The 106,866-nt window shown below is 71.9% G+C and carries 95 protein-coding genes and 1 tRNA gene; 55 read left to right on the top strand and 41 right to left on the bottom strand.

What is annotated here, in order from left to right:
• From ACFVH0_RS23905 to ACFVH0_RS23935, 7 genes are all read left to right on the top strand, one after another.
• Positions 1-204 (top strand): hypothetical protein (locus ACFVH0_RS23905; RefSeq protein ID WP_385823120.1); only part of this gene is annotated, 204 nt, incomplete at its 5' end.
• Positions 205-207: 3 nt separating this feature from the next.
• Positions 208-1,413: a DNA polymerase III subunit delta' gene (locus tag ACFVH0_RS23910; RefSeq protein WP_385823122.1), complete on the top strand. Its 1,206-nt coding sequence runs from the start codon at positions 208-210 to the stop codon at positions 1,411-1,413.
• A 131-nt stretch (positions 1,414-1,544) separates the two neighbouring features.
• Positions 1,545-3,089 (top strand): alpha/beta hydrolase, encoded by a 1,545-nt coding sequence (locus tag ACFVH0_RS23915; RefSeq protein WP_385823124.1) that lies wholly within the window; start codon positions 1,545-1,547, stop codon positions 3,087-3,089.
• A gap of 118 nt (positions 3,090-3,207) precedes the next feature.
• A tRNA-Thr gene (locus ACFVH0_RS23920) sits at positions 3,208-3,281 on the top strand.
• 354 nt (positions 3,282-3,635) lie between these two features.
• Positions 3,636-4,628 (top strand): hypothetical protein, encoded by a 993-nt coding sequence (locus tag ACFVH0_RS23925; protein ID WP_385823126.1) that lies wholly within the window; start codon positions 3,636-3,638, stop codon positions 4,626-4,628.
• 120 nt (positions 4,629-4,748) lie between these two features.
• A complete protein-coding gene (locus ACFVH0_RS23930; protein ID WP_385823128.1) occupies positions 4,749-6,596 on the top strand; it encodes an HSP90 family protein in 1,848 nt (615 codons plus the stop codon).
• A 2-nt stretch (positions 6,597-6,598) separates the two neighbouring features.
• Positions 6,599-9,754 carry a hypothetical protein gene (locus ACFVH0_RS23935; RefSeq protein WP_385823129.1) on the top strand — a complete coding sequence of 1,052 codons (3,156 nt, stop codon included), beginning with the start codon at positions 6,599-6,601 and terminating at the stop codon, positions 9,752-9,754.
• 103 nt (positions 9,755-9,857) lie between these two features.
• Here ACFVH0_RS23935 and ACFVH0_RS23940 read toward each other — a convergent pair whose 3' ends face one another.
• Complete coding sequence (locus ACFVH0_RS23940) at positions 9,858-10,022, bottom strand: hypothetical protein (protein WP_385823130.1); 165 nt, start codon at positions 10,020-10,022, stop codon at positions 9,858-9,860.
• A 152-nt stretch (positions 10,023-10,174) separates the two neighbouring features.
• Between ACFVH0_RS23940 and ACFVH0_RS23945 the strand changes: the two genes are divergently transcribed.
• The gene (locus tag ACFVH0_RS23945; RefSeq protein ID WP_385823132.1) at positions 10,175-10,975 is read left to right on the top strand and encodes a serine hydrolase; all 801 of its coding nucleotides are present in this window, start codon (positions 10,175-10,177) and stop codon (positions 10,973-10,975) included.
• A gap of 46 nt (positions 10,976-11,021) precedes the next feature.
• Here ACFVH0_RS23945 and ACFVH0_RS23950 read toward each other — a convergent pair whose 3' ends face one another.
• Positions 11,022-11,702 carry a phosphotransferase gene (locus ACFVH0_RS23950; RefSeq protein ID WP_385823134.1) on the bottom strand — a complete coding sequence of 227 codons (681 nt, stop codon included), beginning with the start codon at positions 11,700-11,702 and terminating at the stop codon, positions 11,022-11,024.
• A gap of 182 nt (positions 11,703-11,884) precedes the next feature.
• On the opposite strand from ACFVH0_RS23950, the gene ACFVH0_RS23955 reads away from it, so the two are divergent.
• From ACFVH0_RS23955 to ACFVH0_RS23965, 3 genes are all read left to right on the top strand, one after another.
• Positions 11,885-13,255, top strand: a complete 1,371-nt coding sequence (locus ACFVH0_RS23955; RefSeq protein WP_385823136.1) for an alpha-lytic protease prodomain-containing protein — start codon at positions 11,885-11,887, stop codon at positions 13,253-13,255.
• Between the two features lie 249 nt (positions 13,256-13,504).
• Positions 13,505-14,338 carry a carbohydrate-binding protein gene (locus ACFVH0_RS23960; RefSeq protein ID WP_385823138.1) on the top strand — a complete coding sequence of 278 codons (834 nt, stop codon included), beginning with the start codon at positions 13,505-13,507 and terminating at the stop codon, positions 14,336-14,338.
• 176 nt (positions 14,339-14,514) lie between these two features.
• Positions 14,515-14,730: a hypothetical protein gene (locus ACFVH0_RS23965; RefSeq protein ID WP_385823140.1), complete on the top strand. Its 216-nt coding sequence runs from the start codon at positions 14,515-14,517 to the stop codon at positions 14,728-14,730.
• Here ACFVH0_RS23965 and ACFVH0_RS23970 read toward each other — a convergent pair.
• The 6 genes from ACFVH0_RS23970 to ACFVH0_RS23995 all read right to left on the bottom strand — a co-directional run bounded on the left by ACFVH0_RS23970 (position 14,690) and on the right by ACFVH0_RS23995 (position 23,666).
• Entirely contained in the window at positions 14,690-16,384 is a 1,695-nt protein-coding gene (locus ACFVH0_RS23970; protein WP_385823142.1) for a bifunctional 3'-5' exonuclease/DNA polymerase, read from the bottom strand. The genes ACFVH0_RS23965 and ACFVH0_RS23970 overlap by 41 nt on opposite strands.
• Positions 16,385-16,519: 135 nt before the next feature.
• Positions 16,520-17,578 (bottom strand): type III polyketide synthase, encoded by a 1,059-nt coding sequence (locus tag ACFVH0_RS23975; RefSeq protein WP_385823144.1) that lies wholly within the window; start codon positions 17,576-17,578, stop codon positions 16,520-16,522.
• Between the two features lie 503 nt (positions 17,579-18,081).
• On the bottom strand, positions 18,082-19,287 hold the full coding sequence (locus ACFVH0_RS23980; protein ID WP_385823146.1) for a cytochrome P450: 1,206 nt from the start codon (positions 19,285-19,287) through the stop codon (positions 18,082-18,084).
• A 214-nt stretch (positions 19,288-19,501) separates the two neighbouring features.
• On the bottom strand, positions 19,502-20,509 hold the full coding sequence (locus ACFVH0_RS23985; RefSeq protein ID WP_385823148.1) for a DUF1259 domain-containing protein: 1,008 nt from the start codon (positions 20,507-20,509) through the stop codon (positions 19,502-19,504).
• A gap of 155 nt (positions 20,510-20,664) precedes the next feature.
• The gene (locus ACFVH0_RS23990) at positions 20,665-22,827 is read right to left on the bottom strand and encodes an FtsX-like permease family protein (RefSeq protein ID WP_385823151.1); all 2,163 of its coding nucleotides are present in this window, start codon (positions 22,825-22,827) and stop codon (positions 20,665-20,667) included.
• On the bottom strand, positions 22,821-23,666 hold the full coding sequence (locus tag ACFVH0_RS23995; RefSeq protein ID WP_385823153.1) for an ABC transporter ATP-binding protein: 846 nt from the start codon (positions 23,664-23,666) through the stop codon (positions 22,821-22,823). The genes ACFVH0_RS23990 and ACFVH0_RS23995 overlap by 7 nt, the downstream gene beginning before the upstream one ends.
• A 105-nt stretch (positions 23,667-23,771) precedes the next feature.
• On the opposite strand from ACFVH0_RS23995, the gene ACFVH0_RS24000 reads away from it, so the two are divergent.
• Both ACFVH0_RS24000 and ACFVH0_RS24005 read left to right on the top strand, forming a co-directional pair.
• Positions 23,772-24,968 carry a DUF2786 domain-containing protein gene (locus ACFVH0_RS24000; RefSeq protein WP_385823155.1) on the top strand — a complete coding sequence of 399 codons (1,197 nt, stop codon included), beginning with the start codon at positions 23,772-23,774 and terminating at the stop codon, positions 24,966-24,968.
• Between the two features lie 65 nt (positions 24,969-25,033).
• A complete protein-coding gene (locus ACFVH0_RS24005) occupies positions 25,034-27,208 on the top strand; it encodes an FUSC family protein (RefSeq protein WP_385823157.1) in 2,175 nt (724 codons plus the stop codon).
• Positions 27,209-27,227: 19 nt separating this feature from the next.
• Here ACFVH0_RS24005 and ACFVH0_RS24010 read toward each other — a convergent pair whose 3' ends face one another.
• Positions 27,228-27,716, bottom strand: a complete 489-nt coding sequence (locus tag ACFVH0_RS24010; RefSeq protein WP_385823159.1) for a hypothetical protein — start codon at positions 27,714-27,716, stop codon at positions 27,228-27,230.
• Positions 27,717-27,969: 253 nt separating this feature from the next.
• On the opposite strand from ACFVH0_RS24010, the gene ACFVH0_RS24015 reads away from it, so the two are divergent.
• A complete protein-coding gene (locus ACFVH0_RS24015; RefSeq protein WP_037690973.1) occupies positions 27,970-28,212 on the top strand; it encodes a DUF397 domain-containing protein in 243 nt (80 codons plus the stop codon).
• Between the two features lie 60 nt (positions 28,213-28,272).
• Here the strand turns inward: ACFVH0_RS24015 and ACFVH0_RS24020 are convergent, their stop codons facing one another.
• Entirely contained in the window at positions 28,273-28,770 is a 498-nt protein-coding gene (locus ACFVH0_RS24020; RefSeq protein WP_385823161.1) for an ATP-binding protein, read from the bottom strand.
• Between the two features lie 328 nt (positions 28,771-29,098).
• On the opposite strand from ACFVH0_RS24020, the gene ACFVH0_RS24025 reads away from it, so the two are divergent.
• From ACFVH0_RS24025 to ACFVH0_RS24040, 4 genes are all read left to right on the top strand, one after another.
• On the top strand, positions 29,099-29,980 hold the full coding sequence (locus ACFVH0_RS24025; RefSeq protein ID WP_259927850.1) for a helix-turn-helix transcriptional regulator: 882 nt from the start codon (positions 29,099-29,101) through the stop codon (positions 29,978-29,980).
• Positions 29,981-30,034: 54 nt separating this feature from the next.
• Complete coding sequence (locus tag ACFVH0_RS24030; RefSeq protein WP_385823163.1) at positions 30,035-31,492, top strand: aldehyde dehydrogenase family protein; 1,458 nt, start codon at positions 30,035-30,037, stop codon at positions 31,490-31,492.
• Between the two features lie 90 nt (positions 31,493-31,582).
• Complete coding sequence (locus ACFVH0_RS24035) at positions 31,583-32,134, top strand: DinB family protein (RefSeq protein ID WP_385823165.1); 552 nt, start codon at positions 31,583-31,585, stop codon at positions 32,132-32,134.
• Between the two features lie 18 nt (positions 32,135-32,152).
• Positions 32,153-32,773 carry a PadR family transcriptional regulator gene (locus ACFVH0_RS24040; protein WP_385823290.1) on the top strand — a complete coding sequence of 207 codons (621 nt, stop codon included), beginning with the start codon at positions 32,153-32,155 and terminating at the stop codon, positions 32,771-32,773.
• Positions 32,774-32,791: 18 nt separating this feature from the next.
• Here ACFVH0_RS24040 and ACFVH0_RS24045 read toward each other — a convergent pair whose 3' ends face one another.
• The 3 genes from ACFVH0_RS24045 to ACFVH0_RS24055 all read right to left on the bottom strand — a co-directional run bounded on the left by ACFVH0_RS24045 (position 32,792) and on the right by ACFVH0_RS24055 (position 36,246).
• A complete protein-coding gene (locus tag ACFVH0_RS24045; protein WP_385823167.1) occupies positions 32,792-34,216 on the bottom strand; it encodes a glutamate decarboxylase in 1,425 nt (474 codons plus the stop codon).
• 14 nt (positions 34,217-34,230) lie between these two features.
• Positions 34,231-34,854, bottom strand: coding sequence for an NAD(P)H:quinone oxidoreductase (gene wrbA / locus ACFVH0_RS24050; RefSeq protein WP_385823169.1), 624 nt, complete (start codon positions 34,852-34,854; stop codon positions 34,231-34,233).
• Between the two features lie 105 nt (positions 34,855-34,959).
• Positions 34,960-36,246, bottom strand: coding sequence for an ion channel protein (locus tag ACFVH0_RS24055; RefSeq protein WP_385823171.1), 1,287 nt, complete (start codon positions 36,244-36,246; stop codon positions 34,960-34,962).
• A gap of 137 nt (positions 36,247-36,383) precedes the next feature.
• On the opposite strand from ACFVH0_RS24055, the gene ACFVH0_RS24060 reads away from it, so the two are divergent.
• Entirely contained in the window at positions 36,384-37,142 is a 759-nt protein-coding gene (locus ACFVH0_RS24060) for a MerR family transcriptional regulator (RefSeq protein WP_385823173.1), read from the top strand.
• Between the two features lie 139 nt (positions 37,143-37,281).
• Here ACFVH0_RS24060 and ACFVH0_RS24065 read toward each other — a convergent pair whose 3' ends face one another.
• Positions 37,282-37,647 carry a YbjQ family protein gene (locus ACFVH0_RS24065; RefSeq protein ID WP_385823175.1) on the bottom strand — a complete coding sequence of 122 codons (366 nt, stop codon included), beginning with the start codon at positions 37,645-37,647 and terminating at the stop codon, positions 37,282-37,284.
• A 170-nt stretch (positions 37,648-37,817) separates the two neighbouring features.
• Here ACFVH0_RS24065 and ACFVH0_RS24070 point away from each other — a divergent pair, with 170 nt between their 5' ends.
• Positions 37,818-38,531 (top strand): DedA family protein, encoded by a 714-nt coding sequence (locus ACFVH0_RS24070; protein ID WP_385823177.1) that lies wholly within the window; start codon positions 37,818-37,820, stop codon positions 38,529-38,531.
• 22 nt (positions 38,532-38,553) lie between these two features.
• Here the strand turns inward: ACFVH0_RS24070 and ACFVH0_RS24075 are convergent, their stop codons facing one another.
• Positions 38,554-40,263: a threonine/serine exporter ThrE family protein gene (locus tag ACFVH0_RS24075; RefSeq protein ID WP_385823179.1), complete on the bottom strand. Its 1,710-nt coding sequence runs from the start codon at positions 40,261-40,263 to the stop codon at positions 38,554-38,556.
• A gap of 218 nt (positions 40,264-40,481) precedes the next feature.
• Positions 40,482-40,976: an inorganic diphosphatase gene (locus tag ACFVH0_RS24080; RefSeq protein WP_003968257.1), complete on the bottom strand. Its 495-nt coding sequence runs from the start codon at positions 40,974-40,976 to the stop codon at positions 40,482-40,484.
• Positions 40,977-41,062: 86 nt separating this feature from the next.
• Between ACFVH0_RS24080 and dacB the strand changes: the two genes are divergently transcribed.
• The 6 genes from dacB to folE all read left to right on the top strand — a co-directional run bounded on the left by dacB (position 41,063) and on the right by folE (position 48,686).
• Positions 41,063-42,568: a D-alanyl-D-alanine carboxypeptidase/D-alanyl-D-alanine-endopeptidase gene (gene dacB / locus ACFVH0_RS24085; RefSeq protein WP_385823180.1), complete on the top strand. Its 1,506-nt coding sequence runs from the start codon at positions 41,063-41,065 to the stop codon at positions 42,566-42,568.
• 48 nt (positions 42,569-42,616) lie between these two features.
• Positions 42,617-43,750 carry a zinc-dependent metalloprotease gene (locus ACFVH0_RS24090; RefSeq protein ID WP_385823182.1) on the top strand — a complete coding sequence of 378 codons (1,134 nt, stop codon included), beginning with the start codon at positions 42,617-42,619 and terminating at the stop codon, positions 43,748-43,750.
• A gap of 198 nt (positions 43,751-43,948) precedes the next feature.
• Positions 43,949-45,031 carry a tRNA lysidine(34) synthetase TilS gene (gene tilS, locus ACFVH0_RS24095; protein ID WP_385823184.1) on the top strand — a complete coding sequence of 361 codons (1,083 nt, stop codon included), beginning with the start codon at positions 43,949-43,951 and terminating at the stop codon, positions 45,029-45,031.
• 100 nt (positions 45,032-45,131) lie between these two features.
• Complete coding sequence (gene hpt, locus ACFVH0_RS24100; RefSeq protein WP_072487175.1) at positions 45,132-45,671, top strand: hypoxanthine phosphoribosyltransferase; 540 nt, start codon at positions 45,132-45,134, stop codon at positions 45,669-45,671.
• A gap of 227 nt (positions 45,672-45,898) precedes the next feature.
• The gene (gene ftsH, locus ACFVH0_RS24105; RefSeq protein ID WP_385823186.1) at positions 45,899-47,929 is read left to right on the top strand and encodes an ATP-dependent zinc metalloprotease FtsH; all 2,031 of its coding nucleotides are present in this window, start codon (positions 45,899-45,901) and stop codon (positions 47,927-47,929) included.
• Positions 47,930-48,080: 151 nt separating this feature from the next.
• Positions 48,081-48,686: a GTP cyclohydrolase I FolE gene (gene folE / locus ACFVH0_RS24110; RefSeq protein ID WP_365476664.1), complete on the top strand. Its 606-nt coding sequence runs from the start codon at positions 48,081-48,083 to the stop codon at positions 48,684-48,686.
• Positions 48,687-48,726: 40 nt separating this feature from the next.
• On the opposite strand, the gene ACFVH0_RS24115 is transcribed toward folE, so the two are convergent.
• From ACFVH0_RS24115 to ACFVH0_RS24140, 6 genes are all read right to left on the bottom strand, one after another.
• Positions 48,727-49,209, bottom strand: coding sequence for a DUF3180 domain-containing protein (locus ACFVH0_RS24115; protein WP_385823188.1), 483 nt, complete (start codon positions 49,207-49,209; stop codon positions 48,727-48,729).
• Positions 49,210-49,273: 64 nt separating this feature from the next.
• A complete protein-coding gene (gene folK / locus ACFVH0_RS24120) occupies positions 49,274-49,885 on the bottom strand; it encodes a 2-amino-4-hydroxy-6-hydroxymethyldihydropteridine diphosphokinase (RefSeq protein WP_385823190.1) in 612 nt (203 codons plus the stop codon).
• Positions 49,882-50,241, bottom strand: coding sequence for a dihydroneopterin aldolase (gene folB / locus ACFVH0_RS24125; RefSeq protein WP_385823192.1), 360 nt, complete (start codon positions 50,239-50,241; stop codon positions 49,882-49,884). Before folB ends, folK begins: the two co-directional genes overlap by 4 nt.
• 202 nt (positions 50,242-50,443) lie before the next feature.
• Complete coding sequence (locus ACFVH0_RS24130; protein WP_124719494.1) at positions 50,444-50,926, bottom strand: nuclear transport factor 2 family protein; 483 nt, start codon at positions 50,924-50,926, stop codon at positions 50,444-50,446.
• Positions 50,923-51,720 (bottom strand): dihydropteroate synthase, encoded by a 798-nt coding sequence (folP, locus tag ACFVH0_RS24135; protein WP_385823292.1) that lies wholly within the window; start codon positions 51,718-51,720, stop codon positions 50,923-50,925. The genes ACFVH0_RS24130 and folP overlap by 4 nt, the downstream gene beginning before the upstream one ends.
• A gap of 94 nt (positions 51,721-51,814) precedes the next feature.
• The gene (locus ACFVH0_RS24140) at positions 51,815-53,656 is read right to left on the bottom strand and encodes a phosphatidylglycerol lysyltransferase domain-containing protein (protein ID WP_385823194.1); all 1,842 of its coding nucleotides are present in this window, start codon (positions 53,654-53,656) and stop codon (positions 51,815-51,817) included.
• A gap of 137 nt (positions 53,657-53,793) precedes the next feature.
• Here ACFVH0_RS24140 and ACFVH0_RS24145 point away from each other — a divergent pair, with 137 nt between their 5' ends.
• Positions 53,794-54,918: an alpha/beta hydrolase gene (locus tag ACFVH0_RS24145; protein ID WP_385823196.1), complete on the top strand. Its 1,125-nt coding sequence runs from the start codon at positions 53,794-53,796 to the stop codon at positions 54,916-54,918.
• Positions 54,919-54,936: 18 nt separating this feature from the next.
• Here ACFVH0_RS24145 and ACFVH0_RS24150 read toward each other — a convergent pair whose 3' ends face one another.
• The gene (locus tag ACFVH0_RS24150; protein ID WP_385823198.1) at positions 54,937-56,118 is read right to left on the bottom strand and encodes an ABC transporter ATP-binding protein; all 1,182 of its coding nucleotides are present in this window, start codon (positions 56,116-56,118) and stop codon (positions 54,937-54,939) included.
• A 130-nt stretch (positions 56,119-56,248) separates the two neighbouring features.
• Between ACFVH0_RS24150 and ACFVH0_RS24155 the strand changes: the two genes are divergently transcribed.
• The 4 genes from ACFVH0_RS24155 (at position 56,249) to ACFVH0_RS24170 (ending at position 59,849) form a co-directional block, all read left to right on the top strand.
• Complete coding sequence (locus tag ACFVH0_RS24155; RefSeq protein WP_385823200.1) at positions 56,249-56,959, top strand: ABC transporter permease; 711 nt, start codon at positions 56,249-56,251, stop codon at positions 56,957-56,959.
• A 3-nt stretch (positions 56,960-56,962) separates the two neighbouring features.
• Positions 56,963-57,637 carry an ABC transporter permease gene (locus ACFVH0_RS24160; protein ID WP_385823202.1) on the top strand — a complete coding sequence of 225 codons (675 nt, stop codon included), beginning with the start codon at positions 56,963-56,965 and terminating at the stop codon, positions 57,635-57,637.
• A gap of 90 nt (positions 57,638-57,727) precedes the next feature.
• Positions 57,728-58,717 (top strand): ABC transporter substrate-binding protein, encoded by a 990-nt coding sequence (locus ACFVH0_RS24165; RefSeq protein WP_385823204.1) that lies wholly within the window; start codon positions 57,728-57,730, stop codon positions 58,715-58,717.
• 115 nt (positions 58,718-58,832) lie between these two features.
• Entirely contained in the window at positions 58,833-59,849 is a 1,017-nt protein-coding gene (locus ACFVH0_RS24170; RefSeq protein WP_385823206.1) for a hypothetical protein, read from the top strand.
• A 103-nt stretch (positions 59,850-59,952) separates the two neighbouring features.
• Here the strand turns inward: ACFVH0_RS24170 and ACFVH0_RS24175 are convergent, their stop codons facing one another.
• Together ACFVH0_RS24175 and ACFVH0_RS24180 are read right to left on the bottom strand one after the other, a co-directional pair.
• Positions 59,953-61,095: an NADH-quinone oxidoreductase subunit D gene (locus ACFVH0_RS24175; protein WP_385823208.1), complete on the bottom strand. Its 1,143-nt coding sequence runs from the start codon at positions 61,093-61,095 to the stop codon at positions 59,953-59,955.
• Between the two features lie 70 nt (positions 61,096-61,165).
• Positions 61,166-62,146: an SAM-dependent methyltransferase gene (locus tag ACFVH0_RS24180; RefSeq protein ID WP_385823210.1), complete on the bottom strand. Its 981-nt coding sequence runs from the start codon at positions 62,144-62,146 to the stop codon at positions 61,166-61,168.
• A gap of 96 nt (positions 62,147-62,242) precedes the next feature.
• On the opposite strand from ACFVH0_RS24180, the gene ACFVH0_RS24185 reads away from it, so the two are divergent.
• Together ACFVH0_RS24185 and ACFVH0_RS24190 are read left to right on the top strand one after the other, a co-directional pair.
• The gene (locus ACFVH0_RS24185; RefSeq protein WP_385823212.1) at positions 62,243-63,442 is read left to right on the top strand and encodes a sensor histidine kinase; all 1,200 of its coding nucleotides are present in this window, start codon (positions 62,243-62,245) and stop codon (positions 63,440-63,442) included.
• Positions 63,443-63,524: 82 nt separating this feature from the next.
• Entirely contained in the window at positions 63,525-64,199 is a 675-nt protein-coding gene (locus tag ACFVH0_RS24190) for a response regulator (RefSeq protein ID WP_385823214.1), read from the top strand.
• Between the two features lie 138 nt (positions 64,200-64,337).
• Here ACFVH0_RS24190 and ACFVH0_RS24195 read toward each other — a convergent pair whose 3' ends face one another.
• On the bottom strand, positions 64,338-65,438 hold the full coding sequence (locus ACFVH0_RS24195; protein WP_385823294.1) for a DUF5937 family protein: 1,101 nt from the start codon (positions 65,436-65,438) through the stop codon (positions 64,338-64,340).
• Positions 65,439-65,543: 105 nt separating this feature from the next.
• Here ACFVH0_RS24195 and ACFVH0_RS24200 point away from each other — a divergent pair, with 105 nt between their 5' ends.
• Positions 65,544-65,759 carry a hypothetical protein gene (locus ACFVH0_RS24200; RefSeq protein WP_385823216.1) on the top strand — a complete coding sequence of 72 codons (216 nt, stop codon included), beginning with the start codon at positions 65,544-65,546 and terminating at the stop codon, positions 65,757-65,759.
• A gap of 48 nt (positions 65,760-65,807) precedes the next feature.
• On the opposite strand, the gene ACFVH0_RS24205 is transcribed toward ACFVH0_RS24200, so the two are convergent.
• The gene (locus tag ACFVH0_RS24205; RefSeq protein WP_385823218.1) at positions 65,808-67,082 is read right to left on the bottom strand and encodes a threonine aldolase family protein; all 1,275 of its coding nucleotides are present in this window, start codon (positions 67,080-67,082) and stop codon (positions 65,808-65,810) included.
• Positions 67,083-67,273: 191 nt separating this feature from the next.
• Between ACFVH0_RS24205 and ACFVH0_RS24210 the strand changes: the two genes are divergently transcribed.
• The 10 genes from ACFVH0_RS24210 (at position 67,274) to ACFVH0_RS24255 (ending at position 75,693) form a co-directional block, all read left to right on the top strand.
• Complete coding sequence (locus ACFVH0_RS24210; protein WP_385823220.1) at positions 67,274-68,230, top strand: Rossmann-like and DUF2520 domain-containing protein; 957 nt, start codon at positions 67,274-67,276, stop codon at positions 68,228-68,230.
• Positions 68,231-68,586: 356 nt separating this feature from the next.
• Complete coding sequence (panC, locus tag ACFVH0_RS24215; RefSeq protein WP_385823296.1) at positions 68,587-69,528, top strand: pantoate--beta-alanine ligase; 942 nt, start codon at positions 68,587-68,589, stop codon at positions 69,526-69,528.
• Entirely contained in the window at positions 69,525-71,267 is a 1,743-nt protein-coding gene (locus ACFVH0_RS24220; protein WP_385823222.1) for an L-aspartate oxidase, read from the top strand. The genes panC and ACFVH0_RS24220 overlap by 4 nt, the downstream gene beginning before the upstream one ends.
• A 2-nt stretch (positions 71,268-71,269) precedes the next feature.
• Positions 71,270-72,307 (top strand): carboxylating nicotinate-nucleotide diphosphorylase, encoded by a 1,038-nt coding sequence (gene nadC / locus ACFVH0_RS24225; RefSeq protein ID WP_385823224.1) that lies wholly within the window; start codon positions 71,270-71,272, stop codon positions 72,305-72,307.
• Positions 72,307-73,104 carry a type III pantothenate kinase gene (locus tag ACFVH0_RS24230; protein WP_266731910.1) on the top strand — a complete coding sequence of 266 codons (798 nt, stop codon included), beginning with the start codon at positions 72,307-72,309 and terminating at the stop codon, positions 73,102-73,104. The genes nadC and ACFVH0_RS24230 overlap by 1 nt, the downstream gene beginning before the upstream one ends.
• 138 nt (positions 73,105-73,242) lie before the next feature.
• Positions 73,243-73,821, top strand: a complete 579-nt coding sequence (locus ACFVH0_RS24235) for a hypothetical protein (protein WP_385823298.1) — start codon at positions 73,243-73,245, stop codon at positions 73,819-73,821.
• Between the two features lie 48 nt (positions 73,822-73,869).
• On the top strand, positions 73,870-74,049 hold the full coding sequence (locus ACFVH0_RS24240; RefSeq protein ID WP_124719475.1) for a hypothetical protein: 180 nt from the start codon (positions 73,870-73,872) through the stop codon (positions 74,047-74,049).
• Between the two features lie 107 nt (positions 74,050-74,156).
• Positions 74,157-74,633, top strand: coding sequence for a BlaI/MecI/CopY family transcriptional regulator (locus ACFVH0_RS24245; protein ID WP_385823227.1), 477 nt, complete (start codon positions 74,157-74,159; stop codon positions 74,631-74,633).
• A gap of 9 nt (positions 74,634-74,642) precedes the next feature.
• A complete protein-coding gene (locus ACFVH0_RS24250) occupies positions 74,643-75,200 on the top strand; it encodes an amino-acid N-acetyltransferase (RefSeq protein ID WP_385823229.1) in 558 nt (185 codons plus the stop codon).
• Positions 75,201-75,357: 157 nt separating this feature from the next.
• On the top strand, positions 75,358-75,693 hold the full coding sequence (locus tag ACFVH0_RS24255; protein ID WP_072487060.1) for an Lsr2 family protein: 336 nt from the start codon (positions 75,358-75,360) through the stop codon (positions 75,691-75,693).
• Here ACFVH0_RS24255 and ACFVH0_RS24260 read toward each other — a convergent pair.
• Positions 75,672-76,277 carry an SCO3374 family protein gene (locus ACFVH0_RS24260; protein ID WP_385823231.1) on the bottom strand — a complete coding sequence of 202 codons (606 nt, stop codon included), beginning with the start codon at positions 76,275-76,277 and terminating at the stop codon, positions 75,672-75,674. The two genes, ACFVH0_RS24255 and ACFVH0_RS24260, sit on opposite strands and share 22 nt — an antisense overlap.
• A 428-nt stretch (positions 76,278-76,705) precedes the next feature.
• On the opposite strand from ACFVH0_RS24260, the gene ACFVH0_RS24265 reads away from it, so the two are divergent.
• A complete protein-coding gene (locus ACFVH0_RS24265; protein ID WP_266492539.1) occupies positions 76,706-79,234 on the top strand; it encodes an ATP-dependent Clp protease ATP-binding subunit in 2,529 nt (842 codons plus the stop codon).
• 90 nt (positions 79,235-79,324) lie between these two features.
• Here the strand turns inward: ACFVH0_RS24265 and ACFVH0_RS24270 are convergent, their stop codons facing one another.
• Positions 79,325-82,543, bottom strand: coding sequence for an NACHT domain-containing protein (locus ACFVH0_RS24270; RefSeq protein ID WP_385823233.1), 3,219 nt, complete (start codon positions 82,541-82,543; stop codon positions 79,325-79,327).
• The gene (locus ACFVH0_RS24275; protein ID WP_385823235.1) at positions 82,540-82,902 is read right to left on the bottom strand and encodes a trypco2 family protein; all 363 of its coding nucleotides are present in this window, start codon (positions 82,900-82,902) and stop codon (positions 82,540-82,542) included. The genes ACFVH0_RS24270 and ACFVH0_RS24275 overlap by 4 nt, the downstream gene beginning before the upstream one ends.
• A 457-nt stretch (positions 82,903-83,359) precedes the next feature.
• Between ACFVH0_RS24275 and ACFVH0_RS24280 the strand changes: the two genes are divergently transcribed.
• Positions 83,360-84,070 carry a M23 family metallopeptidase gene (locus ACFVH0_RS24280; protein ID WP_385823237.1) on the top strand — a complete coding sequence of 237 codons (711 nt, stop codon included), beginning with the start codon at positions 83,360-83,362 and terminating at the stop codon, positions 84,068-84,070.
• 19 nt (positions 84,071-84,089) lie between these two features.
• On the opposite strand, the gene ACFVH0_RS24285 is transcribed toward ACFVH0_RS24280, so the two are convergent.
• Positions 84,090-84,674: a TetR/AcrR family transcriptional regulator gene (locus tag ACFVH0_RS24285; protein WP_385823239.1), complete on the bottom strand. Its 585-nt coding sequence runs from the start codon at positions 84,672-84,674 to the stop codon at positions 84,090-84,092.
• A gap of 139 nt (positions 84,675-84,813) precedes the next feature.
• Here ACFVH0_RS24285 and ACFVH0_RS24290 point away from each other — a divergent pair, with 139 nt between their 5' ends.
• Positions 84,814-86,385 carry an MDR family MFS transporter gene (locus ACFVH0_RS24290; protein ID WP_385823241.1) on the top strand — a complete coding sequence of 524 codons (1,572 nt, stop codon included), beginning with the start codon at positions 84,814-84,816 and terminating at the stop codon, positions 86,383-86,385.
• A gap of 64 nt (positions 86,386-86,449) precedes the next feature.
• Here the strand turns inward: ACFVH0_RS24290 and cseC are convergent, their stop codons facing one another.
• The 6 genes from cseC to ACFVH0_RS24320 all read right to left on the bottom strand — a co-directional run bounded on the left by cseC (position 86,450) and on the right by ACFVH0_RS24320 (position 91,791).
• Positions 86,450-87,862: a two-component system sensor histidine kinase CseC gene (gene cseC / locus ACFVH0_RS24295; RefSeq protein ID WP_385823243.1), complete on the bottom strand. Its 1,413-nt coding sequence runs from the start codon at positions 87,860-87,862 to the stop codon at positions 86,450-86,452.
• Positions 87,859-88,563 carry a two-component system response regulator CseB gene (gene cseB, locus ACFVH0_RS24300; RefSeq protein WP_385823245.1) on the bottom strand — a complete coding sequence of 235 codons (705 nt, stop codon included), beginning with the start codon at positions 88,561-88,563 and terminating at the stop codon, positions 87,859-87,861. The genes cseC and cseB overlap by 4 nt, the downstream gene beginning before the upstream one ends.
• A gap of 10 nt (positions 88,564-88,573) precedes the next feature.
• Positions 88,574-89,317, bottom strand: coding sequence for a hypothetical protein (locus ACFVH0_RS24305; RefSeq protein ID WP_385823247.1), 744 nt, complete (start codon positions 89,315-89,317; stop codon positions 88,574-88,576).
• The gene (locus ACFVH0_RS24310; protein WP_385823248.1) at positions 89,305-89,919 is read right to left on the bottom strand and encodes a SigE family RNA polymerase sigma factor; all 615 of its coding nucleotides are present in this window, start codon (positions 89,917-89,919) and stop codon (positions 89,305-89,307) included. Before ACFVH0_RS24310 ends, ACFVH0_RS24305 begins: the two co-directional genes overlap by 13 nt.
• Positions 89,920-90,096: 177 nt before the next feature.
• Positions 90,097-90,999 carry an A/G-specific adenine glycosylase gene (locus ACFVH0_RS24315; RefSeq protein WP_385823250.1) on the bottom strand — a complete coding sequence of 301 codons (903 nt, stop codon included), beginning with the start codon at positions 90,997-90,999 and terminating at the stop codon, positions 90,097-90,099.
• Between the two features lie 144 nt (positions 91,000-91,143).
• Entirely contained in the window at positions 91,144-91,791 is a 648-nt protein-coding gene (locus ACFVH0_RS24320; RefSeq protein ID WP_385823252.1) for a phosphatase PAP2 family protein, read from the bottom strand.
• Positions 91,792-91,999: 208 nt separating this feature from the next.
• On the opposite strand from ACFVH0_RS24320, the gene ACFVH0_RS24325 reads away from it, so the two are divergent.
• The gene (locus ACFVH0_RS24325) at positions 92,000-92,815 is read left to right on the top strand and encodes a hypothetical protein (RefSeq protein WP_385823254.1); all 816 of its coding nucleotides are present in this window, start codon (positions 92,000-92,002) and stop codon (positions 92,813-92,815) included.
• Positions 92,816-92,914: 99 nt separating this feature from the next.
• Here ACFVH0_RS24325 and disA read toward each other — a convergent pair whose 3' ends face one another.
• Positions 92,915-94,039, bottom strand: a complete 1,125-nt coding sequence (gene disA / locus ACFVH0_RS24330) for a DNA integrity scanning diadenylate cyclase DisA (protein WP_385823256.1) — start codon at positions 94,037-94,039, stop codon at positions 92,915-92,917.
• A gap of 80 nt (positions 94,040-94,119) precedes the next feature.
• Positions 94,120-95,532, bottom strand: a complete 1,413-nt coding sequence (gene radA, locus ACFVH0_RS24335) for a DNA repair protein RadA (RefSeq protein WP_385823258.1) — start codon at positions 95,530-95,532, stop codon at positions 94,120-94,122.
• A gap of 195 nt (positions 95,533-95,727) precedes the next feature.
• On the opposite strand from radA, the gene ACFVH0_RS24340 reads away from it, so the two are divergent.
• The gene (locus ACFVH0_RS24340; RefSeq protein WP_385823260.1) at positions 95,728-97,635 is read left to right on the top strand and encodes a hypothetical protein; all 1,908 of its coding nucleotides are present in this window, start codon (positions 95,728-95,730) and stop codon (positions 97,633-97,635) included.
• Positions 97,636-97,658: 23 nt separating this feature from the next.
• Here ACFVH0_RS24340 and ACFVH0_RS24345 read toward each other — a convergent pair whose 3' ends face one another.
• Positions 97,659-98,528: a hypothetical protein gene (locus tag ACFVH0_RS24345; RefSeq protein WP_385823262.1), complete on the bottom strand. Its 870-nt coding sequence runs from the start codon at positions 98,526-98,528 to the stop codon at positions 97,659-97,661.
• 40 nt (positions 98,529-98,568) lie between these two features.
• On the opposite strand from ACFVH0_RS24345, the gene ACFVH0_RS24350 reads away from it, so the two are divergent.
• The 4 genes from ACFVH0_RS24350 to ilvD all read left to right on the top strand — a co-directional run bounded on the left by ACFVH0_RS24350 (position 98,569) and on the right by ilvD (position 103,136).
• Positions 98,569-99,522: a Ppx/GppA family phosphatase gene (locus ACFVH0_RS24350; protein WP_385823264.1), complete on the top strand. Its 954-nt coding sequence runs from the start codon at positions 98,569-98,571 to the stop codon at positions 99,520-99,522.
• A 132-nt stretch (positions 99,523-99,654) separates the two neighbouring features.
• Positions 99,655-100,482, top strand: coding sequence for a sugar phosphate isomerase/epimerase family protein (locus ACFVH0_RS24355; protein ID WP_385823266.1), 828 nt, complete (start codon positions 99,655-99,657; stop codon positions 100,480-100,482).
• On the top strand, positions 100,479-101,129 hold the full coding sequence (locus ACFVH0_RS24360) for a TetR family transcriptional regulator (RefSeq protein ID WP_385823268.1): 651 nt from the start codon (positions 100,479-100,481) through the stop codon (positions 101,127-101,129). The genes ACFVH0_RS24355 and ACFVH0_RS24360 overlap by 4 nt, the downstream gene beginning before the upstream one ends.
• A 156-nt stretch (positions 101,130-101,285) precedes the next feature.
• Complete coding sequence (ilvD, locus tag ACFVH0_RS24365; RefSeq protein WP_385823270.1) at positions 101,286-103,136, top strand: dihydroxy-acid dehydratase; 1,851 nt, start codon at positions 101,286-101,288, stop codon at positions 103,134-103,136.
• Between the two features lie 34 nt (positions 103,137-103,170).
• On the opposite strand, the gene ACFVH0_RS24370 is transcribed toward ilvD, so the two are convergent.
• Complete coding sequence (locus tag ACFVH0_RS24370; protein WP_385823272.1) at positions 103,171-105,462, bottom strand: serine/threonine-protein kinase; 2,292 nt, start codon at positions 105,460-105,462, stop codon at positions 103,171-103,173.
• 123 nt (positions 105,463-105,585) lie between these two features.
• Between ACFVH0_RS24370 and ACFVH0_RS24375 the strand changes: the two genes are divergently transcribed.
• Positions 105,586-105,945, top strand: coding sequence for an SH3 domain-containing protein (locus ACFVH0_RS24375; protein WP_385823274.1), 360 nt, complete (start codon positions 105,586-105,588; stop codon positions 105,943-105,945).
• Positions 105,946-106,000: 55 nt separating this feature from the next.
• A complete protein-coding gene (locus ACFVH0_RS24380) occupies positions 106,001-106,522 on the top strand; it encodes a hypothetical protein (protein ID WP_385823276.1) in 522 nt (173 codons plus the stop codon).
• Positions 106,523-106,866: the final 344 nt, after the last annotated feature.

Below are 106,866 nucleotides of genomic sequence, written 5' to 3' on the forward strand. Positions count from 1 at the left end.
GGCCTGGACGCCTTGTTGCCGGGACTGTCGGACCCGTCCCCCACAATGGGAGTCGGATCGGGGAGTCCGGATCGACGAGCAGTGACAAGCAGCGACCGGCGACGACGAGCAGCGACCGGCGACGACGAGCAGCGACCGGCGACGACGAGCAGCGACCGGCGACGACGAGCAGCGACCGGCGACGACGAGCAGGAAGGGCGGTGACCCATGACCGTATGGGACGACCTGGTCGGCCAGGACCGGGTGCAGGAGCAGCTCGGTGCCGCCGCCCGGGATGCCGATGCGCTGGTCACCGCCCATTCGGCGGGGGAGCCGGTCCCGCCGGGGTCGAAGATGACCCACGCCTGGCTCTTCACGGGCCCCCCGGGCTCGGGCCGTTCCACCGCCGCCCGGGCCTTCGCCGCCGCCCTCCAGTGCACCAGCCCCGACCGCGCCCTGGGCGGTGCACCCGGCTGCGGCTTCTGCGACGGCTGCCACACCAGCCTCATCGGTACGCACGCCGACGTCGAGGTGGTCCGTACGGACCTGCTCTCCATCGGTGTGAAGGAGACCCGCGAGCTGGTCCGCCGCGCCCAGCTCTCCCCGGCCGTCGGCCGCTGGCAGGTCATCGTCCTGGAGGACGCCGACCGTCTCACCGAGGGTGCGGGGAACGTACTGCTGAAGGCGGTCGAGGAGCCCGCGCCCCGCACGGTGTGGCTGCTCTGCGCGCCCTCCCTCGAAGACGTGCTGCCCACCATCCGTTCCCGCTGCCGCCACCTCACACTGCGTACGCCCCCGGTCGACGCGGTCGCCGATGTCCTGATCAGGCGCGACGGCATCGACCCGGAGCGGGCCGCGTCCGCCGCCCGGGCCACGCAGGGCCACATCGGCAGGGCCCGCCGCCTCGCCACCGACGAGCGGGCCCGTTCGCGCCGCGCCGCCGTGCTCAAGCTCCCGTTGAGGGTCGAGGACATCGGCGGCTGCCTCAAGGCCGCCCAGGAGCTGATCGATACCGCCACCGACGACGCCAAGCAGGTCTCCGAGGAGGTCGACGTCAAGGAGGCGGAGGAGATGAAGGCCGCGCTCGGCGCCGCCGCCGGGGGACGGCTGCCGCGCGGCACCGCGGGCGTGATGAAGGAGCTGGAGGACCGGCAGAAGCGCCGCAAGACGCGTACGCAGCGCGACAGCCTCGATCTGGCGCTCACCGATCTGACCGGCTTCTACCGTGACGTACTGGCCATGCAGTTGGGCTCGGGGATCGCCATCGCCAACGCGGACGCCCAGGATGCGCTCGACCGCATCGCCCGCTCCTCCACACCCGAGGGCACCCTGCGCCGGATAGAGGCGGTGATCGCCTGCCGCCGGGCGCTGGACCGCAACGTGGCGCCGCTGCTCGCGGTGGAGGCGATGACGATGGCCCTGCGCGCGGGCTGACACCGCGGCTGACCCGCCAACCCCGCCCACACCCGAATCGCCCCGTTCACGATCGCTCATTCATGATCGTGTGTTCACCCGTACGGGGAGCGAATCGGGGCGAGTCGTCACATGGCGACTACGCTCCGGGGATGGACACCAGGCGCTCGCTCCGGATTCTCGCCACCACGCTCGGCACCGCCGGCCTCCTCATCTCCGGCTGCAGCAGCGGCAGTTCGACGAACGCCTCGACGTCCACACCACCCGCGTCGTCCGCGCCGGCCGTCCCCGCCGGGCTCAAGCCGTACTACGCGCAGCAACTGAAGTGGCGGGACTGCGGCGTCGAGGGGTTCCAGTGCACCACGATGAAGGCGCCGCTGGACTACAAGCAGCCGGACGGCGGCGAGATCAAGCTGGCCGTCGCCCGCAAGAAGGCCACCGGCCCCGGCAAGCGGATCGGCTCCCTCCTGGTGAACCCGGGCGGTCCCGGCGGGTCGGCCATCGAATATCTCCAGAGCTACGCGGCCATCGGCTACCCGGCCCAGGTCCGGGCCCGGTACGACATGGCCGCCATCGACCCGCGCGGGGTGGCCCGCAGCGAGCCGGTCGTATGCCTCACCGGTCCGCAGATGGACACGTACACCCAGGTCGACCAGACCCCGGACGACGCGGCCGAGGTAACCGAACTGGGCGGCGCGTACACGAAGTTCGCGGACGGCTGCGAGCAGCGCTCCGGCGAGATCCTGCCCCATGTCTCCACCGTCGAGACCGCCCGCGACATGGACATGCTGCGTGCCCTGCTCGGTGACGAGCAACTGCACTACGTCGGGGCGTCGTACGGCACCTTCCTCGGCGCGACGTACGCGGGACTCTTCCCCGCCCGGGTCGGCCGTCTGGTCCTCGACGGGGCGATGGACCCGTCGCTCGACGCCGTCGAGCTGAACCGCGACCAGACCGCGGGCTTCGAGACCGCGTTCCAGGCCTTCGCCGCCGACTGCGTGAAGAAGGCGGACTGCCCGCTCGGCACCACCTCGACCACCGACGCGGCGACCCGCCTGAAGCGGCTCTTCACCGACCTCGACGCCCGGCCGATCGCCACCGGCGAGTCCCGCAGGCTCACCGAGTCCCTGGGCACGACCGGGGTCATCGCCGCCATGTACGACGAGTCGGCCTGGCCCCAGCTCCGCGAGGCCCTCGCCGGCGCGCAGAAGGGCGACGGCTCCGGCCTCCTGGCCCTGTCGGACAGCTACTACGAGCGCCGGCCGAACGGCACCTACGCCAACCTCATGTTCGCCAACGCCGCCGTGAACTGCCTGGACCAGCCGCCCGCCTTCACCGACGCCAAGGCCGTCACCCGGGCCGTTCCCAGCTTCGAGAAGGCCTCCCCGGTCTTCGGCAAGGCCTTCGCCTGGGCCGCTCTGAACTGCGCCCACTGGCCGGTCCCGCCCACCGGCACTCCGCACCGCATCGAGGCGAAGGGCGCGGCCCCGATCGTGGTGGTCGGCACCACCCGCGACCCGGCCACCCCGTACAAGTGGGCCCAGTCCCTGGCCGGCCAGCTCTCCTCCGGCACCCTCCTCACCTACCGCGGCGACGGCCACACGGCGTACGGCCGCGGCAGCGACTGCATCGACTCCGCGATCAACACCTACCTCCTGGAAGGCACCCCGCCGGCCGAGGACAAGAAGTGCTCCTGACCACCCCACCTCGTCACTGACCTGCGCAAACACCCCAGAACGAGGCTGGTACGGAGCACCCCCGGAAACTGTGTAGACTTGGCGACGCTGCTGATCGCACCATAGTGCGACAGGGCATGCCGCCTTAGCTCAGTTGGCCAGAGCAACGCACTCGTAATGCGTAGGTCTCGGGTTCGAATCCCGAAGGCGGCTCAGAAGAACCCCAGGTCACGTACCCCGTGACCTGGGGTTTTCTGTTGTTCGTGTGGGGCGGTCGGCCCGGGGGCGGGCGGTGCAGGGCTGCGGCGGTGCTGGCCTTCAGGGAGATGTCGAGCTGGAGGGGCACTACGGGGCGCGGATCCGGCACATGGCGGGGTGACGGCCCCGTCGGGGGCGGCTGTTCGAGGGCGGGAAACCCCAGGTCAGGAATTCTGGCCGGGGGTTTTCGGTGGGGATGGGCTTCGTGTCCGAGGTTGTGAAGCATCCGTGAATACTCTGTGGAAGCGATGTCGGTGGGGCCGCTTATGCTGCACCGGACGATCGCGCGGGACCAGGGGAGGGCTCGGTATGTTCGGCAGGTTGTTCGGCGGGGGCGGGGGCGGGGAGAGACCGGCGGCGGATCCGTACGCCCTGCCCGTTCCGCGGCGTCGGAGGAACGGGGTGTACGCGCTGCGCGCGCTGGGGGACGCGCGGGTGCTCGCGCTGGTGGAGGCGGCCGAGGCGGGTGACTGGGAGGCGGTCAAGGCGGCGTCGGTGCCGTTCGACCTCGGCCGTGACCACGGAGTGCTGGATCAGCTGGCCGACCTGGACGGTGTGCAGGACTGGATCGGCCGTGCCGTCGAGAAGGACGAGGAGCACCGGGCGACGGCGCTGCTGATATCCGGGGCGCGCCACATCAGCTGGGGCTGGGAGGCGCGTACGGCCGACCGCGCGGTGAACGTCACGCAGGATCAGTGGCGGGTCTTCCACGAGCGGCTCCACATCGCCGAGGAGCAGCTGTTCGAAGCTGCCGAGCTGCGGCCGGAGTGGGTCGACCCGTGGCACCGCCTCCTCATCTCGGGCCGCGGCATGTCGCTGGGGCCCGACGTCAACCGGACCCGCCTCGACGCAGCCCTGCGCCGCGATCCGCTGGACCTGGAGACCCATATCGACTGGGTGTCGCAGTTGCAGCCCCGCTGGAGCGGCGAGCCGGGCCAGGCCCTGGCGTTCGCCCGCGACGCGTTCGCCCGTGCTCCCCAGGGGCACCGGATCGGCTGTGTGATCGCCATGGCGCATATCGAGGAATGGGTCGAGTCGGAACGTGCGGGGTGCCTCGAAACCCCCGAGATCCAGGCCGAGTTGCGCATCGCCGCCGATCACAGCATCCTCCACCCCGCCTACGTACGGCGGCCGGGCTGGCAGCAGGACTTCAACATGTTCGCCATGGCGCTGTCGCTGGCCGGTGAGCGCCACACGGTCCGGCGAGTCTTCCAGGAGCTCGACGGCGCCTGCACCGAATGGCCCTGGTCCTACTTCGCGGAGCCCCAGAAGCAGTTCGCCCGCCACCAGCGCCGAGCCTGACGCCTGCGCCGAGCCTGACGCCTGCGCCGAGCCTGACGCCTGCGCCGAGCCCGCCACCAGCGCCGGTCTCATGCCGGCCGCACCCCGCCACCCGTCGTCCCTTCCACCCCGGACTGTCCGATGACTCTGCCCGACACCGCCACGACCCCGGCCGGCGCCGATCGCACCTTCCAGGTGGATCTGCGCGGCCTCGTCGATCTCCTCTCCCACCACCTCTACTCCAGCCCACGCGTCTACCTCCGCGAGCTCCTGCAGAACGCGGTGGACGCGCTGACCGCCCGGCGCGGACTCGCACCGGACGCCCCCGCCGACGCCTTCGGTATCCGCCTGTACGCCGACGGTTCGGTGGTACGCGTCGAGGACGACGGCGTCGGTCTCACCGAGGCCGACGTACACAGCTTCCTCGCCACGATCGGCCGCAGCAGCAAGCGCGCCGACCGGATCGCCGAGCAACGCGGCGACTTCATCGGCCAGTTCGGCATCGGGCTGCTCTCCTGCTTTCTGGTCGCGGACGAGATCCACGTCCTGAGCCGCTCCGCCCGCACCCCCGACGCACCCGCCGTGGAGTGGCGGGGGCGCGGCGACGGCAGCTACGCCGTCCGCACCCTGCCCGCGTCCGCCCGCCCCCGGCCCGGGACCACCGTCACGCTGACGCCGCGCGCCGACACCGGCGAGTGGACCCGGCCGGCCCAGGTGCACGGGCTGGCCCGGCACTTCGGCTCCCTGTTGCGCCACCCGGTGACCTTCGACGACGGCACGGGTGGCCAGGGTGTGGCCGTCAATCCGGAGCCCGCGCCCTGGGCGCGTTCGTACCCCACGCCGGGGGCCCGTTCCCGGGCGCTGGCCGCGTACGGGGAGGGGGTCTTCGGGTTCACACCGCTGGACACCATCGAGCTGGACCTGCCGGCCGTCGGTCTGAAGGGCATCGCGTGCGTGCTGCCCGAGGCGGTGCCGGCCGGGCGCCGCCACGGACATCGCGTGCACGTCAAGGGCATGCTGCTGTCCGAGCAGGCCGAGGAACTCCTGCCCGAGTGGGCGTTCTTCGTCCGCTGCGTCATCGACGCCGAGAGCCTGCGCCCGACGGCGTCCCGCGAGTCCCTGTACGAGGACGACACGCTCGCCGCCGTCCGCGACGCCCTCGCCGACCGGCTGCGCGAGTGGATCGCCCGGGCCGCCGCCAGCGATCCGGACCTGCTCGGCCGGTTCCTCCAGGCCCACCACCTGGCCGTGAAGTCGCTCGCGGTGCACGACGACGAGATCCTGCGGATGCTGCTGCCCTGGCTGCCGTTCGAGACCACCGACGGGCACACCACCCTCGACGAGTTCGCGCGCACCCACCGCACCGTGCTCGTGACATCGAGCGTGGAGGAGTTCCGGCAGGTCGCGGCGATCGCCTCGGCCGCCGGGCTCGGCGTGGTCAACGGCGGCTACACGTACGACCGTGAACTGGTCCACCGGCTGCCCGAGATCAGGTCCGAGGTCAGCGTCGCCGATCTCGACCCGGCGACCCTCACCGCCCACCTCGACCCCGTCGACCGCGAGACGGAACTGGCCGCCATGGCCTACCTCTCCCTGGCCCGCGACGCCCTCGCCGTCTTCGACTGCGATGTCGCGCTGCGCACCTTCCAGCCCGCCTCCGCCCCCGCCCTCCTCGTCGACAGCCGCGAGGCCCGGCACGAGCGCACCCGCTCCCAGCTCGCCCGTGAGCAGGAGGGCGGTGTGTGGGGCGACATCCTCGGCGCCCTGCGCCAGGAGGCCCCGCGGGCCCAGCTGATCCTCAACCAGCTGAACCCGCTGGTCCGCGCCGCCGTCACCATCGAGGAGCCCGAGCTGGCCCGTACCAGCGCCGAAGCCCTCTACGGGCAGGCCGCGCTGCTGTCCCGGCGCCCGCTCAGGCCCGCCGAATCGAGCCTCATCAACCGCTCCTTCCTCGACCTCCTCGCCCACGCCCTCCGCAAGGACAGCTGACGATGCCGATCGCACCCCAGAACACCGACGAGCTGTACCAGGCGCTGGAGGAGAACGACCGGCGCCCCTACGGCCGCACCCGCACGGTCACCGCCGAGGAACTGGTTGACGCCGCCGAGCAGTTCGCCGAGCCCGTCCCGCTCGTCCACGCGCTCCTCGAACTCCAGGAGGCGTACACCTACGGCTCCGAGCCCCGGAAGTCGCCCGTCGTCTTCGCCCGCCTGCTCAACTTGTTCGACGAGCAGCCCGACGTATTCGACGAGCGCATGCGCCACACGCTGTTCTGGCGGTTCAAGTGGGTGGCCGACGCGCTGCGCGTGCTGCCCGAGATACCGCTGGCCGGCCTGCGCCAGTGGCTGACGGAGATGCGCGACCGGTACGAGAAGGCCGGACTGGGCCTCCAGCCCTACTACGGTCAGGCGTACCAGCTCGCCGCCCACGTCGGTGAGGGCACCACCCTCGCCTACGAGCTGTGGGCGGGCCGTACCCGGACCCGGCTCAGCGACTGCGAGGCCTGCGAGATCTGCGAGCGCGCCCTGTACCACCTCGCGGCGGGCGACGACGAGCGGGCGCTGAACGACTGGGAACCCGTCCTGGCCGGGAAGGAATCCTGCCAGGAGGAGCCGGCCCGCTCCGCCTCGTACGCGCTGCTGCCCCTGCTGCGCAACGGCCGCGTCGACCGGGCCCGCGAACTGCACCTCGCCGGCTACCGCAACTGCCGCCGCAACCCCTCGATGTCCTCGGAGGTCGGCCGGCACCTGGAGTTCTGCGCGCTGACCGGCAACGAGGCGCGCGGCCTGGAACTGCTCGCCGAGAACCGGAACCTGTTCGGCGAGGTGGACTCGCCGCTGGACCTGTTCGACTTCCTCACCGGTGTGGAGGTGCTCCTCCAGCGCGTCGAGTCCCTGGGGCACGGTGCACTGCCCGCCGCCGGATACGCGGGCCGCACCTGGACGGTGGCCGGCCTGCGCGCCGAGGTACGGGGGCGGGCCGACGACCTCGCCGCCCGCTTCGACGCCCGCAACGGAACCACGGCCCACACCGACCGCCGCAGGGCCCGCCTCGACCGCGCCCCGCTCGTGGACGCGCTGGAGCTGACCCTGCGCACCCGCGGCCTCGACGAAGTGACCCCGGCCGCCCCGGTTGCCGCGCCCGCCGCCCGTACGGCCGCCGCGGTCCCGGATTCGCTGCCCGAACTCATCCTCCGGGCACGGGCGCTGGACGAGCAGGGGCACCCGGACGCGCAGGCGTGCTGGGCGAAGCTGCGCACGCTCACCGCCTCCCGCGACTACGTCCATCCCGACGACCCGGCCGTGGGCCCGCTCGCACAGCTGCGGGCGGACCTGCTGAGCGACGAAGCGAGCCGGACGCGCGACAGGGACGAGTTCGCCGAGGCCGCCGCCCTCCAGGAGGAGGCCGCGGGCCTGTACGAGGACGCCGGAGTGCCGGGCGACGCGGCGGTCGCGCATGCCTGCGCCCTGCTGGCTGCTGCGGAGGTTCCGGCGGATGGTGCCGATGAGGCGAATGGTGCCGATGGGCCGGATGGTGCCGGTGGGGCGAACGGTGCCCATGGGGCGGATGGTTTCGCCGGGGCCGAGGGTGTAGACGGAGGCGAGCGGGCCGCCGGGGCCGAGGGTGTAGACGGAGGCGAGCGGGCCGCCGGGGCCGAGGGTGTAGACGGAGGCGAGCGGGGTGATGGGGCCGAGGGTGTCGACGGAGGCGAGCGGGGTGATGGGGCCGGGGCCAAGGTCGCCGCGCTGAGCGCTGCCCACGCGTCCATGGTCCGCCTGCACGAGGGGACGCCCGGTCTCGCCCCGCACCAGGAGGCCCGTCTGCTGCGGCTGCGGGCGACCGCGTTGGGCATGCGGCTGCAGACGTCGGGGGACGAGGAGCACGTCGCAGCGGTTCTTGCCGAGGTCGACCTGCTGCTCGCGTTCGCCACCCGGCACGATCTCGGCGGGCAGATCTCCGGTGCCCTGCTGCTGCGGGCCACCACCCACGCCCTCGCCGGCGACCTGCCCGCCGCGGTCACCGTGATCGACGGCGTCCTCGACCGGCTGAAGGCGCACGGCCCCGCCTGGCACCTGCCCCGCACGCTCGCGCTGCGCGGTCGGCTCCAGCTCGGCCTCCGGGACGTGCAGGCCGCGCAGGCGGACCTGGCCGAGGGGCTGCGACTGGCCGCCGACTGGCCGGCCGAAGTGGTGGACACCGCCCGGCTCCACGCCGATCTGGCCGAGGTCTGCATGCACCTCGGCCGCCCCGACGAGGCGCTGCGGCACCTGACGCGCTCGGCGGAGCTGGAGCTGCGCGAAGGCAGCCGGACGGACGCGTACTGCGCCTACAGCAGCGCCGCTCAGCTCTGCCTCGACCTGGGCCGCGTCGAGGACTGCATCGCGCTCCTCGACTCGCTCCTGGCCGAACCGGACGTCGCCGCCGGGGAGGTGGACGACCGGCTCGTCGCCCAACTGCGCCTGACCCGCGCCCGCGCGCTGCGCTCGGGCGAAGACCTCAAGGCCGCCACGACGGAGTTCGTCGCGCTCGCGGCCGAGTCGGCAGGCTGGGACGACGACCCGGGGAGCCACGCCATGATCGCCGCGGAGACGGCCGTACTCCTCGGTGAGTCCGGCGAGTTCGGCCGGGCGCGCGAGGCCGCGGAGCAGGCGATCGCCGCCCATGCCCGCGCCCCGCGCTACGAGCAGCTCAGCGGCTGCCTGCGCGAACTCGCCCGCCTCCAGGCCGAGCAGCAGGGCCCCGACGGCCTGGCCGACGCCCTCGTCAACCTCGCCGACGTCGGCCGGATCGCCGACGAGGCCCGCGCCGCCGAGTACGAGGCCCAGGGCCGTTCCCTGGACAGCGCCTTGGCCTACGAGCACGGGCGGGTCAATGCCTACGCCGGTGAGTACGAGGACGCCCTGGCCGCCCTGGAGAAGGCCCGCGCCCTGCTCGGTGAGCCGGGTCAGGAGAAGGGGGAGGACCACGCCGGCGAGTGGGCCGAGTGCGTCCGTCTCACGGCTGCCGTGGAGGGCATCTACCTGGAACGCCCCGCCCCCGCCCTCAACCGCCTCGACGCGGCGGTCTCCCGGCTGACCGCCCTGGGCCACACCGAGGAGGCCGAGCCGCTGTCCTCCTTGGCGAACCGGCTGCGCGACGGGGGGTGACGCGGTACGGGGTGCGCACACAGCCCCGTACGCGCAGCCACTCGCAGTGCGCAAGCACTCGTAGCGCGCAGGTCTTGGTCCGCAGTCCGTGACGAACCCCAGGTCAGCGCTCTGACCTGGGGTTCGTCACTGTCCTGCCGGTGGCGCGGAGGAAGCGGGCGCCCCAGTCCTGGACATGCGCGGCGAACTCCGGCGGCCCCAGGACCCCGAATTCGACACCCACGTTGCCCGGCGCCCGGGCCGGCCGGTCCAGGGAGGTGGAGGCCACGGTGAGGCGGCAGCTGTCCGGGTCGAGCGGTTCGCCCGTGCCCCACTGGCGACCGCCTGCCGGACCCGCGCGGCGGGGCCTGCGCCGCTGGTCGTCACGGTGCCGATGGGGCGGCCCGGTCCGAGGCTCCCGAGGTGGTCCCGTCGTCCTGCGTGTCCGCTTCGCCGTACGAGGAGTTTCCGCCGCTCACCCCTGCCGTGGCCGGGCAGCCGGACGGGGCGGTGCGGCAGATCATGAGGGATGCGCGGGTGCCCGGGGTCACGGTCGGACCGTGGGTTCCGGAGAAGAGGAGTTGCGTCCGGGCTTCCGGAGTCGCCGGCAAGAGCTCGGGGACGCCCATGCCGACCGGTCTCGACATGCGGGTCGGCGGTATGACCAAGACGTTCACGGCGACGGCGCTGCTCACCCCGGCCGGCCAGGGGAAGGTCCGCCCGGACGATCCGATAGCGAAGTATGTGAAGGGGGATCCCGACGGGGACCGGATCACCTTGCGCGAGCCGGCGGGGATGCTCAGCGGACTCTTCGACTACTCCGTGGACCCGGACTTCTCCAAGGCGCTGACGAGCGATCCGCAACGGCCCTTCACGCCTCCGGAGGCGCGATCTCCGACCGGCGCGACCTGCGGACCTGGGCGCGGGTGCCGGCCACCGGCACTCTGCTCAGCCCGGCCACCCGGGCCGAGCGGCTGCGGACGGAACCCAGCGGTGCCGGACACCGGCTACGACCCGGGCATCTTCAACGCCCACGGCTGGACCGGGCACAACGGCTCGCTGCCGGGGTACGAAGCCCTGGTCGTCCGTCCGCCGGGGCCGAAGGCGACCCTGGTCGTGCTCCTCAACACGGACACCGACCACCGGGGTTCGGAGCCGAGCACACTCTTCGGCGAGGCGGTCACCCGCATCGTGACCCCGCGGCACGCCTGTTCATTGCCGGCCCGGCCTGCCGCGAAGTGAGCCGGAGGGCGGATCCGCGGACGGAGCCGGGCGGCGCGGCCGGGGTTCAGGCCGTCAGTTCTCCGATCAGGGATGCCGCCCGGCCGATCAGCGCCACCTCCTGCGGGCTCATCGTCGGGTTGGCCGCGCGGGCCGCGGCGGCCTCGGCGAGGTGGTGGGCGGGGATGCCGCCGGACGCGGAGAAGTGCGGCAGCAGTTCGTTCAGCAGGGTGCGGGCGTGCGCCGACGCGGAGAACTCGGGGTCGACCGCCGCCTGGGCCAGGATCAGGGACGTCATCGCCCGGTCCGCGGCCGGGACGCCCTCCCTGGTGTTGCTCCAGTCGATCACCACCGGGCCCCGGTCCGTCAGCATCACGTTGTCCGGGTGCAGGTCCAGGTGGAGGATCCGGTCCCCGGGGTCCGGGGAGAGCCGGGCCGGGACGGTGTGGAGTTCGGCGAGCAGCCCGGCCAGCATGGCTGCCGCTTCGGCCACCGACACCTCGCCGGCCAGCAGCGATTCCAGCATCGTCGGGCCGCTCAGACGTTCCAGCACCAGGTCGCAGGCGGGCGTCTCCGAGTCCCGGGGGCCGAGACGGGGGACCGGGAAGCCGTGTGCGCCGAGGTAGGACATGACCATCCACTCGTGAGTGGCGTCCATGCCGTCGCGGTAGTGGCGCAGCACCCACTTGTCGTCGAGCGCGTACACATCGGCGGATCGGCCGGAACCCAGTAGCTCACCTATTCGCATGGGGCGAACCTACGGGGATCGGCGACGTATGTGGACCTCCACGGTGCGGTCATGGAGCAGGGAGCCCGTCGTGGCCGGTCAGCGGCCCCATAACGCGAAGTGAGGGGGTGAACGGGATCTCCTGGGGATGACGTGTACGCGGCTACCTTGGCGGCAATTCCCCCGAAGTCAAGGAGAGTTCCGTGGAGAGCTCCGTGCTCCGCAGACGTGCCCTGGCCGCGTGTACCGCCACCGTGGCCGTCGGTGCGCTCGCGCTGGCCGGCCTGACCGGCAGTGCATCCGCCGATCCGGCTTCCCGGTTCCGCACCCCCACCGCCACGGGGACCGGGCAGCTCTCGCCCGGTCTGCTGAAGGCCATGCAGCGCGACCTCGGACTGACCGCCGACGAGGCGCGCAGCCGGATCGGCCACGAGACCCGGGCGGCGGCCGTCGCCGCCGGGCTGAAGCACTCCCTCGGCGCGGACTTCGCCGGGGCCCGGGTGAGCGGTGATGGCGCGGCCCTGACCGTGGCCACCACCGACGCCTCGGACGTCGCCCGGATCCGCGAGGCCGGCGCCAGGCCCGTGGTCGTCGAGCACAGTCAGGCCGAACTCGACTCCGCCAAAGCCGCGTTGGACCGGGTCGCGCTGCGCCGGGCCCCCGACGGTGTACCCGTCTGGTACGTCGATCCGGCCACCAACCGGGTCGTCGTGCGGGCCGCCCGCGCTTCGGCCGCCGAGGGGTTCCTCGCCGAGGCGGGGGTGCCGCGCGCCTTGGTGACGGTGCGCCGGTCGACGGAGCGGCCGCGTACGTTCGCCGATCTCCGGGGCGGTGACGCGTACTACATGAACGGCTCGGGGCGCTGCTCCATAGGCTTCCCCGTCAAGCGCGGCAGCCAGTCCGGCTTCGTCAGCGCCGGTCACTGCGGGACGCCCGGGGTCAGCACCAGCGGGTACAACCAGCAGGCCCAGGGCTCCTTCCAGGGCTCCACCTTCCCCGGCCGCGACTACTCCTGGGTCGCCACCAACACCGGCTGGACGCCGCGGGCGCTGGTGAACGGCTACGGCAACGGCGATGTGACCGTCGCCGGTTCCACCGAGGCGCTGGAGGGGGCGTCGATCTGCCGCTCCGGCTCGACGACCGGCTGGCACTGCGGGACGGTCCAGCAGCGCAACACCAGCGTCACCTACCAGGAGGGCACCGTCTCCGGCGTCACCCGCACCAATGTGTGCGCCGAACCCGGTGACTCCGGCGGCTCGTTCATCTCGGGCAGCCAGGCGCAGGGCGTCACCTCCGGCGGCTCCGGCAACTGCTCCCAGGGCGGTACGACGTACTTCCAGCCGGTGAACCCGGCGCTCCAGGCGTACGGACTCACCCTGGTCACCAACAGCACCCCGACCGACCCGCCCACCGACCCGCCGACCGAACCGGGCGGCAGCTGGGCGGCGGGCACGACGTACGCGGCGGGCGACGTCGTGACGTACGGCTCCGACAGCTACCGCTGCCTCCAGCCGCACCAGGCGCAGCCCGGCTGGACGCCGCCGAACGTCCCGGCCCTCTGGCAGCGCGTCTGACGGCCGTCCCGTACTCCGGCGGTCCCCGTACCCCGGCCGGTCCCGTAACCCCGGCCGGTCCCGTAACCCCGGCCGGTCCCGTAACCCCGGCCGGTCCCGCGAACCGGCCGGTCCGGCGGCTCCGGCGGGGCCGCCGCCGCTCACCGCGCCCGCCCGGCCTCAACTCCACGCCTCCCGGCCGGGCGGTGCGCACCTCCCGCCCCTGCTCTGTGTCATGCACGTGCCCTTCCCCCACCCGAGGAATCAGCCATGACCCCAGAACCGACCGAAGGCCCCGGCGACGACCGCCGGATCAGCCGCAAGACACTGCTCAAGGCCGCGCTCGTGGCCGGCACCGTCCCGCTGCTCGCGGGCGGCGGCGTCGCACTGGCCCGTGATGCCGGTGCCAGCGGCCGGCCGCCGGCACCCACGCCGAACTGCGACGACGGCGACGGCCCGACCCACGAACAGATCGAAGGGCCCTACTTCAAGCCCAACTCCCCGCTCCGCACGAGCCTGGTGACCGGCAGCACGCCCGGCGTCCCGCTGACCGTGAGCGGCTATGTCTTCGGGCGGAGCTGCAAGCCCGTCCCCGGAGCGCTGCTGGACTTCTGGCAGGCCGACACCAACGGCGCGTACGACATGAGCGGATTCGCCTTCCGCGGGCACCAGTTCACCGATCAGTCGGGAGCCTTCAGCCTGACCACGATCGTGCCGGGGCTGTATCCGGGGCGCACACGCCACATCCATGTGAAGGTCCAGGCGCCCGGCTCGGGAATCCTGACCACCCAGCTGTACTTCCCCGACGAACCGCGCAACAACACCGACTCGATCTTCGACCCGGCGCTCCTGATGAACGTCCGGGAGATCGGCTCGGGGCGGGAGGGGACGTTCGACTTCGTCCTCGACGTCGACCAGGGGCCGACCGATCCGCCCACCGACCCGCCGACCGACCCGCCCGGCTCCACCTGGGCGGCCGGGACGCTCTACAGCGCGGGAGACCGCGTCACGTACGGCGGCGCCACATATCGCTGTCTGCAGGCGCACTCGGCCATGGCCGGCTGGGAACCGCCGAACGTCCCCGCGCTGTGGGAACGCGGGTAGACAGGCAGCTCAGTGGGGGGTACGCCGCTGAGCGGGCGCGCCCCCGGGGCTTTCCCCGGGGGCGCGCTCCGGGGCTTTCCCCGGGGGCGCGCTCTGGGCAGCGGAGTAGCCTGGATGCGTACGGCTCCCGGTGAGCCGCTCGTGTCGGCCTGCGCATCGAAGGGGGCCGGTATCGCATGGACACCCTGGTCATGGTCGTGGTCGTCCTCGCGATGATCGCGATCGCAGCGTTCGTCATCCATCTGCTCAACGCCCGGCACCGGCATCAGCATCTGCGTCCGGTGCACTACGACCACGGGCTCGCCGGGTTCGACGAGGGCCCCGGCACCGCACCCGGGTCCGCCCCGGGCGCTACTTCGCGTCCGAATAACGCTCCACCACCGCCGTCGTGAACGGGAAACGCACCGGTGTCTCACCGAAGGCGGTCCGCCCGGCCAGCTCACCGGCCGCCCGGATCGCCTCCACGACGGCCTCCGCCTCCTCCTCGGGGCAGTGCACGATCACCTCGTCGTGCTGGAAGAAGACCAGCTCCGCCCGGAGACCGGCCGAGCCGAGCGAGCGGCGCAGGGCGGCCAGGAGCAGCAGCGCCCAGTCGGCCGCGCTGCCCTGCACCACGAAGTTACGGGTGAAGCGGCCCCGCGCGCGGGCGTTCGACGACGCGTAGCCGGGGGTGAACCCGCTGTCGGCCAAGGGCGGGTCGGCGCTCTCCTGCGGGATGCCGGCCTCCTCGTCGGACCCGCTCCCGACGGCGGGAGGGCTGGTCCGGCCCAGCCACGTCCGTACGAGACGTCCTTCCTCGCCGGCCTTCGCGGCATCGTCGACATAGGCCACGGCCAGCGGGAACCTCCGGCGCAGGGCGGCCAGATTCTTCAGGCCGTCGCCCGAGGTCTGGCCGTAGACGGCGCCCAGCAGCGCGAGCTTGGCGTGATCCCGGTCGCCGTGGAACGCCCGGTCCGACAGCGCTGTGTACAGATCGCCGTCATGGGCCGCCACCTCCATCAGGCCGCGGTCGCGGGAGATCGCGGCGAGCACCCGGGGCTCCATCTGGTCGGCGTCCGCGACGACCAGCCGCCAGCCCTCGTCGGCGACGACGGCCCGCCGTATCACCTTGGGGATCTGGAGCGCCCCGCCGCCGTTGGTCGTCCAGCGGCCGCTGACCGTGCCGCCCGGCAGGTACTCGGGGCGGAAGCGGCCGTCGCGCACCCAGTCCTGGAGCCAGCTCCAGCCGTGCGCCGTCCAGATCCGGTACAGCTTCTTGTACTGGACGAGGGGCTGCACCGCCGGGTGGTCCAGCTCCTCCAGCTCCCAGCGGCGGGTGGACTTCACCTTGATCCCGGCCTGCGCGAACGCCTTCACCACGTCTGCGGGGAGGTCGGGGCGGACCCGTCTGCCGAAGGCGGCGGACACCTCGTCGGCCAGCTCGGCCAGCCTGCGGGGCTCGCCGCCGCCCGCGTAACGCTCGCCGAGCAGCTCGTCCAGGACCTGGCGGTGGACATCGGCGCGCCAGGGCAGACCGGACCTGTTCATCTCGGCGGCGACCAGCATGCCGGCCGACTCGGCGGCCGTGAGCAGCCGCATCCTGCCCGGGTGCTCGGTGGCGTCGTGCCTGCGGAGCTGGTCGGCGTACACCTGGAGCAGGTCCTCGAAGGGGAGCCGGGTGCCGGACCGGGGCTCGAAGAGCGAGGACTGCGCGCCGGGCTCCGCGGAGCGGGCCGGGGGATCGGGGGGTACGGGGGCGCCCCGCAGGCGGGCGTGGGCAGCGGCCGCGGAGCGGGGCTCGCCGAGCCTGCCCTCGTGGGCGAGGAGAAGGGACTCGGCGACCTCGATGTCGTAACAACGGTCCACGGGGACACCGGCCGCGAGCAGCCGCGGGTAGATCTCGGCGGTGGACCGCCACACCCAGCGGGTGACGCCGGGGCGGGAGCGGACCGCCGCCACCAGGTCGGGTTCGGCCACGACCGGGCCGGCGGGCAGGCCGGTGGGGGCCAGCGGGGCGAGGAGGGCGCCGCCGGTCTCCGTCATGGCCAGAGCCCACCGTTCGGTCATGCCTTCGAGTCTGGCACCCGGCACTGACAACGGGGCACGGCGCGCGGTGCCCCGTCCGGGGGCGGTCGGCGGGTGGGGTGCGTCCCCCGGTCCGCAGATGCCTGGCGGGCTCTGGGGCCGGGGGACCGGAGGGTGTCAGGACTCGGACTCGCTCGTCCAGGTGCCCAGCGAGATCTCGGCGGTGATGCCGGGGCCGAAGCCGGCCATCAGGCCCCGGTGGCCGTCGAGGGCCGATGCCTCGTCGAACATGCGGCCGAGGGCGTCGAGCACCACGGCGCTGGCTATGTTGCCGTACTCGGTGAGCGTGGCCCGGCTGAAGCGGAACGCCTCGGGCGGCACGTCCAGGAAGTTGCTCAGGTCGTCCAGGATGCGCGGGCCGCCCGCGTGGATGATGTAGAAGTCCATCTTGCCCGCGTTCCACTGGTTCTCCTCGGCGACCGCCTCCAGGGCCGGTGCGAGGGGTTCCATGGTGCCGGGCACCCGCTTGTCGAGCTGGAAGTGGAACCCGGTGGACCGCACTGCGTAGGAGATCCAGTCCTCGGTGGCCGGGATGACGAACGAGCCGTTGCGCTCCAGGCGGACTCCGGTGCCGCCACTGCCGCGGAGCACGACGGCGGCTATGCCGTCGCCGAACAGCCCGTTGGACAGCAGCGATCCGACACCCAGGTCGGTGGGCTGGTAGCAGAGCGAGCAGAACTCGCAGGCCACGATCAGCACATTGGCGTCGGGGTACGCGGTGCAGAAGTCGTGGGCCCGGTTGACCGCCGCACCGCCCGCGGCGCAGCCGAGCTGCGCGATCGGCAGCTGCCGGGTCTCCGGCCGGAAGCCCATCTCACCGATGAGCCACGCGGTCGGCGGCGGCATCATGAAGCCGGTGCAGGAGACGTAGACGATCAAGTCGATCTGCCTCGGCTCCAGTTCGGCCTGGTCGAGCGCCCGGCGTACCACCGCCGGAACCCGGGCCTTGGTGTGCTGCTCGTAGGTGATGCTGCGGGCGTCGAAGCCGGGGTGCTGCAACACCTTGTCGATCGGCTGGATCAGATGTCGTTTCTGTACCCCGGTGTGTTCGATGAGACGAAGGACCAGGTCGATCTGCGGGTGGTCGCCGTGCAACCGTTGAGCCAGTTCGAGGGTTTCCTCGTTGGTGATGACGTACTCGGGAACCTCGATGGCCGGCTTGCAGAGAACCGCCATGGAATTCCTCCTAGCGGACATGGTCCACGCGGCCGGGCCCGATGGGTTCCGGGGCGTCCCGGCCGGAGGCGGCCACCACGGTTCCGCACACGCGGTGTTGCGCGGATGGGGAACATGGGTGGATTCCGGCGCCGGGTCAGGTACCCCTGGAACGGGCGCGGACGGGCCGACCGTCGAAGACTGAAAGTTCTAGCCGTTCGTGGGCGGAAGCGGATCCGCCACGGCTTGGGTGGCCGTCGGGATCACGTTACGGCAGGTCGACCGGGGCCGCACGCCGAGCACGCGCCGAGCACGCGCCGGGGGCGCTGCGCGGAGGCTTCGCGGGGCGGGAGAAGGGCCGGAGAAGGCCCGGAGCAGGGCCGGAGAAGCGCCTGGGAGGGCCCGGAGAAGGGCCTGCGCGGAGTCGGGGAGGGGCCGGGCCCCGGTCGGCGGCCCGGAAGCGGTCCGGGTTGCCGCCGGCCGGGGGCCGACGCATCATCGATGACGGCTGTCGGAGCTCCCGGTCACCAGGTGACGGGGAGTTCGAGGGGATAGCGCCAGATCGACGTCCTGTTCCAGCGCACCTCCTCGGCCGGAGTCGCCAGTTTCAGTGCGGGGAAGCGCTTCAGCAGCGTCCCGATGGCGATCTGGAGCTCCGTGGCCGCGAGCGGGGCACCGAGGCAGTGGTGCCCGCCCCACCCGAAGGTCATGTGGGACGGTCCCTGCCGCTCCAGGTCCAGCTCGTCGGGGCGGTCGAACTTCCGGCCGTCGCGGTTGGCCGTCAGATAGGAGACGTGAACGATGTCCCCTTCCCGGATCCGTACGCCACTCAGCTCCACGTCCTCCAGGGCGACCCGGGGGATGCCGACGCCCTTGCGGAAGGGGATGAAGCGCAGCAGCTCCTCGATGGCCTGCGGGAGCATCTCGGGGCGGTCGCGCACCATGGCGAGCTCATCGGGCCTGGTGAGCAGCATGTAGGCGATGTTCCCGATCTGGTACGTGGTGGTGTCCTGGCCCGTGATGAGCAGGACCATGGCCATGACGGTCAGTTCCTGGTCGTTCAGGATCTCGTCCCCGTCGCGGGCGGTGGCCAGCGCGCTGATCAGGTCGTCGCCCGGGTTGGCGCGCCGTTCGGCGGTCAACTCCTCGAAGTACGCGCGGAGATCGGCCTTGGCCCGGATCGCCGCGTCCTTGTTCTCGACCGTGGTGTCCATCATGGTCCGGGCGTGGGCGCGCAGTTGGGCGCGTTCCTCCTCCGGAATGTCGAGGACCTCACAGATGGTGGTCAGGGGCAGCGGGGCGGCCAGATGCTCGAACAGGTCGGCCGGGGCGCCGTGCTCCTCCATCCGGTCCAGCAGCTCGTCGACCACGTGCTGGGTGCGCACCTGCATGCGCTCCAGGTGGCGGGGTGCGAAGCCCTTGGAGATCAGGCTGCGCAGCCGGCTGCTCCCCGGCGGGTCCATCACGTTGATCGCCTCGTCCTGCACGATCGGTTCGGGGGTCATGCGCGGGAAGTTCCGGCCGATGATGGCGGTACGGCTGAAGCGCCGGTCGGTGGTCACCGTACGCACGTCGTCGTAGCCGGTGACGAGCCACGCCTCGCCGTCGCCGTGCGGGAGGCGGATGCGGGAGACGGGCGCTTCGGTCATCAAGTGCCTGAGCACCGGGTCGAATTCGAGGGCCTCGGCGTAGTCGAACGGGCACAGCCGTGCGCCGGCTACTGGTTCCATGCGAGCTCCAGACGGGAATCTGACGGGTGGTTCACGAAGTCGCGGGCTTGGACGGGACATGGGTGCCCGGTCGCCCGCGGGGCCACGCGCCGCACCGGGCCGATTGGTCCATATGCAGAACGGATCGGACGATGCCGGTCGCTGGACCGGCGCAATCCGGTCCGGCGGGGCGGGCGCTGACCGGTGGTCCGCGGCCGGGGGTTCGCGGCCGGTCTCAGCCGCCCGGTACGACGTCGGTGGCGTCCACCGCGCGGCGCAGCGCACGGGCGAGCCGCACGCCGTCGTCCACCGCCCAGAAGTGGGTGAAGAACAGGCGGGGGTCCTCCGACAGATGGTGGTTGTGCACCTCGACGAGCTTGATCCCGCCGCGCCGCAGCGCCTTCAGTACGTGCGGGACCTCGTCGGCGAGCATGGCGCAGTCGCCGCTGAGCGCGGCCCGGCCGCCCCCGACCGGCTGGAAGTTGAACGCGCTGGTGGAGCCCAGGCCGGGCGGCAGGATCAGGTGGCCGTCCGCGATGGTCTCGCGGCGCATGAAGATGACCTTGTAGACCCCGTCCTCGACGGAGCCCGCTGCGCCCAGTGCCGCTTCCATCCCGGCGGTGTCCAGGTCGACCGGGGTCGACCGGTCCGGGGTCTCGGGGGGCGGGGTGCCGGTGCGGTCGAATCCCGCGCGCAGCCCGCGGGCCAGGGCCACCGCATCGTGGCCGTGGCCGTGGACATGGGCCCACCAGAGGTCGGGGGTCTGGGCGAGCAGGTGCTTGTGGAGCGCACTCTGCTCGATCCCGTTCGCCTGCCATGCGTCGATCACGGGCTGGAGTTCGTCCTCGGTGACCACCACGTCGCCCATGACCATCGTGCTGCCGTCGGCGTAGCGGACGAAGGCCACGTGCGTGCCCAGTGCCAGCCCCGGGGTGACCACGACGCCGTCGGAGACCACCAGCAGATCCCGCCGGGGGAAGGCCGTGTGGTACATCGTGTCGCGCAGCATGTTCCCCCCGCGGCCCAGCGCCTTCGCGACGCCCGCCCAGTGGCCCAGGTCGGTCGGTACCGGCTGCACCCGCTTTCCGTGCCCCGGCCCGGTCGTTCTGGCGGGCAGGGGGCGGGCGGCGGCAGCGGCGGGGCTCACCGCGGTCAGTACCGGCGCGAACGCGGCGGCCGCCAGTACGCGCCGCCGTGATGTGATCGCCCGTGCGTCCGGGCCCTGCTGTCGGTCTCCGGTCATCATCCGATCGCCTCCATTGGTCGCCTTCATGGCGAGATGAAAGCATGCGAAATCATGACGAAAGGATGAAAGCGGATACATCGTCAGCGGGTGGGGCTGGATGGACTAAACGCACGGTCCGGCCGGGGCGTCCGCCCCGCCCGGCCGCACGTGTCTCAGCCCACCTTCGGCGAGCGGCGCCGCACCGCCCCCGGCAGCACCGCCGCCCCCACCGCGACCAGCGCGCACGCCCCCGCCGCACCGCCCATCAGTGCCCACTGCACCGACACCGCGACCGGCGCCGACACCGAGGCCAGCGCGGCGGCCAGGCCCGCCAGATGCACCCCGGCCACGCCCAGGCCGAGCAGCGCGCCGAGCCCGACCGCGAACAGCGTCTCCCCGGTCACCACCGCGAGGACCCGCGGCCGGGTGGCGCCGGCCAGCCGGAGCGCGTCCAGCTCCGAGGAGCGTACGGACCCCGCCATCAGCATCGTGTTGGCCAGCGCGATCAGGGTGTGGACCAGCGCGATCCCCAGGATCACGATCAGCCCGGTCCGGGTCTGCGGACCGGTGCCCGGGTACGTCGCCTCCAGCCACTGCTCCGTCGACCGCACCGTGCCGCCGGTCCCGCGCAACCGCGCCTCGACGGCGGCCCGGTCGGCGCCCGGCGAGAGCCGTGCCTCGATCCGGTCCACGACCGCCGCCGGGGCGTTCGCCCCGGTCACATAGGCGCCGTTGTTGCCCGTGCCGAGGGCCAGCACCGCCGCGATCCGCAGGGAGGCGGGCCGCCCGTCGCCGAGCCACACCCGTACCGTCGAGCCCACCGTGTGCTCGGCCCACTCCTCGTTCACCACGATCGAGCCGTCGTCCAGATCGGCGATGTCGCCGGCCACCACGGGCAGCCGCCCGACCCGGGCCAGGGCCTTCGCGTCGTCCACCGCGCGGGCCTCGGAGGCGACGAGGGCGGAGCCCTCCTCGCGTACGTAGACGGCGGTCGGCGCGGAGGCGGACAGCGTGGCGCCGGGCACCGGACGGGTCCTCAACTCCCGGCCCGTCACGATCAGATCGGCCCGGGTGTGCCCGCGCGCCTCCGCCGCCTTCACCGCCGAACCCGTCATCGCGGAGCCGGCCACCGTACCGGCCAGCGCCACGGTGATCAGCACCGGAGCGGCCACCGCCGCCGTACGCCGCAGCGCCGCCGAGGTGTTCGCGGTCACCAGCATCCCGGTCGCCCCCGGGAGCCGGACCAGCCGGGCCAACGGGCGTACGAGCAGCGGCGAGAGCAGGGCGACGGCCGTGATCAGGACCATCGGAAGGGTGATGTACGTCTTCCGCTTCAGCAGCGCGGACGGGTCGGTGGCGAGGGTCCTCGCCATCAGGAACGCGGCCACGGCGAGCAGGACGAAGCCGAGCAGCCGGCGGACCGGCGGCAGCACCCCCGTATCGGCATCGGCCTCGCGCAGCGCCTCGGCGGGGCCGGTCCGGCCCGCCCGCCGCGAGGCGGCCCAGACCCCGGCCAAGGACACGGTCTGCCCGGTCCAGAAGGCGGCGTGCAACGGCCAGGCGGCCGGCCGGACGGTGAACCAGGACGGTGCCATCCCCTCGTCCACGAGCACCCCGGCGAGCAGCGGCGCGCCCAGGCCGCCCAGCACGCACCCGGCGGCGGAGGCCAGGGTGCCGACCACGGCGGCCTCCGTCAGCAGCAGCCGGCGCAACTGGCCCGGGGTGGCACCCGCCGTGCGCAGCAGCCCGAACTCGCGCCGGCGCAGCGCCACCGCGAAGGCGAACGTCGACGCGACGACGAAGACCGAGACGAAGGCGGTGAGGCCGCCCGCGGTGCCGAGCAGCACGTTCGCGGTCAGCAGCCCCTCGGCGTCCCGTTCGGTGGCCGGGTCGGCCCGGCGGCGGTCGTTCCCGGTGAGGACCAGGGCGCGGTCGCCGACCACCCGGCGGACCTCGGCCACGGGCGCGTCCACACCCACGGCGTCGGGCCCGCCCGGCGTGTTCCGTGCGGCTGTCCGCCCGTCGTCCCGGGTCACCGGGCCGAGCCTCCGGAGGTCACGCAGGAGTTCGATATCCACAGGGTGTGGATGAGCGAGCTTCCGGCCGACCTTCGCCGTGGACGGTCCGCGCCGCACGGACACGGTCAGGGTGTCCTCGCCCATCACCACCACCGGCGACGCGGCGAAACGCTGCGGGGCCCGGCCTGGGGCGCCGAAGGTCGAGGCCAGGCCGAGGCCCATGGCCGTGATCAGCCCCACGCCCAGCGCGAGCGCGACGAAGGTGCCGGTCAGCGCGGTCCAGCGGGTGCGCAGGGACGCCAGGGCGACGGTCAGCACGACGCCTCCCGCCCATGAGCCGCGACGGTCCCGGCGTCGGCGGGCGCGGGTGCGCCGGTACGCCCGGCGAGGGCGCGCGCGTCGCGTGCGCGGGTCCGTCCCGTCGCCATCCAGGCCGCGATCCGCCCGGCGTCCAGGCCGGTCAGATCGTCCGCCACCCGCCCGTCGACCAGGAAGACCACCCGGTCCGCGTACCCCGCGGCCACCGGGTCGTGGGTGACCATCACGATCGTCTGCCCCTCCAGGTCCACGAGTTCCCGCAGCATCTCCAGCACGCCCCGGCTCGTCGCGGTGTCCAGCGCGCCGGTCGGCTCGTCGCCGAAGAGAACCGCGGGCCGGGTGATCAGTGCCCGCGCCAGGGCGACCCGCTGCTGCTGGCCCCCGGACAGCTCGGCGGGCCGGTGTCCCGCCCGGTCCGCGAGACCGACCCGGGCCAGGGCGTCGCGCACCTCGGTACGGGGCGGGCGGCGGCCCGCGAGGCGCAGCGGCAGCGCTACGTTCTGGGCGGCGGTCAGCGAGGGGATCAGGTTGAACGCCTGGAAGACGAAGCCGATCCGGTCCCGGCGCAGCAGCGTCAGCCGACGCTCGCTCAGCCCGGTCAGCTCCACCCCGCCCACCTCGACGGAGCCGGACGTCGGCCGGTCCAGCCCGGCCGCGCAGTGCAGCAGCGTGGACTTGCCGGAGCCGGACGGGCCCATGACGGCGGTGAAGGTGCCGGTACGGACGGTGAGGTCGATGGGGCCGAGGGCGTCGACCTCGCCGTGGGCGCGGCGCACGGAGCGGAGCCGTACCGCGTCGGCGGCGCTCGCGGGAGCAACGGATGCCCGGGAGGAAGTCATGTACCGATCGAACCGTTCACGCGCCGCGCGATCACGACCACCAGAGCCCGTCCCCGGGGTAGGGCCAGCCCTACCCCGCCACACCACCCTGCCTACCCTGACCTCATGGAACCGGTGATCGACCAGGCATTCGCGGCAGCCCTCTACTCGGACGGCGACGCCGGTTCCGACACCGGCGCCTCCCTCCTCGCCGCCGACCCGACGGCCGACGCGGAACTGTTCCGGCGCGGCGAGGAGTTCGTCCGCCGGGCCTGGGAGCGCGGCTGGCAGCCCGCCGACGTCGTACGCCTGGTCCGCCGCGACCTCGACGAGACGGCGGCCGGTCTCGCCGCCGGGCTGATCGTCTCGGAGACCGCGCGGTACGAGCGGCTGCCGCCCCGCTGGCAGGGCCAGCTCGACGCTCTCCCCGCCGCACCGCCCCGGAACCGGCCGGACCGGTTCTCCTACGCCTCCGCCGTGCTCGGCCTGTACCGGCTGTTGCTCCGGCTCCCCTCCATCGAGCCGGTCGGGCCGCCGCCCGGCGCCTCCCCGCACGGTCTCCACCTGCCGCCGGCGCACGACGAGCCCCGGATGCTGACCCGGATCCGCGCCCTGCTCGCCAAGGCGGAGGCGACCGGCTTCCCCGAGGAGGCGGAGGCCCTCACCACCAAGGCGCAGGAGCTGATGGCCCGGCACTCCATCGACGAGGCCCTGCTCGCCGCCCGTACGCACAGCAAGGAGGCGCCGGGGGCGTGCCGGATCGGGGTCGACGCGCCGTACGAGACGGCGAAGGCGATCCTGCTCGACGCGGTCGCCGCCGCGAACCGCTGCCGTGCGGTGTGGAACAGCGACCTGGGCTTCTCCACGGTGGTCGGCTTCGAGCCGGACCTGGACGCCGTGGAGCTGCTGCACACCTCCCTGCTGGTCCAGGGCACGGTGGCGATGACGAAGGCGGAGGCGGGCCAGCGGGCCGGCGGACGCAAGCGGACCAAGACGTTCCGGCAGTCGTTCCTGATGGCGTACGCCCAGCGGCTGGGCAGCAGGCTCGCCGCCGACACCGCCCGCGTCACCGCCGCCGCCGAGGGCGGGACCGGATCCGGGCCCGGACCGGCGGGGCCCGGCGACCCGGATCTGCTCCCGGTCCTCGCCGCCCGCGACATGGCCGTCACGGACACCGCCGAGCGGATGTTCCCCCAGACCACGACCACCCGGGTCCGGGGCGCCACCGACCTGGACGGATGGACCCACGGCACGGCGGCGGCGGACCGGGCCCGGATGGGCGGGGGCGGCCCGGAGCTCCGGGGCGGCCGGGGGAAGCGGTAGACGCCGCCCCGCGAGCCGATTTCCGACAACTCGGACCAACCGGTAATTCCGGCTAGGCTCTGGGCATGAGCTGGCTCCGGGCGCTGAAGGAGACCGCCCGCTCGGGGCTGTCGATCGAGCGGCGCAGTCTCGAACCGCTCATCGCGATCCGCGGCGCGGCCGGTCTCGCCCTCGTCATAGGGGTCAGCCTCGCGCTCTTCGGCCCGGTGGTCGCCGCGAGTTCCGCGTTCGGCGCGTTCCAGGCGGCCATCGCCACCTTCCAGCGCAGCTGGCGCCCCCGGCCCGTACTCGCCCTGGTCTCCGGAGCGAGCCTCGCCGTGTCGACGTTCCTCGGCTATCTCACCGGCTCCCGGCTGCCGCTGTTCCTCGCCCTGCTGATGCTCTGGACGTTCGTCGCGGGACTGGCCTGGGCGGCGGGCCCGACCGCCGGCATCATCGCATCGTCGAACGTGGCGATCATGCTGGTCACGGTCACCCTGCCCACCTCCGTCGCCAACTCGGCCGTGCACGCCGTGATGATCCTGTTCGGCGGAATCGTGCAGGCGGTGCTGATCGTCCTGTTCCCGGTACGCAGATGGGGTGCCCAGCGCGACGCCCTCGCCGACGCGCTGGCCGCCGAGGCCGACTACGCCAGGCGGCTGCGCCACGACCCGCTCGCCCCCTTCGACCCGGTGCCGCTGATGACGGCCCGCAGCGCGGCCGCGGTCACCCCGCGCCAGGCCCGCCGCCGGCCGCCCGAGCTGCGGGGCTCCCGAAGGATCGCCGAACGGATCAGACCGGTGCTCGCCTCGCTCGCCGACCCGTCCCTCGGGGTGCCGGACGAGGGGCCGGAACGCGAACGGGTCCGCGAGCTGCTCGCCGCCGCCGGATCGGTGCTCGACTCGGCGGCCCGCGCGATCCGCCACGGCGACCCGGTCGAGCTGGCCCCGTCCGCCATCGCCGTGCTGAAGACCCCGGACACCGGAACGCTGCTCACCGGCCCGCCGCTCCGCGCCGCCGACCGGCTCGGCGCACTGCTCTCCGACGTCATCGAAACAGCGGAGGGCGAGGGCACGAAGGAGCAGGACGCCAGGGCCGACGAGGCCGCCCGGGCCATCGAGACCCCTTCGGACGGGACACCCGCCGCCCCGCACCGCCGCCGCCCCACCCTGCTGCGGCTGATCCCCGTCGTCGCGAAGGCGATGCGCGCCGAACTGCGCCCGGGGTCACCGATCCTGCGGCACGCCGTCCGGGTGTCCGTCGTCGTGGCCGTCGGCTATCTCATCGGCACCGCGCTGCCGTTCGGCCACGGCTACTGGGCACCGATGGCCGCCGTGATGGTGATGCGGCCGGAGTTCTCCCAGACGTACGAGCGGTCCGTGGCCCGGTTCGGCGGCACGATCGTCGGCGTCTCGCTCGCCACCGCGATCGTGCAGACCACCCACCCCGGAGTGACCACGGCCGCGGTGCTCTCCATGCTCTGCGCCCTGCTGATGTACCTGCTGATGCGCACCGGGTACGTGGTCGGCCAGGCCTGTGTCTCCGCGTATGTCGTCTTCCTGCTCGGCATGGCGGGCGACAGCTGGTCGCAGACCGTGCTCGAACGCGTCGTCCTCACCCTCGCGGGCGGCCTCCTCGCGATGAGCTCGTACGCCCTCTACCCGGCCTGGGAGACCCCGAGGCTGCGCGGCAGGCTCGGCGACTGGCTGAAGGCGGACGGGCGGTACGCCGCCTCGGTCGTCGACCAGTACGCCGAACCGGCCGAACGCGGCCACGGCGACGTGCGCTCCGCGCTGCTCGACACCCGTGAGGCCCGGGTCGCCTGGCAGGAGGCGCTGGCCACCGCCCAGTACGAACCGGTGCGCAACCGGGGCCTCTCCCGCGCAGCCGCCGACGACACCCAGCACGCGCTGTCCCAGCTGGGCCGGGCCGCGATGCTCCTGGAGGCTCATCTGCCCGGCGGCGGCGCCACCCCCGTACCGGACGCGGCACGCCTGGCCGAGGCGCTGCGCCGGGCCACCGAGCGGGGGGCGAAGGCGGTGCGGGAGCGGAAGGTGCCGGACTGGACCGAGGTGCGCGAGGCGCTGGCGGAGTGGGACGCGCGGCAGGGCGCGGACGAGGGGACGGCGGACCCCTTCGTACGGGAAGGGGCCCACCTGCTCCTCGAAGCGCTGGAGGAGTTCTCCCGCGGGCTGGACGGAAGGCCGAAGCCGAAGGCGGGGCCCGGTTCCGTCACCCCGCCGGAAGGCAAGGCGGGTTGACGGAACCGGGCGCCGGCCGTCAGGGAGCCGTGGTCGGCAGGTCGGCCAGATCCGGCAGGCCGGACGGCAGGGCGCCCGGGTCGGTCTTGGCCAGGGTGTCCTGGACCCCGCCGGCCCAGGAGACCACGACGGTCCTGCCGTCGTTGGACTCGATGGTCCCCGCGGTGCGGTCGTCGCCCCCGTCGACGCACTTCAGCGTGAGCGTCACCTTGTCCGCGTCCTGCACGGTGCCCGTGCAGGCGTGCTGTTCGGTGACGAGCACGGCCTTGCCCGACGCCACCGACAGAACGACCGCCTTGCCGTCGGTCTTGCCGGCCCAACCGCCTTCCAGCGCGCCCGCGTTCGCCTCGGAGCCGCTGTCCTTGCCGGAAGACCGATCGGGCTGATCCGAGGCGGTGGACCCGCTCGGGGTGTCGCTCTTCCCACTGTCGCTGCTGCAGCCGGTCAGTGCCGCGGCGGAGAGGATTCCGGCGGCGAGCACCACGCCGGTCCGTACGACTCTGCGCATCTGTAATTCCCCCTTGATGACGAAAGACCGAGCCAAGTTATCAGCGGGTTCCGCCGGGATGGAGAGCTCGACCCGGGGTAGACGGAGCCGAAACGGCGTCCCGTGCGTCTGTCCATACGGAGTAAAGCTGTAATCAAAGGAACACCCCGCGTGCACGTGCATCCGCGCATGCATCTGCCCATGCAGGGAAATTTGAACAGAGCTATGATCCGAGACAGTTGACACTTGCACCTTGCAACTCGGGGAGCGTCCTGTGCACCACGTGTACAACGGCATGGCGGCCACAGAGCTTCGCGGAGTCGTCTGGCAGAAGAGCAGACACAGCAACTCCCAGGGTTCCTGCGTGGAGTTCGCGAAACTGCCCGACGGAGATGTGGCGATGCGGAATTCGCGCCACCCCGACGGGCCGGCGCTGGTCTATACGCCGGCCGAGATAGAGGCGCTGCTGCTCGGCGTGAAGGACGGGGAGTTCGACCACCTCATAGCGGGCGGCTGAGCGCTCCCCGCGGGCCGGTGTCCGGCCCGGACCGCCGGCCGCTCGTCGCGGCCGGGCGGATCAGATGCCGTCGGAGAGCCGGAACAGCGCCCAGACCACCTTGCCGCGCGAGGCCGCCGGGGCGTTCGGGCTCTCCGTCTCCGGTGCGGGGTGCCAGCCCCACGAGTCGCTGAAGGACTCCACGAGGAAGAGGCCGCGGCCGGATTCCGCGCAGTCCGGTGCCTCGGAGGCGATCGGGCTCTCCTGGCTGGGGTCGCGCACCGCGCACACCAGCCGCGAACTCCAGCGCATCAAGTGCAGCCGTACCGGCGGGTCCTGGGACTCCGGCCCGGTGCCGTCCGAGGGCAGGGCGTGCCGCAGGGCGTTGGTGACGAGTTCGGAGACCACCAGCGCGACGTCGTCGAACCGGTCGGCGAGTCCCCATCCGTTCAGCGTCGTCCGGGTGAACCGCCTTGCTCCGCCCACGGCTTCGTAGCGGGCGGGCAGTGTGCAGGTGGCCGATCCGGAGACGCCTGAGGGATCGATGGGGGGAAGCCCCTGCCGTAACGGCTCGAGCATCGTCGATCCATTCGTCCCCATGCGAGGCACTCCCGGGATTCGCGGCTGTATCAGTACTGCGGGGGTACAGCGGCACAACACGAACGAGCACGCAGGTGCGCGAGCCCCATGGTTCCCAATGCGTAGGGCAGATGCAAGGGCAGATGCACGTGCACGCGCCTGACCTGTCCGAACCCGTGCCGGTTCTTGGTCATTTCTTCCTGCGCGTATTTTCACAGCTTTCTGGAAGGCTTCTCATTTCCGTAATCGAATGAGTACGGGCTGAAGCGTTTTGGTGGCAGAATCCGGCACTTGGGGTTCAGGGGGGAGCCCCGATGCCAGGGAAGCGATGGGGAGGACCGGGCCAGTGGCGGCAGGCGAGTCGAGTGGATCTGTGGTGCGGCGCATCCTGCTGGGCTCGCAGCTCAGGCGGCTGCGCGACTCGCGCGGCATCACCCGTGAGGCGGCCGGCTACTCCATCCGGGCCTCCGAATCGAAGATCAGCCGCATGGAGTTGGGACGGGTGAGCTTCAAGGCCAGGGATGTCGAGGATCTGCTCACGCTCTACGGAGTCACGGACGAGGCGGAGCGCGACGCCCTGCTCGGCCTGGCCCGTGAGGCCAATGTGGCGGGCTGGTGGCACAGTTACGGCGATGTGCTGCCCGGCTGGTTCCAGACGTACATCGGGCTGGAGGGAGCGGCATCGCTCATCCGGGTGTACGAAGTCCAGTTCGTCCACGGCCTGTTGCAGACCGAGGCGTACGCGCACGCGGTCGTCACCCGGGGCATGGGTGCCGCTCCCGCCGTCGAGATCGACCGCCGGGTGGCACTGCGGCTGGAGCGTCAGAAGGCCCTCGTCTCCGAACGCGCACCCCATCTGCACGCCGTACTGGACGAGGCGGCGCTGCGCCGGCCGTACGGCGACCGTGAAGTGATGCGCGGGCAATTGCGGCATCTGATCGAAATGTCGGAACAGCCCAACGTCACTCTCCAGGTCATGCCCTTCAGTTTCGGCGGGCATGCCGGCGAGAGCGGTTCTTTTACGATGCTGCGATTCCCGGAATCCGATCTGTCGGACATTGTCTATTTGGAGCAGCTGACAAGTGCGCTCTATCTGGACAAGGCCGAAGAAGTCGCTCAGTACGAAAAGGCCATGGTGCGACTCCACGAGGACAGCCCCGGGCCCGAGGAGAGCCGCGATCTGCTCCGTGGTCTACTCCAACTCACCTGATTCGTCAGTACGATGACGGTTCGACGGGAGTTGCACCTGAGTCAAGGGATCGGCATGTCCTTCTTCTACGAGCTGGCCGACCAATACATCGACGGTGAGTGGCGGACCGGAACCGGCTCGTGGGACATCATCGATTTCAACCCCTACAACGGGGATAAACTCGCCGCGATCACCATTGCCACCGCGCAGGAGGTCGACCTCGCCTACCGCGCCGCCGAACGCGCCCAGCGCGCCTGGGCCACCACCGGACCGTACGAGCGCCGTGAAATCCTGGAACGCGCACTGCGCATCACCGGGGAACTGCACGACGACATTGTCGACGCGATCATCGACGAACTCGGCGGCACCCGGGTCAAGGCGGAGTACGAGGTCCGGGTCGCCGAGGAATTCCTGCGGGACGCGATCCGGCAGGCGCTGCGTCCGCCCGGCAGTCTGCTGCCCGCACTGGCGGACGGCAAGGAGAATCGCCTCTACCGGCTGCCCGTCGGTGTCATCGGTGTGATCAGCCCTTTCAACTTCCCTTTCCTGGTGGCGATGAAGTCCGTCGCACCGGCCCTCGCGCTCGGCAACGCGGTCGTCGTCAAGCCCAATCAGAACGCACCGATCGTCGGCGGCACCCTGATCGCGAAGATCTTCGAGGACGCCGGACTGCCCGCCGGACTGCTCAACATCGTGATCACCGATGTCGCCGAGATCGGCGACGCGTTCATCGAGCACCCCGTGCCCCGGGTGATCTCGTTCGCCGGCTCGGACCGGGTCGGCCGTCATGTCGGCGCGGTCGCGGCCGGGCACTTCAAGCGGACGATCCTCGAACTCAGCGGTAACAGCGCCCTGGTGGTGCTGGAGGACGCGGACATCGACTACGCGGTCGACGCCGCCGTGCACAGCCGCTTCGTCTACCAGGGGCAGGTCTGCATGGCCGCCAACCGGATCCTGGTGGACCGCCGCATCGAGCGGGAGTTCACCGACAGATTCACCGCCGCGGTGGCCGCGCTCAGGACCGGCGACCCGCGCGAACCGGAGACCCGGATCGGCCCGGTCATCAACACCTTCCAGGCCGACGCGCTGACCGCGCTGGTCGACCAGGCGATCGCCGAGGGGGCCACCGCACTCGTCCGGGGCCGGACCCGCGGCAACCTCGTGGAGCCGACCGTGCTCGCCGGGCTCCCCGAGGGTTCACCGCTGCTGTCCCAGGAGATATTCGGCCCGGTGGCGCTGCTGATCGCGTTCGACGGCGAGGACGAGGCCGTACGGATCGCCAACGACACCCCGTACGGGCTGAGCGGTGCCGTGCACACCGGCAGCACCGAACGCGGGGTGCGGTTCGCGCGGCGCGTCGTCAGCGGGATGTTCCACGTCAACGACTCGACCGTGCAGGACGATCCGCTGGTGGCGTTCGGCGGCGAGAAGTCCTCCGGGCTCGGCCGGCTGAACGGCGAGGCGACCGTCGACGCCTTCACCACCCAGCGGTGGATCTCGATCCAGCACGGCCGGACCGCATTCCCCTTCTGATGCCGCGAGTTGAGGACCGGAGCTGACCGCAAGGGTCCGTAGCTTGGTCGGTGTCAGGAAGAACCGGCACGGATCATCAAGGCGGACATCATGGTCACTCACGTTCCCGCGGAAACCCCCGGCGACGAGCGCGGAATGCTCCTCTCCTTCGTGGAGGCCCAGCGCGGCGCGATCCGGCGTTCCCTGACCGGACTGACCGAGGAGCAGGCGGCGAGCCGCCCCAGCGTCAGCGAACTCTCCCTCTCCGGGCTGCTCAAGCACGTGGCCGAGACCGAGCTGAACTGGCTGCGGATGGCCCAGCAGCGGCCCAACGAGTCCGCCCGCACCCAGGAGACCTGGGCGGACAGCTTCCGGCTCGTCGGCGACGAGACGGTGGCGCAGATGCTGGAGTTCTGGGACGGCGTCGCGGCCGAGACCGAGGAGTTCATCCGCTCGGTGCCCGACCTGGGCGACACCTTCCCGCTGCCCGAGGCGCCCTGGTTCCCGGCGGGGGAGCGGGTCTCGATGCGGTGGCTGCTGGCCCATCTCGTCGAGGAGATCGCCCGGCACGCCGGGCACGCGGACATCGTCCGGGAGTCCCTGGACGGCCGTACCGCGTTCGAGCTGGTCGCCGAGGCGGGGGGCTACTCTAATCAAAGTTGAATAGAAAGGGTGCGTGAGATGTCCGCGATCCGGCTGCTGGTCCTCTGCGCCGTGCGCCAGCACGGCCGGGCGCACGGCTATCAGGTCCGCAACGACCTGGAGTACTGGGGTGCGCACGAGTGGTCCAACGCCAAGCCCGGGTCGGTCTATCACGCACTGAAGCAGATGGCGAAGCAGGGACTGCTGATCGCCCACGAGACCGCCCCGAGCACGGCGGGCGGCCCGCCCCGTACCGAGTACGAGATCACCGGGCGGGGCGACGAGGAGTACTTCACGCTGCTGCGCGCGGCGCTCACCTCGTACGACCGGAAGCCGGACCTGCTCTCGGCGGCCCTCGGCGGGATCGTCGACCTGGAGCGGGCCGAGGCGGTCGCCCTGCTCAAGGAGCGGGTCGCCGGTCTCGCGGCCTGGCGGGCCACGGTCACGGAGTTCTACACGCCGGAGGACGGGCCCGAGTCGATCGGCCACATCGGCGAGATCATGAACATGTGGATCCACTCGGCGGACGCGGGGGCCGAGTGGACGCGCGGGCTGATCGCCCGCATCGAGGGCGGGGCGTACACCTTCGCGGGGGAGGGCGAGCCCTTCGTCGGAGTGCTCGCCGAAGGCCAGGAGAACCCTTACGCGAAGGGCCGCTGAGCCCGGCCGGACGGCGGCTCAGTGGTGGAACGAGGTGGCCATCTGCCGGTCGTGGCTCATCGGGTGCGCCTGGCGGCGCAGGTCGGGAAGGATCAGGTCCAGGTCCTCCAGCAGCAGCTCGGCGAGGTCCGAGGAGAAGCCGTTGCGGCACACCACCCGCAGCACCGCCAGGTCCTGCCGGTTGGCCGGGAAGGTGTACGCCGGCACGCGCCAGCCCTGCTCCCGCAGCCGCCGCGACACGTCGAAGACGTCGAAGGCCGTCACGTCCGGCATGGTCGTCAGCGCCAGGACGGGCAGCTGGTCGCCGCGGGTGAGGAGCCGGAAGTCGCCGATCTCCCCGATCCGCTTCGCGAGCCCGCAGGCCACGTCCCTGGACGCCTGCTGGACGGCCCGGTAGCCCTCCCGGCCCAGCCGCAGGAAGGTGTAATACTGCGCCACCACCTGCGCGCCCGGCCGGGAGAAGTTCAGCGCGAAGGTCGGCATGTCGCCGCCCAGGTAGTTGACCCGGAAGACCAGTTCCGCGGGCAGTTCGGCGGGCGTGCGCCACAGCACCCAGCCGACGCCCGGGTAGACCAGGCCGTACTTGTGCCCGGAGGTGTTGATGGAGCACACCCTCGGCTGCCGGAAGTCCCAGGACAGGTCCTCGTCCAGGAACGGCGCCACCATCGCCCCGGAGGCCCCGTCCACATGGACGGGGATGTCGAGGCCGGTGCGCTCCTGGAGGGCGTCCAGCGCCGCGCACAGCTCCGCGATCGGCTCGTAGGAACCGTCGAAGGTGGAGCCGAGGATGCCGACGACGCCGATGGTGTTCTCGTCGCACAGGTCGGCCGCGGCCTGCGGGTCGAGATGGAAGCGGTCGCCCTCCATCGGCACCAGCCTCGGCTCGACCTCCCAGAAGTTGCAGAACTTGTCCCAGCAGACCTGCACATTGATGCCCATGACCAGGTTCGGACGGGCGGACGCCGGATAGCGGTCGGCGTTCCGGGCCGCCCAGCGGCGCTTCAGCGCCAGCCCGGCGAGCATGCAGGCCTCGCTGGAGCCGGTCGTCGAACAGCCCACGACGGCCGAGGGATCGGGGGCGTTCCAGAGGTCGGCGAGCATCGCGACACAGCGCCGCTCCAGCTCGGCGGTGCGCGGGTACTCGTCCTTGTCGATCATGTTCTTGTCGCGGCACTCGCCCATCAGCACCCCGGCCTGGGGCTCCATCCAGGTGGTGACGAAGGTGGCGAGGTTGAGCCGTGAGTTGCCGTCGAGCATCAGCTCGTCATGGACCAGGCCGTACGCGGTCGACGGCGGCATCGGCCCGTCGGGCAGCCGGTGCCGGGGCGGCGCCGACTCCATGCCGGCGGCCGGGTCGGCCTCCCCGTAGAACGGGTTGAGGGCGAGTCTGCGGCGGGCTTCGGACGGTTCCGTGCTCCGGGGCGAGCCCTTGTGGAGAGGCATCGGCGGTGGCCCTTTCAGCTCTCGGCGCCGAGGCCGTCCTTGATGGCCCGGGTGAATTTCACGACCCGCTCGGCCTGGACCCGGGCGGCGGTCAGGGTCTGTTCGGCGACCGGGATGTCGCCCTGGCCGGCCACGTGCGAGGTGCCGTACGGATTGCCGTCGACGAACTTCGACGGGTCCGTGTAGCCGGGGGCGACCAGGATGCCGCCGAAGTGGTGGACCGTGTTGTAGAGCGCGAGCAGCGTGGACTCCTGGCCGCCGTGCGCGGTGCTGGTGGAGGTGAAGCCGCTGTAGACCTTGTCCGCGAGGTGGCCCGCCTGCCAGAGGCCGCCGAGGGTGTCGAGGAACTGCTTGAGCTGGGCGGTGACGTTGCCGAACCGGGTCGGCGTACCGAGGATCACGGCGTCCGCCCAGATCATGTCGTCGGGCGAGGCCTCGGCGATGTCGGCGGTGGCCTTCGCGTTGGCCGCCCAGGCCGGGTTGGAGTCGATGGCCGCCTGCGGAGCCAGCTCACCGGCCTTGCGCAGCCGCACCTCGGCGCCGGCCTTCTCGGCGTACTGCGCGATGGCCTTGGCGATCGTGGCGACGGTTCCGGTCGACGAGTAGTAGATGACGGCGACGTTGACGGGCGTGGGCATGGCACGAGCCTCCGGCGGACCTGACGGGATGAATCAAGGCGAATCCGTACGGATGCGACGATACGGAAGGGCCGGGCATCCGGCGCGCCGGACGGGCGCCCCGGCTCACTTCAGCGGCGTACCGTCCTCGTGCAGCTGCATCTGCGGCCGCCCGGTCACCAGCAGCCAGACGGGCAGCGAGGCGATGCACAGCATCGGCAGCACGGCCGCGTCGCCCACCAGCACCGCCGCGGTGAACAGGCTCAGCCAGCCCTGCCGGGTGATGGCCAGCAGCACCCCCAGCACCCCGCAGGCCACCGCCAGCGCCACCGGCACCGAGGTGACCAGCGCATGGGCGCAGAGTCCCAGCGCGACGCCCACGAAGACGGCGGGGAAGATCCGCCCGCCCCGGAATCCGCAGCTCGCCGCGATCACCAGCGCGGCCGTCTTCACCACGGCCATGACCGCGAACTGCCCGGCCGTCCGGCCGCTCGGGTCGGCGGCCAGCTCCTTCACCTCGTCGAGCCCCTTGAACAGGGTGAGATGGCCGCCCAGCGCGCCCAGGAGTCCCAGCAGCAGCCCGCCGGCGGTCAGCGCCAGGACCGGGTGCTTCAGGGCCCGGAAGAACCGGTGCGCGTGCGGGAAGGCGTACACCGCCAGCAGGCCGAGCACCGCCCCGGCGAGCGCGATGACGACGGAGGAGAGCAGGTCGCCCCGGTCCGGGCGGGTGTAGGGCGGCAGCGACAGGTCGAAGCTCGGATGGGCCAGCAGGGTCATGGTGAGCGCGCCCGCGGTGCCCGCCGCGAGCGGGCCGAAGAGGCGGTCCCAGAGTGCGCCCGGTTCGGCGCGGGAGGCGAGGATCTCGGAGAGGATCAGGGCGGCGGCCACCGGGGTGCCGAAGAGCGCCCCGATGGTGCCGGCCGCGGCGAGGGAGAGCCAGAGTGCCGCCGGTGTGCCGGGCAGGAAGCGGCGGCCGAGCCAGCAGGCCAGCGCGATGTTGGCGGCCGTGATCGGGTTCTCCGGACCGAGGCTGACCCCGCCCGCCAGGGTGAGGACCGTGACGAGCAGCAGCCCCGGGACCACGCCCGGCGGCAGCGGCGGATCGACCAGCCCGGTGGTCGCCGGGTCGGGGCCCGCGTGACCGGGTACCGCCCGGACGAGCAGCCCGACCGCCAGCCCGCTCGCGGTGAGCATCACGACCATCCAGAGCGTGGAGTAGCGGCCTACGGAGAGCGCGTCGGGGAGCGTCTCCCAGAGCACGCCCTGAAGTCTCTCCGCGAGCAGGCTGATGCCGAGCAGGACGAGGGCGGACAGGACCCCGACGGCCAGTGCGGGCACGATGACGGGCAGCAGCCGCCGTACGGGGGTGGGTTCGGGGGCGGATCCGGCGAGGGCGGAGGATTCGGTGACCACCGGATCACCATAACGGCGTAAAAGGAACATAACCCCTCGAATGGCGCCGAGGGTGGTGCTCATTCGGGCTTGCACCTCACGTCACGTCAGGGCCCAGGCTCGGGACGTACCCGAGCGGAGAAGGGAGCGGGGGAGACATGGAGTACCCCGTGGGACAGGTCGCCGGATTCGCCGGAGTCACGGTGCGCACCCTGCACCACTACGACGGAATCGGACTGCTCTCGCCCAGCGGGCGCAGCCGGGCCGGGCACCGCCGTTACGACGACGGCGACCTCGACCGGCTCCAGCAGATCCTGTTCTACCGGGAACTCGGCTTCCCGCTCGACGAGATCGCGGTACTGCTCGACGATCCGGGAGCGGACCCGCAGGAGCACCTGCGGCGCCAGCACCGGCTGCTCTGCGACCGGATCGCCGAACTTCGAAGAATGGCCGACGCCGTCGAAACAGCCATGGAGGCACGGAAGATGGGCATCAACCTCACGCCCGAGGAGAAGTTCGAGGTCTTCGGGGACAAGGACCCCGAGGAGCACGCCGAGGAGGCCGAACGCCGCTGGGGCGGCACCGACGCCTACGCCGAGTCGCAGCGCCGGGCCGCCGGGTACACCAAGGACGACTGGAAGCGGATACAGGCGGAGGTCGCCGAGTGGAGCGCCGCCTACGACGCGCTGATGGAGGCCGGGGAGCCGGCCACCGGTGAGCGGGCGATGGACCTGGCCGAGGCCCACAGGCTGCACATCGGCAAGTGGTTCTACGAGTGCACCGCCGAGTTCCACCGGGGGCTCGCCGAGATGTATGTGTCCGACCCGAGGTTCCGCGCGTTCTACGAGTCGATGCGGCCGGGTCTGGCCGAGCATCTGCGGGACGCGATCGACGCCAACGCCCGGCGCCTGGCCTGACCGCCGCGGGTGGGCGTCCCACGCCTGGCCTGACCGCCGCGGGGTGGGCGTCCCACGCCTGGCCTGACCGCCGCGGGTGGGCGTCCCACGCCTGGTCCGACCGCCGCGGGTGGGCGTCCCGCCCCGCGGCCGTGCCCGCTCAGCTCCTGCTGATCACGACCGCGGTTCCGTACGCGCACACCTCCGTGCCCACGTCGGCGGCCTCGGTCACGTCGAAGCGCATCATCAGCACCGCGTTGGCGCCCCGCGCCTGCGCCTGCTCGACGAGCCGTTCCATCGCCTGGTTGCGGGTCTGGACGAGGGTCTTGGTCAGCCCCTTCAGCTCGCCGCCGATCATGGACTTCAGCCCGGCGCCGATCTGGCTGCCCAGATGACGGGAGCGAACCGTGAGGCCGAACACCTCCCCGATCACCTGAGTCACCTGGAAGCCCGGCACGTCGTTCGTCGTGACGATCAGGACGTCCGACCGGTCCGTCTGCCCGCCGCCGTAATCCTCAATGCCCATCGTGTGGCACCTCCTGGAGACAGCTTTGTCCCGGTTGGCCCGGTGTGCATCCCAGGCCGGCCCGGTGTGCGTCCTCGCGGGGGCCGACTGGAACCCGGGGGCGTCATCCTGCGTTGATAGCTTTGGGCGGCCACGCAGCCGCCATCGATCGATCCAGGAGCCCCGGACCCTTGAATACGCTTGCGCTCGGCCCGAGCTGGCTGGACCCGGACTATTTGATCAACACCTTCGGACTTCCCGGCGTCCTCCTCATCGTCTTCGCCGAGTCCGGACTGCTGATCGGCTTCTTCCTCCCCGGCGACTCGCTCCTGTTCACCACGGGTCTGCTGGTGACCACCGGCCAGCTGGACACCCCGCTCTGGCTGGTCTGCCTGCTCGTGGCGCTGGCGGCGATCATCGGCGACCAGGTGGGCTATCTCTTCGGCCGCAAGGTCGGCCCCTCGCTCTTCAGCCGTCCGGACTCCCGTCTCTTCAAGCAGGAGAACGTCGAGAAGGCGCACGACTTCTTCGAGAAGTACGGCCCGAAGTCGCTGATCCTGGCCCGCTTCGTGCCCGTGGTGCGTACGTTCACGCCGATCATCGCCGGTGTGAGCCGGATGAACTACCGCTCGTTCATCGTGTTCAACATCATCGGCGGAGTGCTCTGGGGCGTCGGTGTCACGCTGCTCGGCTCGGCCCTCGGCAAGATCGACTTCGTCCACGAGAACATCGAGGCGATGCTCATCCTGATCGTGCTCATCTCGGTGCTGCCGATCGCGATCGAGTTCCTGCGGGCCCGCTCCAAGTCGAAGAAGGAAGCGGCGTCCGGCGGCGGCGAGGGCCAGGGCCCGTCCGCCGGGGGCAGCCCGTCCCAGGGCCAGCGCGGCCGGCACGCCAAGCGCTGACGTACCACCCGCCCGCCGGGTCTCAGAAGCCGCGCGTCCGCTTGGCCGCGCGGCGGTTGGCCCCGCCGACCGCACCCGGCACCCGCATGAACAGCCGGGAGATCTCGCTTCCCAGGTTCACCCCGATCGCGATGGCCAGCGCCGTGGCCACCGCGGTCGACAGCGAGGCGAGCCCGGTGTTCACCCTCCCCTGCGCCACGGCCAGCAGACCGAAGTACGTGGCCGAACCGGGCAGCAGCGGGCCGATCGCCGCCGTGATGAACGGCAGCGACGAGGTGTACCGGTAGCGCGAGAACAGCTGCCCGAACAGCCCCACCAGACCGGCCGCCGTCGCCGTGGCCGCCACCGGCGAGATATTGCCGGTACGGGCCATCGCCCCGTAGATCACCCAGGCCACACCGCCGTTGAGGGTCACCGCCAGCACCGTGGACCGGTCCTGCTGGAGCAGGATCGCGAAGGCGAGACAGAGCGCCATCGACGCCAGGATCTGCACCACCGGCCGGTCGTGCGGGACGAATCTGGCCTCGGGGTTCAGCTGGGCGCCCAGCTGGAGCCCCAGGTACAGCACCAGCAGCACACCGACGACGATGCCGATGAACAGGTACATCACTTCCAGCAGCCGCGCCGCCGCGGTGATGTAGTAGCCGGTCAGCCCGTCCTGCACCCCCGCCACCAGCGCCCGCCCCGGCAGCAGCGCGAACAGCCCACCGGTGATCACCGCCGACGGCCGCACGTCCGACCAGTGGGTGAGGGTCAGCGCCACGCCCATCGCGGCGGGCGGCATCGCCGCCACCACGAACTGGTAGAACTCCGGCAGCCCCCGGCCCGCGAAGAGCCAGGCCAGCCGGTCGCCGAGCATCGCGCCGATCGCCGCCACCACGAACACCAGCGGACCACCGCCGACCAGCACCGACGCCGCACCCGCGAGGCCGCCGCCGGCCAGCGTCAGCACCCAGCCGGAGTACGGGTGACGGTTGCGCCGGATCTCCGCCAGCCGCCGGTAGGCCTCCTCCAGCGAGACCTCTACCTCCTCGGAGGTGATGTCGTCGATCAGCCGGAAGACGGCGGCCAGCCGGGTGTAGTCGGTGCCGCGGCGGCGTACGGTACGGCTCGCCGTCACCGGGTCGTCGACCAGCGACGGCTGGTGCGAGATCGACAGCAGGGTGAAGGTGACCGTGGGCTCGCTGCGGTCCAGGCCGTAGCTGCGGGTCACCGCGAACATGGCCGCCTCGACGTCCTCGGCACCCTCGCCGCCCGCCAGCAGCAACTCCCCGATACGCAGCGTCAGGTCGAGCACGCGCGGCACCGCGGGCCCCGCCTCGTCGGCCTTCTGCACCGGCTCGGGCGCCGGGCGCTCGGCGACCGGCATCCGCAGCATCGTGCGCATCCGGTCCTGCCAGGGGGCCTCCTTGGTCAGCCGGATCATCGGGCTGCCATGGGCCGGGGTGAAGGCGGGCGGCGAGTGCTGGGCGCTGTAGGTGCGCGGCGGGGCGAAGGCCGAACCGATCGTGTCCGAACCCGAACCCGGCGCCGGGGCGGAACCCGAAGCGGAACCCGTTCCCGGTCCCTGGGGCTCGGCCGTCAGACCGGCCGGAATGGCGAACTCCGAGGTCGGGTGGTCGTCGTCGGGCGCGGACGCGCGCCTGTCCACCCCGGCCGGCGGGACGAAGGCGCTGCGCGCCTCGTCGGACTGGGGCTTCTGGTCCTCCGGACCGCCCTGTTCCGCCACCACTCGACCTCGCTCCTCCTCGGCTGCGCACCGTCGGCCGCACTTGTGCCCAGTATGGCCACGGGAGGGGGCACGGACGCCAGGAGGGCGGCACACGGGCCGGGGGCGGACACGCGGAACGGGCGGCACCCCGGCGAAAGGAGTACCGCCCGCTCCCGGCACGGAACCGCAAACGGAACCGTGTCATGTACCTCGGCCGGAAACCGGCCGCGACCCTGGGGTCAGTGTGCGCCGCCCTGCGCCTCAAGACGCTTGTAGGAGGCCTCGATCTCGGCCTCGGCCTCGGCGCGGCCGACCCAGTCGGCGCCCTCGACGGACTTGCCGGGCTCCAGGTCCTTGTAGACCTCGAAGAAGTGCTGGATCTCCAGGCGGTCGAACTCCGACACGTGGTGGATGTCGCGCAGGTGCTCCACCCGGGGGTCGGAGGCCGGCACGCACAGCAGCTTGTCGTCGCCGCCGGCCTCGTCCGTCATCCGGAACATGCCGATGGCGCGGCACTTGATGAGGCAGCCGGGGAAGGTCGGCTCGTCCAGGATGACCAGCGCGTCCAGCGGGTCGCCGTCCTCGCCGAGGGTGTTCTCGACGAAGCCGTAGTCCGCCGGGTAGCTGGTCGAGGTGAAGAGTCGACGGTCCAGGCGGATCCGACCGGTCTCGTGGTCCACCTCGTACTTGTTCCGCGAACCCTTCGGGATCTCGATGGTGACGTCGAACTCCACGGGTGGCTCCTCCATGATCAACACATACGACTGGTGATTAAGTGTCCCCCACGCAGATGTGTGCTCGCGAAAGGGGCTGGTCAACGGTGGACGAGCCGGTGAAAAGACCGTCGGTCAACCCGCTGGACAAGCTGAGCAGGCTCGCCCGTCGGGGCGGCATGATCAGGTCGAGGGGACTGAACGACCGGCAGTTCACCGCCGTCTCCGCCGGCCTGGGCCTGGCGCTCGCAGCCGGCGTCGTCCTTGCCGCCGGTCCCTGGGACTCGGGTCAGCGTAAGGCCGAGATGGACCGGGCCGCCGCCCGGAGCGCTACAGGTGGCGCACATCACGACTCCGCCGCCCCGTCCGGACCGAAGCCCGCGCCCAGCGCCCCGGCCGTCCTGGCGGCCCTGTCCGCCGCCGTCGACAACTCCGCCCCGGACGCCCGGGACACCCCGGACGGCGCCGCCGCCGCCCTCCGCGCCGTCCTCGGCCCGCTGCTGAAGGACCCCGCCCTGGGCGAGCGGCGCGGCGCCGTCGTCATCGACACCGCCAGCGGCGAGCGGCTGTACGGCCAGGGCGCCGGCACACCCATGACGCCCGCCTCCACCATCAAGATCGGTACCGCGGTCGCCGCCCTGAGCGCCCTCGGCCCCGACCACCGCATCGCCACCACCGTCCGGGCGTCCGCCGACTTCCGCGGCCTCACCCTGGTCGGCGGCGGCGACCCCGTCCTCGACAGGGCCGCACTGCGCGGGCTGGCCACCGACACCGCCCGCACCCTGAAGGACCACGGCGTCGAGAAGGCCCGCCTCACCTACGACACCTCCCGCTACTCCGGCCCGGCCCGGCACCCGATCGGCCCCAACGAGAACATCGCGCCCGTCAGCGCCCTGATGACCGACGAGGGCAGGCTCGACGACACCACCAGCGGCCCCGCCCCGCGCAGCGACGACCCGGCCGGGGACACCGCACGTACCTTCGCGAGGCTCCTCGGCGACGCCGGGATCGACACCGCGGCGGAGCCGAAGCCCGGCCGCCCGGCCACCGGCTCCCGCAAGGTCGCCGAACACCGTTCCGTACCGCTCTCGGCCCTGGTCGAACGGGCCCTGACCAACAGCGACAACGACATCGCCGAGGCACTCGCCAGGCAGACCGCGCTCGCCGCGGGCGAACCTGCCGACTTCGCGGGCGGACGACGGGCCGTCACCGCACAGCTGAGGAAGCTCCACCTGCCGCTGGCCGGTGCGGACTTCGCCGACGGCAGCGGACTGAACCGCAAGGACAAGGTCACCGCCGGACTGCTGGCCGGCCTCCTCGCCCGAGCGGCCGACCCGGACCACCCCGAACTGCGCCCGGTCCTCACCGGCCTCCCGGTGGCCGGTTTCAGCGGCACGCTCAGCGACCGCTTCACCGGGAAGTCCGGGGGCACCGGCCTGATCCGCGCCAAGACCGGCACCCTCACCGGCGTGAACACCCTCGCGGGAACGGTCGTCGACCGGCAGGGCCGGCTGCTCGCCTTCGCCTTCCTGGCATCCGGCACGACCTCCCCGTCCGACGCCCAGACCGCGCTCGACACCGTTGCGGCGGCTCTCGCCTCCGGTACCGGCTGAGCCGTCAACACCGCACCGCGGACGGACCCGAGCACGTACGGTTGACGCATGACGAGCATCGGTGGTGCCGAGATGGTCGACTGGAATCTCGCGGTCGCGACCGCGACCCGACTTGTGCGGCCGGGGCCGGAGATCAGCCGCGAGGAGGCCCGCGAGGTCGTCGCGGAGCTGCGCCGGCATGCCAAGGCCGCGGAGGAGCACGTCCGTTCCTTCACCCGGATGATCCCGGAGGGGACCGAACCGGAGGACACCCCGGTCCTGGTCGTGGACCGGGCCGGCTGGATCAAGGCCAATGTCGCGGGCTTCCGCGAACTGCTGCGCCCGCTGCTGGGGAAGATGCAGGACCGGCGCGCGGGCGGACCCGGCGGCGCCGTGCTCGGCGCGGTCGGCGGCAAGGTGACCGGCGTCGAGGTGGGGATGCTGCTGTCGTTCCTGGCCTCCCGGGTGCTCGGCCAGTACGAGACGTTCGCCCCGGCCACCCGCGAGCTCCCCGCCTCGGCCGACGGCGGCGGCCGGCTGCTGCTCGTCGCCCCGAACATCGTGCACGTCGAGCGCGAACTGGAGGTCGACCCGCACGACTTCCGGCTCTGGGTCGCGCTCCACGAGGAGACCCACCGCACCCAGTTCACCGGAGTGCCCTGGCTCCGCGACCATCTGCAGGGCGAGATCCAGTCATTCCTCGACGAGACCGACGTCGACCCGATGACCGTGCTGGAACGCCTCCGCGAGGCCGCCCAGTCCCTGGCCGGGGGGCGCCCCGAGGGCGAGGAGGGCGAGGACGGCGGCCGCAGCCTGGTCGAAATCGTCCAGACGCCCGCCCAGCGCGAGATCCTCGGCCGGCTCACCGCCGTGATGTCCCTGCTCGAAGGCCACGCCGACTACGTGATGGACGGCGTCGGCCCCGAGGTGGTCTCCTCCGTCGGCGAGATCCGGGAGAAGTTCCAGCAGCGCAGGGCGCGCGGCGCGGGCCGGCTCGACCAGGCGCTGCGCAAGCTCCTGGGCCTCGACGCCAAGCTCCGCCAGTACCGCGACGGCGAACGGTTCGTCCGCGCCGTGGTCGACGAGGTCGGCATGGACGGCTTCAACCGGGTCTGGACCTCGCCGAACACGCTGCCCACCAAGGCGGAGATCGCCAAGCCCGCCGACTGGATCGCGAGGGTGCACCGTAAGGCAGAGTCCTGATCATGGCCGGTCCGACGGCGGACGACAGGATGAGAACGCGCCGGTAATCACCCATCCGAGGGACCGTAGGGGCATGGGAAGGCGTGCAATGCTCGATGGACGGCTTGCCTCTGTCACCATCGACGCACTCTGAGTGACGGCAGATCTCCGGTCCGCCACTTCGAGGCACCTCACCGAACTCCACGAAGGGCACCGGACATGGGTCCCCATCCTGCGGTCGCGGCGATACGCCTGGCGGTCCGCCGCGTACTCCACGACGTACTCACCGATCACATCCGAAGCGCCGACCTCACCCGGCGCACCCCGCACCCCCAGCTCGCCGAAGCCGGTGCGGGCAGGCAGCGCGCCGCACTCCCCGAGCGCCCCGACACCCCTCTGGTGCTGGTGGCCTGCTCCGGCGGCGCCGACTCCATGGCCCTCGCCTCCGCCCTCGCCTTCGAGGCCCCCAAGCTCGCCGTCCGGGCCGGCGGGATCACCGTCGACCACGGCCTCCAGGACGGCTCCGACGCCCGGGCCGCCGAGGTCGTGGACCGCCTCGCCGCGATGCACCTCGACCCCGTGGAGTCCGTCGCCGTGCGGGTCGGCCACGGCGGCGGCCCCGAGGCCGCGGCCCGGGACGCCCGCTACGCCGCCCTGGACGCTGCGGCCGAGCGGCACGGCGCCGCCGCCGTCCTGCTCGGGCACACCCGCGACGACCAGGCGGAGACGGTGCTGCTCGGCCTCGCCCGCGGCTCCGGCATCCGCTCGCTCTCCGGCATGGCCGCCGCGTCCGGTCCGTCCGGCCGCTACCGCCGCCCCTTCCTCCAGCTCGACCGGCAGACCGCCCGCAAGGCCTGCCTCGTCCAGTCGCTGCCCGTCTGGGACGACCCGCACAACATCGACCCCGCCTACACCCGCTCCCGGCTGCGACACGAGGGCCTGCCCGCCCTGGAAAAGGCGCTGGGCAAAGGGGTCGTCGAGGCCCTGGCCCGTACCGCGCAGCTCTCCCGCGACGACGCCGACGCGCTGGACACCTGGGCCGCCGAGGCCGACCGCGCCGCACGGGACGACGCGGGCCGTCTGGAGTGCGCCAAGCTGTACGCGCTGCCGCCCGCCGTGCGCCGCCGGGTTCTGCGCCGGGCCGCGATGGAGGCCGGTTCCCCGGCCGGTTCGCTCTTCGCCCGGCACATCGAGGAAGTCGACCGTCTGATCACCGGCTGGCGCGGCCAGCGGGCCATCAACCTGCCCGGTCGGGTCGAAGCCATGCGGCAGGGTGGCAGACTGGTCATTCGGCAGAGCTGAAGCACAAGCGGCTGACATGCAGGCGAGCGGCCGCGCAGGTGCGGGGACAACACCCCGGACCCGGCAGGCAGAGAAAGAGACGCGGGTGAACGAGAAGGACATGGGCACCGACCTTCAGTCGGTGCTCCTCACCAAGGAAGAGATCGACGCGAAGCTCGTCGAGCTGGCCGCGAAGATCGACGCGGAGTACGCGGGCAAGGACCTGCTCATCGTCGGCGTCCTCAAGGGCGCAGTGATGGTGATGGCGGACCTGGCGCGCGCGCTGTCCACCCCCGTCACCATGGACTGGATGGCCGTCTCGTCGTACGGAGCCGGCACCCAGTCCTCCGGAGTGGTCCGGATCCTCAAGGACCTGGACACCGACATCAAGGGCAAGCACGTCCTGATCGTCGAGGACATCATCGACTCGGGGCTGACCCTGTCGTGGCTGATGTCGAACCTCGGCTCGCGGGAGCCCGCGTCCCTGGAGATCTGCACCCTGCTGCGCAAGCCGGACGCGGCCAAGGTCGCGCTCGACTGCAAGTGGGTCGGTTTCGACATCCCCAACGAATTCGTCGTCGGCTACGGCCTCGACTACGCCGAGAAGTACCGCAACCTCCCCTTCGTCGGCACGCTCGCCCCGCACGTCTACGGCGGCTGACCTCCTGCCGGAGCCCTTCGCCCGGCACCGGCGGTGCCCGGACCGACCGGAGCCGACGGCGGGAACCTTTCACGGGACTCCCGCCGTTGAGCCTTCGAAGGCGGGTTTTGACAGACGTCCCCGGCAGTCGCGGGTGACAATGCTGGGGTACCGTCCGAAGAACAGTCTTTTCTCACAGCAGCATTTACCTACGGGCAGGAGGGACGGGGCGGCTTCGCCCCGTATGGATGGACGTGAAGCGATACTTCCGTGGGCCGGTCATGTGGATCGTGCTGGCCGTCCTCGCCGTGGTCGTGTTGATGACAGTCGTCGGCTCGTCGGGCGGCTACAAATCGGTGGACACCGGCAAGGTGATCCAGGCGATCAGCAAGGACCAGGTGGCGCAGGCCAAGCTGACCACCGGTGACGAACAGATCATCAAGATCGAGTTGAAGAAGGGCCAGAAGCTCTCGGGCGAGTCCGGCACCAAGTTCCAGGCGAGCTACATCGGCAACCAGGGCGTCCAGATCGCCGACACGCTTCAGAAGAAGTTCGAGGGCGGTCAGATCGACGAGGGCTACACGGTCTCGCCGTCGAAGCAGTCGCCGTTCATCTCGATCCTCCTGTCGCTGCTGCCCTTCGTCCTGATCGTGGTCGTCTTCCTGTTCCTGATGAATCAGATGCAGGGCGGCGGCTCCCGGGTCATGCAGTTCGGGAAGTCCAAGGCCAAGCTGATCACCAAGGACACCCCGAAGACGACGTTCGCCGATGTGGCGGGGTCGGACGAGGCCGTCGAGGAGCTCCAGGAGATCAAGGAGTTCCTCCAGGAGCCGGCGAAGTTCCAGGCCGTCGGCGCCAAGATCCCCAAGGGTGTCCTGCTGTACGGGCCTCCCGGTACGGGCAAGACGCTGCTCGCACGCGCCGTCGCCGGCGAGGCGGGCGTCCCGTTCTACTCGATCTCCGGTTCCGACTTCGTCGAGATGTTCGTCGGTGTCGGTGCCAGCCGGGTCCGTGACCTCTTCGAGCAGGCCAAGGCGAACGCCCCGGCGATCGTCTTCGTCGACGAGATCGACGCCGTCGGCCGGCACCGCGGTGCCGGCATGGGCGGCGGGCACGACGAGCGCGAGCAGACGCTGAACCAGCTGCTCGTCGAGATGGACGGCTTCGACGTGAAGGGCGGCGTCATCCTGATCGCCGCCACGAACCGGCCGGACATCCTCGACCCGGCGCTGCTGCGCCCGGGCCGTTTCGACCGGCAGATCGCGGTCGACCGGCCGGACATGCAGGGCCGCCTGGAGATCCTCAAGGTGCACCAGAAGGGCAAGCCGGTCGCGAAGGACGTCGACCTCGGCGCCGTCGCCCGTCGTACGCCCGGCTTCACCGGTGCCGACCTGTCGAACGTGCTGAACGAAGCGGCGCTCCTCACGGCGCGCGCCGACCTGAAGCTGATCGACAACAAGATGCTCGACGAGGCCATCGACCGCGTCGTGGCGGGCCCGCAGAAGCGGACCCGGATCATGTCCGAGAAGGAGAAGAAGATCACCGCGTACCACGAGGGCGGACACGCCCTGGTCGCGGCGGCTTCCCCCCAGGCGGACCCGGTCCACAAGATCACGATCCTCTCCCGCGGCCGCGCCCTCGGTTACACGATGGTGCTCCCGGAGGAGGACAAATACTCCACGACGCGCAACGAGATGCTCGACCAGCTGGCCTACATGCTGGGCGGGCGCGCGGCCGAGGAGCTGGTCTTCCACGACCCGACCACCGGCGCTGCCAACGACATCGAGAAGGCCACCGCAACGGCCCGCGCGATGGTCACGCAGTACGGCATGACGGAGCGACTCGGCGCGATCAAGTTCGGCGGCGACAACACCGAGCCCTTCGTGGGCCGGGAGATGGGCCACCAGCGCGACTACTCGGAAGAGGTCGCGGCCCTCGTCGACGAGGAGGTCAAGAAGCTCATCGAGACCGCCCACAACGACGCGTGGGAGATCCTCGTCGAGAACCGCGACGTCCTGGACAACCTGGTGCTCCAGCTCCTTGAGAAGGAGACGCTCGGCAAGGAGGAGATCGCCGAGATCTTCGCCCCGATCGTGAAGCGCCCGGCCCGCCCGGCGTGGACCGGTTCGGCCCGGCGTACGCCTTCGACGCGTCCGCCGGTGCTCTCGCCGAAGGAGCTCGCCCTCACCAACGGCGCCACCACGGCGAACGGCTCGGTCGTCCCCACGGACACCGTCCCGGCCACCGAGGTCGTCCCGGAGGACCGGCCCGAGAGCTGATCCCGTTCCCCGGTGTGGCCCCTTTCACGGGGATCGCACCGGGCCCGGAATGGAAGCCGCGCCCCCACAGGTTCTAGCCTGTGGGGACGCGGCTTTTTCGTACGTCCGTGCGGAGGCGTGGCGCGTGACAGCTCAGAGGAACGAGGCACAGATGACCGACCCGGTGACGCTGGACGGCCAGGGTTCGATCGGCGAGTTCGACGAGAAGCGGGCCGAGGCCGCCGTACGCGAACTCCTCATCGCGGTGGGCGAGGACCCGGACCGCGAGGGACTCCGCGAGACGCCGGGCCGGGTGGCGCGGGCGTACAAGGAGATATTCGCGGGTCTTCACCAGCAGCCCGAGGACGTCCTGACGACCACGTTCGACCTCGGCCACGACGAGATGGTGCTGGTCAAGGACATCGAGGTCTTCAGCACCTGTGAACACCACCTGGTGCCGTTCCGGGGCGTAGCGCACGTCGGGTACATCCCGGCGACCAGCGGCAAGATCACCGGTCTCTCCAAGCTGGCCCGGCTGGTCGATGTCTACGCCCGGCGTCCGCAGGTCCAGGAGCGGCTGACCACGCAGATCGCCGAGTCCCTGATGGAGATCCTGGAACCGCGCGGGGTCATCGTCGTCGTCGAGTGCGAGCACATGTGCATGTCGATGCGCGGTATCCGCAAGCCGGGTGCGAAGACGCTGACCTCGGCGGTGCGCGGACAGCTCCGTGACCCGGCGACGCGCGCCGAGGCCATGAGCCTGATCATGGCGCGCTGACCGGACTCGGGCGCAGTCGCACCACAGGAGCTCGGTGGCCCTACGCGGCCGCCGAGCTCCGGTCCTTGTCCTCGTCGTCCGGGAGCTTGCAGATGCGCTCCAGCCAGAGGGCCGCGGCCACCACCGCGATGCCCGCCAGGACCGCGAAGCCCGCGTAGATCGCCTGGTCGCGGCGGGCCGGGATGTCGAGGGAGCCGAGCAGGAAGACGCCGGTGCCGCCGTACATGCCGGAGACCAGGGAGACGACCAGGGCGCTGGCCTGGCCGAAGACGACCGCACGTGCCGCCATCAGCGGCTCGATGCCCTTGGCCCCCGGCCGGCGCTCGCGCTGGGCGCGCAGCCGGGAACGGATGGAGAGCGCCGTCGCCAGCAGGATGACGGCGATCACCGCGAGCACGATCGGCGCGGCGAGGGGAACGCTCGGCAGGCTGCCCAGGGAGTCCCAGAGACGGGCACCGCCCCAGGACAGCACCCCGGCAGCGGCGAAGAGGCCGGCCAGTACCCCGAGCCTGAGTTGCTTCACCGAGTGTTCCGCCCTTCGCCGCCGGTGATCCGTTTCCGTCGAGCCTAACGACTGAGACTAACGACTACTCGGGCAGGCGGAGTTCCAGATCGGCCCGGGGCAGCACTCCGTCGCGGCCGACTCCGGCCAGCAGCTCCGCGACTGCGCCGGCGCCGGGCAGCTGGGCCTCGGGGTCGACGTCGTGCCACGGGGCGAGGACGAAGGCCCGCTCATGGGCCCTGGGGTGCGGGAGGGTGAGCACCGGGTCGTCGGAGACGACGTCCGCGTACGCCACGATGTCGACGTCGATGGTGCGCGGGCCCCAGCGCTCCTCGCGGACCCGGTCGAAGGCCTCCTCGATGGCCTGGCCGCGCTCCAGGAGGGAGGACGGGGGGAGCGTCGTCTTCACGACGATCACCGCGTTGAAGTAGGAGGGCTGGGAGCCGGGGGCGATGCCCCAGGGCTCCGTCTCGTACACCGGGGAGACGGCCTTGACCCGCAGGCCGGGGGTGTCCTCCAGGGCGTCGATGGCGCCCTGGAGGGTCTCCAGGCGGTTGCCGAGGTTGGAGCCCAGGGAGATCACGGCGCGCTTGGGGTTGGAGAGGGTGACGTCCGCCGCGTCCACCTGCTCGACCACGGAGGCGGGCACCGGCTGGACGGTCGGGTCGCTCTGCCCTTCGGTGGAAAACGCAGTCATACTCGGCTCCGGGTGATGGTGATGGTCACATCGTCGAAGGGGACGGTGATCGGCGCATCCGGCTTGTGCACGACGACCTCCACCTCCTCGACTCCTTCGTGCTTGAGGCACTGCTGGGCGATGCGCTCCGCGAGCGTTTCGATCAGATCGACGGGCTCACCCTGCACCACGTCGACGACCTCCTCCGCGACGACGCCGTAGTGCACGGTCTTCGTCAGGTCGTCGGCGGCTGCCGCGGGGCGGGTGTCCAGGCCGAGCACCAGGTCCACGATGAAGGTCTGGCCCTCTTCCCGTTCCTTGGGAAAGACGCCGTGGTGCCCACGGGCCTTGAGGCCGCGCAGCGCGACACGATCCACGTGAATCACTCCTGCTGTCGTTGGTCGTAGAGACACGGGGCCGCGTGCGGACGGCGAGGTGCTCTCTTTCGAATCTACCTGCGAGCACCGACAGTGCTCGCCCGCGGGGGCCGTGCACGCGGCCCCGCGGGACTGGTAGCCGCGTATACCCGCACTGCCCCCTTCCAACCCCTTTCGGGGGCTCGGCCACCCGGCAGGCAGGTCAGGAGGGCGTCTCTTCGTCCTCTTCCTCGCCGGTTTCGGTCAGTACGGGCGAGCCGTGGTGGGACCAGAGCTTCCAGCCGTCGGGTGTGCGCCGGAACACATTGGTGGCCACGACGAGTTGGCCGACCAGGGGTCCGAGCGCGTTGCCGTCCTCCGCGGGGCCGCCGCTGAGGATGTTCTCCGTGCAGGTCACCAGGGCCGTGTCGCCGGTCATCGAGATCCCGACGTCGGTCAGGAAGAACTGGATGTACTCGGTGTTCGCCATGATCAGCGCGTAGCTGCGCAGCACCTCGCCGCGGCCGCTCAGCACCGGCCAGCCCGGGTGGACACAGGAGACGGTGAGGTCCTCGCCCGGCAGCCAGAGCCCGGAGAGCTCCTCGAAGTCGCCGCGCTCCATCGCCTCGTAGAAGGCGGTGTTGGCCTGCTCGACGGCCGCGATGTCGGCGGCCGCCTCCGCGTGCTCGTCGCGGGGCCCGCTCACGCGGCCCCCTCGACGGCGCGGGCGACCCGCACGGCGTCGGCCGTGGCCCGTACCTCGTGGACCCGGACGGCCCAGGCGCCGGCGTGGGCGGAGAGCGCGGAGATCGCCGCGGTGGCGGCGTCGCGTTCGCGGGCGGGCGGCGGCGCGGCGCCCTCGCCGGCCAGTACGTGGCCGAGGAACCGCTTGCGGGAGGCGGCGACCAGCAGCGGGCGGCCCAGGGCGCGCAGCTCGTCGAGGTGGGCTACCAGGGAGAGGTCGTGGGCGGCGTCCTTGGCGAAGCCGAGCCCGGGGTCGATCACGATCCGTTCCGGGGCGATGCCGCCCGCGACCACGGCGTCCATCCGTTCCCGCAGCTCGGCGACGACCTCGGCGACGACGTCCCCGTACACCGCCCGGCTGTTCATGGACTCGCTGAAGCCGCGCCAGTGCATCACGACGAACGGGGCGCCGGCCGCGGCGACGACGCGGACCATGTCGGGGTCGGCGAGGCCGCCGCTCACGTCGTTGACCAGGGCGGCTCCGGCCGCGACCGCCTCCTCGGCGACCCGGGCCCGCATGGTGTCCACGGAGACGGTGACCCCTTCGGACGCCAGACCCTTGACCACCGGGACCACGCGCCGCAGCTCCTCCGAGGCGTCCACCCGGCTGGCGCCGGGGCGGGTCGACTCGCCGCCGACGTCGATCAGGTCGGCGCCCTGGGCCACCAGGTCGAGGCCGTGTTTGACCGCGGCCGTGGTGTCGAACCAGCGGCCGCCGTCGGAGAAGGAGTCCGGGGTCACGTTCACGACACCCATGACCGCGCAGCGGTCCCACTCCGGAAGGCCCTGGACCGTGCCTCGTCCACGCAACGTACTCATGCGACCAGCGTAGGCCCCGTACGGTGCGGAGCTACGCCGCGCGCGCGTGCTGCTCCCGGCCGGGTGCCGTGGTGTGGGCGCAGGGGCGGGGCCGGGGGGCCGGGAAGCGGCGGGCGAAGGGGCGGGGGAGCGCGAGATTCACGAAGCCCTCCGCCTGCATGGCCGCGAGGGAGATGCGGGGCAGGTCGCGGGCGGTGCGGTAGACGACGAAGCGGGGCTCCCAGCGGGGCCGGAACTTGGCGTTGAACTTGTACAGCGACTCGATCTGGAACCAGCGGGACAGGAAGATCAGCAGTCCGCGCCAGGTCCGCAGCACCGGTCCGGCGCCCAGCTTCTCGCCGCGGGCGAGCGCGGAGCGGAACATCGCGAAGTTCAGCGAGACGCGCTCGACCGAGAGCCGGGGGGCCGCCTGGAGGGCGGCGACGATCAGCAGTTCGTTCATGCCGGGGTCGGCGGCGCGGTCGCGGCGCATCAGGTCGAGGGACATCCCGTCGGGGCCCCACGGGACGAAGTGGAGCACGGCCTTCACGTCGCCGTAGGGGGAGTCGCCGGTGTGCTCGTCGGCCTTGTGGGCGGTGGCGATGACGCAGTCCCCGTCGGCCGGGTCGCCGATCCGGCCGAGCGCCATGGAGAAGCCGCGTTCGTTGTCGGTGCCGCGCCAGTCGTCGGCGGCCCGGCGGATGCGGGCGAGTTCGTCCTCGCCGATGTCGCTCACGCGCCGGACCCGGGTCTCGTAGCCGAGTCGTTCAATGCGCTTCACCATCTGGCGTACGTTGCGCATCGCGCGCCCGGCGAGCGAGAAATCCGCGACATCCACCACCGCCTCGTCGCCCAGTTCCAGGGCGTCGAGTCCGGTCTCGCGGGTCCAGACCTCGCCGCCGGTCTCGCTGCAGCCCATCACGGCGGGGGTCCAGGAGTGGGCCCTGGCCTCGTCCATGAACCGTTCGATGGCGCCGGGCCATGCCTCCACGTCGCCGATCGGGTCGCCGCTGGCCAGCATCACCCCGGACACCACGCGGTAGCAGACGGCCGCCTTGCCGCTGGGGGAGAAGACGACGCCCTTGTCGCGGCGGAGCGCGAAGTGGCCGAGCGAGTCGCGGCCGCCGTGCTTCGCGAGCAGGGCGCGCAGCCGGGCCTCGTCCTCCTCGGTGAGGCGGGCGGCCGGGTGCTCGGGGCGGAAGGCGAGGTAGATGGTGGTGACGGCGGTCAGCAGACCGAGGGCGCCGAGGGAGTACGCCACGGTCCAGGAGGTGTCGCCGGCGTACTCGACGGGCCCCTCGAAGCCGAGCATTCCGTACAGCACGTGCTGGAGCCGGTCGGCGACGCTGGGACTCCCGACGACCCGGCCGGGGTGGGCGCTGACGATGACCAGCCCGAGGGCCAGTGAGCCCGCGCCGAGGAGCACGAAGTTGGCCAGTGCCCGCCAGCGGCTCCGGGGGTCGGGGAGTGCGGCGAACTCGTCGCGGTTGCGGACCAGCAGCAGGCAGAGCACCAGTGAGACGAGCGTGCCGATGACCGAGTGCCGGTAGGTGAACTGGGCCAGCGCACCGGCCGGCAGCAGTACGACGGCGGCCCGCCAGGCCCGCCGCTTGCGCCGCTTGAGCCCGTGGGCGAGCAGCAGCAGCAGGACGCCGGCGCTCAGCGAGAGCGCGGCGGCGAACGGCCCCAGCGCGCCGGGCAGTACCTCGGCGAGGGTGTGCATCCGGCTGTGCCGGAAGCGCGGGAAGACGCCCGCGGCGACATCGATCAGGCCGACGACGGTGCAGGCGGTACCGACCAGCGTCGGTACGGATTCGGGGCGCGGGCCGCGTACGAACTTACGTACAGGGCTCGGAACCGATCCCGATTTATCCCCATCTAGCGTGACAGACATCGCTTCCCGTGGTTCCGCGAGAGATTCTTGAGTCCTTCGGTCGTAGCCCTCCGGACGATGTGCGACTTGTAGGACGAGGCTTCCGGATCCGGGGTTCACCCGACAGCCGGAAATTTCCAGACAAGAAAGCTCACCCCATGGGTCTCACCAGCAATGTGTTCCTGGGTCTGGTCATCGGGCTGGCCCTGGTGTTCTTCGCCGCGACGATCTGGCTCTGGCCCCGGCTGGCCCGCCGCAGCGTGCGCGCGGTGCTGGGCCGGGTCGGCCTCTTGCTGGTGACCCAGGTGATGGTCTTCTCCTCGGTCGGTCTGCTGGCCAACAACTCCTTCCTCTTCTACGGATCGTGGGCCGATCTGCTCGGCCAGAAGCAGGATCTGGGAGTCGTCACGGACCACGCGGCCGGGACGCTGGCGGCCAAGAACATCGTCCGGGTCGGGATGCAACTGCCGGACGTGCCGGGCGCCTCGCGGCCGGTGAAGAGCGGACGGATCGACAAGGTCGTGATCTCGGGAAGGCGGTCGGGGATCGAGAGCTCGGCGTACGTGTACCTCCCGCCCGAGTACTTCCAGCCGGCGTTCGCCCGCCGCAAGTTCCCCGCCGTGGTCGTCCTCACCGGATACCCGGGCATCCCGGAGAACCTCCTGAAGGGTCTCGGATATCCGCGTACGGCGCATGAACGGGTGAAGGCGGGCCGGGCACAGCCGATGATCCTGGTGATGCTGCGGCCGACGCTGGCGCCGCCGAGGGACACCGAGTGCGTGGACATCAAGGGCGGGCCGCAGACCGAGACATTCCTCGCGGAGGATCTGCCGAACGTGGTCTCGGACGTGTACCGGGTCGGCAAGCTGGCCCACAACTGGGGCATCATGGGCAATTCGACCGGCGGTTACTGCGCGCTGAAGATCGGCCTCCACCACCCGGACCGGTTCGCCGCGAGCGTCGGGCTCTCCGCGTACTACAAGGCGGCCGAGGACCCGACGACCGGCGACCTCTTCCAGGGCGACCAACAGGCGCGCAACCGCGCCGATCTGATGTGGACGCTGGACCACCTGCCGAAGCAGCCCGACTCGTCCTTCCTGGTCACGACGTCCAGGCACGGCGAGGGGAACTACCGCTCCACCCAGCAGTTCATCTCCAAGGTGAAGTCGCCCGCCCAGGTCTCCTCGATCGTGCTCGACAGCGGCGGGCACAACTTCAACACCTGGCGGCGGGAGATCCCCTCGGCGCTGGACTGGATGAGCAGCCGCCTCAGCGAGAACTGACGCGCGGGGTTTCCCGGCTCACCCGGCGGCGGTCTTGCCGACGCTCTCCACGGTCTCGACCGCCACCTCGGCGCGCGGCACGTCCTGGGCGTCCGCGTCGATCGAGCGGCGCAGCGCCTCGTGCAGCCGGGCCGGGGTGAGCACGCCGAGGAACCGGCCGGTGGACTCCGCGTCGATGACGGCGATCCAGCCCGCGTCGTGCTGGAGCATGGTGGCGAACGCCTGCTTGAGCGGGGCGCCGACGGGCAGCCACGCCTCCATCCGGCGGGCGTGCGCGCGCACCGTACCCCCGGCCCCGGCACCGTCGGCCGGGATCCAGCCGTGCAGGTTGTCCCGGCCGTCCAGTACGACGGCCCAGCGCGCGCCCTCGGCCCGCAGCCGCTCGGTCGCCTTCGCCAGGGAGTCGTCGAGGTGGACGACGGGCGGCTGGTCGAGGTCGCCCTCCTCGATGGGGGTGACGGAGAGCCGCTTGAGGCCGCGGTCGGCGCCGACGAAATCCGCGACATAGGGGGTGGCGGGTGCGCCGAGCACGGTGGCCGGCGAGTCGAACTGCTCGATGGAACCCTGCCCGTAGACGGCGATCCGGTCGCCGAGCCGGACCGCCTCCTCGATGTCGTGCGTGACGAACAGGACGGTTTTACGGACCTGTTCCTGAAGTTTCAGGAATTCGTTCTGCAGCCGTTCCCGTACGACCGGGTCGACCGCGCCGAAAGGCTCGTCCATCAGCAGTACCGGCGGGTCCGCGGCCAGTGCCCTTGCCACGCCCACGCGTTGGCGCTGACCACCGGAGAGCTGCTCCGGATAGCGGTCGCCATAAACGGAAGGGTCAAGTCCGACAAGGTCGAGCAGTTCGGCCGCGCGTTCACGTCCCTTTCCCCGTTTCCAGCCCAGGAGATGCGGAACAGTCGCGGTGTTCTCCAGCACCGTGCGGTGCGGGAAGAGTCCCACCTGCTGGATGACATAACCGATACGGCGGCGCAGCCGGACGGGGTCGATGGCGGATATGTCGTCCCCGTCGAGGAATATCCGTCCCTCGGTCGGTTCGATCAGCCGGTTCACCATCTTCATGGTGGTCGTCTTGCCGCACCCCGACGGTCCGACGAGCGTGACCAGTTCACCCTCGGCGACCTCGAAGGAAAGGTCGTCGACGGCGGTGGTGCCGTCCGCGTACCGCTTGGTGACGTGCTCGAAACGGATCATGGTTCCCCATTGTGACGCGTGTTCTGTGAAGGACGTGTTGCTGAAATACAACGGCTCCCGCGATTGTCAGTGGTCGAGGATAGGGTCGCCCATACATACGTACGAGACGTTGACCGGGAGGTGGGGACGGATGGCCGCGGGAGAGAACTGCCTGGTGACGAACGACTGGATCTGCGGGGAGTATCTCCGTTCCCGCAGCCAGGAGTTGACCGATGCGACGGTCCAGCACATCTGGATCACCGCGGTTTCGGTGGTGATCGGACTGCTGGTGGCCTTTCCGCTGGCGCTGCTCGCGCGCCGCAGCCGCCGTTTCGCCGGACCGGTGCTCGGGCTGACGACGATCCTCTACACCGTGCCCTCGCTGGCCATGTTCTCGCTGCTGCTGCCGCTGTTCGGGCTCTCCGCCGCGCTGGTGGTGACCGGCCTGGTGCTGTATTCGCTGACCATCCTCGTGCGGAACATCCTGGCCGGCCTCGAAGCCGTCCCCCAGGAGGCGAAGGAAGCCGCGAAGGGCATGGGGTACGGCCCGGTGCGGCTGCTCTGGGAGGTCGAACTCCCGCTCGCGATGCCCGCGTTGATGGCCGGTGTGCGGATCGCCACGGTGTCGACGATCGCGCTGACCACGGTCGGCTCGATCATCGGCAGGGGCGGCCTCGGCAACCTCATAGGCGACGCGCTCCCCAGCTTCTTCAAGGCCCAGGTGCTCACCGCCTCGGTCCTGTGCGTACTGCTCGCGGTCGTCGCGGATCTGCTGCTGCTCGGTGTGCAGCGGCTGCTGACCCCCTGGACCCGAATACGTGCCGTGCGTACGGGCGCGGACACCGTGGCAAAGGCGGTCTGACCCATGGGAGTTCTCGGCGAGGCCTGGATCTGGCTCACCACCGGCGCCAACTGGTCGGGGGAGAGCGGGGCCGCCCACCGGCTCGGTGAGCATCTGTACGTCAGCGGCATCTCGCTCGCCCTGGCCTGCGCGATCGCGCTGCCGGTCGCGCTGTACCTGGGGCATATCGGGAAGGGCGGCGCACTGGCCGTCAACCTCTCCAATGTGGGGCGGGCGGTCCCGGTCTTCGCGGTGCTGGCCCTCTTCATGGTCTCGCCGCTGCGCAACGCCGGATATGTGCCGACGGTCATCGCGCTGGTGCTGTTCGCCGTGCCACCGCTGCTGACCAACGCCTACGTCGGGATGACGGAGGTCGACCGGTCGGTGACGGAGGCGGCGCGGGGCATGGGGATGTCCGGACGGCAGCTCTTCGTACGGGTCGAGCTTCCGCTCGCCTACCCGATGATCATGACCGGGCTGCGCTCCGCCGCCGTCCAGGTGGTCGCCACGGCGACGATCGCCGCGATGGTCGGCCAGGGCGGCCTCGGCCGGATCATCACCGCCGGGTTCAACACGTACAACACACCGCAGGTGGTCGCGGGGGCGGTGCTGGTCGCCGTGCTCGCACTGCTGGTGGAGGCGGTGCTGGTGGGCCTGGACCGGCTGCTGTCACCGCTGCGCCGCCGCCGGACGGCCTGAGGGCGCATGACGGCCGAGCCGGACCCGATCCGTGATCCCCGGATCTCATCCCATTTCAGATCAGACGGTTGCTGTGGACGGAGAACAACAATGAGCAAGACCTCGCGCATAGCCGGCGCGGTCATCGGCATGGTCGCGCTGGCCGGCTCGCTCGCCGCCTGCGGCGGCGACAGCCTGGAGAAGGACAAGGACAAGTCGGGCTCGGCGTCCTCCGGAGCCGCGGGCTCCGGCAAGAAGGGCTCGCTCGTCGTGGGCGCGGCCTCCTTCACCGAGTCCAAGGTGCTCGCGGAGCTGTACGCGCAGATCCTGCGCGACGCCGGATACAGCACCTCGATCACCACGGTGGCGAACCGGGAACTGTACGAGCCGTCGCTGGAGAAGGGCGAGATCGATGTCGTCCCGGAATACGCCGCGACGATCGCCGAATTCCTCAATGCCAAGGTGAACGGCACGAAGAAGGCCGAGAAGGCGCCGGTCGCCTCCGGAGACACGGCGGCCACGGTCGCCGCGCTGGAGAAGCTCGCCACCCCGCGCGGACTGAAGGTGCTCCCGGCCGGCGCGGCCGTCGACCAGAACGCCTTCGCGGTGACGAAGGAATTCGCCGGGAAGAACAAGCTCAAGACCCTTTCCGACCTCGGCAGGTCGAAGGTCGCAGTGAAGATCGCGGCCGGTGACGAGTGCGAGGTGCGGCCGTTCTGCGCACCGGGTCTGAAGAAGACGTACGGCATCGATGTCACCGGAATCGACCCCAAGGGAGTCGGTACGCCGCAGTCCAAGCAGGCGGTCAAGGACGGCAAGGACCAGCTGGTCCTCACCACCACCACGGACGCGGTGCTGGACAGCTACGACCTGGTGTTCCTGGAGGACGACAAGAAGCTCCAGAACGCCGACAACGTGCTGCCGGTCCTCAATGCCGAGGACGCCGGTTCGCAGGACATTGCCGACGCGCTCGGGAAGCTCACCAAGGCGCTCACCACCGAAGATCTCGCGGAACTGAACCGCAAGGTCGACGCCGAGCGCGCAAAGCCCGCGGATGTGGCCGCGGAGTATCTGCGCTCGAAGAGCCTCGTCCTGAAGTAGGAATCGGGGGGAATGGGGCCGTCGGGCGGGAGAATGGGGGCCGTCAGGTAACCGGGAGGGAACAGATTGCCGGGCGGCCCCCCAAGTGCCCCGTACACACGGTAAATTTCAGGCCATGCCACGTGGACGCCATCGCCATTCGCCACCTCTGCACAGAATCCTTCCGTCGTCGGCAGTCGTCGGAGTCTCGGTTCTCTGTGCCGGAAGCACCTGGCTGCTCGCCGAACCCCTGGCCCTGCGCGGTCTGGCGGCAGCAGCCGCAGCCGCCGCCGTGACCGGCGCGTATCTGATGCGCAGCTGGGACCGGGAGGCCGGCCGCAGGGTCGCGGAGCTGACCCGGGCCCGGGCCGGCGACGAATGGCGGGCCGAGGAGCGGATCGCCGAGCTGGAGTCCGACCTGGAGGAGTCGCGGGAGCTGCGCACCCGGCTGGAGACGAAGCTGCGCCGCAAGCGCGTGGAGCTCGCCAACCTGCGCGGCGAGCACGCCGCCCTGCTGCGCCGGTACGCCACCGCAGAGACCGAGCGGGCCAGCGCGCTGGAGGGCCGCAGGCAGCTCGCGCTCGAAGCCGCAGCCACGCCCCGGGAGCTGCCCGCCGCACGCAGCACCCCGACGCCGGCCGCCTATCTGCGTGCCGCCCAGGCGCTGGAGGACCTCTCCCGCAACGGGGCGCTCCAGGAGGCGCGCCGCACCGCCGAGCAGGCCAGGAAGCGTGACCTCGCGGAGCGGTCCCGGGAGGCGGAGGAGCAGCGGGGCAAGCACGCCGCGGCCGAGGACCGGACCGGCGCGCAGCACCTGCGCCCGCCGGCCGCCCTGCCCGCGCCCCGGCCGTCCGCCGCGCTGCCCCCGGCACGCACCGCCCCGGCCGCCACCGCCGTCGCCCCGTACGCGGCGTCCCGCCGCCACCCGGTGCCGCAGGGCAGCTTCGACTTCTTCGGTACGCAGAAGTCGGCGCGGGCCGCGATCGAGTCCGTGCAGAACGAGGACCTCGCCGACGTGGTGGGCGAGGAGGCGCTCGCCCAGCACCGCACCGGCAAGGCCGGGAACCAGGCCGTCGGCGAGGTCATCGACCTGACCGCCCACGACGAGACCGAGCAGCTGGACGTGGCGGAGCTGCGCAGCGCGATCTCGTAGCCGGGCCCGGCCCCCGAGCCCCGGCCCCCGAGCCCCGGCCCCCGAGCCCCGGCCCCCGAGCCCCGGCCCCCGGGGCCGGGCGGCTGCTCGCGGGGCCCGCCGGCTACTTGTCGATGTCGCCGACGACGAAGAAGAGCGAACCCAGGATCGCCACCATGTCGGCGACCAGCGTGCCCGGCAGCAGCTCGGTGAGGGCCTGGATGTTGTTGTACGAGGCGGAGCGGAGCTTCAGCCGGTACGGGGTCTTCTCACCCTTGGACACCAGGTAGTAGCCGTTGACGCCGAGCGGGTTCTCGGTCCAGGCGTAGGTGTGGCCCTCGGGGGCCTTCAGCACCTTGGGCAGCCGCTGGTTGATCGGGCCGGGCGCCAGGGCGGCCATCCGGTCCAGGCAGGCGTCCGCGAGGTCCAGGGCGTTGTGCGTCTGTTCGAGCAGGCACTCGAAGCGGGCCAGGCAGTCGCCCTCGGTGCGGGTGACGACCTTCAGGGTGTCCTGGAGCTCCCCGTACGCGAGGTAGGGCTCGTCGCGCCGCAGATCGAAATCGACGCCCGAGGCGCGGGCGATCGGCCCGGACACCCCGTACGCGTGCACGGTCCCGGCGGAGAGCACGCCGACGTCGCGGGTGCGGCCCCGGAAGATCTCGTTGCCGAGCACCAGGTCGTCGTAGACGTCCATCCGGGACCGGACCGAGGCGATGGCGTCCCGGGCGCGGCCGAGCCACCCCGCCGGAAGGTCCTCCTTGAGGCCGCCGACCCGGTTGAACATGTAGTGCATCCGGCCGCCGGAAACCTCCTCCATCACGGCCTGGAGCTCCTCGCGCTCGCGGAAGGCGTAGAACACCGGGGTGATCCCGCCGAGTTCGAGCGGGTATGAACCGAGGAACATCAGATGGTTCAGGACCCGGTTCAGCTCGGCGAGCAGGGTGCGGGTCCAGACCGCGCGCTCCGGGACCTCCATGCCGAGCATGCGCTCCACGGCCATCACGACGCCCAGCTCGTTGGAGAACGCCGACAGCCAGTCGTGGCGGTTGGCGAGCATCACGATCTGCCGGTAGTCGCGGGCCTCGAACAGCTTCTCCGCGCCACGGTGCATATAGCCGATGACCGGCTCGGCGTGCCGGATGCGCTCGCCGTCCAGGACGATGCGCAGTCGGAGCACGCCGTGGGTGGAGGGGTGCTGGGGGCCGATGTTGAGCACCATGTCGGTGCTCTCCGCCGCGCCGCCGATGCCGACCGTCGTCTCCGTCATGCGGCCAGTATCGCGCGAACGCACCCGGGCCCCGCCCCGGACCCCGTGCCCGGTCGCCCGGGGGCCGGTCTCAGCCCCTGCGCTGCATCAGCCAGCCGAAGTCGCCGAGGCCGCCCCGGGCCGTCAGTTCCGCCGCCTCGCCCGCCGAGGCGAGCGCCCGTACGTAGCCGGCCGGGTCCGTCGACGCCAGGGCCAGGGGCGGCCGTCCGCCGCTGACGCCGAGGCGGTGCAGCGCCTCGCGCTGGCTCAGCAGCTCGGGCGGCGCACCGGCGAAGGACCCGGCCGCGGCGCAGGCGTCCAGCGCCACGTGCGAGGTGAGGTCGCAGCTGCCGTCCGGTACCGGCCGCACCTCGCGGCCTCCCCGGAAGCCGGTCAGGGTGCCGAACGGGGGCCGGGCGTCGCGCACATGGGCGTAGTCCACCGCCACGGCCAGCCCCCCGGCCACCGTGGACACCGCCCGCGCCCAGGCCTCGTCGCGGGGGCGGCCGATCTCCGCACGGCTCCCCGGACCGGCCGACGGCCACCAGCGGCGCAGCCACTCGGCGTCCGCCCCGGTCACCGGCTCGCCCAGCCGCTCCGTGCCGTCCTCCGGCCGGACCAGGACGTACCGGTCGACGCCGTCCGGGCCGGTCTCGGCGACCTCGGTCGGGACGTTGTCCAGCCACTCGTTGGCGAACAGCAGCCCGTACGTCCCCGACGGCGGTTCGGCGCACCACTCGATCCGGGGATCCAGGCCGGGCGGACGGCCGGCGAGCTCCACGGCGTACGCCCTTACGTCGAGGCCGTCGCCGCCCGCGGCCGGCAGGGCGGCCAGCACCCCCGTCAACAGCTCGCCCCGGCCGGCGCCCAGGTCCACCAGGTCGACCGGGCCGGTGCCCAGTTCGTGTGCGGTCCCGACCAGCAGCCGGGCGACGGCGGAGGCGAAGAGCGGGGACGCGTGGACGGAGGTACGGAAGTGGCCCGCCGGCCCTTCGGGGCTCCGGTAGAACCCCCCGTCCCCGTACAAAGCGGTCTCCGCCGCCACCTGCCACCCACGCCACTCATCCGTCACCTGTCCAAGTCTCCACCTTGGGGAGTACGGTCCCCTGAGCCGGATCGGCCCTTCGGCTGACCCGGGCGCCCCTCGCCTGTCCCTACGCTGGGTTACGTGCAGCGCCTCTACGACTTCATCCGCAGACACCCGACGGGCGTCGACTGCTTCTGGGCCGTCGTCCTCCTCGGGCTCTCCGGCCTGTCCATGGTGGGTGGCCCGGAGCGCGGACTGGAGCGTGTCGCCGCCGTTCCGATCACTCTCGGCCTCTGTGTCGTCGTGGCGTTGCGCCGACGCGCACCGGAGAAGATGCTGCTGCTCGCCATCGCGATGGGGGTGGCGCAGCTGGTGACCGGTTTCGGGCCCGGCGTCATGAACTTCGCGATGCTGGTGATCGTCTTCACCGTGGCCACCGTCGGGGAGCGCTGGGCGTCCCGGCTCGCACTGGTCTGCAGCCTGTGCGCGGCGGGCCTGTCCAAGCTGCGCTGGCAGGGGGAGATGCCGGACACCGCCTGGCCCGAGCAGGTCTTCATCGTCATCGTGCTGACCGTGCCGTTCGTGCTCGCCTGGGTGCTGGGCGACTCGATGCGGACCAGGCGCGCCTACTTCAGCCAGCTGGAGGAGCGCGCCGCCCGGCTGGAGCGGGAGCGCGAGGCACAGTCGAAGGTCGCGGTGGCGGCCGAGCGGGCCCGGATCGCCCGCGAGCTCCACGATGTCGTCGCGCACAACGTGTCGGTGATGGTGGTGCAGGCCGACGGTGCGGCGTACGTCATGGACGCCGCGCCCGACCAGGCCCGGCAGGCCCTGGAGACGATCTCCAGCACCGGCAGGCAGGCGCTCGCCGAGATGCGGCGGCTGCTCGGGGTGTTGCGGACGGGCGATGCGCAGGAGAGCGGGGAGTACGTCCCGCAGCCGGACGTGGACCAGATCGAGGACCTGATCGAGCAGGTCAGGCAGACCGGCCTGGCCGTCGACTTCAAGATCGAGGGCACCCCGCGCCCGCTGCCCAGCGGGGTCGAGCTGACCGCGTACCGCATCGTGCAGGAGGCCCTGACCAACACCCGCAAGCACGGCGGTCCGGACGCGGGGGCCAGTGTGCGTCTGGTCTACTTCGACGACGGGCTCGGGCTGCTGGTCGAGGACGACGGCCGGGGCGCGGCGCACGAACTGTACGAGGACGGCGGCGCCGACGGCGCGGGCCACGGAATGATCGGGATGCGCGAGCGGGTCGGCATGGTCGGCGGCACGCTGGACGCCGGGCCGCGACCCGGCGGCGGCTTCCGGATCAGCGCGCTGCTGCCGCTCAAGCAGGCATAGGCCCCGGCTCTCCGGAGCTCTCCGGAATCGTCGCAGGACAGAACTTCGGACTTGCAGGACAGACAAGGAGACAGGACACCTCATGGCCATCCGCGTGATGCTCGTCGACGACCAGGTGCTGCTGCGCACCGGCTTCCGGATGGTGCTCGCCGCCCAGCCGGACATGGAGGTCGTGGCCGAGGCCGGTGACGGCGCGGAGGCGATCGAGAAGCTTCGTTCCACCGCCGTCGATGTGGTGCTGATGGACGTACGGATGCCGAGGCTGGACGGCGTCGAGGCCACCCGGCGGATGTGCGCGGAGCCGGACGCGCCGAAGGTGCTCATCCTGACCACGTTCGACCTCGACGAGTACGCCTTCTCCGGGCTGAAGGCCGGGGCCAGCGGTTTCATGCTCAAGGACGTGCCGCCCGCCGAGCTGCTCGCCGCGATCCGCTCCGTGCACAGCGGGGACGCCGTCGTCGCCCCGTCCACCACCCGGCGGCTGCTCGACCGCTTCTCCCCGATGCTGCCGAGCGGCAACAGCGAACCGCAGCACAAGGACATCGCCAGGCTCACCGAGCGCGAGCGCGAGGTGATGCTGCTGGTCGCCCAGGGCCTGTCGAACGGCGAGATCGCGGCGCGCCTGGTGCTCTCCGAGGCGACCGTGAAGACACACGTGGGCCGCATCCTCACCAAGCTGAGCCTGCGCGACCGGGTGCAGGTCGTGGTCCTCGCGTACGAGACGGGCATGGTCCGGGCCGGCGGCGGCTCCGTCTGATCGGGGCGGCCCGGCGGCGGCTCCGTCTGATCGGGGCGGCCCGGCGGCGGCTCCGTCTGGCCGGGGTGGCCCGGCGGCGGCTCCGTCTGGCCGGGGTGGCCCGGCGGCGGCTCCGTCTGGCCGGGGCGGCCCGGCGGTTCAGCGCAGGATGCCTTCCAGGAAGTCGCTGCCGAGCCGTGCCACCGAGGTCAGGTCCAGCTGGTGCAGTACGTACCGGCCGCGCCGCCGGGTGGTGACCAGGCCCGCCTTCTTCAGCACCGCGAGATGCCGGGAGACCTCGGGCGCCGTGATGCCGTGCGTGTCGGCGAGCTGGCCGGTGGTGTGCGGGGAGCGGGCGAGGTGGCGGCAGAGCCGCATCCGCATCGGGTGGGCCAGCGCCTCCATGCGCAGCTGGAGCAGTTCCACGGAGGCGGGGGAGGGCAGCTCGGGCTGGTGCACCGGGTAGTGGATCACCGGGCGCCAGCCCGGCGCGTGCAGCAGGTTGAGGTGCGGCCAGCCGAAGGTGGACGGGATCAGGGTGAGCCCGGGGCCGACGGCGCTGGTCCGGCCCTCGCTGAGCTTGTCGGCGCTGATCCTGGTCCCGGCCTCGTCGACGGTCAGCGCCGTGGACACCGCGGCCATCGCCTCGCCGAGCCCCTTGCGCCGCAGCAGGTCGTTCTTGTGCCGGGCGTCGGCGGCCAGCTGGACCTGCACCCGGCACCAGGTGTCCGCGAAGAACGCCCGGTCGCAGTCCTCGAACAGACGCCGCACCCAGGCCCGTACCGGGGCCGGGTCGGCCAGCAGCTGCTGGGCGAACTCCACCTGCCGGGGGCCGCGCGCCGCCGCCATCTCCAGGGTGCGGGCGCGCATGGTCGGATCGGTGAGCGGGGAGGGCGCGCCGAGCCCGTACAGGCTGGTGCAGGTGAACTCCAGGGCGGCGGCGACGAATCGCTCGTCGTCGAGCCGGTCGAGGATGTCGAGGTCCTCGGCGAGGTTGGCGCCCGTCCTGCCGTTGCCGCCGCGGACCCCGGCGAACGGCATGAAGACGTCCGAGAACGTGTGGCGCCACAGGAAATCGGCCTCGTGCAGCCGGTCGGCGAGGTCCGGCTCCAGTGCGCTGGAGGTCGCCGTCGCCCAGCCGTGCAGGCCCGGGTGGTGCCCCGGCTCGGAGAGGGCATGCAGGGCGAGCCCCAGCTCGGCGAGGGGGGAGGTCTCGAAGACGATGCGGTCGGGAGTCAGCCCGGCGATGTCGATGTGCACGCTCACCCCTCCATAGTGCGGGGTGCCCGCGGAAGGCCCGGCGCCATTTGACGGGGCTCGTCAATCGGCGGGCGGGGCGGGCCGGGGCCGTCCCACGCTGAGGCCATGGACGCCATTCAGCAGCACATGATCGACAGCTATCGCGCGGCCCAGCGGGGCGAGCTGCCGCCGCCACTGCCGGGCCGGCACGACTGGGGCGTGGTGCGCGAGGCCCGCGACCGGCGCCGCTTCGACGCGGTGATCGCGGGCCGCCCGGCGCGCGGCCGCCGGTGGGCGGCGCTCCGGTCCCTGCTCGGGAAGTACCGCCCGTCCGGCGTCTGAGGACGGCACCGGCCGGACGGCCCGACGGGCTCCGGCCGGGGGCGGTGCTCAGGCCAGCCGCTCCATGAACTCGCGCACCGCGTCCCGTACGTCGGCGGCGGTCCACTTCAGCCCCTCACGCCCCACCGTCACCTCGGTGAACGACATCCCGGGCGGCCCGGCGCTCGCGGGGTACCACTTGTGGAAGAGGGCGATGCCCGTCTCCTCCGCCTGCCGCACCGCCGCCTCCGTGAGGACGTCCGCCCCGTACGGCAGCCACACCTGGAACTGGTGCGTGTGCGGCGGCTCCGGATGCACCCGGAACCACGGGGCGCCGGCCGCCGAGAAGCCCTCGGCCAGTGCCCCGGCCACCACCTTCGCCTGCGCCACGTACGAAGGCAGCCGCGGCAGCTCCTGATCGAGGCCGATCAGGGCCGCGAGCGCCGCCGGGAACTGCTGGAAGAGCTGCCCGCCGTACCGGTGGCGCCAGGTGCGGGCCTCCTCGATCAGCGACGCGGGACCGGCCAGCGCGGCCCCGGAGATCCCGCCGAGGGTCTTGTAGAACGACACGTACACGCTGTCCGCGAGCGCCGCGATCTCCGGCAGCTCCCGCCCGAAGTGGGGGGCGCACTCCCACAGCCGCGCGCCGTCGATGTGCACCACCGCATCGCGTTCCCGGGCGGCCGCCACCACATCCTCCAGCTCCTCCCAGGTGGGCAGGACGAAACCGGCGTCGCGCAACGGCAGTTCCAGCATCAGCGTGCCGAACGGCTCCTCGAAGTCGCGGATCTCCTGGGCCGTGGGCAGCCGTGGCGCGGACGTCGGGTGGACGGTGCGCAACCCGCTCACCGCACCCAGCGCGCCGCGCTCGTGGACCTCGGGGTGGGCGAGGGGGTGCAGCGCCACCGTGGGGTTGCCGGTCCGCCCGGCCCAGCACCGCAGCGCGACCTGCTGCGCCATCGTCCCGGTCGGGAAGAACGCGGCGGCCTCCGTGCCCAGCAGGCCCGCGATCCGCTCCTCCAGCTCGGCCACGACGCCGTCGCCGTAGATGTCCGCGGGGCGGTCCAGATCGGTGACCGCCCCGGCCCCGGCCGCCAGCGCGGCCAGCCGCTCACCGAGCGGGAGGTTCATGGGCGCCCGGGTCAGAACCCGGTCGGCCGCGCGCCAGGCGCTGATCCGGCGCTGCCGCTGCGCGTCTTCCCCGGCGTCCTCCCCGGACCGCTCGGCGGCGTCCTCCCGGGATCGCTCCGCCGGTTCCTCTCCGGATGCCTTTCCGGATTCCTCCTGCGGTTCCTCCGCTGCTTCCGGCTGAGGCTGCCCGTCCAGGTCTGCTGTGTCTGTCATGGGACGATCATCACGCAGCGCACGTCCAGGTCCCGCACGGTTTTCCGGGTGCCCCGGGACGAGGGACGCGCCTTGCGCCCGGACTTTTCCCACAGGCTGTGGACAGTCGGGAGCCCGGACGAAACGCTGGCGTAGCATGCAGAGAAATCGTCCGGTACCCCCTGCGGACTGGAACGGAAGGCCACCGCCGCGTGAATGCAACAGCCCCCAATGACCCCCTCGAAGCGAGGGACCGCCCCGCCCGCCTCACGGTCGGCGTCGTGGGCGCGGGCCGTGTCGGCCCCGCTCTCGCCGCGTCGCTCCAGCTCGCCGGTCACCGGCCGGTCGCGGTCTCCGGCGTCTCCGACGCGTCCGTGCGCCGGGCCGCCGCACTGCTGCCCGACGTACCGCTGGTGCCGCCGGCCGAGGTCCTCGCGCGCGCCGAGCTGGTGCTGCTGACCGTCCCCGACGACGCCCTGCCCAGCCTGGTGGAGGGCCTCGCCGAGACCGGTGCGGTGCGGCCGGGACAGCTGATCGTCCACACCTCGGGGCGGTACGGGACGCGGGTCCTGGACCCGGCGCTGCGGGCCGGCGCACTGCCGCTCGCGCTGCACCCGGCGATGACGTTCACCGGCACCTCCGTCGACGTCCAGCGGCTGGCCGGCTGCTCCTTCGGCGTGACCGCCCCCGAGGAGCTGCGGCTGGCCGCGGAGGCCCTGGTCATCGAGATGGGCGGCGAGCCCGAGTGGATCGCGGAGGAGTCCCGTCCGCTCTACCACGCGGCGCTCGCGCTCGGCGCGAACCACCTGGTCACCCTGGTCGCCCAGTCGATGGAGCTGCTGCGTACGGCCGGGGTCACCGCCCCCGACCGGATGCTCGGCCCCCTCCTCGGCGCCGCCCTCGACAACGCCCTGCGCTCCGGCGACGCGGCGCTGACCGGCCCGGTGGCCCGCGGCGACGCGGGCACGGTCGCCGCGCACATCGGCGAGTTGCGCCGGCACGCCCCGCAGGCCGTGGCCGGATACGTCGCGATGGCCCGTGCCACCGCCGACCGCGCGCTCGCCCACGGCATGCTCAAGCCGGAGCTGGCCGAGGACCTGCTCGGAGTGCTGGCCGACGGCACCGGCCCCGGCACCACGGACGGCACCGGATCACAGGAGCCCCGATGACCGACACGCCCGGCACCCCTCCTCCCGGCACGCCCGACGCCTCCCGCCCCGGCACGACCGGCACCCCTCGTCCCGGCACGCCTGACGCCTCCCGTCCCGGCACGCCCGGCACCTCCCGTCCCGGCACGACCGGCGCCTCCCGCTCCGGCACGACCGGTACCCCTCGTCCCGGCACGCCCGGCACGCCCGGCACGCCCGGCACGACCGGCGCCTCCCGCTCCGGCACGACCGGCACCCCTCGTCCCGGCACGCCCGGCACGACCGACGTCTCCCGCCCCGCCGCGCCGCCGACGCCCTCCGCGGCCGCCCTGCTCCGTACCGCCGCCGAGCTCGGCGCCCGGGCCCCGCGCAAGGGGATGCGGGCCGTCGTCATGACCATGGGCGCCCTGCACGAGGGCCACGCCACCCTGATCCGCGCCGCCCGCGCGGCGGCGGGCCCCGACGGCCAGGTGGTCGTCACCGTCTTCGTCAACCCGCTCCAGTTCGGCGAGGCCGCCGACCTGGACCGCTACCCCCGCACGCTCGACGCCGACCTCGCCGTGGCCGCCGCCGCCGGGGCGGACGCGGTCTTCGCGCCGTCCGTCGACGAGGTATACCCCGGCGGCGAACCGCAGGTCCGGATCTCCGCGGGCCCCATGGGCGAGCGGCTCGAAGGGGCCTCGCGCCCCGGACACTTCGACGGCATGCTCACCGTCGTGGCCAAGCTCCTCCACCTGACCCGCCCCGATGTCGCGTTCTTCGGGCAGAAGGACGCCCAGCAGCTGGCGCTGATCCGCCGCATGGTGCGCGATCTGAACTTCCCGGTGGAGATCACCGGAGTGGAGACGGTCCGCGAGCCGGACGGCCTCGCGCTCTCCAGCCGCAACCGCTTCCTGGACGCCGAGGAGCGGCACACCGCCCTCGCCCTGTCCAAGGCCCTGTTCGCCGCCCGCGACCGGCTCGCCGCCCAGCAGGCGCTGCACGCCCGGGCGCAGACCACCTCGGCCACCACCGGCCGGGCCGCCGCGCTCACCGCGCTCGGCGAGGCCCGCGCCGCCGCCGACACCCAGGCCGTGGCCCTGGCCCGCCCGGTCGACGGGCCCTCGGCGGTACGGGCCGCCGCGCTGCTGATTCTCGACGACGCGGCGGCCGCACAGCCCCCGCTCGTCCTGGACTACCTGGCGCTGGTGGACCCGGCCGACTTCACCGAGATCCCCGACGACCGCACCACCGGCGAGGCGATCCTCGCCGTCGCCGCGAGGGTCGGCAAGACCCGCCTCATCGACAACATCCCGCTGACCTTCGGAGCCACCACGTGACCGGAATACGGCTGACCGCCCCCGCCCCCGGCTGGTCCATCGACGCCGACGTCGTGGTGGTCGGTTCCGGCGTGGCCGGTCTCACCACCGCACTGCGCTGCGCGGCCGCGGGCCTCGCCACCGTCGTCGTCACCAAGGCCCGGCTCGACGACGGCTCCACCCGCTGGGCGCAGGGCGGCATCGCGGCCGCCCTCGGCGAGGGCGACACCCCCGAGCAGCACCTGGACGACACCCTGGTCGCGGGCGCCGGCCTGTGCGACGAGGCGGCGGTCCGCACCCTGGTGACCGAGGGCCCCGACGCCGTACGCCGGCTGATCGGGACCGGCGCCCACTTCGACACCACGGACAGCGGTGACATCGCGCTGACCCGTGAGGGCGGCCACCACCGCCGCCGCATCGCCCACGCGGGCGGCGACGCCACGGGCGCCGAGATCTCCCGCGCCCTGGTCGAGGCGGTCCGCGAGGCCGCCCTGCACACCGTGGAGAACGCGCTCGTCCTGGACCTCCTCACCGACGCCGAAGGGCGTACCGCGGGCGTCACCCTGCACGTCATGGGCGAGGGCCAGCACGACGGCGTCGGCGCGGTCCGTGCCCCCGCGGTGGTCCTGGCCACCGGCGGCATGGGCCAGGTCTTCTCCGCCACCACCAACCCGGCGGTCTCCACCGGCGACGGCGTGGCGCTGGGGCTGCGCGCCGGAGCCGAGGTCTCCGACCTGGAATTCGTCCAGTTCCACCCGACGGTCCTCTTCCTCGGCGCCGGCTCCGAGGGCCAGCAGCCGCTGGTGTCGGAGGCGGTACGGGGTGAGGGCGCCCATCTCGTCGACGCGTCCGGTACGCGCTTCATGGTGGGGCAGCACGAACTGGCCGAGCTGGCCCCGCGCGACATCGTCGCCAAGGCCATCACCCGGCAGATGGCACTGCACGGCACCGAGCACATGTACCTCGACGCCCGCCACTTCGGCGCCGAGATGTGGGAGCAGCGCTTCCCCACGATCCTGGCGGCCTGCCGGGCCCACGGCATCGACCCGATCACCGAACCGATCCCGGTCGCCCCCGCCGCGCACTACGCCTCCGGCGGCATCCGCACCGACCTGCGCGGACGCACCACGGTGCCCGGCCTGTACGCCTGCGGCGAGGTCGCCTGCACCGGCGTGCACGGTGCGAACCGGCTGGCGTCCAACTCCCTCCTGGAGGGCCTCGTCTTCGCCGAGCGCATCGCGGCGGACATCGTCGAGGAGAGGCCCGGCGCGGGCCCCGCCGAAGCCGGCGACCACCGCCCGCCGTCCCCGCTGATCGCCCCGGAGGCCCGGTCCACGATCCAGCGGATCATGACCAGGGGCGCCGGAGTGCTGCGCTCCGCCAAGAGCCTGGCCACCGCGGCCGACGAGCTGGAGGCCCTGCACAACAGCGCCGCGCTGGCCGTGGCGGCGGACGAGCCCAAGGTCGCGGTGCCCGGCGTCGAGGCGTGGGAGGTCACCAACCTGCTGCTCGTCTCGCGCGTCCTGGTCGCCGCCGCCCGGCAGCGCGAGGAGACCCGCGGCTGCCACTGGCGCGAGGACCGGCCCGAGCGCGACGACGAGAACTGGCGCCGCCACCTCGTCGTCCGGCTCACCCCCGAGCGCCTGCCCGTCCTCCGTCGGACGGAGACCGAGGCATTCGGGCCCGTACGCCCCGCGCAGGCACCAGACTGCGCAGCAGCACCCCCCACCCACCCCGCCGACGTCACCGAGGAGCCGTAACCGTGAGCACGCCCGAAGAGAATCCGCGCCCCACACCCGTGGACGTACCGCTGGTCCGGATCGGGGCGCCCGCACCGTCCGAGGGCGGTTGCGGGGACGGCTGCGGCTGCGGCGGGGACTACGAGCTCGACCCGCTGGAGTGCGGCCTCGACCCGGCCCTCGCCCAGCTCCTCGCCGACGCGGGCCTGGACCCGGTCCAGGTCGAGGACGTCGCGCACGTGGCCATCGAGGAGGACCTCGACGGCGGGGTGGACGTCACCACCGTCGCGACCGTCGCCGAGGACGCCGTGGCCACCGGTGACTTCACCGCCCGTGAGGCGGGTGTCGTGGCCGGCCTGCGCATCGCCGAGGCCGTCCTGTCGATCGTCTGCACGGAGGAGTTCGCGGTCGAGCGGCACGTCGAGGACGGCGACCGGGTCGCCCCCGGCCAGAAGCTGCTGACCGTCACCACCCGCACCCGCGATCTGCTCACCGGCGAGCGCAGCGCGCTCAACCTGCTTTGCCGGCTCTCCGGTATCGCGACCGCCACCCGTGCCTGGGCCGATGTGCTCGAAGGCACCAAGGCCAAGGTCCGCGACACCCGCAAGACCACCCCGGGCCTGCGCGCCATGGAGAAGTACGCGGTGCGCTGCGGCGGCGGCGTCAACCACCGGATGTCGCTGTCGGACGCGGCGCTGGTCAAGGACAACCACGTCATCGCCGCGGGCGGCGTCGCCGAGGCATTCAAGCGGGTACGGGACGAGTTCCCGGACGTACCGATCGAGGTCGAGGTCGACACCCTCCAGCAGGTCCGCGAGGTGCTCGACGCGGGCGCCGACCTGATCCTGCTGGACAACTTCACCCCGATCCAGACGGCCGAGGCGGTCGCCCTGGTCGGCGGCCGCGCGGTCCTGGAGTCCTCCGGCCGGCTCGCCCTCGACACCGCCCGCGCCTACGCCGAGGCGGGCGTCGACTACCTGGCCGTCGGCGCGCTCACCCACTCCTCGCCGATCCTCGACATCGGCCTGGACTTCCGCGACACCGACGGGGCCGGCGCCTGATGCTGCTCACCATCGACGTCGGCAACACCCACACCGTCCTCGGCCTGTTCGACGGCGAGGAGATCGTCGAGCACTGGCGGATCTCCACCGACGCCCGCCGCACCGCCGACGAGCTGGCCGTGCTGCTCCAGGGCCTGATGGGCATGCACCCGCTGCTCGGCATGGAGCTGGGCGACGGCATCGAGGGCATTGCGATCTGCTCCACGGTCCCGGCCGTCCTGCACGAGCTGCGCGAGGTGACCCGCCGCTACTACGGCGACGTCCCCGCCGTCCTCGTCGAACCGGGCATCAAGACCGGGGTGCCGATCCTGATGGACAACCCGAAGGAGGTCGGCGCGGACCGCATCATCAACGCGGTCGCCGCCGTCGACCTGTACGGCGGTCCGGCGATCGTCGTCGACTTCGGCACGGCCACCACCTTCGACGCGGTCTCCGCCCGGGGCGAGTACACCGGGGGTGTCATCGCCCCCGGCATCGAGATCTCGGTCGAGGCGCTCGGCGTCAAGGGCGCCCAGCTCCGCAAGATCGAGCTGGCCCGGCCGCGCAGCGTGATCGGCAAGAACACGGTCGAGGCGATGCAGTCGGGCATCATCTACGGCTTCGCCGGGCAGGTCGACGGCGTCGTCGCCCGGATGAAGAAGGAGCTGGCGGCCGACCCGGAGGACGTCACCGTCATCGCGACGGGCGGCCTTGCGCCGATGGTGTTGGGCGAGTCCTCCGTCATCGACGAGCACGAGCCCTGGCTCACCCTGATCGGCCTGCGCCTGGTGTACGAGCGGAACGTGTCCCGGATGTAGCGGACAGCGGCCGTACCTGCGGGAACGGCTCGCGGCGGCGGGGCCCGCCGCCGCGCCGCCGACAGCCAGTTAAGCCGATTTTGTCCATTTAGCACGTATTGTCGCGTCATGCCCACGCCTTACGGATCACGCGGCGGCATGGCGTTCAGCGCGGACGAGCTGCGTGTGCTCCGACGCGCCCTCGCCATCGCCCTCCATCCCATGCCCCTGCCGGACGAGGACGTCCAGGACTGCCTGCGGCTGGCCGGCGCCGTGGACGAGGCGGTCGGCGAGGCGGGACGGCTGCGCACGTTCCTCCTCGCCGACCTCGTCCGCTACCGCAACGCCCTCCCCGGCTCCGTCAGCGGCTACCTGGAACTGCTCCAGGACGCCCTGGCGGGCGGATACGACCCCGGCCCCGACGACCTCGCCGCACTGCGCGCGCTGCGCCACAGGCCGGTGGCCGCGGCGCTCCTGGAGCGCTGCCAGGTGCTCGCCGAGCGGTCGGTACGGGCCCGCCTCGCCGGCCGCGCCGTGTCGGCGAAGGCCCCCGCGCCGCGCAGCAGGCTGCTCGCCCTGCCCGGCGGCCGGGCCGCCGCCGAACCCGAACGGCCCAAGCCCCCGGCGGAACCTGCCCGGCCCACCCGGCCGTCCGGGCGCCCCGCGCCGAAGCCCTCCGAGGTCTTCCCGCCCCGCCGCCGCCCGGTCCCGCCGCCGCAGCAGCGTGCCGCGGGGTAGCGGAGGGGCGGCGCGGAAGCCCGTACCGGCCTCGCTACTCTGGACGGCATGGACTACGTATCCGCGCTTGTTCCCCCCGTGGTGATGGCCGTCTTCTTCATCGGCCTCGTCGTGACGATCGTCAAGAGCCAGGGCGGTCCCAACAAGGCCAAGGAGGACGCGGCCGTGGACCTGGCGATCGGCCGCGCCGAGTCGGTCCAGCAGGCCCCGCGCGCCGACGGCGCCTGACCGGCACCCCGCAGCACACGAAGGGCGCACGGCTCCCCGGGAGTCGTGCGCCCTTCTGCCGGATCAATAAACCGGTCATTGCGCGCATGTGGCACTAAAGTGACATTGTGCCCCGCCAATTGGGAGATCTGGAAGACGCCGTGATGACACGGGTCTGGCAATGGAACCGCCCGGTCACCGTGCGGGAAGTCCTTGAGGACCTTCAGCAGGAACGCTCCATCGCCTACACCACCGTCATGACGGTAATGGACAATCTCCATCAGAAGGGCTGGGTGCGCAGGGAAGTCGACGGCCGCGCATATAGATATACGGCGGTCTCCACCCGCGCCGCCTACTCGGCCGCACTGATGAACGAAGCATGGTCGCGCAGTGACAACCCCGCGGCCGCTCTTGTCGCCTTCTTCGGCATGATGTCCGCCGAGCAGCGCGAAGCCCTCCGGGACGCCATGCGGATCGTTCAGCCCGACCTCTCCGGATCCGCCGAGCCGCAGTCCGGCGAACCCGCCGATGAACCGGCCGGCGCCGCGAGTGATGAAGCGGCCGAAGATCCGGCCGATGGGGCGGTCCCGGAGGCCGGGCGATAGCGTCGGGGTATGTCCTCAGAGCTTCCGCAAGCCGATTCCCGTACAGAACCGTCGGCCATAAACACGGCCATCACAGTCCGGCGGGCCAGGACCAGCGATGTGGCATCGGTCCGCCGTCTCCTCGACGGGTACGTACGTGAAGGCATCCTGCTCGACAAAGCGACCGTGACGCTTTACGAGGACATCCAGGAGTTCTGGGTCGCGGAACGCGACGAGGACGCCCGGGTCGTCGGCTGCGGCGCACTGCACGTGATGTGGGAAGACCTCGCCGAAGTGCGTACTCTCGCCGTCGACCACAGCATCAGGGGCGCCGGAGTCGGCCATCAAGTGCTGGACAAGTTGTTGCAGACCGCCCGCTGGCTGGGCGTGCGACGGGTTTTCTGTCTCACCTTCGAAGTCGACTTCTTCGCGAAGCACGGCTTCGTGGAGATCGGAGAGACACCGGTCGACGGAGATGTCTACAGCGAGCTGCTGCGTTCCTATGACGAGGGTGTAGCAGAGTTCCTGGGTCTCGAACGAGTGAAGCCGAACACCTTGGGCAACAGCCGGATGCTTCTGCATCTGTGACCGCGATCTGCGACTGCCACAAGAAGCCGGAACCCTATGTCCGAATCGCGCATGTTTCCCGCGTTCCCGCGATCCTGAACCTCTCCCGGGGGTTTGTGTTTTCCGGGGAAAAGCGGTTTCCTTTCCGCGTACTGCATTTTCGATGAAAGGGAATCCAGTGGCACAGAAGGTTCAGGTCCTTCTTGTCGATGACCTCGACGGCGGCGAGGCGGACGAGACGGTCACGTTCGCTCTCGATGGCAAGACGTACGAGATTGACCTCACGACGAGCAACGCGGACAAGCTCCGTGGTCTTCTTGAGCCGTACACCAAGGGTGGCCGGCGTACGGGTGGCCGCGCGGCGTCCGGCCGTGGCAAGGGCCGCGCCGTTACGGGTGGCAACAAGGACACCGCCGAGATCCGTAAGTGGGCGCGCGAGAACGGCCACAATGTGAATGACCGGGGCCGTGTACCCGCGGAGATCCGCGAAGCTTACGAGAAGGCCAACGGCTGAGCTGTCGACCCAACCGTCGACGCTCCCGTTCGGGCACGCAACAACCGGGCCCGGTGGCATTCCGTCGCCACCGCGTCCACCAGCCGTACGAGATCGGGAGCACCCCCACCCCTGCTCCCGAGGCCGGCGAGGGCCGGTAGTTCCGACCCTTCCTCGTGTCGAAGCCCGGGGGGCCGCAGCCACACGGCGGTCCCCGGCCGGCCCGCCATCCGTCCGGGCGGCACCGGCGCGGTGATCCGGCCGCCCGCGCCGATGGCGGTCAGCGAGAGGGCGACGCCGCCCCACTCCAGCCAGTCGAGCAGCCCGGGCAGTTCGTCGGCGCTCCCCGCCGCGACGAGCAGGTTCATCCGTACTCCGGACAGCGCCACGGGCCCCGTGCGGTCCAGCCGCCGCAGCGCCGCGTGACCGGCGGCCGCGGGCACCTGGAGCACGTCGAACCGCAGCCCGGTGAGCAACCGCACCGGCGCGGTCCCCGCCGTCGCCCAACCGAGTTCGCGTTCGTACCACTGCGCCCAGCGGGCACAGTCGCCGTTCTCCCGCTCGCCGGTGACCGATGGCGTGGGGTACGGGACGGTGATGGCCATGCCGGAAGAACGGCCCGGACGCCCCGGGGGTTACGCAGAGTCCGTGAGCGGGTGCGCATTGTGTCCGGGATGCGGGCGTAGGGGCGCATTCGGGAGCGCCAATATGTTCGCCCGTAGCGGAGGGAACCGGCGTGCGCCGCATGGACTGTCTGTAATTGCGGGTAAGACATCCCTAGTGGGGAGGGGCGACACGCAGGTTCGGGCGTCTCACGTTCGCCATCGGCGTACTGGCGAAAGGGGTATCTGCCTGGCCTGCGGGAACATCGTCTCGCACCATCGGGTTGGAGAAGTTGTCGGCGTTCGGGGCAGGAGGCCAAGGACGGTGTCGGCAGTTGGAATGAGCGGTCCCCGCTTGCGGGACTAAGCTGCGGAAGGACAGGGAGGGGACCGACCCCTTACTGCCTGACCGCTCTGAGGAGCGATTAACGATGTTCGAGAGGTTCACCGACCGCGCGCGGCGGGTTGTCGTCCTGGCTCAGGAAGAAGCCCGGATGCTCAACCACAACTACATCGGCACCGAGCACATCCTCCTGGGCCTTATCCACGAGGGTGAGGGTGTCGCCGCTAAGGCCCTGGAGAGCCTCGGGATTTCGCTCGAGGCGGTCCGCCAGCAGGTGGAGGAGATCATCGGCCAGGGCCAGCAGGCCCCGTCCGGGCACATCCCCTTCACGCCCCGGGCCAAGAAGGTCCTGGAGCTGTCGCTCCGCGAGGCCCTTCAGCTCGGCCACAACTACATCGGCACCGAGCACATCCTGCTCGGCCTGATCCGCGAGGGCGAGGGCGTCGCCGCCCAGGTCCTCGTGAAGCTGGGCGCCGACCTGAACCGGGTGCGGCAGCAGGTCATCCAGCTGCTCTCCGGGTACTCGGGCAGCAAGGAAGCGGCCACTGCGGGCGGCCCCGCGGAAGGCACGCCCTCCACGTCCCTGGTGCTCGACCAGTTCGGCCGGAATCTCACCCAGGCCGCTCGCGAATCCAAGCTCGACCCGGTCATCGGGCGCGAGAAGGAGATCGAGCGGGTCATGCAGGTGCTGTCCCGCCGCACCAAGAACAACCCGGTTCTCATCGGCGAGCCCGGCGTCGGCAAGACGGCGGTCGTCGAAGGACTGGCGCAGGCCATCGTCAAGGGCGAGGTGCCCGAGACCCTCAAGGACAAGCACCTCTACACCCTCGACCTCGGCGCGCTGGTCGCCGGCTCCCGGTACCGCGGTGACTTCGAGGAGCGCCTGAAGAAGGTCCTCAAGGAGATCCGTACCCGCGGCGACATCATCCTGTTCATCGACGAGCTCCACACCCTCGTGGGTGCGGGTGCCGCCGAGGGCGCGATCGACGCGGCGAGCATCCTCAAGCCGATGCTGGCCCGCGGTGAGCTCCAGACCATCGGTGCCACCACGCTCGACGAGTACCGCAAGCACCTGGAGAAGGACGCCGCGCTGGAGCGCCGCTTCCAGCCCATTCAGGTCGCGGAGCCGTCGCTGCCGCACACCATCGAGATCCTCAAGGGCCTGCGCGACCGCTATGAGGCCCACCACCGCGTCTCCATCACGGACGAGGCACTGGTCCAGGCCGCGACACTGGCCGACCGGTACATCTCGGACCGCTTCCTGCCGGACAAGGCGATCGACCTGATCGACGAGGCCGGTTCCCGGATGCGCATCCGCCGGATGACCGCGCCGCCGGACCTCCGCGAGTTCGACGAGAAGATCGCCGGCGTCCGCCGCGACAAGGAGTCCGCGATCGACTCGCAGGACTTCGAGAAGGCCGCGTCCCTGCGTGACAAGGAGAAGCAGCTCCTCGCCGCGAAGACCAAGCGCGAGAAGGAGTGGAAGGCCGGCGACATGGACGTCGTGGCCGAGGTCGACGGCGAGCTGATCGCCGAGGTCCTGGCCACCGCGACCGGCATCCCGGTCTTCAAGCTGACGGAGGAGGAGTCCTCCCGTCTGCTGCGCATGGAGGACGAGCTCCACAAGCGCGTCATCGGGCAGAAGGACGCCATCAAGGCCCTCTCGCAGGCGATCCGCCGTACGCGAGCCGGTCTGAAGGACCCGAAGCGCCCCGGTGGCTCGTTCATCTTCGCCGGCCCGTCCGGTGTCGGTAAGACGGAGCTCTCCAAGACGCTCGCCGAATTCCTCTTCGGCGACGAGGACGCGCTGATTTCCCTCGACATGTCGGAGTTCAGCGAGAAGCACACGGTTTCCCGCCTCTTCGGTTCGCCCCCCGGTTACGTGGGTTACGAAGAGGGCGGCCAGCTCACCGAGAAGGTGCGCCGCAAGCCGTTCTCCGTCGTCCTCTTCGACGAGGTCGAGAAGGCCCACCCCGATATCTTCAATTCCCTGCTCCAGATTCTGGAAGACGGTCGCCTGACCGACTCCCAGGGCCGGGTCGTGGACTTCAAGAACACGGTCATCATCATGACGACCAACCTCGGGACGCGGGACATCTCGAAGGGCTTCAACCTGGGCTTCGCCGCCCAGGGCGACGTCAAGACCGGCTACGAGCGGATGAAGAACAAGGTCAACGAGGAGCTCAAGCAGCACTTCCGGCCCGAGTTCCTCAACCGTGTCGACGACACGGTCGTCTTCCACCAGCTCAGCCAGGAAGACATCATCCAGATCGTCGACCTGATGATCGCCAAGGTGGACGAGCGTCTGAAGGACCGCGACATGGGCATCGAGCTCAGCGGTGACGCCAAGACGCTGCTCGCCAAGAAGGGCTACGACCCCGTGATGGGCGCCCGGCCGCTGCGCCGGACGATCCAGCGCGAGATCGAGGACATCCTCTCCGAGAAGATCCTCTTCGGTGAGCTGCGCCCCGGTCACATCGTGGTCGTCGGCACCGAGGGCGAGGGTGAGGAGAAGACCTTCACCTTCCGCGGCGAGGAGAAGTCGGCACTGCCCGACGTCCCCCCGATCGAGCAGGCGGCAGGCGGCGCGGGCCCGAACATGTCGAAGGACGTGTGAGGACGCCACCGAGCGCCTGAGCAGTAATTGAAGGGGCTGCCCCGGACCGTGCGAAACGGTCCGGGGCAGCCCCTTCTTGTGCCACCGCGGTCACCGGTACACGTCGAGGCCCTCGTCGCCCGTGATCGACGCGTGGCCGGTGATGGTCACCCGGCACTCGGGCATCGCCTGCAACGGGGACAGATCGACGCGTTCGACATGCATGGGCGGACTGAGCATCAGCCACCTCAGAGCGGGGAAGACCCGGGGGATCCATTCGAGCCCGACCATGTCGGTGCCGGGGCGGAGCAACAGGTCCCTGACGGAAGCAACGGGCTGCTCGTCGCCGAACTCCGTCAGGGATGCCAGGGTCAGGCTGACGTCGGACACCTGTGGCGCCCGCCGGAGAGCGGCGAGCAGCGGCCGGACCGGCGTACGGGTGTCCAGGTCGAGCCTCTGCAGGCGCGTCCAGCCGTCGAGCGAGTCGACCTCGAACTCGACCGTGTCGTCGATGGCCAGTGAGCGCAGCCCGGGGTGGGCGGGCAACCGGGTCAGCGGTCCCGCCGCCACATGGCTGAGCCGCAGGGCGGCCAGTTCCTTCGAAGCCGTGGCGGCCAGCGCGGCGTCGGGGATATGGCTCATGTCCAGATCGACCATCTTCAGCGCTTGGAGTCCGACGAGCGGACCGAGGTCCCGTACGCCCGGACAGCCGCTCAGGGACAGGGACGTGAGACTCCCGGCGCAGTCCGCCAGGAACGAGAGATCCGTCAGGCAGGGGTTCCGGCGGAAGGACAGGTCGGTCCAGGGCCTGTCGCGCAGGGCGGCGCGGAGCTCGGCGGCGGTGAAGCCCCCGGTGATCAGCAGGTCCGTGACGGACGGCAGGTGGTGCAGCGCCGCCAGCTTCTCCAGGGAGTCGACGCGCAGGGTGTGGTACGCCAGGTCGAAGGCGGCGAGGACCTGCTCGGCGTACGTCTGCACCGGGTATCTGTCCCAGTTCGCCCTGAACGGGTAGCTGCGATCCGGGTGGGCGAGCGCCCAGCGGCGGGCGTGCGGCACGGCCCCCGCCCCGCCGATCTCGTTGATCAGGTCGATGAAGGTGCGGGCCTGATCCCTGCCGGGTACGAGAGCCGGGTCGGGCAGATGGGCCAGGGCGGCCGGACCGAGGCGGGCAAGCAGCCTCACGTACCCGTCGTCCTTCGGTGGGAACAGCGCCGCGACGGCCGCGTTGACCCTGTCCCGGGTCGTCTCGTCCAGCCAGGTCGCGTGCTGCGCGCAGAGCGCGGCCAGCACCACGATCTCGTCCCGGGCGACGGTGTCGGCCGGGCCGGGCCGGAAGTCCAGCAGACCGTTGACCAGTACGGGGTGCTCCCGGCGGCCGCAGTGGCCGGCCGACAGCAGGACGACGTCGTACCAGTTCTGGGAGCCCGCCCGGCCGAGCAGTTCGTTCAGCTGGTCGCCCTCGACGAACTCCTTCGCGGCGAGGAAGTCCTGGAAGGTGCGGTGGGCGAACTGGTAGACGTCGTCGGCGCGTTCCTGGAGGACTCCGCTGCGGTTCAGCAGATGGGTCAGGATCGCCTCGGGCGGGCCCTGGGCGCGCAGCCGCTCCATGCCGGGCAGGGCGCGCTCCAGCTGGCGCAGGGCCGCTGAGCGGTGCAGCTCCGACTGGCCGCCGCGGACCAGCCAGATCGCGATCCGCTGGAGGAGCTGGGTCTGCTCCGCCACGTTCATCGTGATGCCCTCGGGGGCCTCGATCCGGCGCTGCTTGTCGCGGTCGCCGAGGAGCATCGTGAGAGCCGAGTCGTACAGGCTCCAGCGGGTCTCCGGCAGGATGCCCTGGCGGCGGCGGTGCAGGGCGCAGATCACCGCGCAGAGCAGCGGCGTACGGGCCAGATTGCGCAGGGCCCTGCTCCGCTCGAACTGCTGGACCAGATCCCGTTCCAGCCTGCGGAGCGTCTCGTGGTCGTCGTCGTCCAGCCGGGCGGCCCGGTGCCAGGCGGCGACGAAGGCCCCGATGTCCTCGTCCCGCATCGGCAGCAGCCGCAGCTCCTCGAAGTCCTGGGCATCCAGCCAGCCCGGCTCGACGGCCAGCGGACGCACCGTGGCCACACAGCGGATGTCCGGGTACCGGTCGAGGAGCCGGGAGAGCCACTCGTGGGCCTGCTCTCGGTCGTCCTGCGGGACTTCGTCGAGGCCGTCGACCAGCAGCAGCGCCCGGCCGGACTCCAGTACCCGGCCGACCCAGCCGTCGGGGGCCGTGTCGATCACCAGCCGGGCGGCGTCGGGGAGCTGCGCGGGGGCGGGGAACGTGCCGCCCTGGGCGCGCAGGGTGCGCAGCGGCACGACGAACGGGACCAGGCCGTTGAGCGGGGCCAGCTGCGGGCCCAGCGTGCCGGCCGAGGCGTGTGCGGCCAGCCACCACAGCAGCGTGGTCTTTCCTGCGCCCGCCTCGCCGCGCAGCAGTACCCGGGGGCGGTCGGGGAGCAGCGCGTCGATCCGGGTGGGCGGCGGCCCGGTGCGCCCGGGGTTCTGCTGGGCCTCCAGGCTCAGGTACGCGGTGTCCAGGTCCCATTCGGAGTCGCGCCGGCCCAGCTCGTCGAGGCCGAAGATCTTCGTACGGCGGTACGCGGCCCCGAGCGCCGCCGCGTACTCCTCCTCGTACCGCGCGTCCCTGGGGAAGCGGCCGTGCACCCGCTCGTGGCGCAGTGCGGTGCCGGTCTGCCGGTAGACCAGCTGGAACGGCTGGGAGGCGACGAGCGGGGCGACCGGTACGCACTCCACGCGCCGGCCGCCGCGCTGCCGGGGGATCTGGCGGGCGATGCCGATGAGGACGTTCCCGGCGAAGACGGGGCCGCCGGACATGCCGCGCAGTGACGGGGCCCTCGTGTCGTTCACCGGCGGCGGGCCGTCCAGCTCGCAGACCAGCAGTCCGCGCAGGTGCCCGGCCATCGGCAGGGCGGTGGCCGTGTACTGGTCGGCCTCCAGATGTTCCTCGGGGCCGTACCGCTGGATGTCGGGGAAGCCGGTGATCTCGCAGCCGGAGAGCGCCTGCTCGGCGTGGAGGACGCCGAGCCGTACCGGGGCGAACGGGAGCACCGGGTCGGCGGTCAGCAGGAGGGCGGCGTCGAGATCGTGGTCGATCCAGGCGACCGTCGCCGCCCGGTGGTCCGGCAGGCGCGGGTGGGCGACGGTGGCCCGGCCGCCGCCCTTGACGACGTGGGCGCAGGTCAGTACGAGCCGGTCGGTGAGCAGGGTGCCGCTGCCCTGGACCGTTCCGGCGCCGAGGACGACGACCGTGCGTGCCGTGGGCGCGGCGGGCGGCGCGGGGTTCACGGCCGGGGCGCCCCGCCGCCGAAGTGCGCGGTGCTGCCCGGGTCCTCATGGCCGATCTGCCAGGGGCCGCCGGTCGTGGCGTCGCGCGGTTTCAGGGTGAACGCGACCTTGTGGGTGCGGCCGGTCGCGCGGGAGGCGTCGGTGCCCGCCTCGACCACCCAGGCCTTGACCTTGCCCCCGCCCTTGATCTCCTTGCGGAGTTCGAGGGTGAACTCCATCTGGATGTCCCCGACCTCGAAGGCCACGGGGCGGCCGGTGGCCCGGCCCGCGGCGTCGATGAGCTGGTTGCGGATCGACTCGACGGCATCGGCCAGCTCGATGCCGTCGATGTCGCTGGTGTCTGCGGCGTCACTGGCCATGGCATGTCCCCCGGAGTCGGCCTGGTCGTCGGATCAGCCTAGCCAGCGCACAGGCCGAAGGTCCCGAAACGGACAGTCTCGGGGCCCGCCGGCGGTGACAAGGCGCACAGCCCCTTCCGGGCCTACTAGGGGTGATAGGAGCGGGTGTCGTGATCGTGGCGGGGACCTTCGGCCCCGTGGTGGAGGGGGCTTCCGGCGTGGAAGGGGGTGATGCCCGGATCGCTGTTATCTGTCCGGTTCGAGAGGTTTGGAACTGGGGTTAAACCTGGCCGGAACAAGAGTTTCGACGGGTTCGGGTGCGGGTCGGCGTAAACCCGCGGCGGTGAATTCCCGAGGTGCCGGATACGGCTTTTGTTCGTAGATGGGGTGTTTGAGCAATGGAGGGGGTGCGGGTTACCAAGGGATGGCCAGCCCGGCCGAAGCGCCGGGTCCAGTCATCTCCGGAGGTTCTCCGCATATGTCGAAGCGCGTTTCGTTCCAGCACTCCCGCCGCCCGTCCGTGTCCCGTGTCCGTGGTGCCGTCGTGGCGGCCGGTCTGGGCACGTCGATGGTTCTCGGTGTGGGCGCTGCGTTCGCGGCCGGCACCGCGGGCGCCCCGGATTCGGTGAACCTGATCGACGCCGGTACGGCCGACTCGGTCGCCCGGCAGGCGGCCGTACAGGGCAAGGTCGCCGAGAAGGCCGCCGCCAAGAAGGCGGCGGCGGTCAAGAAGGCGGCCGCGGCGAAGAAGGCCGCCCTGAAGAAGGCGCAGGGCTGGGAGGCCCCGGTCAGCCGCTACGAGCTGAGCGCGAGCTTCGGCAACGACGGCAGCCGCTGGGCCCACAAGCACTCCGGCCAGGACTTCGCCGTGCCGGTCGGCACCAAGGTCGAGGCCGCGCACAGCGGCACCGTCGTGAAGGCCGGCCCCAACGGCGGCGGCGACGGCCCCGCGTACGGCAACGCCGTCGTGATCAAGCACGCCAACGGCACGTACTCGCAGTACGCCCACCTGTCGAAGATCGAGGTGCGGATCGGCGAGGCCGTGAAGACGGGCGAGAAGATCGCGCTCTCCGGCAACACCGGCAACTCCAGCGGCCCGCACCTGCACTTCGAGATCCGGCACTCCGCCGACTACGGCTCCGCGGTCAACCCGGTCGGCTTCCTGCACAAGAAGGGCGTCACGGTCTGACCCGACCGGGACGGCCCCGTCACCCGTCGGATTCCGCGCCGTGTGCCTGGGTGATCAGTTCGAAGGCGACTTCGAGGATGGCCTTGCGCTTCTCCTCGGGGCTGCCTTCGAGGTCCTTGAGGGCGAACATGCCCGCGTGCATCGTGAAGAGCGCGGTGAAGCAGCGCACCTGGTCGGTCAGTGACGCGCCGGGCTCCTGGATCAGGTCGACCAGGGCGATGACGCGTTCCTTGATGGTCACCCCGATGCTGAGGTCGCGTACGGCCGCCTGGTTCTCCTGCATGAAGCGGAACAGCGGTGCGGCGGCGACCAGCGCGTCGCTGTAGCGGCCGAGGATCTCCTTCTTCGTCTCCAGGGTGCGCGGCTGCTCCTTGCCCCAGGCGAGCAGCTCCTCGACCGGGCGGTTGAGGTCCTCGAAGATGCTGACCAGGATGTCTTCCTTGGTCTTGAAGTGGTAGTACAGCGCCGCCTTGGTGACTTCCAGCCGCTCGGAGATCTCGCGGAGCGAGGTCTTCTCGTAGCCCTGCTCGGCGAAGAGCTCCAGAGCGACGTCCTGAATGCGCTGGCGCGTGTTGCCACGGCGCTGCTGCGGCGTGCTCCCCATGAAGCTCTCCTTTGCTACGAACTTACTTGACGCCCGGCTAGTTGGGGGTCTACTTTCCCCAGTGTAGTTACTAGCCGGGCGGCAAGTAAGTGTCTGGCTCGCACCGGGGATCAACAGGGGATCAGGGGAGTGGGGACCAATGACCGATCTGAAGAAGGCGGCCGGCGGGAAGGCGGCCGTCGCCGACCGTCCGGCCGGGAAACCCGAGACACCGCAGCGCAGCGTCCGGGTGGTGATGCTCGCGCTGATGATCACGATGCTGCTGGCCATGCTGGACAACCTGATCGTCGGTACGGCCATGCCGACCATCGTCGGCGACCTCGGTGGCCTGGAGCATCTGTCCTGGGTGGTCACCGCGTACACCCTGGCCACCGCGGCCTCCACCCCCATCTGGGGCAAGCTCGGCGACATGTACGGGCGCAAGGGCATCTTCCTCACGTCCATCGTGATCTTCCTGATCGGCTCGGTGCTGAGCGGAATGGCCCAGGACATGGGCCAGCTGATCGGCTTCCGGGCGGTCCAGGGACTCGGTGCGGGCGGCCTGATGGTCGGCGTCATGGCGATCATCGGCGACCTCGTACCACCCCGCGAGCGCGGTAAGTACCAGGGCATGATGGCCGGTGTCATGGCCATCGCCATGATCGGCGGACCGCTGGTCGGCGGCACCATCACCGACCACCTCGGCTGGCGCTGGAGCTTCTACATAAACCTGCCGCTGGGCGCGGTCGCCCTCGCCATGGTCACCGTCGTGCTGCACCTGCCGAAGCGGAAGGCCGTGAAGGCCAAGGTCGACTACCTCGGTGCCGGGCTGCTGACCCTCGGCATCACCGCGATCGTGCTGGTGACCACCTGGGGCGGTACCGAGTACGACTGGAACTCCGCCATGATCATGGAGCTCTCCGCGATAGGTGTCGCCTCGCTCGTCGGCTTCCTCCTCGTCGAGACGAAGGCCGCAGAACCGATCATTCCGCTGCATATCTTCCAGAACCGCAACTTCACCCTGATGTCCGTCGTCGGGTTCATGTCCGGCTTCGTGATGTTCGGCGCGGTGCTCTTCCTGCCCCTGTACCAGCAGTCCGTCCAGGGCGCCTCGGCGACCAACTCGGGTCTGCTGCTCCTGCCGATGCTGCTGGCGATGATGGTCGTCTCGCTCGTCGCGGGCCGGGTCACCACCAGCACCGGCAAGTACAAGATCTTCCCCGTGGTGGGCTCCGTACTGATGGTGACCGGGCTGTTCCTGCTCTCGCAGATGGACGTCGACACCACGCGGTTCACCTCCGGCATCTACATGGCGGTGCTCGGCGCGGGCATGGGCTTCCTGATGCAGATCACGATGCTCGTCGCGCAGAACAGCGTCGAGATGAAGGACATGGGCGTCGCCTCCTCCGCGACGACCCTCTTCCGTACGCTCGGCAGCTCCTTCGGCGTCGCGATCATGGGCGCCCTGTTCACCGGACGGGTGCAGGACGAGATGGTCGCCCGCGGCGGCGGTGCGGCCACCGCGAAGTCCGCGCAGCTGGACGCGGAGAGCCTGGCGAAGCTGCCCGAGGCGGCGCGTGAGGCGTACCAGTTCGCGGTGTCGTCCGGGACGCACATCGCGTTCCTGGTGGCCGCCGTGGTCGCGCTGGTCGCTCTGCTCGCCTCGGTCTTCGTCAAGGAGGTGCCACTGCGCGGGGCGGGCCCGGCCACCAAGCAGGCCGAGGCCGTCTGATCCGCGGCGGTGTACGAAAGGAGGCTCCCGGGGCGCACCCCGGGAGCCTCCCGTCGTATCCGGCTCAGGCGCCGGTCCGCCCGCGGCCGGACTTCGCGCTCTTCGCGCTCTTCGCGCTCTTCGCGCTCTTCGCACCCTCGTCGTCGTCCGGGCTCCGCTGCTCGGACACCTGGAGCATCGGGAAGCTGCCGGTGTTCGTCGGCGCGTGCTCGGGCAGCCACAGCACCGCGATCGCCCCGCCCGTGCCGGGCGGCGCCCCTTCCGGCGCCGCGTTGCGGAAGGTCAGCCGGGCCCCGAGGACCCGCGCCTGACCGGCGGCGATGGTCAGCCCGAGACCGTGCCCGCGCCCGGCCCGGTCACTGCTCCCGGTACGGAACCGGCTCGGCCCCTCCCGCAGCAGCGCCGCCGGGAACCCGGAGCCGTGGTCGCGGATCCGCACCACCCGGCCCTCGACCGTGACCTCCACCGGGGTGGCGCCGTGCTTGGCGGCGTTGCCCAGCAGATTGCCGAGGATGCGTTCGAGCCGGCGCGGATCGGTGTTGACCCAGGACTCGTGGACGACCCGCACCCGCACATCCGGGTCCAGCAGCGCGATCCGCCGGCTGACGAACTCGCCCAGCGCGATCTCCTGGAGCTCGGCCCGCTCCGAGGCACTGTCCAGCCGGGCCACCTCCAGCACGTCCTCGACGAGGGTGCGCATCGCCTGCGCCCGGTCCCGTACCAGCTCGGTGGGGCGGCCGTCCGGCAGCAGCTCGGCCGCCGTCAGCAGACCGGTCACCGGCGTACGCAGCTCGTGCGCGATGTCCGCGGTGACCCGGCGCTCCGCCTCGATCCGCGCGTTCAGCGCGTCCGTCAGCGCGTCCACCGCACCGGCCAGCTCATCGGTCTCGTCCTGGACGACACCGCCGACGGCCTCCCGGACCCGTACATCGGTGTTGCCCTGCGCGACCCGGCCCGCCGCGGCCGCCGCCTTGCGCAGCCGGCGCGACAGCTGGCCGCCGATCAGCACGCCCAGCGCGCAGCCGCCGAACACCACCGAGACCGAGCCGATGATCAGAGCCCGGTCGAGATCGCGCATGATCGTGGAATTGCGGCCGGCGAACCGGGTGTGCAGCGAGAGCACGTCGCCGTTGCCGACCGGCACGGCCGCCCACACATCGGGTACCCCCTTGGCGGTCTCGTCGACATGGGTGGCGCGCCGGTTCCGGGAGGTCTCCGCGCGCAGGCTGCGCGGCATCGTCGGGTCGTTGAGCTTGGCGCCGAACCGGGGGTCGGTCTTCTTCGTCTTCGTCGCCTCGTACAGCAGCTGCGCGTACGTCAGCCGCTCCAGCTGGACCTCGCGGGCGTTCTCCAGCATCGAGACCCGGGCCGCGTTGTGGACGACGAAGCTGAGCGCGACCGCGGTCAGCGCGCCGACCGCCGCGATCGCGATGCTGATCTTCCAGCGGACTCCGGTCCGCAGGGCGGGCCGCTTCATGGCCTGAGTTTGTAGCCGAAGCCGCGGACCGTCTCGATCCGGTCCTGGCCGATCTTGGTGCGCAGCCGCTGCACATGGACGTCCACGACCCGGGTGTCACCACCCCATCCGTAGTCCCAGACCCGCTCCAGGAGCTTGTCGCGGGAGAGCACCGTGCCGGGCGCCGCGGAGAACTCCAGCAGCAGCCGCATCTCGGTCGGGGTCAGCGGCACCTGCTCGCCGGCGCGGTGGACCGCCATGCCCTCGGTGTCGACCTCCAGATCGCCGAAGACCAGCACCCCGCCGACCGGCTGCGGCTCCGGCTCCCCGATGCCCGGCCGGCCGCCCGTGGCATGGCCGAAGCGGCGCAGCACGGCACGGATCCGGGCGACCAGGACCGCCCCGTCGAAGGGCTTGGTGACGTAGTCGTCCGCGCCGGCCTCCAGGCCGAGCACCACGTCGATCGAGTCCGCGCGGGCCGACAGCATGATCACGGGCACGGTCGACTCGTCGCGGATCCGCCGGCAGAGGCTGACCCCGTCCAGCCCCGGCACCATCACGTCGAGCAGGGCGATGTCGGGGCGGTCGGCCCGGAACGCCTCCAGCCCCGACAGGCCGTCGGGCATGGCGGTGACCGCGAAGCCGTCGCGCTCCAGCGCCAGCTGGGTGGCCTCGCGGATGACGTCGTCGTCCTCGACGAACAGGACGTGGGTCTCGGCCATCGGAATGCTCTCAGTTCCCCGGCGGCTCGGGGTCCGGGGCAGGAAGGACCGCCCCGCCGCTGCCGACGGCTCGGTTGAAGTCGTTGTGCACCCGGTCGTGCTCGCTGAACCGGTTGCCCGCCCAGCGATAGGTGATCACTTCCTCGCCGGAGGGATACGCGACCGAGTCCTTCTTCTCGTACACCTGGGTCGTCACCACCAGATCCCCGCGGTCGATGGTGCCGTAGACCGCGGGCTGCTCGATGGCGAACACGTTCTCGTACCGGCCGTTGCTCCGCGGGCGGTACACATAGGTACCGACGCCCACCGAATCGCCGCAGGTCATCACGTTCACCACGACATCGGGGGAGGAGCCGCCGGTCACGGTGCCGTACGAGGTGTCCACCGGGTACTCGGAGCCGGTGCAGGGCTTCAGATCCGTCCGGACCCGCTCGCTGACCTTGGGGTCCTGCTTGAGCAGCGCCACGGGATCGATCCGCGCGGAAGGTGCCGCGGAGGAGGACGGCTCGTCGCTGGGGGTGACCTGGGCGACGGGCTGGGTGCCGGCCGGGCCCTCGTCGCGGGTGCCGGTGCCGCCGGTCGAGCAGCCGACGGTGAGCAGCCCGAAGGCGGCGAGGCCGACCAGGGTCGTGGCGCTCGCCGCCCAGCCGGTCATGATCCGGCCACGTAGGACGGTGGCCGCACGGCCACCGTCGTCACTTCCACCGCCACGGTCGCCGTCGCCGCTGCCGTCGCTGGCTGTCAGGCCGCGCAACGCTCCCGCCCCCGTTCATCGAAATGCCTGCCCGTCCGCGTCCGCGCACGTGCCGGAGCACGGTGCGCGGCCGGGCGCCGCTCGTCGGCGAGCGCGGTCTCCCGGTTCGCCGCCTCACGGCTCTCCAGCTCCTGGCGCAGCCGTGCCAGCGCACGGTGCAGCGTGCTCTTCACCGTACCGGCCGACATGCCGAGCGCGGCAGCCGTCTCCTCCGTACTCATCTGCTCCCAGTGTCGCAGCACGACGACGCTGCGCTGCTTCGGAGCCAGTACGCCCAGCACGTCCATCAGCAGAGCGCGGTCGGCGCGCTGCTCGGTGCCGTCCTCGACGCTCGCGTCGGGAAGCTGCTCGGTGGGAACCTCGTCCAGCTTGCGGGCCCGCCACCACTCGGTACGGGTGTTGATCATGACGCGGCGCAGATAGGCGTCGGCCAGGGACTTGTCGGCGATGCCGTCCCAGCGGCCGTACGTACGGACCAGGGCGGTCTGGAGCAGGTCCTGCGCGTCCACCGGGTCGGGGACGAGCCGTCGCGCGCTGCGCAGCAGCGCGTCGTGCCGAGTGCGTACGTAGTCCTCGAATTCGAGCACCTCGCCGTGCGCCATTCCAACCGCCTCCGTCCCCGTGGATCCCCGTAGAACCGCCGTCAGCCATCGTTCGGTCGGGCTGACGGGAGAAGACGCTACGGAGCTGTTGTCACGGGGTTGTGCGGAGCAGCCATACGCCGACGCACGGCTGTCCATCGGTTGTGTAACAGCGGGGGAGCGGGGCGGGTGAGGAACTCAGCTCAGCGGCAGCCGGTACTGCCCGCCTGCCAGCGGTTCGACCAGGCCGTCGGCGACCAGGCCGTCCAGTGCGCGGGCGCGCTGCACCGGTTCGTCCCACACCGCGTCCAGCGCCGACTGCGGCACCGGTGTCATGGCGTCCCGCAACACGGCGAGCAGCCGTCCGCGTACCTGCCGGTCGGTGCCGGCGTAGGTCTGGCCGCGGCGCGGGGGCCCCTGGTGGGCGGGCTTCCCGGCCAGCAGCCAGGCGCACTGCCCGGAGATCGGGCACCGGTTGCAGTCCTCGTTCTTCGCGGTGCAGACGAGGGCGCCGAGCTCCATCGTCGCGGCTGCCCAGCGGGCCGCCCGTTCGTCCTCGTCGGGCAGGAGCGCGCGGGCGAGCTTGCGCTCGGCGGCGGTGGTCGCGTTCGGCGGGTACTGGATCCCGGACGCGGCCCGGGCGAACACCCGGCGGACGTTGGTGTCGAGCACGGCATGCCGCTGTCCGTACGCGAACGAGGCCACGGCCGCCGCGGTGTACTCACCGATCCCGGGCAGTGCGAGCAGCTGACCGTGCTCGCTCGGTACGTCGCCGCCGTGCCGCTCCGTTATGGCCTGCGCGGCCCCGTGCAGGCGGAGCGCCCGGCGGGGGTAGCCGAGCCGGCCCCAGGCGCGGACCGCCTCGCCGGGCGGCTCGGCGGCCAGGTCGGCGGGGCGGGGCCAGCGGGCCAGCCACTGTTCGTACACCGGGAGGACCCGGCTCACGGGGGTCTGCTGCAGCATGAACTCGCTCACCATCACACCCCAGGCGCCCGCTTCGGGGCGGCGCCAGGGCAGATCGCGGGCGTGCTGGTCGAACCACCCGATGACGGGAGAGTGGAGGGAGGTGGGGGGCGTCTGTGTCGCAGTCATGGCAGTCATCGCACCGCCGATCCTGGCACGGAAGGGCGGACGATGGTTCAGCGCACGGTGGTGTCGCGCCGCCTGAGGGCCCTTGGGGTGATAATGCCACCCGTCCGAGCCCCGGGGGTCCGGCAACCGGCCCAAGCGGGCTCCTCCGGGCCGTCAGTGCCGCTTGCCGCGTCGCCGGGAGCGGCCGGCCGGCGCCGGGCCCGGCCCGGAGGCCCAGGCCGCCACCGGCGCCCCGCTGCTCCGTACCGTCCGGGCGAGCGACAGCACGGGGCGGCGCAGTACGGCGACCGCCAGGGCGGAGACGGCGGCGCCCAGCAGCAGCCCGACCGCCACGTCATGCGGATAGTGCACGCCGACGAAGACCCGGGAGAAGGCCATCAGCAGGGCCATCGGCACGGTGAGCCAGGCCAGCCGGGGGCGGGCGATCGCGATGGCGACCGCCGCCGCGCCGGCGATCGCGGAGTGGTTGCTGGGGAAGGACCAGTCGCCCGTCGGCGGGCAGGTCACCAGCGAGGCCGCAGCGCCGGCGACCGACCGGCACGGGCGTTCCTCGTCCACCACCGACTTGAGCACCTCGCTGACCACATAGCCGAAGGCCGTCGCGACGGGCGCGAGCACCGCCAGTGCCAGGGCGCCGTCGCCCTGGCGCCGGGCACGCCACCACCCGGTGATGAACAGGACACCGAAGAGGAGGAGCCCTAGCTCCGTCCATATCTCGGCCAGATGCTGCACCCATGACGGCATGTCATGCGCGAAGTCGGTGATGTCCCGGTAGAGCGGTGCGGTGACTGAACTATCCATGTGACAGAGGGTAGTCAATGAAACCTGGCGTTCATCCGGGCGTTGCCCGGCGGCCAACCCGGCGAGGGGCGAGACGGTCGTCCGGAGGGTCAACTGGGCGGTTCCGCGGGGCCGGAACGGGCCGTCCGTGATGATGATCCGTAAAACTTGCGGCCCCGGGCGGCGGGTGGGGCGGGAGTTGGCGCCGATCTCTCGTACAGTTTGAGCCGTGGGATCTTTGCGTAATCCGATCGGTCCGCTTCCCTCCACCATCTACTGGCGACGGAGGGCCGTAGCGGCGACGCTCGTTGCGCTGCTCGCGCTGCTGATCGTATGGGTCGTCACCTCGGGCGGGGACAAGAAGAGCAAGGACGACTCCCGCCCCGCCGGTTCGGGCCCCGCGCAGGAGATCACGCCGGGCCCCGACGGATCGGGCCCGGCCATCAGCCAACAGCCCGGCGGCCGCGACGAGTCGGCGGAATCGGGCGGTGACGGCTCGGGCGACGGCGGTACGGACGCGGGTTCCGGCGGTGGCCCGGCCGACGGCGGTACGGGCTCGGGCGGCGGCGCGGACGCGGGTTCCGGCGGCGCGAACGGCGGCGGTGGTACGGCCGGCCAGCAGGTCCCGGCCTCCTCCCCGCTCCCCGACTGCACCCCTGCGGCACTCCAGTTGAGCCTGAGCACCGAACTCGAATACGCCCCCGGCGAGAAGCCGAAGTTCAAACTGGTCGTCAAGAACACCTCGGCCGCCACCTGCAAGGCCGACCTCGGGCCGAAGAGCGCGGTGCTCACCATCACCGAGGCCGGCGGCGACGACGACCAGGTGTGGTCCTCCAAGGACTGCCCGCGCAACGCGGCCGGGCTGCTGCTGAAGGTCCCGGCGGGCGCGACCGTCGTCCACACCGTGGAGTGGGACCGCAGGAAGAGCTCCCCGCAGTGCGCGACGCCGCCCGCGGGTACGGCGGGGCCCGGTACGTATCTGGTCGAGGCGAAGACGCCGGGCGAGCCGGTGCAGCGCGCCTCGTTCGTCCTCGCGAAGGACTGAGCGGCGCCGGGCCGGACACGACCCTGCCGCCGGGGCCGACCCGGGAAACGCGGCGGGGCCCGGTCTCCCGGGCCCCGGTCGTGCTGTCCGCGCCGGCCTCTACACGTACCGTTCGAGGATCGACGACTCGGCCAGCCGGGACAGCCCCTCGCGCACGCTGCGCGCCCGCGCCTCGCCGACGCCGTCCACCGTCTGGAGGTCGTCCACGCTGGCGGCGAGCAGCTTCTGCAGACCGCCGAAGTGCTCCACCAGCCGGTCGATGATCGCCCCGGGCAGCCGCGGCACCTTGGCCAGCAGCCGGAAGCCGCGCGGCGAGACCGCCGAATCCAGTGTCTCGGGCGAGCCGCTGTAGCCCAGGGCCCGTGCCACGACCGGGAGTTCGAGCAGCTCGGTGTGGGAGAGCGCGTCCAGCTCGGTCAGCGCCTCGGCGACCGTGCGGGACCGCTTGGCGGTCGGCTCCGGCACATAGTCGCGCACCACCAGCTCGCGCTCCGGCTCGACGCCCGCGATCAACTCGTCGAGCTGGAGCGAGAGAAGCCGGCCGTCGGTGCCCAGCTCGACCACGTACTCCGCGATCTCGGTCGCGATCCGGCGGACCATCTCCAGCCGCTGCGCGACGGCCGTCACGTCCCGGACCGTCACCAGGTCCTCGATCTCCAGCGCGGAGAGCGTGCCCGCGACCTCGTCGAGCCGGAGCTTGTAGCGCTCCAGGGTGGCGAGGGCCTGATTGGCGCGGGAGAGGATCGCGGCGGACTCCTCCAGGACCCGGCGCTCCCCGTCCACGTACAGCGCGATCAGGCGCATCGACTGGGAGACCGAGACGACCGGGAAATTGCACTGCTTGGAGACCCGGTCCGCGGTGCGGTGGCGGGTGCCGGTCTCTTCGGTGGGGATGGAGGCGTCCGGCACCAGCTGCACGCCGGCGCGCAGGATCTTCGTCATCTCCTTGTCGAGGATCAGCGCGCCGTCGAGCTTGGCCAGCTCGCGCAGGCGGGTCGCGGTGAACTCCACGTCCAGCACGAATCCGCCGGTGCACATCGATTCGACGGTCTTGTCCATGCCGAGCACGATCAGCCCGCCGGTGTTGCCACGGAGGATGCGCTCCAGGCCGTCCCGCAGCGCCATTCCGGGCGCCACGGCGCTCAGCGAGGCGCGCATGAGCGCCTCATTACCGGTGCCTTGGCCGGACTTTCCGGGCGATGCTGCCCGGTCGTTGGCTGCCACTGCACTCCTCCGGTCACAGGTTTGCGGTGCCCTTACGTCCCTCGTACCGTTCGTACGGACGGGCGAGACCAGGGCAAAGTCTACCGGCGTGCGCTCTCCTCCTGGGGGGCCTGTGCACGAGACCGGCGCGGGAGGACTCTCAGCGCATCGCCCATGTTGGCGACTTCTGTGACCTTCATACCGGCCGGGACCTTGCCCGGATCGGTCGGGACCAGGGCGTGCGTGAAGCCCAGACGGTGCGCCTCGGCCAGCCTGCGCTGGACCCCCGTCACCCTTCTGACCTCGCCCGCGAGGCCCACCTCGCCGATCGCCACCAGGTTCTTCGGCAGAGGGGTGTCGCTCGCGGCACTGGCCAGCGCCAGCGCGACCGCGAGGTCCGCGGCGGGCTCGGAGAGCTTCACACCGCCGACCGTCGCGCTGTAGATGTCGCGCTTGCCCAGCGAGCTGATCCGGCCGCGCTGCTCCAGGACCGCGAGCATCATCGACACCCGGGACGTCTCCAGGCCGGAGGTGGTGCGCCGGGGCGAAGGGATCTGGGAATCGACCGTCAGCGCCTGTACCTCGGCGACGAGCGGCCGCTTGCCCTCCAGGGTGACGGTCAGGCAGGTGCCGGGCACGGGCTCGTCGCGCCGGGTGAGGAACAGCCCGGAGGGGTCGGCGAGGCCGGTGATGCCCTCGTCGTGCAGCTCGAAGCAGCCCACCTCGTCGGTCGCGCCGTACCTGTTCTTGACGCCCCGTACGAGCCGCAGGCGGGCGTGGCGGTCGCCCTCGAAGGAGAGCACCACGTCGACGAGGTGCTCCAGCAGCCGGGGGCCCGCGATCGCCCCCTCCTTGGTGACATGGCCGACCAGGAGCGTCGACATGCCGCGCTCCTTGGAGGCCCGGATGAGCGCGCCGGCGACCTCCCGGACCTGCGCCATGCCGCCCGGCGCCCCGTCGATCTCGGGCGAGGCGACGGTCTGCACGGAGTCGAGGATGAGCAGCGAGGGCTTGACGGCGTCGAGATGGCCGAGGACCGCGGACAGGTCGGTCTCGGCGGCCAGGTACAGATGGTCGTTGATCGCCCGGATCCGGTCGGCGCGCAGCCGCACCTGGCTCGCGGACTCCTCGGCGGTGACGTAGAGCGTGCGGTGCTCGTCGCTCGCGGCCTTGGCGGCGACGTCCAGCAGCAGCGTCGACTTGCCGACGCCGGGCTCGCCCGCGACGAGCACCACGGCACCCGGCACGAGACCGCCGCCGAGCACCCGGTCCAGCTCACCGACGCCGGTGGACCGGGCGGTGGCCTGCCGGCTGTCGACCTGGCCGATGGGGAGCGCGGCGGCACTGACCCGGCCTGCCGCGGTGGTCCGCACGGCGGGGGCGCCGCCGAACTCCTCGACCGTCCCCCACGCCTGGCATTCGGGGCAGCGGCCGAGCCACTTGGCGGTCGTCCAGCCGCATTCGGTGCAGCGGTAGGACGGCCGGTCCTTCGCGGTTTTCGTACGGGCAGCCATGGCGCAACCGTATAGGTGGGGTACGACAATGCCGCCGGGCACGGCCGGAAGGCGGGCGTGCGCCCGCGCCAAGGGCGTGGTGCTTCCGGCGGAATAGGGAATTCCTGTCCCCTTTTGAGGGATACGTTCACCCGTAAGGATTAAAAGTGCTCAAGGGGAGCGAAAGGTGTGCCCTGTGCTGCCTACGGTCGCAAGGTGACGAGCAGCGGTCTGGAGCCCCCCACGCAAGCCACCGGCGCACACCAGGCGCGGCGCGATGCGCCCCGTCTCTCGGCGCACTCTTCGCCGCGTCGCCCGCCCGCCCGGTACGAGCCGCATCTCGACGGCCTGTTCACCTACTGCCTCTCGGTGCTCTGCGACCACGACGCCGCCACCGAGGCGCTCGGCGGTGTGCTCGCGATCGCGGAACGGCAGGACGGCCGGTGCCCGGCGGGCGAGGAGGAACGTAAATCCTGGCTGTATGCGCTGGCCAGATGGATGTGTCTGCGCAGGCTCGCCGAGCAGAAGGCCGAGCAGGGGAAGGGCCGCCAGGCGCACCGGCACAAGGCCGGGAAGCAGCCGGGCAGGCTCGCCTCGAAGCAGGCGAAGCAGGCTGCGAAGCAGTCCAAGCAGGAGACGAAGCGGGCGGGCGGGCCTCCCGGCAAGCAGCCGTCGGGCGGAGCGGCGGCCCAGGGGGCGCGCGCCGTACGCCGTACGCCCCCCGCCGTCGCGGCGAAGGCCCCCGCCCCCGCCGCGTTCATGCCGGGCGGCGCCCCCGCAGGCCCCGCCCGCGCCCCCGAGACCGAGGCCGCCGCCGAGGCGCACCGCCGCGAGCTGGCCCAGCTGGCCTGGCCCGAGGCCGCGGGCACCACCCCCGAGCAGCGCGAGGCGCTCGAACTCGCCGTACGGCACCGCCTCGCCCCGCGCGCCGTCGCCTCCGTCCTGGGCCTCGACCCGGCGACCGCCCGCGAGCTGCTGGCGGCCGCTGCCTGCGAGGTGGAGCGCACCCGCGCCGCCCTCGCCGTCGTGGAGACCGGCAACTGCCCCACCGTCGCCCGGCTCACCGGCGGACGCGCTCTGCTCTCCGCTGCCCTGCGCCGCGAACTCGTCCGCCACGTCGACGACTGCCCCCGCTGCCGCAGGGCCGCCGAACGGGCCGGCGCCGAGGGCCCCTGGCCCGGCGCCGCGGTCACCGCGGCCGCCGCGCTGCCGGTCGTCGAGGCACCCCGGCCGTCGGCGTACGTCGCGATGGTCCACGCCCGGCGGAACCGTTCCGGCGGCCCGCGCTTCGACCGGGCGGGCTTCCCCATGGACCCCAAGGACCATGCCGCGCGCCGGGACCGGCTGCGGGCCAGGGTCGTGACGACGACGGTGGTGGCCACGGTCGTGGCCGCCCCGGTGATCGCGCTGTGGACCGCCTACCGGGGCGCGCCGCTGACCGGCGAGGGCCATGAGGGCTCGTCGGTCACCGCCACCGAGAGCGATACCCGGCACGGGCTCGACGGCGCCTCGGACGGCCACTACGAGAACGCGGGCAACGCCCGGCCCCAGCCCGGTGCCCGCTTCGACGACGGCCGCGCTCCGGACGTCTCGGCGGAGGTGATCGGCTCGGGTCCGGGCCGGGACGGCGTCGGCGGGCTCACCGTCGAGGCCCGCTCGTCCGGCGGCCGGCCCCTGATCCGGCTGACCGCGTCGGGCGGCGCGCCGGTCGCCTGGTCGGCCCGCGCGGACGCGTCCTGGGTGCGGCTGAGCCGCTACTCGGGCACCCTGGCCGCGGGCGAGAGCATCACGGTCCACGCCCTCGTGGACCACCGGCGCGAACCGGCCGGTCCGTGGAGCGCGCGCATCGCCCTCGCCCCGTCGGGCTCGGCGGTGGTGATCCGTGGGCACGGCGCGACGTGGCCCTCGCCCGGCGGCCCCGGACACCCGTCCGCCACCGCCGGACCTTCGAAACCGCCGACGTCCTCGCCGGACCCTTCGTCGTCGCCCGACCCGACGCCCGACCCGAGCGACCCCACGCCCACCCCTACGGACTCGGGCCCGACCGATCCGTCACCGTCGCCGGACCCGACCGACCCCACGCCCACCACCGACCCGGGACCGGGCACGCACCCGGCCGGCTGAAACCCGCGTACGCCGCCGCTCCGTCACGCCGGGTCGGCCGGAGGGACCGGATCCGCGGGGTGCGGTGCCATCGGCAGCAGTGCGGCGAGCCGCTCCTCGCACAGCTCGACGAGGCGGTCGTACGCCTCCTTGCCCATCATCTCGATGAGCTCGGGCCGGTACGAGAGGTACACCGGCTCCCCGGCCCCGTGCGCCGAGGTCGCCGAGGTGCACCACCAGTGCAGATCGTGGCCGCCCGGACCCCAGCCCCGGCGGTCGTACTCACCGATCGACACCTGGAGGATCCGGGTGTCGTCGGGCCGGTCGATCCAGTCGTACGTGCGCCGGATCGGCAGCTGCCAGCAGACGTCCGGCTTGGTCTCCAGGGGCTCCTTGCCCTCCCGCAGCGCCAGGATGTGCAGGGAGCAGCCCGCTCCTCCCGCGAATCCGGGCCGGTTCTGGAAGATGCACGAACCCTTCCAGCGCCGCGTCTGGCGTTCCCCGTCCTCGTCGACCTGGACCCAGCCCGTCTCCGTACCGACGTCGTGGAACTGCCACAGGTCGGGGGTCAGCCGTTCGACATGGCCCGCCACCCGCTTCTCGTCGTCCTCGTCCGAGAAGTGCGCGCCCAGCGTGCAGCACCCGTCGTCCGCACGTCCCGCCTGGATGCCCTGGCAGCCGCTGCCGAAGATGCAGGTCCACCTGGAGGTCAGCCAGGTCAGGTCGCAGCGGAAGATCTGCTCGTCGTCACCCGGGTCCGGGAACTCGACCCAGGCGCGTGCGAAATCGATACCCGTCTCGTCGTCGGACCGGTCCGGTCCGTTCGCTTCCCGTGCTTCCTGTTCCCGCATCTCCTGCTTCGTTCTCTGCTTCTTCGTGTTTTTGCCCGGCTTCGCCTTTTTCGTCTTTGGCACGCGCCAAGGGTAAGTCCGAGGTCCCGGTAGCGTTCCCTCCATGAGACTCGGAGTCCTCGACGTGGGTTCGAACACGGTGCACCTGCTGGTGGTGGACGCGCACCCCGGCGCGCGCCCGCTGCCCGCGCACTCGCACAAGGCGGAGCTGCGCCTGGCCGAACTGCTCGACGAGGACGGGGCGATCGGCCCCCACGGTGTGGACCGGCTCGTGGCGACGGTCGCCGACGCGCTCCAGGCCGCCGAGGACAAGGGGTGCGAGGACGTCCTGCCCTTCGCCACGTCCGCGGTGCGGGAGGCGAGCAACGCCGATCAGGTGCTGGCCCGGGTGCGGGAGGAGACCGGGGTCGACCTCGCCGTCCTCAGCGGCGAGGAGGAGGCCCGGCTCACCTTCCTCGCCGCGCGCCGCTGGTTCGGCTGGTCGGCGGGGCGGCTGCTGGTCCTGGACATCGGGGGCGGTTCGCTGGAGATCGCCTACGGCGTGGACGAGGAGCCGGACGCCGCGGTCTCGCTGCCGCTCGGGGCCGGCCGGCTCACCGCCGGGTGGCTGCCGGGCGACCCGCCGGACCCGGCCGAGGTGAAGGCGCTGCGCCGCCATGTCCGGGCCAGGATCGCCCGCAGTGTCGGGGAGTTCACCCGGCTCGGGCGCCCGGACCATGTCGTGGCCACGTCCAAGACCTTCAAGCAGCTCGCCAGGATCGCGGGCGCCGCACGCTCCACCGAGGGTCTGTACGTACAGCGCGCCCTCACCCGCAAGTCGCTGGAGGAGTGGGTGCCGAAGCTGGCGGCGATGACGGCCGAGCAGCGCGGCGATCTGCCCGGCGTCTCCGAGGGCCGGGCCGCGCAGCTGCTCGCCGGGGCGCTGGTCGCGGAGGGGGCCATGGATCTGTTCGGGGTCGAGGAGCTGGAGATCTGCCCCTGGGCACTGCGCGAGGGCGTCATCCTGCGCCGCCTGGACCATCTGCCGACGGAGGAGCAGGCCGCGCTCGGCGGCTGAACGCGCCGGGCCGGGCACGGGGGCCTGCGGCGCAATGCCCCGGCGCGCACCACCGCGTGCGCCGCCATGGGGCATCTCACTTTCCGACCGGACCCTCTCGGCGAGGCGTACCACTGCCCGTACGCTGTCCCAGTGGCAGAACCAGTGGTGCGCATCCCGGATGCGAAGGTCGCCCTGTCGACGGCTTCCGTCTACCCGGAGTCGACGGCGACGGCCTTCGAGATCGCCGCGCGCCTCGGTTACGACGGTGTCGAGGTCATGGTGTGGACCGACCCCGTCAGCCAGGACATCGAGGCACTGCGGCGGCTGTCGGACTACCACCAGGTGCCGATCCTCGCCGTTCACGCACCCTGTCTGCTGATCACCCAGCGCGTCTGGTCCACCGATCCGTGGGTGAAGCTCCAGCGGGCCCGTGCCGCGGCGGAGAAGCTCGGGGCGACGACCGTGGTCGTCCACCCGCCGTTCCGTTGGCAGCGCAATTACGCGCGCGACTTCGTCACCGGGATCTGGCGGATGGCGGACGAGACCGATGTGCGGTTCGCCGTGGAGAACATGTACCCCTGGCGCTACCGGGACCGCGAGATGCTCGCGTACGCCCCCGACTGGGACGTCACCAACGACGACTACCGCCACTTCACCGTGGACCTCTCGCACACCGCGACGGCCCGCACGGACGGCATGGCGATGGCCGAGCGGATGGGCGACCGGCTCGCCCACATCCACCTCGCCGACGGCAAGGGCTCCAACAAGGACGAGCACCTGGTGCCCGGCCGGGGCGACCAGCCCTGTGCCGAGCTCCTGGAGCACTTGGCCCGCACCGGCTTCGACGGCCATGTCGTCATCGAGGTCAATACCCGCCGTGCCATGTCCACCGCCGAACGCGAGGCCGATCTGGCGGAGGCGCTGGCCTTCACCCGGCTCCACCTGGCGTCGTCCCCGACCCGCACGCCGCGCCCATGACGGGCGACCCCACGGGCGGTCCCGAGGACGGCCCCCCGGACCCCACCGGCCCCAAGCGTCGCGGCCGCCCCTCCCGTACCGCCGACACCACCGGCCCCGACGCCCGCACCCGCATCCTGGAGGCGGCCCGCACCGAATTCGCGGAGCGCGGGTACGACAAGACGTCGGTCCGGGGCATCGCCAAGGCGGCGGGCGTCGACTCCGCCCTGGTCCACCACTACTTCGGCACGAAGGACGAGGTCTTCGCGGCCGCCATCGAGCTGTCCTTCGAGCCGGCCCTGGTGATCCCGGACGTTCTGGGCGACGGCACGGACGGCCTGGGGGAGCGGCTGGCCCGCTACTTCATCGCCGTGTGGGAGAACCCGGCGTCCAGGGCCCCGCTGCTGGCGATCATGCGGTCCGCGCTGACGCACGAGGCGGCGGCGAAGGTCCTCCGGGGCTTCGTGCTGCGCCGGCTCCTGGAGCGTGTCGCGGAGGCGCTGGACGTACCGGACGCCACCTTCCGCGCGGAGCTGGCGGCTTCGCACATGATCGGGATCGCGATGCTCCGCTATGTGATCCGGGCGGAACCGCTCGCCTCGGCGGACCCCGAGAGGATCATCGAGATGGTCGCACCGACGCTCCAGCGCTATCTGACGGAGTCCTGAGCCCCGCGGGGACGGCTCCCGCCGTCCCTCCGCGCGCTGGCCGCCCACCGACCACCCACCGAGCATTTCATCCCGCATTTCGGACACTGTGTCCAGATCTTGGAGCCGGAGGCGTACGCTCGGAGACAGTCTGCAACGTCGAAGGAGCGAGAGACGATGCCCCAGCTGAGGTCCCGCACTGTCACCCACGGCCGCAACATGGCGGGCGCCCGCGCCCTTATGCGGGCCTCGGGCGTAGCGAGCGAGGACATCGGCAAGCCGATCATCGCGGTCGCCAACTCCTTCACCGAGTTCGTCCCCGGCCACACCCACCTGGCCCCGGTCGGCCGGATCGTCTCCGAGGCCATCAAGGCCGCGGGCGCCGTGCCGCGCGAGTTCAACACCATCGCCGTCGACGACGGCATCGCGATGGGCCACGGCGGGATGCTCTACAGCCTCCCCTCCCGCGACCTGATCGCCGACTCCGTCGAGTACATGGTCGAGGCGCACTGCGCGGACGCGCTGATCTGCATCTCCAACTGCGACAAGATCACCCCCGGCATGCTGATGGCGGCGATGCGCCTCAACATTCCGACGGTCTTCGTCTCCGGCGGCCCGATGGAGGCCGGCAAGGCCACCCTGGTCGACGGCACGGTCCGCAAGCTCGACCTGGTCAACGCGATCAGCGACGCCGTCGACGAGAGCATCTCGGACGAGGACATCCTCCGTATCGAGGAGAACGCCTGCCCCACCTGCGGCAGCTGTTCCGGCATGTTCACCGCCAACTCGATGAACTGCCTGACCGAGGCCCTCGGCCTCTCCCTCCCCGGCAACGGCTCCGTCCTCGCCACGCACACCGCCCGCAAGGCGCTGTACGAGGACGCCGGCCGTACGGTCGTCGACATCACCAGGCGCTATTACGAGCAGGACGACGAGACGGTCCTGCCCCGCGCGATCGGCACCCGCGCCGCGTTCGACAACGCGATGGCACTGGACATCGCGATGGGCGGCTCCACCAACACGATCCTGCACCTGCTCGCCGCCGCGCAGGAGGCCGAGCTGTCCTACGACCTGAGCGACATCGACGCGGTCTCGCGACGTGTCCCCTGCCTGGCGAAGGTCGCCCCCAACGTGGCCCCCGGCGGCACGTACTACATGGAGGACGTCCACCGGGCCGGCGGCATCCCCGCCCTCCTCGGTGAGCTGCACCGCGGCGGCCTGCTCAACGAGGACGTGCACTCGGTCCACTCCGACTCCCTCGCCCAGTGGCTGAAGGACTGGGACGTCCGCGGCGGCTCCCCGTCCCCGGAAGCCGTCGAGCTGTGGCACGCGGCTCCCGGATGCGTCCGTTCCGCGACCGCCTTCTCGCAGTCGGAGCGCTGGGAGACCCTGGACCTGGACGCGGCCGGCGGCTGCATCCGCGATCTGGCGCACGCCTACTCCAAGGACGGCGGCCTCGCGGTCCTCAAGGGGAACCTCGCCGAGGACGGCTGTGTCGTGAAGACGGCGGGCGTCGACGAGTCGATCTGGACCTTCGAGGGCCCGGCGGTCGTCTGCGAGTCGCAGGACGAGGCCGTCGACAAGATCCTCCGCAAGGAGATCAAGGAGGGCGACGTCGTCGTCATCCGTTACGAGGGTCCGCGCGGCGGCCCCGGCATGCAGGAGATGCTCTACCCGACCTCCTTCCTCAAGGGCCGCGGCCTCGGCAAGAGCTGCGCCCTGGTGACCGACGGCCGCTTCTCCGGCGGTACGTCGGGCCTGTCCATCGGCCACGCCTCGCCGGAGGCCGCTTCGGGTGGCGCCATCGCGCTGGTCGAGGACGGCGACCGGATCAGGATCGACATCCCGAACCGTTCGATCGAGCTCCTCGTCCCCGAGACCGAACTGGCCACCCGCCGCGAGGCGCTGAACGGCGTCTACGCGCCGAAGAACCGCGAGCGCAAGGTCTCGGCGGCGCTGCGCGCGTACGCGGCGATGGCGACGAGCGCGGACCGGGGCGCGGTGCGCGACGTGTCCAAGCTCGGCTGACCGGCCCGCCGACCGACAAGGACCTCGTCCGCTCTCACCAGCGGGCGGGGTCCTGCCCGTCCACGGCGAACACGGACCCGTCGGGCGCGGTCCCGAAGACGGTCCGGCCGGCGGCGACCGGGGCGGGCAGCGCCGAGGAGTACGTGAGCCTCCCGTTGCGCAGCCGGGGTGCCGTCTGGCCCAGCAGTTTTCCGTGCTCGGTGTCCACGGCCAGCAGCCGCCCGTCCGCCGCCGAGAAGTACAGCCGGTTCCCGGTGGCGAGTACCGGCGCGGACGTCCGCCCGGCAGCGGTCTCCAATTGCCAGCGGACCGCCTCGCCGCCGGCCGGGCGGGTGTCGACGGCGACCAGCGTCCCGCCGTGCGCCAGCAGATAGGCGGTGTCCCCGCCCATCACGACCTCCGGCTCGTTCATCCGGAACGGCAGCGCCGTCCGTACGGTGCGCCCCCGCGCCGGGTCGTAGCGGACCAGCCCGACGGTCTGGGCGTCCCCGTTCATGGACGTCAGGACGAGCGCGCCGTCCGAGGTCCCCACCGGGGTCAGCATCCCGTCCAGCCGCCGCTGCCAGGCCGTGTGCCCCGTCGTGGCATCGACGGCCGTGACGAGCGTGGACGATCCGTACGCCGAGTGCTCGAAGGCGTAGGCCAGCCCGGTGCCCGCGTCGTACAGCGCGTAGTCCGGGCGCTGGTGCCCGGCGAGCGCGTGGCGCCAGAGGGACACCCCGGTCGCGGAGTCCAGCGCCTCGGTCGTGCCGTCCTCGGCGACCAGCAGCAGCGCGTCACCCGCGCCGAAGGGGGTGCCCAGATACGGGGAGAGATCCGCGTCCCAGACCTGCTCGCCCTCGGCGGGGTCGTACGCCCGGAGCTTCCCGCCCGGCACCGCCGTATGCACCAGACCGCCGGAGACCGACACCACGCCGACTGCCGGGGCGTCCGCCTCGGCGCGACGGGACCACAGCACCCGGCCGTCCGCCGGATCCAGCCGGGAGACACCGATGCCGCCCGTCGCGCAGTACAGCGCCGCGGGCGGACCGGACGCCCCGGCCCCGGAGCCGGACACCTCCGTCCCGGAGCCGGACACCTCCGTCCCGGAGCCGCCTGTCTCCGTGCCGGAGCCGCCCGCCGGGGAGCACGCCGGCGTCGATCTGCCGGTGGTCCGCAGCTCGGTCCGCCACGGCGCGAACTTCTCGGCCGAGCCCTTCGACCCGCCCCGACCGCCGGAGCCGCCCGGTCCGTCGGAACCGACCCCGGCACCGACGGCCCACACCCCGCCGGCCCCCATGACCAGCAGTGCCGCGGTGGCCGCCAGCCACCGCAGTTTGTTGCCGCCGCCGTCGGTGCCCGTCTTCCCGTCCCGCGCCGGCGCACCGCCCATGTGGGTGTCCGCCTCCGCGCCGGCGCGCACCCCGGCCTCCGGGACGAGGGCCGCCGCGACTCCGGCGGCGGCTCCCGCCCCGGTGGTGGCCGGCCGCCGCTGCGACGGTATGAACGCGGCGGCCTCGTACGAGGGCGGCCGCAGCGTCGTCATGATCTCGTCCGGGGTGGGCCGCCCGGCGGGATCCTTCGTCAGGCACTGCCCGATCAGCGGAGCCAGATCCGCCGGCACCCCTGCCAGATCGGCCTCGTCGTGCACCACCTGGTAGGCCACGATGTACGGGCTGTCCGAGTCGAAGGGCCCCCGGCCGGTCGCCGCGTGGACGAGCACGGCCCCCAGGGCGAACACATCGGCGGCGGGCCCGACCTCGCGCGGCCGCTGGAACTGCTCGGGCGCCATGTAGGGCGGCGAGCCGATCAGCTTGCCGGTCTCGGTGCGCAGATCGCTGTCGTACGGCCGGGAGATCCCGAAGTCGATGACCTTGGGCCCGGAGTCGGAGAGCAGCACGTTGCTCGGCTTGAGGTCGCGGTGGATCACACCGGCCCGGTGGATGTCCCGCAGCGCCTCGGCGAGCCCCGCCGTCAGCCTGCGCAGTTCGGCCGGGGCCATCGGCCCGTTCCGCTTCACCTGGTCGGCGAGGGTGGGGCCGGGTACGTACAGGGTGGCCATCCACGGCCGTGCGGCATCCGGGTCGGCGTCGACGACCGGTGCGGTGAAAGCACCGCTGACCCGTCGGGCCGCCCCGACCTCCTGCCGGAAACGCGCCCTGAACTCCGGGTTCGCCGCGTACTGCCGGTGCACCACCTTGACGGCCAGTTGCAGCCCGGAGGCGGAGCGCGCCAGGTGCACGACTCCCATGCCGCCCGCGCCGAGACGTGCCTCAAGACGGTACTGCCCGGCGTACTCCGGATGCTCCGCTTCCGGACTGGCTCCGGTACCTCGCAGCGGCGGCATCGCCCACCCCCGTGTGTTCGTCCGCAAGCGCGACGCACGGAGCCTAGTCGATGGTGCGTGCGATTCGGATGGGGCTTGTAGCCTGCGCGTCGTACACACCGACTCTCAACGGGGGAGGGCCTCATGGCCATGGACGAGCACACCGGCATCGCGACCGATGCCACGACCGACGCGACGACCGACGCCGCGGTCGACGTCTCCGAGGACGCGGCGGCGCTCGCCGGTTCCGACGACGTCACCCGGTACCCGATCGCGCCCGGCTACCGCGTCAACGTCCGCACCGGACCGGGCACCAAGTACGGGATCGTCAGGACCCTCCCGTACGGAATGAAGGTTCCGGTCTACTGCCAGAAGCCGGGGGAGCGGGTCACCGGCCCGTACGGCACCTCGAACCTCTGGGACAACATCGCCAACGGCCAGTTCGTGGCGGACGCCTACGTCCACACGGGCAGCGACGGCTACATCGCACCGCGCTGCGACTGACCACAACGGCGACCGGCGCGTCCGGGCCCGCGACCGCCCGGGGATAATCGACTTCGTGAGCGAGAACAGCGAAGCCCCCGGCTCCAGCACGCCCGGCCCGCAGCCCGAGCCCCTGCGCTTCTTCGGTACGACCTGGGTCGACCACAGCGGGGGCTACGGGCTGCGACGCGCCGGGGCGGCGGTCGGCTCGCTGGCCGCCGCGGTCGTCGCCTGCTTCGTGCTCCGGTTCGCCTACCAGGGGCTCCAGATCGCCGACGTCGGCAGCTTCGTCGGCGTCCTGGTCGTGCTGATGTTCGCCATCTGCAGCGCCATCGCCTTCCGCAAGACCTGGGAAGGATTCAGCCGCCGCCCCGCCGACCCGGCGCGCGAGGCCAATCTGCGCGGTCTCAAGACGATCGGCTTCGTCGGCTCCCTGATCGCGTACTTCCTCCGTACGTTCCGGGAGGCCCCGGGCGAGCAGCTGCACCGCACGGAGTACGAGACGGCCCTGGCCCGCTACGAGAAGCGCCGTTCCTCCCGCACCGGAAACCCGGCAGCCCGCAAAACCACCAAGGGCAAGCGCCCCAAGCGCAAGTAGACAGCCCGGAACGAGACGCCCTACCCGCCCACGCCCCCGCGCGCTCGCGCGTGAGCCCGCACCTCGCCGACGCGTTTGCGTGTGAGCCCACGCTCCGCCCCACGCGTTTGCGTGTGAGCCCGCACCTTGCCGACGCGATCCCGCGCTTGCCGCGCCCGGCGTTTGCGCGTGAGTTCGTGCTTGTCCTGCCCGGTGCTTCCGCGTGAGCCCGCGCTACATGTGATCCCGCACCCGCCGCGCTTCGCGCTCCGCGTTTGCGTGTGAGCCCACGCTCCGCCCCACGCGTTTGCGTGTGAGCCCGCACCTTGCCGACGCGATCCCGCGCTTGCCGCGCCCGGCGTTTG

The sequence above is a fragment of the Streptomyces sp. NPDC127117 genome (assembly GCF_042677325.1).
GTDB lineage: Bacteria > Actinomycetota > Actinomycetes > Streptomycetales > Streptomycetaceae > Streptomyces.

Bases quoted from the DNA above. Each gene is read 5' to 3' on its own strand.
- ACFVH0_RS24035 (WP_385823165.1), top strand. From the start codon at position 31,583: ATGGTCACTCACGTTCCCGCGGAAACCCCCGGCGACGAGCGCGGAATG.
- ACFVH0_RS24045 (WP_385823167.1), bottom strand. From the start codon at position 34,216: ATGCCTCTCCACAAGGGCTCGCCCCGGAGCACGGAACCGTCCGAAGCC.
- ACFVH0_RS23970 (WP_385823142.1), bottom strand. From the start codon at position 16,384: ATGACCGAACGGTGGGCTCTGGCCATGACGGAGACCGGCGGCGCCCTC.
- ACFVH0_RS23985 (WP_385823148.1), bottom strand. From the start codon at position 20,509: ATGACCGGAGACCGACAGCAGGGCCCGGACGCACGGGCGATCACATCA.
- ACFVH0_RS23960 (WP_385823138.1), top strand. From the start codon at position 13,505: ATGACCCCAGAACCGACCGAAGGCCCCGGCGACGACCGCCGGATCAGC.
- ACFVH0_RS23950 (WP_385823134.1), bottom strand. From the start codon at position 11,702: ATGCGAATAGGTGAGCTACTGGGTTCCGGCCGATCCGCCGATGTGTAC.
- ACFVH0_RS24065 (WP_385823175.1), bottom strand. From the start codon at position 37,647: ATGGGCATTGAGGATTACGGCGGCGGGCAGACGGACCGGTCGGACGTC.
- ACFVH0_RS24205 (WP_385823218.1), bottom strand. From the start codon at position 67,082: ATGACAGACACAGCAGACCTGGACGGGCAGCCTCAGCCGGAAGCAGCG.
- ACFVH0_RS24290 (WP_385823241.1), top strand. From the start codon at position 84,814: ATGACCGATCTGAAGAAGGCGGCCGGCGGGAAGGCGGCCGTCGCCGAC.
- ACFVH0_RS23975 (WP_385823144.1), bottom strand. From the start codon at position 17,578: ATGGCGGTTCTCTGCAAGCCGGCCATCGAGGTTCCCGAGTACGTCATC.
- ACFVH0_RS23935 (WP_385823129.1), top strand. From the start codon at position 6,599: ATGCCGATCGCACCCCAGAACACCGACGAGCTGTACCAGGCGCTGGAG.
- radA (WP_385823258.1), bottom strand. From the start codon at position 95,532: ATGGCTGCCCGTACGAAAACCGCGAAGGACCGGCCGTCCTACCGCTGC.
- ACFVH0_RS24275 (WP_385823235.1), bottom strand. From the start codon at position 82,902: ATGGCCAGTGACGCCGCAGACACCAGCGACATCGACGGCATCGAGCTG.
- folK (WP_385823190.1), bottom strand. From the start codon at position 49,885: ATGACTGCGTTTTCCACCGAAGGGCAGAGCGACCCGACCGTCCAGCCG.
- ACFVH0_RS24155 (WP_385823200.1), top strand. From the start codon at position 56,249: ATGGCCGCGGGAGAGAACTGCCTGGTGACGAACGACTGGATCTGCGGG.
- ftsH (WP_385823186.1), top strand. From the start codon at position 45,899: ATGGACGTGAAGCGATACTTCCGTGGGCCGGTCATGTGGATCGTGCTG.
- ACFVH0_RS24310 (WP_385823248.1), bottom strand. From the start codon at position 89,919: ATGGCGCACGGCGAGGTGCTCGAATTCGAGGACTACGTACGCACTCGG.
- ACFVH0_RS24010 (WP_385823159.1), bottom strand. From the start codon at position 27,716: ATGCGCAGAGTCGTACGGACCGGCGTGGTGCTCGCCGCCGGAATCCTC.
- panC (WP_385823296.1), top strand. From the start codon at position 68,587: ATGCGGGCCGTCGTCATGACCATGGGCGCCCTGCACGAGGGCCACGCC.
- ACFVH0_RS24230 (WP_266731910.1), top strand. From the start codon at position 72,307: ATGCTGCTCACCATCGACGTCGGCAACACCCACACCGTCCTCGGCCTG.
- ACFVH0_RS24005 (WP_385823157.1), top strand. From the start codon at position 25,034: ATGAGCTGGCTCCGGGCGCTGAAGGAGACCGCCCGCTCGGGGCTGTCG.
- ilvD (WP_385823270.1), top strand. From the start codon at position 101,286: ATGCCCCAGCTGAGGTCCCGCACTGTCACCCACGGCCGCAACATGGCG.
- folE (WP_365476664.1), top strand. From the start codon at position 48,081: ATGACCGACCCGGTGACGCTGGACGGCCAGGGTTCGATCGGCGAGTTC.
- ACFVH0_RS24020 (WP_385823161.1), bottom strand. From the start codon at position 28,770: ATGCTCGAGCCGTTACGGCAGGGGCTTCCCCCCATCGATCCCTCAGGC.
- ACFVH0_RS24000 (WP_385823155.1), top strand. From the start codon at position 23,772: ATGGAACCGGTGATCGACCAGGCATTCGCGGCAGCCCTCTACTCGGAC.
- ACFVH0_RS24025 (WP_259927850.1), top strand. From the start codon at position 29,099: ATGGGGAGGACCGGGCCAGTGGCGGCAGGCGAGTCGAGTGGATCTGTG.
- ACFVH0_RS24200 (WP_385823216.1), top strand. From the start codon at position 65,544: ATGGACGCCATTCAGCAGCACATGATCGACAGCTATCGCGCGGCCCAG.
- ACFVH0_RS24190 (WP_385823214.1), top strand. From the start codon at position 63,525: ATGGCCATCCGCGTGATGCTCGTCGACGACCAGGTGCTGCTGCGCACC.
- ACFVH0_RS24360 (WP_385823268.1), top strand. From the start codon at position 100,479: ATGACGGGCGACCCCACGGGCGGTCCCGAGGACGGCCCCCCGGACCCC.
- ACFVH0_RS24150 (WP_385823198.1), bottom strand. From the start codon at position 56,118: ATGATCCGTTTCGAGCACGTCACCAAGCGGTACGCGGACGGCACCACC.
- hpt (WP_072487175.1), top strand. From the start codon at position 45,132: ATGGGCACCGACCTTCAGTCGGTGCTCCTCACCAAGGAAGAGATCGAC.
- ACFVH0_RS24060 (WP_385823173.1), top strand. From the start codon at position 36,384: ATGGAGTACCCCGTGGGACAGGTCGCCGGATTCGCCGGAGTCACGGTG.
- ACFVH0_RS24165 (WP_385823204.1), top strand. From the start codon at position 57,728: ATGAGCAAGACCTCGCGCATAGCCGGCGCGGTCATCGGCATGGTCGCG.
- ACFVH0_RS24140 (WP_385823194.1), bottom strand. From the start codon at position 53,656: ATGTCTGTCACGCTAGATGGGGATAAATCGGGATCGGTTCCGAGCCCT.
- tilS (WP_385823184.1), top strand. From the start codon at position 43,949: ATGGGTCCCCATCCTGCGGTCGCGGCGATACGCCTGGCGGTCCGCCGC.
- folP (WP_385823292.1), bottom strand. From the start codon at position 51,720: ATGGGTGTCGTGAACGTGACCCCGGACTCCTTCTCCGACGGCGGCCGC.
- ACFVH0_RS24040 (WP_385823290.1), top strand. From the start codon at position 32,153: ATGTCCGCGATCCGGCTGCTGGTCCTCTGCGCCGTGCGCCAGCACGGC.
- ACFVH0_RS24375 (WP_385823274.1), top strand. From the start codon at position 105,586: ATGGCCATGGACGAGCACACCGGCATCGCGACCGATGCCACGACCGAC.
- wrbA (WP_385823169.1), bottom strand. From the start codon at position 34,854: ATGCCCACGCCCGTCAACGTCGCCGTCATCTACTACTCGTCGACCGGA.
- cseB (WP_385823245.1), bottom strand. From the start codon at position 88,563: ATGGCCGAGACCCACGTCCTGTTCGTCGAGGACGACGACGTCATCCGC.
- ACFVH0_RS24235 (WP_385823298.1), top strand. From the start codon at position 73,243: ATGGCGTTCAGCGCGGACGAGCTGCGTGTGCTCCGACGCGCCCTCGCC.
- ACFVH0_RS23925 (WP_385823126.1), top strand. From the start codon at position 3,636: ATGTTCGGCAGGTTGTTCGGCGGGGGCGGGGGCGGGGAGAGACCGGCG.
- ACFVH0_RS24285 (WP_385823239.1), bottom strand. From the start codon at position 84,674: ATGGGGAGCACGCCGCAGCAGCGCCGTGGCAACACGCGCCAGCGCATT.
- ACFVH0_RS24175 (WP_385823208.1), bottom strand. From the start codon at position 61,095: ATGACGGAGACGACGGTCGGCATCGGCGGCGCGGCGGAGAGCACCGAC.
- ACFVH0_RS24350 (WP_385823264.1), top strand. From the start codon at position 98,569: ATGAGACTCGGAGTCCTCGACGTGGGTTCGAACACGGTGCACCTGCTG.
- ACFVH0_RS24320 (WP_385823252.1), bottom strand. From the start codon at position 91,791: ATGGATAGTTCAGTCACCGCACCGCTCTACCGGGACATCACCGACTTC.
- ACFVH0_RS24090 (WP_385823182.1), top strand. From the start codon at position 42,617: ATGACGAGCATCGGTGGTGCCGAGATGGTCGACTGGAATCTCGCGGTC.
- ACFVH0_RS24260 (WP_385823231.1), bottom strand. From the start codon at position 76,277: ATGGCCATCACCGTCCCGTACCCCACGCCATCGGTCACCGGCGAGCGG.
- ACFVH0_RS24160 (WP_385823202.1), top strand. From the start codon at position 56,963: ATGGGAGTTCTCGGCGAGGCCTGGATCTGGCTCACCACCGGCGCCAAC.
- ACFVH0_RS24265 (WP_266492539.1), top strand. From the start codon at position 76,706: ATGTTCGAGAGGTTCACCGACCGCGCGCGGCGGGTTGTCGTCCTGGCT.
- ACFVH0_RS24280 (WP_385823237.1), top strand. From the start codon at position 83,360: ATGTCGAAGCGCGTTTCGTTCCAGCACTCCCGCCGCCCGTCCGTGTCC.
- ACFVH0_RS23915 (WP_385823124.1), top strand. From the start codon at position 1,545: ATGGACACCAGGCGCTCGCTCCGGATTCTCGCCACCACGCTCGGCACC.
- ACFVH0_RS23930 (WP_385823128.1), top strand. From the start codon at position 4,749: ATGACTCTGCCCGACACCGCCACGACCCCGGCCGGCGCCGATCGCACC.
- ACFVH0_RS23910 (WP_385823122.1), top strand. From the start codon at position 208: ATGACCGTATGGGACGACCTGGTCGGCCAGGACCGGGTGCAGGAGCAG.
- ACFVH0_RS24170 (WP_385823206.1), top strand. From the start codon at position 58,833: ATGCCACGTGGACGCCATCGCCATTCGCCACCTCTGCACAGAATCCTT.
- ACFVH0_RS24145 (WP_385823196.1), top strand. From the start codon at position 53,794: ATGGGTCTCACCAGCAATGTGTTCCTGGGTCTGGTCATCGGGCTGGCC.
- ACFVH0_RS24250 (WP_385823229.1), top strand. From the start codon at position 74,643: ATGTCCTCAGAGCTTCCGCAAGCCGATTCCCGTACAGAACCGTCGGCC.
- ACFVH0_RS23980 (WP_385823146.1), bottom strand. From the start codon at position 19,287: ATGGAACCAGTAGCCGGCGCACGGCTGTGCCCGTTCGACTACGCCGAG.
- ACFVH0_RS24315 (WP_385823250.1), bottom strand. From the start codon at position 90,999: ATGACTGCCATGACTGCGACACAGACGCCCCCCACCTCCCTCCACTCT.
- ACFVH0_RS24370 (WP_385823272.1), bottom strand. From the start codon at position 105,462: ATGCCGCCGCTGCGAGGTACCGGAGCCAGTCCGGAAGCGGAGCATCCG.
- cseC (WP_385823243.1), bottom strand. From the start codon at position 87,862: ATGAAGCGGCCCGCCCTGCGGACCGGAGTCCGCTGGAAGATCAGCATC.
- ACFVH0_RS24030 (WP_385823163.1), top strand. From the start codon at position 30,035: ATGTCCTTCTTCTACGAGCTGGCCGACCAATACATCGACGGTGAGTGG.
- ACFVH0_RS23995 (WP_385823153.1), bottom strand. From the start codon at position 23,666: ATGACTTCCTCCCGGGCATCCGTTGCTCCCGCGAGCGCCGCCGACGCG.
- ACFVH0_RS24240 (WP_124719475.1), top strand. From the start codon at position 73,870: ATGGACTACGTATCCGCGCTTGTTCCCCCCGTGGTGATGGCCGTCTTC.
- ACFVH0_RS23965 (WP_385823140.1), top strand. From the start codon at position 14,515: ATGGACACCCTGGTCATGGTCGTGGTCGTCCTCGCGATGATCGCGATC.